Genomic DNA, 115,343 nt, shown 5'->3' on the forward strand with positions numbered 1-115,343 from the left:
ATCGAACAGTGACCGATACACATAGGCTGATAAATCGCTGTTTTTGAACTTGATGTGCGCCGATTCAACGGCAAAAGGCGAGTTATGAATGGCCGCCAGTTCAGGGCGAATGGTGCCTGAACCGAAGCACGACACATAATCGGCTTCCAGGCGGAGCAGACCAGCCACTGGACCAACGCAGTGGGTGGCGTAGTGCATGGGTGGCAGACCGGGCCAGTAGTCAGGCCAGCCATCCATATCCTGCTGATGGCTGGCTTTCAGGAATTGCACCTTGCCCAGTTCGCCTTTTTCGTACATCTCTTTCACGAACAGAAACTCGCGGGCATATACTACGGTCTCCATCATCATGTATTTCTTACCGGTTTCACGGGTCACACGAACGATCTCTTCACACTCCTCAACGGTGGTCGCCATCGGCACCGTGCAGGCCACATGCTTGCCGGCACGAAGGGCTTTCAGGCTTTGTTCGGCATGGTTCGGAATGGGTGAGTTAATGTGAACGGCATCAACGTTGGGGTCGGCCAGGAGTTCATCGTAATTGCTATAACGTACCTGGATGCCGTAATCATCACCTATTTTATTGAGGTTTTCGACATTGCGCTGGCAGATAGCGTACATGTTAGCCAGCGGATGGCGCTGGTAAATTGGAATAAATTCAGCCCCAAACCCGAGGCCAACGATGGCGATGTTAATCATTGTAAGGAGTTAGTCGTTCACTAATTGGGTCATTAACAGCTTAATATGGCTCAGTCCTTCACGCGCTAATTGCTCTGGCGAGTTGAACATAGGCCGGAAAATATGAGTGGCAGCGGCCAGCTCGGGTGGGTTTACACCAAAAGCTTCGATGGCGATAGGGCCTGTGTAGTCAATATCGCCCAGGGCCTGTAATACCTTATCGAAATCGACCTGCCCTTTGCCGGGCGTTGACCGGTCATTCTCGGAGAGCTGCACATGCACCAGATACGGGGCAAGTGTGCGAATGGCATCGGTCACGTTCTTCTCCTCGATATTGGCGTGGAACGTGTCGAAGGCAGCCCGGCAATAAGGATGATCAACCGCCTCGATGTATCGCCTGGTATCGGCCGCGCAGGTGAGCAGGTACGTCTCGAACCGATTCAGCGACTCGATGGCCAGCATGACGTTTTGCTGTTGCGCGTGCTCGGCTATTTCGTTCATGCTGTCGACCGACCAGGCCCATTCATCAGCCGTAGCGGGTTTACCCGTGAACAGCTTGAAACCAGCGAAAAAGGGCCCCATCAGGATGGGCGATCCCACCGCCGCCGAACAATCAACGATTTGTTTCAGGTACGCTACGCCAGCTTTCCGGACGGCCGCATCAGGGCTAAGCAGTGTCAGTTCGGGTGGCAACAGCGAGCAGGTCTGAACAGCCAGGCCCAGGTCTGCTGCCTGTTGGCCGAGGCGTTGCCATTTCGCCAGATTGGTGGGTGCACCGGGCGTGGCGCCAACCGGCATTTCTACAAAATCAAAACCCGTTCGCTTCAGGTACGTTAGCGTGTCTGAGAGGTCCTCATCCATGGTCATCGTCCAGGTAAACAGGTTCATGCCAAGCCGGTTCATGCGCAGGTAGTTATAAGGTTCGTACTACTGATTCAGGAAATATTTCTACAAAGCTATCTTTGTTCAATTTATATTGTTGGCCTACTTTTGTCTAATATTGACTTTATTTTTGCAACTACGCCGAAGTATCACCAAGGTTAGTGTCAATTCATGCATACTATTAAGCTTTCTTTATGAAATCTGCCCTGCGCAAGGATATTGAGTCGGGTATTGGTTCGTTTGTTGTCAGAGACCTGATCGAACCGCACTTTGATCCGAACTGGCATTTTCATCCCCACTACCAGTTATTTCTGGTTGAAGAAGGAACCGGCACGCGTTTTATTGGTGATTCAATCCGCCCGTTTGCTCCGGGCGATCTGGTCATGATCGGCCCCGATCTGCCACACCTTTGGCGGAGCGATCAGCCTTATTTTTTGCCTGAATCTGGCCTGCAGACGCACGGGCTGGTGGTCTATTTTACCGACGACTGTCTGGGTACGGATTTCTTTAATAAGCCCGAAATGCATCGTATCCGCCAACTGCTCGACAACTCCAGAAAAGGTGTGACGTGGGTAGGCGAAACGCATGAGCAAACCGTGGCGGCGCTGCGTAAACTGGTTCTTCAGGCGCCAACATTCCGACGGGTGCTCGATTTCCTGGCCTTACTCGATGACCTGGCTCATTCGGTCGATGCTCAGCTGATCACCAGTGCTAATTATAGCAACCCAATGAAACCTGCCGACGCTGATGAGGGCAGTGCCTCGTCGCAGGCCTACCGTCGTATGCAGGCTGTCCATACCTACGTGCTGACACACTTCCACGAAGCTATAAAACTAGATACAGTAGCTGATATCGCCGGATTGACTCCGTCGGCGTTCTGTCGGTATTTCAAGGTACGTACCAACAAAACGTTTGTCGATTTTGTAACGGAAGTGCGGATTGGTCATGCCTGTAAATTACTGATAAATAGCGACTTGTCTATTTCACAAATTGGCTACGAAAGCGGCTTTCGTACGATGTCGAACTTCAACCGGCAATTTCGCGACGTAACCGGCCAAACACCCTCGCAATACGTGAAAACGATGGGAGGGGTGTAAGGGGAGGAAAGGAGGAAAGGGAGGAAGGGAGGAAAGGGATTTCTCACGCGTAAGCCCCTTTCCTCCCTTTCCTCCTTTCCTCCTTTCCTCCCTTTCCTCCTTTCCTCCTTACTTCGGTCCCATTCGGATGGCGCCATCGAGACGGATTACTTCGCCGTTGAGCATAGGGTTTTCAACGATGCTTTTTGCCAGCATACCGTACTCGGCAGGTCGGCCAAGCCGTGACGGAAACGGTACCTGCTGTCCCAGCGAGAGGCGAGCCTCTTCGGGTAAACCGGCCAGCAATGGGGTTTCAAACAAGCCGGGTGCGATCGTCATTACCCGAATGCCTGATTTGGCCAGGTCGCGGGCAATGGGTAAGGTCATTCCCACGATTCCTCCTTTTGAGGCAGAATAGGCGGCTTGTCCAATCTGTCCGTCGTAGGCGGCAACAGAAGCCGTATTAATAAGTACACCACGCTCACCGTCAGCGTTGGGTACGTTCCGTTCCATGGCAAAAGCCGCCAGCCTGATCACGTTGAACGTACCGACCAGATTTACGTCAATGATTTTGCGGAAGGCATCGAGCGAATGCGGTCCGTACTCCCCATTTACTTTACCAATGGTTTTGCGCGCCTCGGCAATGCCCGCACAGTTGACAGTGATGTGTAAACTACCAAACGTGCCGATGGCCAGATCAATAGCTTGTTGCACATCCGATTCGTTTGCCACGTTCGTTAAAGCAAAGCGAACACGCCCACCAAGTTCCGCTACCAGCATGTTTCCCCGGTCCTGGTTCAGATCAGCGATGATAATGTTGGCGCCGGCTGCATGGAAAGCCCGGACGGTAGCCTCCCCGAGGCCAGATGCCCCTCCTGTAATTAAGGCGGTTGTTTCTTGAAGGTTCATGGTAAACAGATTCCTATAAAATTGCCATCAGCTCGTGCCAGTGACGAATGTCGTAGGTGGCTGGGTCAGCTACCGTTTCTCCTTTGGGATTATAAAAAACAGTATCCAGTCCAACGGCTTTCGCCCCCAGGATATCAGCCTCGTAATTATCCCCTACCATTAGGCTGTCGGTTTTGCTGGCGCCGGTTGCCTGCAACGCAAACTCGAAAATACGCGGATTGGGCTTCTTGGCATCTGCTGACTGAGTCGTGACGATTTCATCAAAAAAATGCGCAATCTCTGCGGCCGCCATTTTAACCGCCTGGATTTCGGCAAAGCCATTGGTGATAATGTGCATCCGATAACGCCCATGCAGATGATTCAGGATGTCGAGCGCTGATTCGGTCAGGTGGGCTTTCTTCGGCAACAGCCGCAAATAATCGGTGTTCAGGCTGGCGCATTGGGTGGTGTCAGCAACCCCCAATGCACGGAATACCATCGGAAACCGATGTTGCCGGATATACTCATGATCAATTAAATCCAAATCGTAGTCGCGCCATAGCTGCCTGTTGACCGTAATAAATGTTTCTGCAAAGGCCTCGACCGAAGATAGTCCTACTTCGGCGAGTTTATGCGTATCATACATTTCCGCGATACATTCTGCCGAGTTACGGTCGAAATCCCACAGCGTATGGTCAAGGTCAAAAAAAAGGTGTCTGTACATAAAAAGGGGCAACGCCTACCGTCAGGGGCTGTTGGGTACTGACCGGGTTGGCCGGTCAGGCTAGGTAATGAGCAGTGTGAAGGTCAGCTGAGGCGCTTAAAAATTAAGCGATAACCGCTCGACTACTTCGTTATTAACAACATGTTTTTCTACAATTTCAGGAATATCTTCAATCTGGACATTGCCGTAGTAGGTACCTTCCGGATAAATGACCAGAGCTGGCCCGAAGGCACAGGCATCCAGGCAGCCTGCCCGCTGGGCACGTACCTGTTTCTGTAGGCCACGTTGAGTAATTTCCTGTTTGAAAGCCTCAAGAAGGGCCGCTCCGTGCTCGGCGCCACATGACTTTTTTGGGGATTCTTTCTGATTGGTACAGACAAAGATGTGTTTCTCAAATTTCATGATAAGATGGCTTAATCGTCGTTTTTTGAGGTGCTAAGGTAGTTTACGCCCCCCAATTAAACGGTCGTAACGTTTTTTTGTCAAATAAATTGACCACCCACGCATCCTTTTGCTTTATCAATACGTATAGTTTGGTACAGTTTTAGTTGGACAGCAGAAGGATACTTACTAAATTGATGCTGCATTCAGGTTTTGTCACAAAAAGTTACACAGACCACTTGTAAGTTTTCGACAAATTTTGTTATTTTGATATTAAATCTCCTTCCATCTCACAATTCTTAACACGGACACACACTATCGACTAAAAGCTCTACGTTACCTAATTGTCTTTCTGAAATGGAAAAAGCCCAGGTTAACGACAGCGAGCTTATTTCGTCGTACATCCGTGGTAGTGAGAAAGCCTTCGAAAAGCTGGTTTTGCGGCATAAGAACAAGGTTTATACAACCATCTATCTTATTGTCAAAGATCAGTATATAGCCGAAGATCTGATGCAAGACACCTTTATCAAGGCGGTCGACACCATCAAATCGGGGCGTTATAACGAAGAAGGTAAATTCCTTCCCTGGATTATCCGTATTGCTCACAATCTGGCCATCGACTATTTCCGGCGAGATAAACGCTACCCCAATGTAGTGTTTGAAGACGGAAGCAATGTGTTTAACACACTTGAATTTGCCGAGGACTCAGTGGAGGCGGTGCAAATTCGGCGCGAGACACATGAGCACCTGCGTGAGCTGATTCAGCGATTGCCGGAGCAACAACGCCAGGTGTTGATCATGCGGCATTACGAGGAGATGAGTTTCCAGGAAATTGCCGATGCTACCGGAGTCAGCATTAACACCGCTTTGGGACGTATGCGTTATGCACTTATAAACCTGCGCAAGCAGTTAAGCAAACGTCCAGTAAGCTATGACAAAAACATTTACCCAAGATGACGTCATCCGATACGTCTACGAAGAAACTTCTGAGGAAGAAAACCTTCTGATCGAAGAGGCCCTGATGGCCGAACCTGAATTAATGGGGTTCTTTCTCGATGCGCTTGAACTTCGTGCCTTGATGGACAAAATAGAACGGGCACCACGTCCGTCTACGATCGAGTCTATCTTATCTTATTCTTCCTTTCACCCAAATTCCCCTGTTGGTAACCCGAGTGGTGTTGCATAACATGGGAATTTTTGTTTCCTCATCAATGACTTATTCAATTGGTCGGTGGTCCCTGCTTGGGGCCACCGCTTTCGCGTTTGTAGCTGTTGCTACGCCCGGTATTGCCCAGCTTTCGAAAGCTGGGAAACGAACCAATACAACCGTAACGAGCACGGCGGCCTTGCCAGAAGCGCAGTTATCGCGCGCTGAGTTGGAAAGTCACCTGCGGTTCATCGCCTCAGATGAATTGCAGGGGCGACGAACCGGATCGGCGGGAAATATGGCGGCGGCCCGCTATCTCGCCGAACAGTTCCGGCAATTGGGATTGAAACCCGCGTCGGATAATAACAGCTACTACCAGCCTGTTGCCCTGCAACGTACCCAGCCGACAGCTTCGGGAACAATCCGGTTCGGAGCCGACTCGTTGACCGTAGGCAAGCAGTTTGTTGTGGTGGCGGGTGGAGCCATGAGCCAGACCGCCGAGAGTGTCTATGTCGGGTATGGACTAACCGCCGAAGACTACGCAGGTAAAGACGTAAAAGGCAAATTCGTTGTGACGCAGGTAGGATCGGCAGAAGCCAAATCACCGCGCGATCTGATCAGCGCTATGACAGCCAAGCGAAAACTGGCGTCAGAACGGGGGGCGTCGGGGATCATCGAGCTGTTTGCGTCTCCTGCCACTCCCTGGACATTTGCCAACCGCTTCTTTAACAGTGAACAGCTCAGTATTCCCGTAGCTGAAGCACCCGGCCAAACGCCGATACTGCATATCTGGGCTGACAATGGAAAAGGCCAACTGGCTGGCCTGAAAGACAATAAAGCGGTAACGGTACGTACGTCAGGCCGGGCTGCTCAACCCGTAAATGCCGTGAATGTAGCTGGCATTGTGGAAGGAACAGACCCTGCTTTACAATCAGAATATATTCTGTTAACGGCTCATTACGATCATATTGGCACGGCTAAGGCGGGTACTGGTTCTGTTACTGCTGCCGACACCATTTATAATGGTGCCCGTGATAATGGGATGGGAACCGTGGCGTTGCTGGCGGCGGCGAAAACCCTGATGGCGCAGCATCCGAAACGGTCAGTCATTATTGTGGCGTTGACTGGTGAAGAAGTTGGCTTACTTGGAAGCCGTTATTACGCCGAACATCCGTTGGTACCCCTAAAACAGACTATCTTCAACTTCAATATTGACGGCGCCGGCTACAACGACACAAGCATTATTTCTGTGATTGGTCTGGAGCGGACAGGCGCTAAAGCCGAAATAGAGCAGGCGGCAGCCCAGTTTGGCCTGGGTGTTTTTGCCGAACCAGCGCCTGAACAGGGTTTGTTCGACCGTTCAGATAATGTGAGTTTTGCTGCCAAGGGCGTACCTGCGCCTACGTTGTCGGAAGGCTTTAAAGCATTTGATGAAGAACTGATGAAGAATTATCATCAGGTTTCAGATAATCCAGATACCATCGATTACGATTACTTGCTAAAGTTCTGCCAGACCTATGCCCGGGCTGCCCGGCTCATTGCCGACCGTAAAACGCGCCCTGTCTGGATAGCCGGCGACAAGTATGAAGCGGCTGGGAAAGCCTTATACGGTCAATAAACTAAACCCTGGTGGGGGACGTTATAACCGGTATACTACGGAGTAAAACCAACGTTGGTTATGTTATTAAAAGTCCTGCTCGTTTTCACCCTGCTTATTGTGTTTGTGCCACCGGTACGTCGGTTCGTTTTCTATTTGCTGGTTGGTCGGCAACTGGTCAAAGAGCAGCGCCGTGCTACCGAACGTACCCAGCCAGTTCGGGAGGGTGAAACGCGGGTATCATCGACAGCGCGCACCCGGACGGGTGAGTCACCTATGCGAGGGGGCGAGTATGTTGATTATGAAGAAGTGAAATAGATTCTTTTAAGATAAATTAACGAAGCCCGTGCTACTTAGTGCGGGCTTTTTTAGTGCCAGCTAAGATTCAGTAAATCAGCCGCATGATGTTTGGACAATTAACAGTCTGGTTGTTATTTTAGGCAGGATATAACCTGAAATGCAAAACTTTTTAGGGCTAAAATCACGTTTTCTATGTACCAGACCGTTGGTACGTTAATCACTTACTATCTCCCTCATGTTTGTTCCCCGTTTTATTGCCGTCGGCGTACTGTCGACTCTGTTTATTGCAAACCACGCCATTGCTCAAAGTAAAAATCCGGCCATGCCCGTTAAATCGGTTAAGGCGAAAGCAGAGCCCGCCAATGCCAGGAAATCGTTAGTAGCCAATAGCCAGGATTCATTGAGTTACAGTGTGGGCTACAGTATTGCCCAGAGCATGAAGCAGCAGGGGTTAACCAGTGTTAACACGAATATCCTGGCAAAAGGGATTGAGGATGCGCTCAAAAACCAGCCTTTGCAGATTGCTGAGCCGCAGATGCAGCAGATCATGATGAACTACATGCAGAAGCAGTATGCCGCCAGGAATGCAGAAGCGGGCAAAGCGGCTGAGGGTAACAAAAAGATAGGAGCAGCTTTCCTGGCAGAAAATAAAGCGAAGCCGGGCGTTCAAACCACAGCAAGTGGTTTACAGTATATAGTAGAGAAAGAGGGGACAGGCGCTAAACCTGTGGCAACTGACCGGGTTAAAGTTCATTATACCGGTAAGCTGATTGACGGTAAGGTATTTGATAGCTCTGTAGAACGCGGTCAGCCAGCTGAATTCGGTGTGACAGAGGTGATAAAGGGTTGGACGGAAGTACTGCAATTAATGCCCATTGGGTCGAAATGGAAAGTGTTTATTCCATCAGACATTGCCTACGGAGACCGGGGTACAGGTGATATCGGGCCTGGCTCAACGCTTATTTTTGATATTGAGTTGTTAGACATTGTAAAAAACTAATGAGTGAAAGACTGAAAGACTGAAAGAGCGAACCGCACTGCTCCTGTTATAAAGCATACGCAAGTGTTGTACCTCGCTCTTTTGCTCTTTCAGTCTTTCGCTCTTTGTCACGATGAGAAAATACCTGATTACACTGGTTCCTGTGCTGATGATGAGTCTTCAGCCAGAATCTCGTACGGCTTCGGCTTCAATCAGTCAGCAATCGACTGTCTGGACTCCTTCGGGCGATGACTTAAAGCCAACTGTCACACAAGAGCGCGTGGAACAGGCTGTCACTCAGCTGTTGACACGCTATCATTACCGGAAAGTGCGGTTGAGCGACTCGTTGTCGACAGTTGTGTGGAACAACTATTTGAAGGAGATGGACCCCAGTAAAGTTTATTTTCTCTCCTCAGATGTTGCTTCTTTTGAGAAGTATAAAAACCAGATCGATGATGCACTAGTCAATGGTGACCTGACGGCCGCTTTCGATATGTACAACGTATTTCGGAAGCGTTTCAACGAGCGGAACGAGTTTGTGAAGCAGACGCTGAGCAAGCCGTTTTCATTCTCTGTTGATGAGTCGTATAATGTTGATCGGGAAAAAGCCCAGTGGCCAAAATCGCTCGACGAGCAGAATGATATTTGGCGGAAAATGCTGAAAAATCAGGCATTGGAACTGAAACTGGCCGGTAAAGCAGATACCTCTGTTGCCAGTCTGATGAATAGCCGCTATAAAAACCTGGCGAAAAATCTGGGTCGAATCAAGAGCGAAGACGTGTTCCAGTGGTACATGAACGCCTTTGGCGAAACCCTGGATCCACACACCAATTACCTGGCCCCCCGTACGGCCGATATATTCAATGAGGAAATGAGCGCATCGCTGGAGGGTATCGGTGCCCGCTTGCAGGCAGATGGTGAATACATCAAAATCACTGATCTGGTACCCGGCGGTCCCGCATTGCGGAGCAAGCAGTTTACGGCCGGTGATAAGATCATCGGCGTAGCGCAGGGCGACACCGGTCCGGTTGTAAGTGTCATTGGTATGGAGGTCGATGAGGCAGTGAAGCTCATCAAAGGGCCCAAAGGGACGGTTGTTCGGCTTCAGATAAAATCACCGTCGGCTCTGGCTACCGATGTACCCAAAGAAATTCGGATCGTTCGCGAGAAAATCAGGATTGCAGAAGCGCGTGCCCATAAAGAAGTAATTGACGTTACGGAGGAGGGACATACCTACAAATTTGGTGTGGTTGTATTGCCAGTGTTCTACCGTGATTTTGAAGGCGCCCGCCGTCGTGAATCTGATGTGGCCAGTACAACGACCGACGTGAAAAACCTGATCGACTCGCTGAAGCAACAGAAGGTAGATGGTATCGTTATTGATCTGCGTGGCAATGGCGGTGGTTCACTAATTGAAGCCATAAACCTGACGGGGCTGTTCATTCCGAAAGGACCGGTGGTACAGGTACGTGACTCGGGTGGAGAAACCGAAGTGATGGCCGATAACGATCCGTCGGTAACTTATGATGGGCCGCTTGCCGTGCTGGTCGACCGTTTCAGTGCTTCGGCGTCCGAAATTTTTGCGGCGGCTATTCAGGATTACCACCGGGGTATCATTGTAGGTGGTCAGACATTCGGGAAAGGGACGGTCCAGCAGTTGATCGATCTGAACAATATGTTGCCTAAAGAACAGGATAAGGTTGGCCAGGTGAAAATGACCACACAGAAGTTCTACCGGATCAATGGCAGCAGCACGCAGCACAAAGGCGTAACGCCCGATATTGAGTTCCCATCCCGTTATTCGGCCGAAGATTTCGGTGAAAGCTCACAACCAAGTGCGCTCCCCTGGGATCAGATCGCTTCGGCGCGTTTCGATGCTACTAGCTTCATCACTGATAAATTGACCGCCAGTCTTCGTGCAAAATACGAGCAGCGGCTAAAAACGGACGTTGATTTGAAGCGCGAGGCACAGGCTGTAAGCGAATTCAAAAAGGCGAAAGGCAACACAATCGTATCGTTACAGGAGTCGAAGCGTAAGAAGGAGAAAGAGGACGCTGAGAAAAAGACGGCCAGTATGGAAAAAGCCGCTCCAGTCGATGAGGCTGACACCGCAAATACGGCGGCTAAAGCGAAGAAAAAGAAAGACACGTACCTGACAGAAGCCGGCCGCGTATTGGCTGATATGATTGCGCAGGGTGGTCAGAATAAGACTAAACTGACGAGCAATAACTAGTTTAGGTACGTTATTCATAAAAAAACCGAGGTGATAGCGCCTCGGTTTTTTTATGAGCGGATAAGATGGCCGTAGTGCCGAAGCTCCAGCTTCGGTGGGACAGCTAGTTCAACTACCGAAGCTGGAGCTTCGGCACTACAAACGCAAAAAGCCCCTCGGTTGCGAGGGGCTTTCTGTAAGCGGTTAGCGAAACTTATTTCGCTGAGTCAGATGCCATAGTCGTAGACGTCATCGTTGACGACTCAGGAGCCATCATCGTTGTGTCTGTAGCCATGCTGCTGCTATCGCTAGACATGGTCATCGTTGAGTCGGTAGTAGTAGTCGTAGACTCAGTTTTCTTTGATTCACAGGCAGTAGCCAGAGAAACAACTGACAATACGAACAGAGCTGATTTTGCGAAGCCTTTCATGATCTTATGTGTTTAAATGTTATTGGTTAACTTTCCATACCTTAATACGATAGACTAGAGAAGGTAACCCACGATTCTAAAAATAATTTTATCTTTTTTTTGGGTTACCAACTAACCCATTCGGTATTAACAAGTAAGCAGTGTATGAGGGAAACGACACGGTTGCTGTCGACAGACGAAGCCCTGTTGATCGGCTTGGCGGAAGGCTCTGACCGGGCGTTAAGTCAGCTGTATCGGCAACATTATCCGATGGTGGCGCAGTTGGTGATTAACAACAGCGGCTCTACGGATGATGCCCAGGACATTTATCAGGAAACACTCATTGTGCTTTTTGAGAAAGTGTCGGCGGGGGATTTTGAGTTGAATTGCCAACTGAAAACTTTTATTTACGCGGTGGCCCGGCGTTTGTGGTTAAAACAACTGGCACAACGTGGTCGCTCACCGCTTATTCGAACTGATCAGTTTGAGGAGGAACCGGCAGAGTCAATAGCTGATGATCTGGCTGACCATCAACGGCGCGATCAGCAGTTTGAGCAAATGGCGGCTTCATTGACCCGTCTGGGGGAGCCCTGCCGGACATTGCTGGAAGATTTTTACATCCGACACCTTTCGATGCAGGCCATTGCCGAGAAGTTCGGATATACGAATACAGATAACGCCAAAACGCAGAAGTATAAATGCCTGACGCGGTTAAAGCGGTTATTCTTTGCCACCTATAAAGACAACGAATAGTATGGACGCTAATGAAAAAGAACCCATTGAGACCATATTGCAGGCTTATGGCCGGCGGCTGGCGTTTCAGGATAAATTAAAGCGGGTGCACCAACAACTGGAAGCCGATTCGTTGCTGGAACCCGCCGTTGCTGATCCACGGGCGCAGGTGCGTGCCTGGTGGCGAACACACCGACCAACGCTTGCCATTGCGGCGGCAGTGGCCATCCTGACCACATTCGCTACCATTATCATGTACCGTTCGTATCAGAACAGCCATAAGCAGGAACAGCAATATGGCATGATGATGCGGAATCTGGCCGTTATTCAACAAACGCAGAATAAACTGTTGAACAACCTGAGTGGCCGGGGCCGGGTATTTCAGCAAAATCCCGGTCAGGTGGCTGGCTCCGGGTTCTTACTGACGGCATCAGGTTTTCTGGTGACGAACAACCACATTGTGCAGGGTTCAGACTCTGTCTATGTGCAGAGTCAGCAGGGCGTTGTGTATAAAGCGCGCCTGGTTCATACCGATCCACAGCACGATCTGGCTATTCTGGCCATCGGGCAGGATACCGCCTTCCATGCGCTGCCCCCTGTACCGTATAGCTTCGAGGCACGTCCGTCTGATCTGGGCGAGCGCGTTTTTACACTCGGTTATCCACGTGAAGAAATTGTTTACGGCGAAGGCTACCTGAGCTCAGGCACTGGCTTCCGGGGCGATTCGGCGGCTTATCAGGTGGCAATCAGCGTGAATCCCGGTAACTCGGGCGGTCCGTTGCTCGACGAGAAAGGGAATGTGATTGGCATCATCACGGCTAAACAGATCACGTCGGAAGGCGCCACCTTTGCCGTAAAGACGAGTATATTGCTGGACGCTCTCCATGCCATTTCGCCCGACTCGCTGAAAGGCGACGTGCTGGCTTTAAACCGGAAAAGCCGGATGGTCCGTTTGTCTCGCAAACAGCAGATCAAGCAGATGCAGAGCTACGTGTATCAGGTAAAAGTATTCAAACACTAATCTGAACGTACCTAAACCAACAAACGCCATTCCCTATCAGGAGTGGCGTTTGTTGGTTTAGGGCCTTACGGTTTCCGAATCAGTACTGACCAGGATATCGGTCACTCTTCTTCGCTGTTGTTTAGTTTGCTGAGTAAACTGTACCCGCCGTTAAGGACAATTGGTGTTTGGGCTGAGTTAATGCCGGCTGGCAGGTTGACGGCAACGTACCCATTTTCCTGAACACCTGTACTCACTTCTACCTGCCTGAACTGGTACACAACCGGATTCCCCGCTTTCTTCTCCAGCACATATACGTATGATCTACCCCCGAAACCGATGATGGCTGTTTCGGGCAGCGTAGACAGCGACTGCGCCTTCACATCAATCTGGGCAGCTACGTACCCACCGGGAATAAAAATGGGTTTACGTTCGCTGGGGTGAGCCAGTACTTCGATGGTACGGTCTGCCGAAATGGCTTTGCCAATCAGGAAAATGGCTGCCCGGTGAATAGGCGCCGCATCGCTACCCATGCCAAACCGAACGGGTTGCCCCAATCGAATCTGGTTAATGTCTTTTTCGAAAATATTCAGCCGCACGTGCAGGTGTTCAACATTGGTGATCTCGACCAGGACGTCGGCCGGGTTAACAAAACGACCTTTGTTGACGGGTACGTTGGTAATGTAACCCGAGGTGGGTGCGGGTACGGTAATCGTGCGGGTAAGTCGGGCGGGGCTCAGGGTTGCTGGGTTGATGCGCAGAATAGCCAGCCGTTGGGCGGCGGCTGCCAGTTGGGCCTGTAAACTCTGACGATTGGCGCGTGTTTGCTGAAACGTTTTAAGCGCACTGACGTTCTCGCGGCTCAATTCTTCCTGCCGGGCGTAGTCCAGGTCGGCGTACTCCAGTTTAGCTTTGGTTTCCAGATAATCCTGCTGAAGCTGAATGTAATCGGGGTTTTCGAGCACCACCAGCGTTTGGCCTTTACGGACTTGCATGCCTGGCTCAAGGTCGATTTGGCGGATATACCCCCCAAACGGTACGGATACCGACACCAGATTAGAGGCGGGTACGTCGATGGCACCGTTGGCCTTCAGCACTGAACTGAGTGTACGGGTGGCGGGCTGGCCCAGCTGTATGTCGGCCACCGCATATTGTGCCTGTGTAAGCGACACACGTACCTCGCCGTCTGTTGAGTCGTTTTCAGACCTGTTGGCGGTTGAGTCGGCCGCTGAAGCCAGTTCGGTTTTTTCTGCTTTATCGGCCGCTGATGAGCAGGCCCCCGGCACAAGACCAAAAAGAACAAGCACCGAATAAGTCGAGGCTGTAAGCAAGAGACGCTGAACCTGTTTTCGTATGAATCGCATGGGTGCTGTTAAGGATTTCCGAGTAGGTAGGTGATATAAAGGACAGATTGATTGTACTGATTGAGCAGATCGAGATACGACGAACGAATGGTCAGCGCCTGCTGGATGGCTAGCGAAAATTCAACGTACCCGATATCGCCGCCCCGGAAAGCCCGGCGTGCGTTGGTTTGGATTAACTGCGCCTGGGCCAGCCCGTTCTGTTCGTAGTAGGCCAGCGCAGTGCGATATTGATCATACTGATTGACGGCCTGCTGTACTTGTTGATGGAGAGCGAACTGGCCCGTTTGCAGTTCGGCCTGAGCCACCTGCTCCCCAATGCGAGCTGCCTCAACGCGGGCTTTCTGAGCTTTGCCAAACAGCGGAAACGTAACGCCTAGCTGACCGCCCGTGAATCGGTAACCGGGCCCGAAATAGATCTCCTGCCCGTCGATAAGCTGATTGCCGATCAATGTTTGCGAAAATAGACCAATCAGAAAGTCGGGCCGTAAACGGGCCTGTTCAACCAGGCGAGTCTGTTCAGCAACGAGGATCTGCTGTTGTAACTGCCGAATTTGGGGGTGCTGGTCAGACAGGGCCACGACCGACCGGGGCAATCCAGACTGAGGCCGTTGCAGACTATCGATGGCATATGGCAGCATTAGTTTAGGAAGTGCCTGTTCCGTAGCGTCAAGGGCATCGGGGCTGTAAAGCAGCGTTTTAAGGCGCGTTCGGGAGGCTATCAGCTCAGCGTCGAGCTGGGCCAACCGCACACGCTGATCGGCCAGTTGGCTTTCGGCGGTGGCTTTTTCAAGGCTACCTGCCTCGCCAGTTTTGACCCGTAGCGTGGCTGCCTGCACAAATTCAGTAAGGAGTGTATCCTGTTGCAAATACAACCGACGACGTTGGTGCAGGTAATTTAGTTCGTAATACGCCGCCTTGACCTGGTACCGGATGTCGTTTTGGGTAACGGCTACTGCTGCCTGCCTGCTCGCCACGGTCTGGTCATTCAGGTCGGCCAGACGACGCATCAGAACGGGATTTGGAATGGTGTGTGCTACCGTCAGGTTGTTGTCGAACCGACGGCTGTTGTACTGGCCAAGCAGAGCCGTGACCGATAGCCGGCCGGCTTCATAAGCCGTTCGACGCAGGGCCTGCTGCTGCGTTACGCCCAGATTAGCAATCTGGAGTTGCCCGTTTCGGGTGGTTGCCTGTTGAAGGGCCTGATCGAGGGTAAGCGTTTGGCTGGGCGCCACCTGCGCCCGGCTTACCAACGTACCCAGCAGAAGCAACGCAATTGTGGCAGCAGGTACGTTGCTTTTCAAGGTTTTTCGCGGGCCTTCCTGTACGTCGCGATCCAGTGATTGGCGTTCGAAAAGCGAATATAGAATCGGCAGGATGAGCAGGGTTAGCAGCGTAGCTGTCAGCAGCCCGCCGATGACCACCGTGGCCAGCGGTTTTTGCACTTCAGCCCCGGCCGAATTGGATAAGGCCATCGGTATGAAGCCAAACGAAGCGACCAGGGCCGTCATAACAACAGGACGTAAACGAATTTCGGCCCCTTGCCGAATGATTTCGGTCATATCTGTCAACCCTTCTTCATATCGTAGACGGTTGAATTCAGCAATGAGCACGATACCGTTGAGCACTGCCACCCCAAAAAGCGCGATGAAACCAACCCCGGCCGAAATACTAAATGGCATGCCGCGTGCTAACAAGGCGAACACCCCGCCAATAGCCGCCAACGGAATGGCCATAAAAATCATAATACTTTGTCGAGCAGAATTAAACGTAAAAAAGAGCAGGGCGAAAATCAGACCAAGGGCAATAGGAACGGCAACGCTGAGTCGCCGCTTCGCATCGACCAGATTCTGGAAAGCGCCGCCATAAGTGACGGAGTAGCCCGCTGGTAACTTGATTTGCTGACTTACCTGCTGCTGTAGTTCAGTCACTATACTCTCTACGTCGCGCCCCCGTACGTTGAAACCGACCGTGATACGCCGATGCGTCTGGTCGCGCTGAATCTGGTTGGGCGCCTGACCGATACGTACCTGCGCCAGCTGACCCAACGGAATTTGCTGGACCTGACCATCTGGACCTGCCGGAATAGCGACCAACAGATTACGGATATCGTCAACGCTTTGCCGCTTGTCTTCGGCCAGGCGTAACACCAGATCAAACCGTTTTTCGCCTTCGAATACCAACCCCGCCGACTGACCGGCGAAAGCTGTGTTGATGGTCTGGTTCACATCGGCAACGTTGAGGCCGTATTTAGCCATGGCATTGCGGTCGAGCTTGATCAGGATCTGGGATAGGCCTGCTACTTGTTCAATATAAAGGTCGGCTGCCCCGTCGGTCTTCCGAATAAGTGTGCCGACCTGGTTGGCAAGACGCTCCAGTTTGTTCAGGTCTTCACCGTATATTTTGAGCGCAACGTCTTGCCGGGCGCCCGTCATCAACTCATTGAACCGCATCTGAACAGGTTGCTGAAACCCGAACGTCACTCCTGGCACAACAGACAGTGCCTCAGCCATTTTTTCGGCCAATTCATCACGGGTGGTTGCTGAAGTCCACTGGTCTTTCGGTTTCAGAATGACCATCATATCGGCCGCTTCAATGGGCATGGGGTCCGTTGGAATTTCGCCGGAGCCAATTTTGGCAACGACCTGCTCCACTTCCGGAAACTGCCGAAGCAGAATACGTTCACCCTTGAGCGTAGCGTCGACGGTTTCGCTCAGCGAACTACCCGTTAGCGTGCGCGTGTCAACCGCGAAGTCACCTTCATCCAGTTGCGGAATGAATTCGCCGCCCATCCGGGAAAACGTGAAAATTGCCGCCAGGAGCAGCACCATGGCGGCTGTCAGAATCAGCGCGCGGTGCCTGAGTGAACGGAGTAAGAGCGGTTCGTATACCCGAAAAATGCGCTGCATGAGCTTATCGGAGAAAGACGCTTTATGCGCCACTTTTTTGCTCAGAAACAGCGCCGAAATCATAGGCACGTAGGTCAGCGACAGAATAAACGCCCCCAGAATAGCGAAGGCGACCGTGAGCGCCATTGGTCGGAACATTTTTCCTTCAATACCCGACAGCGCCAGAATAGGCAGGTAAACGATTAGAATGATGATCTCGCCGAAAGCCGCCGACGAGCGAATTCGGCTAGCTGCCCCGAATACCTCTTCGTCCATTTCCGCTTGGGTCAGCAACGCTGTATCTGAGGTGTCGGACTCGTGGCGTTCGTTCACCCGTTCGCCTTTCCGCAATTGCAGGTGATGCAAGGTGGCTTCAACGATAATGACAGCCCCGTCAACAATAAGCCCGAAGTCGATAGCGCCGAGACTCATCAGATTTCCCGACACGCCAAACAGGTTCATCATCGAAATCGCGAACAGCAGGGCGAGCGGAATCACCGATGCCACCACAAAACCCGCCCTGAAATTACCCAGTAGCAAGACCAGTACGAAAATGACGATGAGTGCGCCCTCCATCAGGTTACGCTCAACGGTGCCAATCGCGCTGTCTACCATTTTGGTCCGGTCCAGAAACGGGCTGATTGCTACCCCTTCGGGCAACGTTTTCTGAATCTCGACGATCTTCTCTTTCACGCGTTTGATGACCGCCGATGAGTTTTCGCCTTTGATCATCATCACAACGGCCCCAACGGTTTCGCCCTGGCCGTTGCGTGTCACAGCCCCATACCGGACCGCCGAGCCAATGCGTACCGTGGCTATGTCACGTACCCGGATAGGTATACCGGCTGCACCAGTGCCAAGCCGGATCACAATGTTGGCAATGTCGTCGGGCGTGTTGATAAGCCCGTCTGACCGAATAAAATAGGCGTTCGGCTTTTTGTCTATATAAGCGCCGCCAGTATTCTGGTTGTTTTGCTGGAGTGCATGAAACAGATCGGCAAGGGTGATGCCCACACTGTTGAGCCGGTCGGGATCGATGGCTATTTCATACTGTTTCATCAGGCCGCCAAAACCGCTTACATCGGCAACGCCGGGCGTACCCAGCAAGCCCCGTCTGATTGTCCAGTCCTGAATGGTGCGCAGGTCGGTGAGGCTATATTTGGTTTCATACCCCTTTTTAGCGACAACTGTGTACTGAAAAATTTCGCCCAGACCAGTAGTGACCGGTGCCATAACGGGTGTTCCGACACCCGGTGGAATTTCACCGGCAACCTGCTGGAGGCGTTCGGCGATTTGCTGGCGTGCCCAGTACACATCCGTGTTGTCGGTAAAGACGATGGTGACAATAGAGAGGCCAAAGCGCGAAAACGAGCGTAACTCCGTGACATTGGGAATGTTGGACAGGCTGACTTCGATAGGGAAGGTGACCAGCCGCTCGATATCCTCGGCCGCCAGTGAAGGGCTGCTGGTAATAACCTGTACCTGGTTGTTGGTAATGTCGGGGACGGCATCGATGGGCAATTGAGTCGCCGACCAGCCACCCCACAGCACCAGGGCCAGTGTGAACAGGCCAATGACAAGTTTATTCTCAATCGAGAATTTGATTATGGCATTCAGCATAGAATAGCAGTGGGAAAGGCTGTGCCACGGTGACTGCCGGAGCACAGACGTAAACCTGCGTTTATGGCGCAGCGTCAAGCGATTGATGAGGATGCTTAGACTCCAGCTTGAGGCGGCGTTGAAAACGCGCTCATGAATAAATAGACCTGTTGTGGTAGACAACGAAGCCCGAAACGAACAGACTACGCCCTGGTTGGCACGCAATTCTACTGTCGGGGCGGGTTGATCAGCGAACGAATCGCGGTGAAGGCGTAGAGGTCTGCCTTACGAAAAAAAAGAGCCTTTGCCACATGAACAACCGAAAGCGACTCGATAAACAGATCGAGACGAAGCGGGGTAGGCGTTGAAATCGAGAGCGATTGGCCCGCAACCGGAAGGTTATGATGGTTGTGGCCGGGATGTTTCTGATGATCAGAACTCGCATCGTAATGCATCATCAAAAACGAAAAAAAACCCAGCGAAGTATCCGTCTGTCGATGCTGCTGGTAGTGATTCGCTAACTCGACCCACCTGGCCGACTGGTCGATACCAAAGCCAGGCAGCAGATTACTGCCAAGCATCAGGTTAACCAGTAAGATGGCCAGAATGGATTTCATGGGTTGTCTATGGCTGCCTGACGCAAATCAGACTCTAGAATGTTGGTTCGCTATACTGGTAAAGATACTTCATCTGGATTCGATATAGCTAGCAGCCCCTACTTTTATGCAGTGACCGGCCGTAGCCTGCCGGGTAAGTCTACTCAGCCCAGATACCTCGGGCAGTTCGGGAAACCAGTTTATCGGCCTGTATTGTCCCGAATACCGTACCGAGCAATAGCGAAATTATCGACGCGATGATTATTCCTTTATTGCCAAAGCTAAGCGTTCGTCCAAGGTACACGCAGAGCGGAATATTGATAACAGCACCAGCCAGCGCCGTAAACAATTGCATTTTCACTTTCCCAAAGCCATTGATCACGGTAACCGTGATATTGTTCCAGCAGGAAACCAGTACAAAAATGGCCATCAGGATATTCAGCGACCAGGATGTCTTGAAAGCGGGGCCTAACCAGATATGATACACCTTGGCCGACACCAGCAGCATAACACCAATGACCAGCAGAATGACCAGCCAACTACGCTTCAAGCGTGAATAGGATGTTTTGACCCAGGCCAGTTCATTCTTGGCGTAGGCTTCGGTAAAGGCCGACCAGAAAGGTGAAATAATAACGAAGAAGAACGAATTGATGGCGTTATAATACCTGAAAACAACGCTGTATTCGGTAACTGATTTAGGGCCGAAAAGCTTGGAGATCAGTACGTTGTCGGTGTAAAAGATGACGACGCCCGCTAATTGAATAATAAAGAACTTCAGGCCGAGACTCATCAACTTAGGGCGCACACTAAAATCAATCGCTTTCAGTGATGGGGCATAGTCACGAAGCTGACCCCGATAATAATAGAAGCTAAAAGCAATCAGGACGATCACGGGCACAATGGCCGACATGATAGACACAGATAACAGATTGTTGTAATGGCCAATGCCTAAACCCCATATGCCAGCTACCAGACCAATATTGACCACCAGGTAGATTGTATTGGAAAGGGCCGTTTTCTGAAGAGCAAGCAATACGTAGGATACGGTATCAAGCAAAATTTTAGAGCAGAAACCCGCCAACGTTACCAGTACCAGCAGGCTTACATACGCATTCGTTAGCCGAACATTTAACACATATTTCCAGTCGACCAGATAGATGGCAATGCAGGCAACAAGCAGGAGCGCCAGCTGAATTATGGTGAACAACACATAAGCGGTGCTTATATACGTACGGCCAGTCTCATGATCTTCCTGCGCTACAGCTTCGGTCAACCGATTGCGCAGGCCGTTACCCAGACCGATGTCGAAGAACGAGGCGAACGTTACCAACGAACTGATGGCCGTCCAGATGCCGTATTTCTCCTCATGCAGTAGCCCAAGCGTGATGCGAACCAGAATGAATGAAAGAACAATATTTCCACCTTTCACCAGGACGCTTGCCACTGAATTTTTGAACGCCTGCCTACTACGGGGGTGCGCCGTTCGGACGGAAGTGACCCGGTCGGTCAGCCATACAGTCAGGTTACGGCGTGGATTCATACTATAGCGATAAAGGGATAAATCAAGTTAATGAGGACAAAAGTACGGAACCTAGCCCGGATATTGCCACTCGCCTTACTAAGCTCAACTGGGCAGGGCATTGGCTGCTGAATTATTCGGTCGAGCTTATGTATTGTCATCGTTGGCAATACAAGGAATCCTTTTTAGCGAAACCAGGCCTGTTGGGGCCATGTCTCTAGACCGTCTGCCCGCTTCAATGTCACAAGCCGAAAGCCATTTTTTGTGGGGAATAGCCAGAAATCCTGCTCACAGTGCTGCAGGTGAATGGCAGATTGATCAGTAAGAACTAAGTTGTCTTATTCAGTGCGTACTATACTACAGGTAAGTAAAAGGGTAAATTGTCTGGCTCGCTCAGTTCGCACGCGTAGAGGCTGCTGACCTAATTAACCTGCTTGGGGCTCGCTTGTTTTCCTAATACGCGTAACAGGTTTCCACCCCAGATTTTGGTGATGTCTTTTTTCGAGTAGCCGCGTTTGCTAAGCTCAGCCGTTAGATTCTCGATCTGACTCACGTCCTCCAGCCCATTCACGCCACCGCCTCCGTCGAAATCGGAGCCAATTCCAACGTGGTCAATGCCAGCGATCTGCACAATATGATCAATGTGATTGACGATATCAGACAGGCTGGCGCGTTCATTCTGGTACACCTGCTTTACCGAATCAGTCCGGGCCTGCTGACGGGCTTCCTGGTCAGGCGTAGCTACCCGGCCAACCCTCGACATTCTGATCTTGGTCAGTGCCTGCCGATGTGCCTCTGACGGCTTGCGAAGGTAGTCACTCACAAAGTTGACCTGAATGACGCCTCCATTTTTGGCAATGGCGCGAATCATCTCATCGGTCACATTCCGTGGGAAATCGCAGAGCGCGCGGCAGTTGGAATGAGAAGCAATGACCGGATATTTAGTCAGCGACAGCACATCGTAGAAGGTTTTATCCGACGTGTGCGAGATATCGATCATGATACCCAGTCGATTCATCTCGGCAACTACCTGCCGGCCAAAAGCGCTGAGACCGTTGTGGATCGGCCCATCGGGGTCGGTTGATGAGTCGCAGATGGCATTGTTGGCGAAGTGAGAAAGGGTAACGTACCTACAGCCAAGGTCGTAATACGTTTTCACCAGCGAGAGGTCCTCCCCAATAGGATAGCCGTTTTCCATACCGATAAAAACAGCTCGTTTCCCTGCTTTCTCAATTCGGTAGGCATCGGCGGGTGAGGTAGCCAGCTCGGCCAGATCGGGGTATTTTTTCAGCGCCTCGTGGATGAGGTTAAACTGATTCAGCGCATTTTGCTTGGCCTCGGCGTGCCCTGCCGGTGTGCGTGGGCCCTGAGCCAGGTAAACGGCGAAGAACATGGCATCCATATTGCCCTGCTTCATCCGGGGAAAGTCGATCTGTGAGTTGTCACGTTTGGTGTCGTGTGCTACGCCAATATCAAACCCTGCTTTTTGCATCATGATCGGCGCATCGGCGTGCGTATCGAGCGTCAGGATTTGCTGATGCAGGCGGGCAATTTTTTTGGTGGGAGGCTCTGGTATCAGGGCTGAGCAGAACGGAATCGCAAGAACAGAAAGCAGTACAAGTGAGCGAGTCATAGACGAAGCGTTTACGAAAAGACAAGTATAGCCATTGCGTGGCGGACGTCGGCCCATCTTGCCGAAACTTTCCACCAGAACCACCGGTTTGAGTGAGAGAGCGAAAGAGTGGAAAGCGCTGTCACTTTTCATGTGAGTGAACAAATAGCAGCCCTTTCACTCTTTCGCCCTTTCACTCTTTTGCTCTTTAAGCACCTATGGCCGTTCTGCCCTACAAAGACAAATCCACCAGCAAGCGTGAGCAGGTGGGGGAAATGTTTGATACGATTGCCCCCAAATACGATTTCCTGAATCACTTTCTGAGTGCAGGCATCGACATTCTGTGGCGGAAGAAAGCGATCAGGCTCCTGAAGCCTTTCGCGCCTAAATACATTCTCGACATTGCCACCGGTACTGGTGATCTGGCGCTGGAAGCCCTTTCGCTGAAACCGGATAAGATCATCGGTGTTGATATTTCAGAAGGTATGCTGGCGGTGGGGCGGCAAAAGATGAAGGAGCGTGGCGTTGATCAACTGATTGAGATGCGGGCGGGTGATTCGCAGGGTTTGCCGTTTGCAGACAATGAATTCGATGCCGCCATCGTTTCGTTTGGTGTACGTAACTTCGAGAATCTGCTGGCCGGGCTGACCGACATGCAGCGCGTGGTACGTCCGGGCGGCGTGTGTATGGTGCTTGAGTTTTCGAAGCCCCGCCAGTTCCCGTTCCGGCAGTTCTACGATGTCTACACAGCCCATGTGGTGCCTTTTTTTGGCAAACTGGTCAGTAAAGACACCTCGGCCTACGAATACCTTAACGAATCGATGCGGGCTTTTCCGGATGGCCCCGATTTTATCCGGGTTTTTGAAGAAGCCGGTTTTAGCAACACTAAATGGATTCCACTCTCATTCGGCATCGCGTCGATTTATCTCGGTCAAAAAGGTCCCCAAGCCGCTCGGCCGTAATCCTTGGCCTGGTCCTGTTACTGGCGCAGGGGGCCGCCGCCCAGTCGACCTATAAGTATATCCGCAAGCATAAGGAAGATTACGACGACAAGCTGGTGCACTTTGGGTTTTATTACGCCCTGCCTTTCACCCGGTATAACGTGACGTACAGCCCGGCTTTTGTGAACCCAGCCGACTCTACCCTGCGGATCACCTCGCCCAACAACGCGGGTTTCCGGGTCGGGTTTACCTTCAACGCCTTTCTGAACGATCATTTCGATTTTCGGTCTAATCCTGGCGTTTCTATTTATTCCCGGTCGGTAAACTATGCTATGGCCAGTGGCAACGAAAAGAGCGACATTCGGGAATCGACCTGGGTTGAGCTGCCCTTTCTGATCAAGTACAAGTCGGCACGGCGGGTAAACTCCAGGATGTATTTGATTGCCGGAGCGTCGGTAGGCATTGAAACAAACGTGCGGCGACGGGAAGCGCTCAGCCAGGGGCGGCTCAACACCAGCACCACCGACTTGAGCGTGGAGTATGGCGTTGGCTTCGAGCAGTTCTTCGAGTTTTTCAAATTCGCCCCGGAGTTGCGCTTTTCACATGGCATTCCAAACGCTTTTAGCGGAGGAACTGCCGGCTCGTCGAGTGCGGGCATCCAGCGACTGACCACGCACACGGTTACGCTTTACCTGAACTTCGAATAGCGAAGTAAAGGGGGATGCAACGTACCTGAAAGCCAGTGCGTTGTAAAAAAGTTGGTTTTTTTTCGGCCCAGAGCTTGCAAAAAGTCCATTTAGACCCCTACCTTTGCATCACCAAAACGGAAAACACCGCCGCGGAGAAAGGGAGTTTAGCTCAGTTGGTTCAGAGCATCTGCCTTACAAGCAGAGGGTCGGGGGTTCGAATCCCTCAACTCCCACCACTGAAAATCAAGCACTTAGCAGATATGTTAAGTGCTTTTTTGTTTTCTGTTATTGGTTCATGCAGTTACTCTACTACCCAATAACTGCTTCAGGTCTATACGCGCCCGGCCGAAGATCGGGGCTTGGCTCGACCAAGGGTTTGACTGGCTCAATACCTGACGCTCTAGCCAACGGAGCTGCTCGGTCAGAAGCTACTGGGTACGTTGCTGATCGGCCGTTATCACTAGCGAACCTTGAAGGTATAGACGGTCGTACTCAGGTACGTTGCTCCCGGCCGCAAGGTAGTGGTTGGGAAATTGGGGTGATTCGGTGAGTCAGGGAAATGCTGGGTTTCGAGGCACAGGGCAAACCGGCGCGTATAGGCTACCCCTTCGGGGCTTCGGACGCTGCCGTTCAGGTGGTTGGCCGTGTAGAGTTGCACACCCGGTTCGGTGGTGTAGACCTCCATCAGTCGGCCGCTGGTTGGTTCGTAGACGGTAGCACCCAGTTTCAATTTTGCCGACTGGTCCGTAAACACCCAGCAGTGGTCGTAGCCTTTACCGTAGCGGATCTGGGTATCGGTCGTGTCGTTGATACGCGCACCAATGGGCGTTGGTTTGGTGAAATCGAACGGGGTACCAGCCACTGACTTGATCTCGCCGGTGGGTACCTGCGTTTTATCCGTGGCCAGTACCTTGTTTGCTTTGATCATGACCACATTATTCATCACGTTGGTTTTCATGCCGCTCAGGTTGAAATAGGCGTGGTTTGTCAGATTGACCACCGTCGCCTTGTCTGTCGTCGCCTTGTAATCGATTCGTAAAGCGTTGTCGTTCTGCAAGGTGTACGTCACGTCGACGTTTAGTGTGCCGGGGTAGTTCTCTTCACCATCGGGTGAGGTATAATGCAGTTTAAGCGCTGGCTCAGCCCCATCAACCGGGGTGGCATCCCACAGTTTTTTGTCGAAACCAACTTTCCCGCCGTGGATATGAATCCCCGCTGGGTTGGTAAATAAGGTATAGTCGGTACCATCGAGCGTGAATTTCCCATGGGCAATGCGGTTGCCGTAGCGGCCAATAATGGGGCCTAAGCTCGGCGTACCTCTCAGGTAATCGGCCAACGTACCCAGGCCCAGCACCACGTTTTCCTGCTTGCCCGCTTTATCGGGCACCGTACACGACACAATGTAGCCGCCGTAGTTCGTGATCTTCACGGCCATGCCGTTGGCATTCTGAAGGGTAAAAAGGCCAACCTCGCGGCCATCTGGCATCTTGCCAAAGACAGACTGTTCAATGCCCGTTTTCTGATGAACGAATGCGTATAGCAGCACAGCGCTGATGAGCAGGAGGAAGGAGACACGTTTTTTCATGGGCAGAAACAGACAGAGCTGCGGGCAATTTATAAGGCACTGCCGGCCCGCAGTTGTGAAAGGCATCGAACAACATTTATTAACCATGCAAGGGTAAGTGTAAAACAGGGCCGTCTTTTCTGAGCAGAAGCAAACCTCACCCGGATCCGGCGTCGGCCGCCAGAAACGTTGTCGCATCAATGCATCAGTTCAACATCAACCGCCGCCACTTCCTGCAGGGAACCACGGCATCACTCGCGCTGGCAGCCTTGGGGGCCAACGGCATGGACATCATTCATCGAGCCAATCCATACCGGGTTGGGCTGATCGGGACCGGCTGGTACGGAAAAAGCGATTTGTTTCGCCTGATTCAGGTGGCGCCCGTAGACGTGGTGGCCCTCTGCGATGTGGACAAGAATATGCTGGCCGATGCGGCCAAGCTGGTTAGCCAGCGGCAGAAGTCGGGCAAGACGCCCAAGCTATATGGCGATTACCGGAACATGCTGGCCGACAACCAGTTTGATATTATCCTGATCGGTACGCCCGACCACTGGCACGCACTTCAAATGATCGATTCGGTAAAAGCGGGTGCACACGTCTACGTGCAGAAGCCGATCAGTGTCGATGTCATGGAGGGCGAAGCTATGGTGGCAGCGGCCCGGAAATACAACAAGGTGGTGCAGGTAGGTACTCAGCGTAAAAGCACCCCCCATTTGATCGACGCCAAGAAAAATATCGTCGATGCCGGCCTGCTCGGAAAGGTATCGCACGTAGAGATGTGCTGCTACTACGCGATGCGGGCCAACGGTAATCCGCCAGTGCAGGCCGTCCCCGATTTTCTGGACTATGACATGTGGACCGGTCCCGCCCCGCTGCGGCCCTACGATGGGCTGCCGCACGTGCGCTGGTGGCGTACGTTTACCGAATATGGCAATGGCATCACGGGCGATATGTGCGTTCACATGCTCGATACGGTTCGCTGGATGCTGAACCTGGGCTGGCCCAAGCGCATCAGCTCAACCGGTGGTATTTATGTGCAGAAAGAAGGCAAGTCGAACATAGCAGACACCCAGTCGGCCATTTTCGAGTATGACGACCTGAACTGTGTGTGGCAGCACCATACCTGGGGTGGACCGGCCAATCCCGAGTATCCGTGGTCGTTCACCCTGTATGGCGAAAAAGGCACACTCTGGGGCAGCACCATGCAGTGTGATTTTATTCCGAAAGACGAAAAGGGGAAAAAGATCCATCTGGATGTGGTGTACGAAAAAGAGAAGTACCCCGAAGACCTGACCGAGCCGACTAACCCGAAGATTGAGCTCAACGCCGCGCCAGCTACGCGGCTGCACATGCTTAATTTCCTGAATGCCATCGAGACGGGTGGCAAGCCCGTTGCCGATATCGAGGAAGGGCATATTTCTACGGCGAGCTGCATTCTGGCCAATATGTCGATGAAAACGGGCCGTCCAATTGTATACGATCCCAAGAAGCGGAAAATTATCGGCGACCGGGAGGCAAATGGCCTGCTGGCCCGTTCCTATCGCCAGCCGTTTATTCATCCTGATCCTAAGCGAGTGTAACGTAGATAGCTAATGACTGCATGGTATAAAAAGCAGGGCCTTGTTGTGGCGCTGCTGGCAAGTATTACAACGGCTTTCGGGCAACAGATGGGCCAAACGGGCCTCGACTCCATTCGGGTTGTTGCCCAGGGAGCAGCGCTTAAGCAGGTATCGTCTCAGTTCACGTTTACCGAAGGGCCAACCGTAGATAAAAAAGGGACGATCTATTTCACGGATCAGCCCAACGACAAAATCTGGACGTACGATACCGACGGAAAGCTGGCTGTTTTCATGGATAAGACGGGTCGCTCTAATGGGCTCTACATCGACAAATCGGGCAATCTGATTTCCTGCGCCGATCTAAAGAACGAGCTATGGTCTATCAGCCCCAAAAAAGAGGTGAAAGTGTTGCTGGCGAATTACCAGGGGCACCGGTTCAATGGGCCAAACGATGTATGGCTCGATCCGAAAGGAGGAATTTATTTCACCGACCCATTTTACGAGCGCCCCTATTGGGAGCATAAAGAGCCGGATATGGCGAAGCAGAACGTGTATTATCTGCCCAAAGGAAAAACGGAGGCAATCTTGGTTGATGGCGATCTGAAACAGCCAAATGGCATCGTTGGCACGCCCGACGGCAAGTACCTGTACGTGGCCGATATCCGGGATAGTAAAACGTATAAATACGAGATCGCTAAAGACGGTAGCCTGACCAACCGCCAATTATTTATACCGATGGGCTCCGACGGTATGACGCTGGATACACAGGGAAACCTGTATCTGACGGGTAGAGGCGTTACCGTGTATACGTCTGCCGGGAAAAAGCTCGGCACTATTCCGGTTCCATCGCGGTGGGTGGGCAATGTCTGCTTCGGCGGCAAAGACCGTAACAAGCTGTTCATCACCGCCTCAGAATCAGTGTATACGCTGGATATGGCGGTAAAAGGCGTTGAATAAGACACATGGCTGACGCGTTGTGTTGCTGCCTGCCACACGCAGCAACACAACGTACCTACACCTAATACGTTGCCCGGCCGCCGGATAAATCAAAGATGAAACCGGTGGTGAAGCTGGCTTCATTCGACACAATCCAGGCAGCCAGTGCGGCTACCTCGTCGACCGTGCCCAACCGTTTCATGGGAATTTTAGCCGTCATATAGGCTAGTTGCTCGGGGGCGGTGTTTTCGTTCATCGCCGTTCTGATCACCGCCGGGGCAATACCATTGACGGTAATGCCTGTTTCGGCGTACTCTTTCCCAACCCCCTTTACCAGGCCAATCACGCCCGCTTTGGTCGAGGAGTAGCCCGTCATATATGGGTTGCCTTCCTTGCCGGCAATGGACGCCAGATGGAGAATCCGGCCATAATTAGCCCGTTCCATGATTTTGATGGCCCATTTCGTCGTCAGGAAGGCCCCGCGTAAATTAACCGAATAAATCCGATCATATTCGTCAACAGAATAGTCGGTGATGCGGGTGTTGGTTGGCCCAACAATACCGGCAGAATTGATCATGATATCCAGTCGTCCCAACTCATCGACGACATGCTGAACGGCCTGGGCCACGGCTGCCTCCTGCGACACGTCGACAACGTACCCACGCACTGTAAATCCCTGCTCACTGAATTCAGCGCAGGTACGGTGCAACAGCGCTTCGTTGCTATCGAAGAGCGCAAGCGTAGCGCCTTCGGTAGCCAGGCGGCTGGCAATCGCTTTGCCAATACCGTCGGCACCACCTGTAATCAAGGCTACCTGGTTTGTAAATCGAGTTGACATACAAGGGAATTATGGATGGGGTTGATACGAAAACATAATAGAGAGAATGGCATTAGTTACTGATCCGTTTTTACTTTTCCTTGATAGAGTGTGGAAAATCAGGCTATAAGAAGCCCGACACCGGTATCATTCCGTTCGCTGCCATGGTCAAGCCCGTTTATGTCATCTGCTTTCTCAGCGCTTGCCTTCTGGGCATAGTGGGCTTCACAGACCAGATCGGCTTATCAGCTACTGGCCCAACACCCGTACATACACCCGCCGAGGAACTGGGTACATTCCGGCTCGAACCCGGACTTCAAATTCAACTGGTGGCGGCTGAGCCAATGGTGCAGGATCCGGTCGTGATGACGTTCGACGCCGATGGGCGACTGTGGGTGGTGGAGATGCGGGGATATATGCGTACGATCGATGGCGACGGCGAAAAAGAACCGATCGGGCGTGTATCCGTGCTCGAAGACACCAACGACGACGGGCGCATGGATGTCAGCACTGTCTACCTCGATAGCCTGGTGATGCCTCGTGCGCTGGCGTTGGTACCGGATGGTGCGCTAGTGGCCGAGAATGAAAAACTGTGGCTCACGCAGGACCTGGATGGCGACTTGAAAGCGGATACCAAAACGCTGATTGATGCGGCCTATGCCGGAGGAGCGCTGCCCGAACATTCGGGTAATGGCCTCTGGCGTAGTATGGATAACTGGTACTACAACGCCAAGTCGCGCTTCCGCTACCGGCGGGTGGGTGCCAACTGGCAGCGCGACTCTACTGAGTTCCGCGGGCAATGGGGCATCAGTCATGACGATCAGGGGCGACTTTATTATAACTACAACTGGTCGCAACTCCACGCCGACCTGGTGCCGCCGAATTACTTATCACGCAATAAAAACCATGCCCCCACAACGGGTATCGATCATGGCCTTACCGTGGACCGACGCGTGTACCCGATCCGGGCCACGCCCGCTGTGAATCGGGGCTATATTCCAGGTACGTTGGATAAGGAAGAACGATTGCTGGAATTCACCGCGGCCTGTTCACCGCTGGTGTATCGGGGAAAAGCATTGCCAACGGCCCTTCAGGGCAATGTCTTTGTCTGCGAACCCTCGGGTAACCTGATCAAACGTAACGTCGTTGACGAGCAGGGCGTATTGCTACAAGCGCATGACCCACACCCCGGCACCGAGTTTCTGGCCTCGACCGACGAGCGATTCCGCCCGGTACACCTTACTACGGGGCCGGATGGGGCGCTGTACGTGGCGGATATGTACAAGGGCATTATGCAGCATAAAGCCTACATGACGCCCTATCTGCGCGAGCAAACACTGGCCCGGCAACTGGATGTACCCATCAACCGGGGTCGAATCTGGCGTATTGTACCCGCAGAGTGGACATATACGAAACCGGCTAAACTGGCCAACGCTTCATCTGCCGACCTAGTCGGTTACCTCTCACATGCAGACGGCTGGTATCGGGATATGGCCCAGCGATTGCTTGTTGAGCGAAACGACAGCCGGATTGCTCCAGCCTTGACACAGGTAATTCGGACCGGTACTAATCAACTGGGGCGGTTCCACGCTTTATGGACGCTGGAGGGGTTGGGAGCGCTGCAACCCACCCTATTACTGGCCCTGGCGTCGGATAAGAACCCGTTGGTTAGCAGTACCGCCATTCGTCTGCTTGAGCCATTTGCCGCCAACGATGCCCAGGTACGTTCCTCGATGGCTACTACACTGCTAACGAACTGGGCAACGGCGACTGACAAACAGGTGCTGCAAATGGCCTTATCAGCACAGGCCCTGGATCAGCCAGCGTCTCATCGGTTATTGGCCGGTATTCTGACGAAGCACGCCGACTTGCCGCTCATGCGCGATGCCATTCTGAGTAGTGTAGCAAATCAGGAGTTTACCTTTTTGCAGCGATTGTGGCAATGGCCAACCTGGCGAACGGGCGATCCGCCGAAGCAAATCTTTATGGAGATGCTGACTACTGCGATCATCCACAAGCACGATCAGGCCGAAATGGCTGCCCTGCTGACGCTGCTGAATGTCGATCAGAAAGCCGTTGGCTGGCAACACAAAGCGGTGCTTACGGCTCTGTCTATCCAGGGTAAAATGGGCAACCCAACGTCCGTCAGACTAGCTGCTGCTCCAGCGCTATTGGCCCGGTCATACCTGAGTGCTGCGGAGGTAGCCGCCATTGGTGCCCTCTTCGACTGGCCCGGTCATGCCGGACAAATCAACCTGGCACAAAAGAAAAATCCATTGAATAGCGACGAACAGAAGCTCTTTGCCAGTGGCCGTCAACACTACCTGACTACCTGCGCTGGTTGCCACGGGACAGACGGGGCTGGCCTGAATCGGTTTGCGCCGCCGCTGGCTGGTTCAGACTGGGTAACGGGCGATGAAAAACGGCTGGCGCTCATTGTATTGCATGGCATTGAAGGCCCCATAACCGTTGCTGGAAAAACCTACGATGCCCCGGCTATTCTGCCCGTTATGCCTGCTCATTCAACCATGGACGATGCCGCCATTACGGCTATCCTGACGTATATCCGCAACGAATGGGGGAACGATGCTGGCCCGGTTGGTCGGCGTACCGTTGGCATGACCAGAGTAACGTCGCAGGGGCGGGTAATGCCCTGGAAAGCGGCCGAATTGACCAACTATGTATTGCAAGCGAACGCCAGCGCGACCAGTGAGAAATGAATAACCCCTTTCTGCCTGAACCAATGAACCTCCGCCAACACCCCGCCAGTCTGCCGCTTGACCGACGTGATTTTCTCCATCGGGCCACGCTGGGCGCCCTGGTGCTATCAGTGCCGAAACTGCCCGATCTGGCCAAGTCTGTGCCGATGGGCGTGGTGGTTCATTCGTATGGTTATCGCTGGAATTCGAAAGCAGGAAGCCAGAATTATCCTGGCTTTGGCGATGCCATCGATCTGCTCAACCACTGCCAGGAACTTGGTGCAGGCGGCGTGCAGGTAGTCATGAGCAACTGGACGGGCGCCTTCGCTAAAAAGGTCCGTGACCGGCGCGAAAAACTGGGCCTGTATCTGGAAGGGTCAATTGGCGTACCAAAAACGGTCGACGACGTACCCCGCTTTGACCAGGAGGTAGCCAACGCCAGAGAGGCCGGCGCCACTGTGCTGCGAACGGTTTGTTCGGCTGGTCGGCGGTATGAAACCTACCACTCGGTCGATGCTTTTCAGGCGCTGAAGAAACAGGCGATGACGTCGATCCAGCTGGCCGAGCCGGTGTTGCGGAAACATAAGGTGAAACTGGGGGTGGAAAACCATAAAGACTGGCGTGCCTATGAACTGGCCACTATGCTTAAGCAAACGAGTAGTGAATGGATCGGCGCGACGGTCGACTTTGGCAATAGCATTGCCCTGCTCGAAGACCCCATGACCGTGGTACAAACCCTGGCCCCCTACGCGGTTAGTACCCACATCAAAGACATGGCCGTTGAGGAATACCCGGACGGTTTCCTACTGTCGGAAGTGCCGCTTGGGCAGGGAATACTCGATCTGCCGACCATGATCTCGCTCTGCAAGCTGCACAACCCGGCCGTCACGTTCAGCCTCGAAATGATCACCCGCGACCCGCTGGAGATTCCGTGCCTGAAATCCGATTACTGGCAAACGTTTGGCGATGTGTCGGGCAGTGAACTGGCCCGTACACTGGCGATGGTCAGGCACCACAAACCGGCTTCGGCGCTGCCAAGGGTGGCGAAACTGACCGACGAAGAGCGCCTTGCTCTTGAGGAGAAGAACATCGTTGCGTGCTTAGCCTACAGTAAGAGCCGGTTAGCCATTCGGTAACGGCAACTCATTCACTATTTCTGCCGCTAACCCTCATCAGTATGCACTATTCTCCCTTGCCGGGCATCAATCTATTCAACTTAACTGGCAAATCCGCAATCATTACCGGCGGGTCGAAAGGACTCGGATTAGCCATGGCTGCCGGGCTGGCCTCGGCAGGAGCCAATGTCATGCTGGTGAATCGAAACGCCGGCGAAGGGGCGCAGGCTGCTAATGAACTGAGTCAGCAATACGGAACAACCATCCTCTCGTTTCCGGCCGACATCACCAACCAGCAGCAGACAGAAGCCATGGCGCAGGCCGCCATTGATGCATTTGGGCAAATCGATATCCTGATCAACAGCGCTGGTATCAACATTCGCGGTGCTATCGATGAACTTACCCCCGCTGAATTCAACAAAGTGATGGAGGTGAACGTCAATGGAACGTGGTTGTGCTGCCGGGCGGTAACGCCCTTTATGAAACAGGTGGGCAGTGGTAAAATCATTAACCTGGCCAGCACACTTGGTCTGGTTGGGCTCGCCAATCGGACCCCCTATACCGCCAGCAAAGGGGCCGTAGTGCAGATGACACGGGCGCTGGCGCTGGAGCTGGCTCCGTTCAACGTGAATGTCAACGCAATTTGCCCCGGCCCTTTCCTGACCGAAATGAATGCGTCGATTGCCGACACGGAAGAGGCTAAGAAGTTTGTGGTCGGCGCTACTGCATTGGGCCGCTGGGCGTTGTTGCCCGAAATTCAGGGCGCCGCCATCTTCCTGGCGAGTGATGCGGCCAGCTACATGGTGGGCTCCATTCTTACTGTTGACGGTGGCTGGACAGCCCGGTAGCCAGCCAATTACTGTAGTCCTAATCAAGTTGAACACCACCAGTATGTAGTATGGAACAGGCAGTAGGTAGTACCAAACGAACCGGAATGCGATATGGCATGCTGGCGCTCGTATTCGTCAATGTGGTCATTAACTACCTGGATCGTAGTAATCTGGCTGTGGCGGCTTCCTCGCTGAGTAAAGATTTAGCCCTTTCGCCGGTTCAACTGGGGCTCATCTTCTCTGCCTTTGGCTGGACATACGCCTCGCTGCAAATTCCCGGCGGGCTTATTGCCGACCGCTTTGGCCCGCGTGTCCTGTACGCATTCTGCCTGATCACCTGGTCACTGGCGACCGTGTTTCAGGGGTTTGTCCGTGGCTTTGCGTCCCTTTTTTCATTGCGTCTGGCAACTGGGGCCTTCGAAGCCCCTTCATACCCAATCAATAACCGGGTAGTTACCAGCTGGTTCCCCGATCATGAACGGGCATCGGCCATAGCTATGTATGTGTCGGGGCAATTCATCGGTCTGGCATTTCTGACACCGGTGCTGGTGCTACTTCAGGTGCATGTTGGCTGGAAAGGCCTGTTTATGATCACCGGCATCGTTGGGCTGGTATGGGGCGTTGTCTGGTACCTGCTTTACCGCGACCCGCTCGATCATGCCCAGGTGAACCAGGCTGAACTGGACTATATTGACAAGGGCGGCGGCATCCTGAACCGAAATCAGCCAGGCGCCGGCCTGCCAGGCACGGCTACGGTCTGGCGATGGGCTAATCTGGGGCAGGTATTATCCAGCAAAACGCTTTGGGGAGTGTATATCGGGCAGTTTGCGGTTAATGCCACACTCTGGTTTTTTCTGACCTGGTTCCCAACGTACCTGGTCAAGTACCGCGGCATGGACTTCATCAAGTCGGGCTATCTGGCGTCGGTGCCGTTTTTGGCCGCCTGTGCAGGGCTGCTGTTATCTGGCTTTGTATCAGACCGGCTGGTTCAGAACGGAACATCGGTGAGTGTGGCGCGCAAAACACCAATCATCATGGGCCTGCTGCTGTCGGTCAGCATCATTGGGGCCAACTACACCAATGATACGTACCTGATCATCTTCTTTATGGCACTAGCCTTTTTTGGATCAGGTATGGCCCTGATCTCCTGGGTATTTGTGTCTATTCTGTCGCCCAAACACCTGATTGGGCTAACGGGTGGAGTGTTCAATTTCATGGGAAATCTGGCGTCTATCATTGTGCCTATCGTCATTGGATTTCTTGCCCGCGACGGGGATTTCAAACCAGCGCTGATCTTCATTGGAACACTCGGCCTGCTGGGCGCCTGCTCGTATATTTTCGTGGTCGGAAAAATCGAGCGCGTTGTACTGCCAGCGCACGGCCCTGCGCCGCGACAGCCTGTCGAGTAATAATAACCTAGAGTAGTAGGCTATATGTACTTATTGATAAACTAGAGCTACGACCCCATTTAGGCAACAATATGGTAATATGTACTTATGTGTATTTCTGTTCGTGATAGACCTATTTTTATAAAAAATTAGACAAATAAGATGCTATAGTGCTGATATAGACGTAGATAGTAAGATTAATCCCTTTTTAATTGATTCCCGCCGGGCATTAATTCCGCGCCATGCTTTTTGTCGTACTTTTTACAATCTTTTTAGCCTATAGGAAAAAGGGATTGTAAAACGAATAAGCTTATTCACGCTTGTGCGTGGTGCCCCGACTAATGGAAATCAACGACAAGAACAGGGTAATTCTGATGCACCCTGCGGATCCTGACAAGCAGCCTGACGAATTTTATAATTCCATCAACTATGTGGCTACCCGTTACCGGATTTTTCTCAGCGACGACGGTCAGACACTGGAAGTCTACCTGATACTCAGAAAGCCGTACACAACCGATCTGACACGACTCTACAAAGCCTTGTTTGGCAGGAAACCCACGATCAGACCAATTCCCGATCAGTTTGCCAATTACCCCAATAACCAGCCACCCTATAGTGACACGGATGGGGTGAGCGCTCGTGGCGAAATCACTCGTACCGTTCTGTTGGCCTATGGATTTGAAGAAGACCGGTTCAGACCCGATCGGTGGCAGTATAAGAAGGTCGCTGGCTGGCATTCCCCATTAACCAATGCATTCTACTTTGATCAGTATCCGCAGGAAACCAGCAGCCTGAATGCGTTGGAGTTCATTGTTCGACTCATCGACCGCTCGGACTGATCCCTATACTAACTTAGACGTTCATGTCGCCGGGTAGCCGTCCCCGTAGTAATCTCCGTATGCCATCGGGGCGGGGATGTCCGCTGGCAGAAGCTGGCTGTGACTTTATTAATAAAACACGATAAATTTACCTGGTAATGCAGACTTAAGCCAGGTAACGAATGCCGGATCAAAACAAACAAATACCTGACAGTAAAGTACCTGGTGGCCAAATTGACATTCAGCTCGCCCTAAGCGCCGCTCGGGTGGGCGTCTGGGAGTTGAATCTGGGTGCCAGCGAGATGCGCCTGGACGAACAGTGCCAATCATTATTTGGGTTAACTACGGGTACTTCGTTACCCTATGAACTAGTTCTTCGTTCTATTTATCCTGCTGATGTGCCAGTGGTCGAAGCGGCCATTAGCCAGGCGGCCAGTCAACAGGCAGGTACCGATTTCAATTGCTCTTTTCGCGTTGGCGGCATCGATTCCGAGACCCGCTGGATTCAGTTAGTAGGGCAGGCGTACAGGCATGAACCGGGAATGACCGCTCACCTGACGGGCATCGCACAGGCGATAGCAAGCCCAGCTGAAACGACGAAACAGGCTGTCGGCGACGAACAGCTTCGGATGATGGTTGAGCAGGCCCCCGTAGCCATAGCGTTGTTGAGTGGCCCACAGTTCATGGTCACACTGGTTAATGAACGAATGCTTGCCTATTGGGGGTATAAACGGGAGCAGGTGATCGATAAACCGCTTTTCGACGTGCTGCCCGATGCAGGCGGGCCACCTTTTCATGAACGCTTGACCCGGCTCCTCTCTACTGGCGGACGATTTGTTGCGAACGAAGTAGCTGTGCCGACAACGCGCAACGGGCACCCCGAACGTACCTACTTCGATCTGGTATACGAAGCTGTGCGGGACGCGGACGGAACAATTTCGGGGATTACCACCACCTGTTTTGATGTGACAGATCAGGTAACTGCCCGGCAAAAAGCACAGGTAAGTGAAGCCCGATTTCGTGTACTGATCGAGGAAGCCCCGATTGCTACCTGTCTGTTTGTTGGTCGTGAGTTCATCGTGGAACTGGCCAACAAACCCATGCTTGCTTTCTGGGGCAAAGGTGACAATGCCCTGGGCAAACCCCTGGCCGAGGCAGTGCCCGAACTAATGAACCAGCCTTATCTGGATATACTGGATGATATTTTCACGACAGGAGTTGCCTATCAGGCCACGGCCGCTCCCTGTGATCTGGAAGTAGATGGCCTACTGGCTACCTATTACTTCAATTTTACCTACAAGCCAATCCGGTCTGAAACGGGTGAGGTCTACGCCATCATAAGTATGGCCGTCGACGTGACGGAACAGGTGCTCGCCAGAAATAAACTCCAGGAAAGCGAAACCTATTTCCGGCAGCTTTCTGACAACGTACCCGCTATGATCTGGACGACCCGGGCCGACGGGTACTGCGATTACCTGAACAAGCAATGGTACGATTTTACGGGCCAGGATCGGGATGCTGCTGAAGGTTATGGCTGGCTCGAGGGAACTCACCCCGATGATGAAGCCATGGCGAACCAGTTATTTCAGGAAGCCAACGATGCTCATAAGCCGTTTAATGCCTTTTACCGGTTGCGCAGAAAAGATGGTGCCTACCGGTGGGTCGTTGATTTGGCCCGACCCCGGTTCGATACGAATGGAAACTACGAAGGCATGATTGGCACCGTAGTGGATGTACACGAACAAAAATTAGCTGAAGAAGAACAACGGAAACTGATCACGCTCATCGAAGCCAGTCGGGAATTTATCGGTCTGATTGCGCCCGATACTACGATTCAATACCTGAATCCGGCCACCCTGGAATTAGTAGGCTGGCCGGCCATTGAGCAGAAAACGATCATTGATTGTGTGTATCCCCCCGACCGGGAGCTGGCCGGCCAGCTCTGGCGCGACGTGCTGGAGAACGGCCGGATTTCGCAGGAAATTCGCTTTGTCAACGAGCGCACCGGCGACCCGTTTTGGCTGCAGTGGAATGGCGTGTCCATTAAAACTACGGCTGGCGAGTTGATCGCTGTTGGTACGGTTAGCCCTGATATTAGCGAAAGCAGACAAGTGGCGCAGGCGCTGGAAGCCAGCGAAGAAAAAATACGGTCGTTGATAGCCAATGCGCCGGCGGGCATTGGGTTGTTTGTGGGCCGGGACCTGATCGTTGATATGCCGAATCAGGTCTTTATCGATATCGTAGGAAAAGGGCCAGACATAGTTGGTAAACCCCTTCGGGAGGTGATGCCGGAGCTGGAAAGCCAGGTGTTCTTACAAATTCTCGATGATGTTTATACGTCTGGCAAGATGTATCAGTCGTTCGGTACGCAGGTCGATATCTTGCAGCGGGGCGTCATGACGCATAATTTTTATAACATCACTTATTCCCCGTTGCTGGATGCCCATGGTGATGTGTATGCTATTCTTGATATTGCCATTGACGTGACCCAGCAGATAAGAGCGCAGAAACGACTGGAAGAGAGCGAACTGTTTGCCCGGAGTATCATTGAGCACTCGCCCGTTGCCAAAGCTGTTTTTGTGGGTGAATACATGGTCATCAAAACGGTGAATGAACGCATGCTCGATATGATAGGGCGTACGGCCGACATCATTGGGCAGCCGTTTATGGATGTCATGCCCGAACGGCTGCAAACGCCCTTGATGGAACGCCTTCAAGATGTATTGAGAACGGGCGAAATCTATTATCAGTCGGAAGAACGGCTCGACGTCTATCGATTCGGAAGCCTGCATACTGGCTATTACAACTACATCTATAAACCCCTGACGCATATTACCGGCGAACGATACGGGGTGCTGGTGACGGCTACCGAGGTGACTGAACAGGTAATAGCCCGGCAAAAAATTGAGGAAAGTGAAGCACAATTCAGGCTGCTCCTGGAAGCCATCCCGGCCATTGCCTGGACCAACTCGCCAGCCGGAGAGGTTACTTTCTACAACCAGCGCCTCTACGACTACTCAGGATTAAGCATCGAACGGGTGCATAATGTGGGCTGGCAGGCCATCATCCACCCCGACGATCTTGTTCATTCGCTGGCCCTTTACCAGCAGGCGCTGGCCACCGGGCAAGATTATGTGATTGAAAACAGATACCGGCGGGCCGATGGCGCCTACCGATGGCACCTTAACCGGGCGTTGCCGCTCTACGATGAGACGGGCCAGATCAGCAACTGGGTAGGTACGGCTACTGATATTCATGAACAGAAACAACAGGAAGCAGAGTTGGAGCGACAGGTGGCGGCACGTACCCAGCAGCTTCATGCCTCTGTGCAGGATCTGAAACGCTCCAACGACAACCTGCGGCAGTTCGCTTATATCGCCAGCCATGATTTGCAGGAGCCGCTGCGGAAAATTCAGGCGTTCAGCACATTGCTCAGTAATGACTATGCCGTTCAACTGGGAGCTGGCACTGATTATCTGGCCCGGATGCAGTCGGCAGCGAATCGAATGTCGGCACTCATTAAAGACCTGCTCACCTATTCACGCATCTCAACGCAGCAGGATGCAACCGCCTCTGTGCCGCTCAACCGCATTGTAGCGCACGCTTTAACTGACCTGGAGCTAGTCATCGAGGAGACCGGGGCAACCGTCACCGTTGATCCGTTACCAACCATCCTGGGCGACGAGATGCAGTTAAGTCAACTGTTTCAGAATCTGCTGAGTAACGCCTTGAAATTCCGGCGGGTCGATCAGGCGGGTCGGCCCATAGCACCAGTGGTGCAAATCACGACTCAGCGGGTTGCTGCGGCCGACCTGCCTTCCGCCCTGAAACCCACCCGGGAAGCGGCCGCTTACGATCGGATCGATGTGACAGATAATGGCATCGGGTTCGAGGAAAAGTATGCCGAACGTATTTTTCAGGTCTTCCAGCGACTGCATAGCAAAAATGAATTCGCGGGTACAGGCATCGGCCTGGCTATCTGCGAGAAAGTAGCTGCCAATCACGGGGGCGCTATTATGGCTAAAGGGTACCCGCATGAAGGCTCGACCTTTAGCGTCTATTTCCCTGTAACAGACTAAGCCGGAGCCATTCGACCCCGGCTTAGCGTAAAAGCGTGAACTGACTGTTGGCCGTTGCTTATTGCTTGGTCAACACAACGGTATAGGTCGTTGCCACAGCGTTACCACCCAGATCGTACGGCAACTGTGCCGTGACGGTAGATGAGGTTGTGGTGAAGACCCGCGTAGCCTGAACTGTTTGGCCGTTCGTTACCAACGTTGCCTGAGCGCCGGACTCGGTGTAGGTCGTTGTAGGGCCAAAAAACGCAGCGATAACTTTTTGCGTGTTAGTGGCATTGGTGCAGCTAGCCTGAGTGGCCAAGTTATTGGAGATGGTGCCGTTCGAATTAAACGTGATTACCGCATCTTTCAGGCATGTTTCACCAAGGAGTTGAAGGCCGGTAGCCAGGTCTGTTACACCCATGTAGCCAGGATTGACAGTAAGCCCCGTAATTTTCCAGCTACCTTGAAACGAGGTTAGGTTAGTGGGAGTAGGGTCTGAATTACTGCTTTTACACCCGAAGGTCATGATCAGAACAGCCAGTAGCAGCGTTGCTGCGGTTGTGAAGCGGGAGGTACGTGTCATCGTGGTAGATTGTATAAGTGATTGTTCTGCTAAAAAAACGTCCGAAAATACCGTTCTCGCATGAGGCGGGCTACTTTTCGGACTGATATGTACTGAGTGGTTCGTAACGGCCCTCAGCTAGATATACCCGGCTACCCGGTAGCTAACGTACCCAGCCATTTCTTTTAGCAGGTGCATGGCATCGGTAAAAGCCTGTTCATGTGGAACAATAAGAGTAGACAGCACAAAACTACGTGGTTCCTGAATGTAGGCTGCCGGGAAAGGGGTGGCCTCAATGCCCGCTTTGGTAAAGCACTTCACGGCCCGGCGCAGATGAAAGGCCGATGTGACCAGCACACACCGGTTGGTATGAAACGTATGGCGAAGCACCCGCGCCGAACAAACCGCGTTTTCGTGGGTATTGCGCGAACGGGTCTCCCAGAGCAGATCGCGGGCTGGCACACCCGCCAGATGCAGAAAGCGCATCCCTTCCAGCCCTTCATGCAGCGTCTCGCTATGCATGAAAAACAGATCGGCGCTGCCCCCGCTGATCAGGATTTTTTGTACTCGTCCCGTCTTGTACAGAAAGAGCGCCTGTGCGAGCCGATCGGCCTGAAGCGAGAGTATGGGGCGGGCGGGGGTAACGCGTAGCTGCGAATTGGTTAAGCCGCCCGTCAAGACCACGGCGACTGTCTGGGTAGTATCAGAAAACGCATGCGATAAAGGAGCAGAAGGCGGGCTTATTTCCCACTGACCAGCCAGTTCGTTCACCAGGAAACTGTTGCCTAATAGCCAGAAAAGACCCAGCGACACCACCACTAGCCGCTTCCGGTAGCGAGGGAAAAGCAGCGCTCCGGTGAGGGAAGCCAGTAGCCAGCCAGCCGGGGTGAGGAAATAACCAGCTGTTTTGGACAGAAAGTAGAACATAGTTTCGTTAATGATTCGTTAATAGAGCGTTCTCCCTTATTTCAATGGCCGGTGAACGCTTATTTTTGTGCTATGAAACGTCGTAACTTCTTTGTGTTGATGCTGGGTCTGTTGCCCTTGCTGACAATGGCCCAAACCAAGCCGGAGGGGCACCGTATTGCGGGACGCATTCGGGGTATAAAAGACACCACCGTCGTACTGGCGCATTATCAGTACGACCCCACGCATTACGTGCCGAAAGATACAGCCCGCGTCGATGCTAGCGGGAATTTTGTCTTCCAGGGTAAAAAGGCGCTACCCGAAGGGTTGTATCTGGTCGTATTGCCTAAGGGCCGCTATTTTGATATGATTCTGGCCGAACAGCAGTTTGGTTTTGAGACGGATACGGCTGATTTTATTGGCAGCATGAAAATTACTGGTTCGGTCGAGAACGCGGCTTTTTATGGCTACCAGCAAAAGCTGAAAGGCGCATTCGAGGAGATGCGGCAAGTAGACAAACAGCCTAAAACCGAAGCGTCGGCGCAACGCCTGAAAGAATTGCAGGCACAGGCACGTACCTACCGGGCCGATTTTCTGGCGCAGAACAAATCGTTACTGACTACCAAAATTCTGCTTGCTTCGTCGGAACCCGACGTACCGGCGCCACCCAAAGCCGCCAACGGTCGTCCTGATTCGCTCTGGCAGTTCAACTATTATAAAAATCACTTCTGGGATAACTTCGATCTGAGCGATGAACGGATGCTACGGACACCACTGCTCCAACCCAAAATTGACCGGTATATTAAAGAACTGACCGTTCAGCAGGTGGATTCGCTGACTAAAGAGGCCGATTACCTGGTGGAGAAAGCCAGCCCCAACAAAGACATGAAGGCTTATATGATCTGGTACATCACCAGCCAGTATGAACGCCCCAAAGTGCTGGGTACCGATGGCCTGTTCATTCACATGGTAGAAAAGTACTGGCTCACCCGACAGATGCCCAATATCGATTCGGCTACGCTGAAAACGGTGTCGGAACGGGTAGCGGTGCTGAAACCGTTGCAGGTCGGCAAAACGTTTGTGTTGCCAGCCGTGAGCGATACCCTGTCTCGGCCGTTGAGTTTCAACAGCCTGAACGCGGCCGACTACACCATCATGTTCTTCTATGCTCCGCATTGCGGCCACTGCCGGGAAGCGGCGCCTAAAGTGAAAAAATTCACCGATTCGCCTGCCGGAAAAGGCATAAAAGTGGTCGCAATTGCCATTGAAGACTCAGCCGAAGACTGGAAGAAATTCATCCGCGAGTTTAAGCTCAATGACTGGGCGCACGGCTACGACCTGAAACAGCAGATCGATTTCCGGCGGCAATACGACGTGGCCACCACGCCCACCCTTTACGTGCTGGATCGGAACAAGAAGATTATTGCCCGTGGCCTTCCTGCCGAACAGGTCGAGGATTTCTTGAACTTCACCCGCAAGCAGGCTGCCCAGGCTACTCCCGCCAAAACGACGGTACCAAAACCGGGCGCTGTTAAAGCGGCTGCCCCAAAAGCGAAGACTACCAGCCGGTAAGCGCGAGACTGGCCCGTTTTTTGTCGGTGTTGGTTTCAGGTACGTTGTTAAGGCAACGTACCTGAAACCAACACCCATACAGCCATGAATCGTTTTTTACTGTTCGCCCTGTTGGCGTTCATTTGCCGTTCTGTTACCTACGCGCAGCCCAAAGGTGGTTACCATATTGCCGGGCAGATACGCGGCCTTCGCGATACAACCATCACGCTGGCCCACTATTTCGGTTACAACCAGTATATCACGAAAGACACCGCCCGCATCGATAGCAGTGGCCGGTTCGTCTTCGAAGGCGCCAAAGACCTTCCCGGTGGCCTGTACATCGTGATTCCACCCCTGAAGAAGCAGCGCTATATCGAACTGGTGCTGGGTACGTCGCCTCACTTCTCCTTTGAGACAGATACGGTCAACGCTACGGCTAACATGCGCATAAAAGATTCGCCGGATAACGAAGCGTTCTATGCCTACCAGAAGCAGACCCAGAAACTGGCCGATGAAAATAAAGCCATCGAGATTCAGGCGCAGTTTCGGACGGATCAGGTATCACAATTAAACCTGCGCCGCCAGCTGACCGAGCTACAGAGCCAGTACCGGCAGGTGCAGAAACAGTTCACCACCACGGGCGATACGTTGCTGGTCACCAAGCTGTTACGCGCCTCGAAAGATCCTGATATCCCTGCCGCTCCCCGGCTAAGGAATGGTAAAATAGACTCTACTTTTCAATACCGGTACTACAAAAATCACTACTGGGATTCGTTCGATTTCGCCGATGACCGACTGGTACGCACGCCCATTTTTCAGCGAAAAATTGACCGTTATATGCAGGAAATGACTGCCCCAGTGGTCGATTCGCTCATTAAAAGCGCTGACCTGATAGTAGCGAAGGCGAGAGCCAGTAAAGAAATGCTGTCGTATGCCATCTGGTACATCACCAGCCAATATGAGCGCCCCCGCGTGATGGGTACCGATGGGCTGTTTGTACACATGGCCGAGACCTATTATCTCTCCGGGGCTATGCCGGCAGCTGATCCCGCAACGGTCGATAATATCCGTAAACGCGTTGATATTCTAAAGCCATTGCTGGTGGGTAAACCCTTTCCGGCAATGACCGTCAGCGACACGTTGCGCCAACCGATTGATCTGAAAACAGGGCATGGAGACTATACCGTCCTGTTTTTCTATGACCCTACCTGCGCGCACTGCCGGGAGTCGATGCCAGCTCTGAAAGCATTTGCCACAGACAGCGTAAAGAGCAGAGGGGTACAGTTCTTCGCTATCGCCGTGGATAACAGCCCCGATGCCTGGCAGAAATTTATTCGTGAATTTGCTATGCAGGGTTGGGTGAACGGCTACGATTTCACGTTCCGAACCGACTACCGTAAGCAATACGACGTGCTGAAAACGCCGACGATATATGTGCTCGACAAAAACAAAAACATTCTGGCCCGCGCATTACCTGCCGAACAGGTGGGTGATTTCATTGACTTTCAGCGCCGCCAAACTCAGCAGCTAGCTACGCGGAAATAGCTTTTGGGGGCTTAGATGAGCGAAAAATAAGCTTTTTGACAACCGACCGCCGTATCGGACCGCTGCCAAAAAGCTTATTTTGCAGCATGAAACACATCTTCGTCAGCTTGCTTCTTCTGGGTGGTGCCTTAGCGGCATTGGCCCAATCTGTGCCTGCCAAATCAGCCCTTACCATCGAGACCATCATGCAGGAACCCCGGCAATGGGTCGGCACATCGCCATCGGGTGTGTTCTGGAGTGATGATTCCCGGACGGTCTATTTTAATTGGAATGACCCGAATCGGCCAGATAAAGCATTGGGTGATTCGCTGTATAAAATCACTTTATCAGCCGATGGCAGGTACGTTCCATCGACGAAGCCGGTCAAAGTATCAGTTGGCGAGCGGCGGATGCTTCCCCCCGCCGATGCGGAGTTCAACCGGGCCCGTACACTGCGTCTCTACGCTAAATATGGCGACCTTTATTTGTTCGATCGCCAGACCGGCCGGGTACGTACCCTGACCAATACCGTCGATCGGGAAAGTAATCCTGTTTTTTCGGGCGACGAAAAAGCCGTGCTTTTCACGCGCGCCAGCAACCTCTATCGGCTCGATCTGGCCAGTGGCCTAACTGAACAGCTGACTAATTTTGATCCTGGCGCCAAACGCCCAACACCCAGCAGCAACAGCCAGGAGTCGTGGTTGAAACGCGATCAATTGTCTCTTTTTGAGGTACTTCGTGACCGAAAAGCCAAACGCGACGAGGCTGAACGCGACACCAAAGCCGAGCAACCCCGCCGACCCAAAACGATCTACACCGACGGAAAAACGGTGATGAATGCCAGCCTGAGTCCTGATGGGCGGGTGGTTACTTTCACCCTGATGAAGGCGGCCACCGGAGCCAAGTCAACGATCGTTCCCAGCTTCGTCACCGAGTCTGGTTTTACCGAAGATCTACCAGCCCGAACGAAAGTGGGTGCGCCGCTGTCGGCTGTTGAGTTCATGGTCTATGACGTGGCTCGCGATACCGCCCTGGCGGTTAGTCTGGCTACACTGCCCGGTATCACAGACAAGCCGGATTACCTGATGCCCACCGCCGTGACGAGCGGTTCGGCCACGGTGGCGGGACGAACAACGGTGACCAATGCGGAGAAAACGGCACCCGATACCACGCGAAAACTAGCTGCCGACCTGAAAAAAGCAGCCAATCGGCCAGTTTACGTAAGCGCGCCTGTCTGGGCTGAAGGGCCTGGTGCCCGGTATGCGGTGGTAGCCGTCCGGGCCGTTGATAACAAAGATCGCTGGCTACTGCTGCTTGACACCGAAAAGCCCACGGCTCTGAAACTCCTGGACCGGCAGCGCGACGAGGCCTGGGTGGGTGGACCGGGTATCGGCGGTGGTTTCTCGGCAGGTACGTTGGGCTGGCTCGACGACCAGACGATCTACTATCAATCAGAAGCTGACGGCTACTCGCATCTGTATACCATGAACGTAGTGACCGGACAACGTACCCAGCTGACGAAAGGGCGTTTTGAAGTACAGCAGGTTGTGTTGTCGGCCGATAAAAAAACGTTTTACCTAACCACCAACGAACCACATCCCGGTGAACAGCAGCTATACCGGATGGCTGTTACGGGGGGGCAACGTACCCAGCTTACCAGCATGACTGGCGCCAATGACGCAACAATCTCGCCCGATGAATCGCAGATCGTGGTACGCTATTCAGCCAGCAACAAACCCTGGGAGCTGTTTTTGATGCCGAACCCTACGATAGCTGGTAGCATAGGAAAGGTGAAAGCGGCCAAAAAAACACAGCCAGGCAACGTACCTGGCACGCCGGTTCAACTTACTACCAGCACCACCGATGGGTTTCGGGCGTATCCCTGGCGTACTGGCGAGGTGGTGACGATTCCGGCTCGTGATGGGCAACCAATCTACGCGCGTATTTACAAGCCGGCCGCCAATGCACCTACCCCGGCTACTGGCAAAGCCGTTGTGTTTGTGCATGGCGCGGGCTATTTGCAGAATGCCCACAAATGGTGGAGCCAGTATTTTCGCGAATACATGTTCCATAACCTGCTGGTCGATAAAGGGTATACGGTGCTGGACATTGATTACCGGGGCTCGGCAGGCTACGGCCGCGACTGGCGGACGGGTATCTATCGCTTCATGGGCGGAAAAGACCTCACCGACCACGTAGACGCTGCCGACTGGCTGGTAAAAAATCACGGCGTCGATGCCAGGCGGATCGGGGTGTATGGCGGGTCGTATGGCGGCTTCATTACGTTGATGGCCATGTTCACCACGCCCGACGTATTCAAAGCGGGGGCGGCGCTGCGTCCCGTAACCGACTGGGCAGCCTACAACCATGGTTATACCAGCAACATCCTGAATGAGCCTTATTCCGATACGCTGGCCTATCGGCGGTCATCACCAATTTACCACGCCGCAGGCTTGAAAGGCCATTTGCTCATTTGTCACGGCATGGTCGATGTAAACGTGCATTTTCAGGATGCCGTGCGCCTGACCCAGCGGCTGATCGAGCTAAAGAAAGAGAATTGGGAACTGGCACCTTACCCTGTGGAAGATCACGGTTTTGTGGAGCCAACCAGTTGGATGGATGAGTACAAACGCATTCTGAAACTGTTTGACGAGCGGTTGTAAGATTGCCCGAAGACGAATTTTAACGGCATTCTAACTACTAGCTAGAAACCATAGGCGCAGTAGGTCGTTTTTTGACGAGTTGGTTACACACATTCACCAACCACACAACGTATATGAAAAAGACCCTCATACTGGCTGCCCTGCTAGCCACCACGCTGCCCTTCGCGCAGGCGCAGGATGTTAAAGAAAACGCAAAAGCTACGGGCCGTCAGGCCAAGCGGACCATGAATGCCGCAGGTGACAAAATAGATCGCGAAGCCAGCCAGGCCAAGCAGGATATAAAAGCGGATGCTCAGGACGCGAAGGTTAAAACGAAGCGGGCTACCAACAAGGCGCTGGATAAGACCGATAAGAGCCTGAAAAAAGCCGAACGGAAGTTAGACAACAACCGGTAAGCTTATAATCTCAGTCAAAAAAGGTCGTTGCCTGCCGGGTAATGACCTTTTTTTGTTAGTTGGCCAGCCTATTGGCACTCAACAGGAAGCGTTTACTGTTGATAAACAAAGAATCCTCACTTTTCTTTGTTCTCATGACTCAACCCCTCACCGTCTTGCTCTTTGGTATCACTCGCGACTTAGTTGGCCAGAACCGCTTGTCGGTGCCACTGGCCAAAGGCAGCCGGGTAGCCGACTTACTGGCGTTGCTCAACGCCGATTATCCCGCTCTCACGGGGGTTAAATCAATACTGGTTGCTGTTAACAGTGAGTATGCTGACCCGGATACTGTGCTGAATCCTTCCGACGAGATTGCACTGATTCCGCCTGTCAGTGGCGGGTAGATGCGCAGATGCACGAGCCGCCTGCTGCCTGCTTTACCCAGGCGGGGCTGTTATACGAAGCGGCTAAACTATACCCTCTTGTTACTTGTAAAAACAGCTTGTTGTCATGATTGCCCTTACTGCAGATCCAATCGATTTTAGTTCAGCATATCACTATCTGCAAACCGACGAAGCCGGCGCCATTGACTTTTTTTTCGGTGTTGTGCGTAACAATACCCAGCAACGGTCAGTCAATCAGCTCGATTACGAAGCATACGGGCCTATGGCGATCCGCGAAATGCAAAAAATTGCTGATCAGGCCTGTGAACGCTGGCCCGTACTGAAGTACGTGGTTATTCACCGGACCGGGGTTCTCCGTATTGGCGAAATGGCCGTATTGATCGGCGTAGCAACACCCCACCGCGATGCTGCTTTTGAGGCCACGCGCTACATCATCGATACCATCAAGCAGACCGTGCCTATCTGGAAGAAAGAACTGTTTTCGGATGGCGAAGTGTGGGTGAACGCCACGCCATAACTAAGTTTTCTGTTTACTGTCTTCTGTTGCTCCGCATAGCTATCAATCTGTATGTAAGCGAAGCAACAGAAGACAGTAAACAGAAAACTTAGTTCAGCACGTACCGGCCTTCGATCGGAAAATGGTCTGAATGCGGCTGGTCTCGGTAGGTGACAAAATCGAGAACCCGGAAGCGAGGGTCATAAAATTGATTATCGATCCGAATCGTCTTGGGCGCACGGTTCAGTGTGAAACCAAAGCCATGCCCGGCATCTTCAAACGCGTTGGGCAGCACACGGCGGAGCCGTTCGTAAACAACACTGTAGGGGGTATCATTAAAATCACCCGTCACAATCACCGGATAAGCGCTTTGTTTGATGCACGCTTCTACAGAGCGCACCTCACCTTGACGCGATTTAAAGCCAAATTTAAGGGCTTCTAACACGGTTCTTGTCTCGGCTTTAACGCCCGACAGCTCATCTTCCTGAAAAACTTTGCGTACCCGGATGCCCATCGACTGCAAGTGGACGTTGATGATACGGATGGTGTCATTACCCATCTTGATGTCGGTCCAGACCATGCCATTGAAGGAACTGAATACCTGTTCGCCGTGGTCGATGATCGGGTAGCGCGAGAAAGTAGCCACGCCGATGTAACGCTTGTCTTTCGGGTTGAGCAAGGTATGGTAGCGATAGCCAGCCTTTTCCAGGCGTTCCACCATCTGGAAAGCGGGTATCTGGTCGCCTTCGTAAAACTCCTGCAGGCATTTAATGGGAGCCGGGTGCTGCAGAATCCAGGCCGTCATTAATCGGGTGCTGCGCGGTTCCCGATGAAGCGAATCGTCAAAGTACTTATCAAGGCCAAATAGTGAGACGTTGAAGCTCAACAAGGAAAAAGCAGGTCGCCCTGCAGGAAGAGTCTCCGCTGAATGAACAGAAAAAGTGCGTGGGTAGAGCCAGTAGCCAAGCAGCAGCCCCAATACGGATAAGGTACTTCGCCAGGGCCTGGTGAAAAGCCAGAACGTACCCAGCAGCAGCAACAGTAACCAGGCAATCGGTAAGGTGATCATCAGCATACTGGCCAGCCAATGTTCCACTGGGAGCCAGCCTACCAGGTAATAGATCAGCAGGGTGTAAAAAAACACACCGATATGCAGCGACCAAATCAGTGACCGGCCAATGAACGCTAAAAATTGACCGATACGTGTTCCTAATGACATGTAGTGATACTTGATGACGCCGTAAAAGTACAACACGCACCATGCCGGTCCAGTTGTTCCTGGTTGCTTTTCGCTGAATAAAGCCTTATATTTGCGCCACTTAGCGACATCAGACAGGATCAGCAAAGGGAGTTCGGCTCCCTTTTTTCTTTGGGTAACGCCGTGAATGACACCACACGTATAGAGGCTCTTTTACAACCACATCTGAATGATGGCGAATATTATGTCGTTGATATTCAGGTAGCGGGAAAAGGAGGGGGCACATTGAAAGTAACCGTTCTGATTGATTCCGATGAAGGAATGACCATTGATGCCTGCGCCAGAATCAGTAGGGCGCTTGGTAACCAGATGGATGAAATGGACTTCTTTGGTGATGCACCGTTCAATCTGGAAGTCTCATCGCCGGGCGTCGATTTCCCGCTTACGCAACAGCGGCAGTTTGCTAAAAATGTGGGGCGGTTGTTGAAAGTACAACTGGCTGGTGGACCCGGACTAATTGGGAAACTGGAAGCCGTTGATGCGCAGGGTATTGTGCTGGACGTGCCACCGGCGAAAATTAGCAAAACGAAACGCAAAACATTGACTGAATTACCCCCGGAAGGAATACAGACAATACCTTATGAATCTATTCAGAAAGCAACTGTTGAGATTCAATTTTAAGAAATGACCAACTACATGAGTGGCGAATTTTGCCGCGCAGACTCACCACTCAGCCAACCCGATACGCCAAATGAATAGCGGACAGTTAATCGAATCCTTTGCTGAATTTGCCCGGTCGAAAAATATCGACCGCCCCACCATGATCGCCATTCTGGAAGAGGTCTTCCGGACAATGATTCGTAAAAAGTATGAAACCGATGCCAACTTCGACGTAATTATTAACGCCGAAAGCGGTGATCTGGAGATGTGGCGGACCCGCGAAATTGTTGATGATAACTCAGAGGATATCTGGGATTACGATAAAATCCCCCTTGCTGAAGCCCGTCGCATTCAGGACGACTTTGAAGTGGGCGAACAAGTGGCCGAAGAGGTCAAGTTAGAAGATTTTGGGCGTCGGGTCGTGCAGACAGCCCGGCAGACGCTCATTCAGCGTGTAAAAGATTTAGAAAAAGAACTGCTGTACCAGAAATACAAAGACCAGGTTGGCGACCTGATTTCGGCTGAAGTGTACCAACTTCTGAAAGGCGAAATTATTCTGGTAGATGGAGAAAACAACGAGTTGAGTCTGCCCCGAAGTGAGCAGATTCCAAGAGATCGCTACCGCAAAGGCGATGCCGTAAAAGCCGTCATTCACCGGGTCGACATGAACAATGGTACGCCCAAGATCATTCTGTCGCGTACGTCTCCAGTTTTCCTGGAGCGTTTATTCGAAACAGAAATCCCGGAGATTTACGATGGTGTTATTTCAATCCGCCGGATTGTACGCGAACCAGGCGAACGGGCTAAAGTAGCCGTTGAGTCCTATGACGACCGTATCGACCCGGTGGGGGCCTGTGTGGGCATGAAAGGGGTGCGAATTCACAGTATTGTGCGCGAACTGGGCAACGAGAATATCGACGTGATCAATTACACGGAGAATCTCGAACTGTTCATCAGCCGCGCCCTCAGTCCCGCCAAAGTCAGCTCGATGAACATCGACAAAGATGCTGGCCGGGTGGCTGTATACCTAAAGCCCGATCAGGTGTCGCTGGCCATTGGTAAAGGCGGTCAGAACATTAAGCTGGCAGGCCGGTTAGTCAATCTGGAACTGGACGTGTACCGTGAAACCGACGGACAGGAAGACGACGAAGACGTTGACCTGATGGAATTCAAAGACGAAATCGACGAGTGGATCGTTGAGGAGTTCCGCCGTGTGGGACTCGACACCGCCAAGAGCGTACTAGCCCTAAGTCGGGAAGAACTAGTTCGTCGCACTGATCTGGAAGAAGATACCGTTGAGGAAATCCTGAATATCCTGCGGCAGGAATTTGAGTAAAGGTAGTTAAATAGTCTTCTGCCTTCCGTCTGCTGTTGCTTCGCTAAATCATACTACTTGCCTTAACGAAGCAACAGCAGACGGAATACAGAGAACTGTTCAACTGCCCACTGGGATTTATAATCCATTAACCGTTGTTATAACTGTATAAACAACCATTAATTTTGTCGGGTCTAAACCGAACGTATGGCAGAAGATAAATCAATGCGCCTGAGCCAAGTGGCAAAAATTCTCAACAAAGGATTGTCCTCTGTTGCGAGTACGCTATCTGCCAAAGGGTTCAAGGTAGAAATAAACCCTAATACCAAAATCAGCACTGAACAGCTAGAGGTATTAGCGAAGGAATTTAAAGCAAACGATCTCTTGAACGGGACCCGCAAGTCGGCTGATGCACCTGCACCAGCAGAGGCGCACCGTGAGGCACCGGCCCGTCGAGATGATGACTACCTGCCTCGCTATTCGCGTGATGAGCAGACACGCCCAAGCGCATCAGAGGGCGGTAAGACGGGTTCTACTGGAGAACCTGTTAAACCTGTTTCACAACCGGCACAGCGTGAGGCTGCCCCGGTGTCGGGCCTGCCAGGTCTGACAGTGGTCGGGAAAATAGATCTGAATGCACCGCGGCCCGCGCCACCTGTTCAGGCAGAACGCACACCCGCCCCGGTGCCTGCTGTACCGGCAAAAGCACCCGAGGCGCCGAAGCCTGCCGTGGCGCCCGTGCCAGAAGCGAAAGCGCCTGCCAGTACGCCTGCGCCTCAACCCGCTCCGGTGGTTACACCACAAGCGGTGGCCCCAGCGCCTAAACCCGTTGAGGTGCCTGTTCCGGCTCCCGTCATTGAAGCGAAGCCGGTTGTACCGGCAGCGCCTGCAGCTGTTTCGACGCCTAAACCCGTGGAGACTCGCCAGCCTGAGGCGCCTAAGCCATCGCCAGAACCACCAAAAGCGGTTGAAACGCCTCGTCCCGCGCCAACGCCAGCCCCTGTGGCGGCTGCACCGGTAGCGCCTAAGGCTCCTGAAGTGGCTAAAACAGATGAGCCAACAGACCAACCTGACCAGCCAGTAGAAACAATACGGGCAGAAGGTAGCGTACAATTGAAAGGCTTGACCGTGAAAGGAACGATTGATCTGACTCAGTTCAATCGCCCTCAGGGAGGTGGCGCAGCCAGCCGCGACAAGAAGGGTAAACGGAAACGGATTCCTAATGCCAATGATCGTCGGCCAGGCCAGCCTAATCAAGGTGGCGCACAACCACAGGCTGGTGGACAAGCACAGGGTACTGCTCCTCGTGAGGGACAGCCTCGGGGCGACCGCCAGGGCTACCAGGGTGGTGATCGTAACCAGGCCCAGGGTGACCGGAACAATCAGAACCGGCCTGCGCAAGGCCAAGGGCAGGGAGCTGGAAATACCAGTGGCAACCGCCCGAATACGAATGCGCCAGCTGGCAATAACCAGAATCAGAACCGCCCCTCTACCGGACAGGGCGGTGGTACTACCAACCAGGGTCAGGGCCGGAATAGCAATGGGCCACGTCCTGGGAGCGGAAACGATAAAAAGCGTGGAGGCGACCGCCGCGATGCGCCCTCTAAACAGGAAGTGTCGGCCAACATTCGGGCTACCAACGCTCGAATGACTGGTGGCAATACCCGCACCAACCGCGGAGCCGATCGTCGCCGTGACCGTCGTAACCAACGTGAAGAGGATCGTCGCCTCTTGACAGAACAGGAAGAACTGGAAGCAAAAACCCTGAAAGTAACGGAGTTTGTGTCGGCCAACGATCTATCGTCACTGATGGACGTGTCGATTAACGAAGTTATTTCAGTTTGCCTCAGCGCAGGTATGTTCGTCTCGATCAACCAGCGCCTCGATGCCGAAGCGATCACGTTCATTGCCGATGAATTTGGTTTCGACATTCAGTTTGTTTCAGCCGAAGAGGAAACGGAAGCTGGCCTGGATGAAACGCCTGATGCTGAAGAAGACTTACACCTTCGGGCGCCAATTGTGACCATCATGGGTCACGTTGACCATGGTAAAACATCGCTGCTTGATTACATTCGCCGTGCTAAAGTGGCAGCTGGCGAGGCAGGGGGTATTACCCAGCACATTGGTGCGTATAGCGTAAAAACGGAAGATGGCCGTATGGTGACCTTTCTGGATACGCCTGGTCACGAAGCCTTTACGGCCATGCGTGCCCGGGGTGCTAAGGTGACTGACGTTGTTATTATCGTGATTGCCGCTGATGATAGTATCATGCCACAAACGCGGGAAGCGATCAATCATGCGCAGGTAGCTGGTGTACCAATTGTCTTTGCTTTCTCGAAAGTAGATAAGCCGGGTGCCGACGCTGAGAAAATCCGGAACGAACTGGCGCAAATGAACCTGTTAGTCGAAGATTGGGGCGGTAAATACCAGTCGCAGGAGATTTCATCGAAATCAGGTCTTGGTATCGATGAACTGCTGGAGAAAGTATTGCTCGAAGCTGAAGTACTTGAACTGAAAGCGAATCCCGATCGCCGCGCCACTGGTACGGTTGTAGAAGCCACTCTCGATAAGGGACGTGGGTACGTTACCACCGTACTTGTACAAAATGGTACGCTTCGCCAGGGTGACATCATGCTGGTAGGAGCGCACTACGGTCGCATCCGGGCTATGACCAATGACCGGGGCGAACGCATCAAGGAAGCGGGGCCTTCACAACCCGTGCAGATCCTGGGTCTACCCGGAGCCCCACAGGCTGGTGATAAATTCAACGTAATGGAAACGGACCGCGAGGCCCGCGAAATTGCCAACAAGCGTGAGCAGTTACTGCGTGAGCAGACCTTACGTACCCGTAAGCACATTACGCTCGAAGAAATTGGCCGCCGGAAAGCAATCGGTTCTTTTAAAGAACTGAACGTGATTGTTAAAGGCGACGTAGATGGTTCGGTGGAAGCACTTTCTGATTCGCTCCTGCAATTGTCAACGGGCGAAGTGCAAGTGAATATCATTCACAAGGCGGTGGGTCAGATTTCGGAGTCAGACGTGCTGCTGGCGTCAACGGCCGATGCTATCATCGTTGGTTTCCAGGTACGTCCCTCGTCGAATGCCCGTAAGCTGGCCGAGCAGGAGCAGATCGAAATTCGGATGTATTCGATCATCTATGATGCCATCAATGAGATCAAAGATGCCATGGAGGGCCTGCTGGCTCCAACGCAGGAAGAGGTTATCACGGGTAATATCGAAGTGCGTGAAGTGTTCAAGATCAGCAAGATCGGTACGGTGGCAGGTTGCTACGTGACCGATGGCGCTGTGAAACGGAATCATAAGATTCGGGTGATCCGCGACTTCATCGTTATTCATACCGGTGAGATTAGCGCGTTGAAGCGTTTCAAAGACGACGTCAATGAGGTACGGACCGGCTATGAATGCGGCTTGAGTATCAAAGGGTTCAATGATATCGAAGTAGGCGATGTTATTGAAGGCTTCGAGATGAAAGAAGTAAAACGCACACTGGCCTAGTCAGCTCTGGTCATTTCGTTACCATTATACAACAGAAAGCCCGACCTCAAAAGAGGTCGGGCTTTCTGTTGTATAATGGTAACCCTGGCCGTTTATTCTGCGAGATAGTTGCCAATACCGACGATAACGGTAGATAGAACAACCGTAGCAATACCCAGGGAAATTGTGCGCAGGGTGGGCCGGTTCGCTCCCTTCCACTCATGCAGGTATAACCCCCAGAAACTACTAAAAGCGATGATAAACGCCATATGAAGCGTCCAGCCTGAGAACCGGTAAGCGCCCATTTTACTGTCGCCCATTCCGTAGAAAAAGAACTGAAAGTACCACGTAAATCCGGCCAGTGCACAGAATAACACGTTGGTCCAGATGGGCGTAGCTTGATTGCTATAGTCGGTGTAGGTGCGGTTACGGATATTGAGGTAGATAGTCCAGATAGCATTTGTGGTGAGGCCGCCAAGCAGAATAATAACCAGCGTAGCGTTGTTCATATACAGGCTATCGGCTCCATGTTTGACAGCCAGCTCGGAGATTGGCTGGCCGGCTGTGAGCCCGAACGAGAAGCAGGCGCTCAGGATACCTGAGAATATGGCAACGGCCAGCCCTTTACGGATGTCGAACTCGGTAATAACGGCTTTCTTTTCCTCATCGGTTAAATGACGTTCTTTCATCATACCAGCCAGGCCACAGATGCCGATGCCCAGCACGCAGACCCCAACGCCCAGCAGGACAAATTGTCCTGAAGTAGTCCGAAGTAATTCACTGATTGTACCCAGGTAGATAGGGGGGACCAGCGTACCAAATACAGCACATAGCCCAAGCGTGACAGCCATGCCCAAAGAGAGGCCCAGATAACGCATGGCCAATCCGAACGTCAGCCCGCCAAAGCCCCACAGTACGCCCCAACCGTAAGTCCAGAGTAAGGTGTCGGTAGGCGACTCTTTCAATACCGCCAACAAATCAGGGACTGTTAGGGAGCCCATGACAAATGGAGCAACTAACCAGGAGAACAAGCCTCCAACGAGCCAGTAGCTTTCCCAGGCCCAGCCTTTCACTTTTCTATACGGTAAATAAAAACTCCCCGACGCGAACCCGCCGAGTGCATGCAAGACAACACCCCAGAATACAGCCATTTTATCTACTTTTTATACCAAAGCTAGCCAATATGGTTTCTACCGCTTTCCTGCTCCTACCTGCTACCCGTAAAAAAGCCAGCTGCCAGTGATAAAGAAATAAAAAAGGAGCGATTCAGACCCAGTTCCATTAGACAGGCAGCACGTATGCGAGTTGTTTCGTAAGTTTGTTACCCATTTGCTAGAACATTATTATGCCTCAACCGGTCCGGATTCTGCTTGTTGAAGATGACGAAGATGATATCACGTTTTTCGAACTGGCGCTGAAAAAACAGTCAATTGCCACTCAACTTATCACCTTGACGGACGGTGATCAGGTGATGCCGTACCTCACCGGTACAAGCGAACATCCTGATTTGATGGTACTGGACTTGAATTTACCCAAGTTGCCTGGACGCGACGTACTCACGCAGGTAAAGCAATCGCCTGTTGGTCAAGATATTCCGGTTGTGATCCTGTCTACATCGTCGGCCCAGGAAGACAACGATTTCTGTCTGGCTCACGGGGCCGACCGTTTTTTAACCAAGCCTACCTCCCTGACCTCGCTCAGCACAATGATTGCAGAAGTGCTGGATGTCACGCTTAAATAGGTAGTGAGCAGTAACCGGGTAATTCAGGGTTAGCTTTTTATGGCATTGGGGGCGGCAAATGCCTTTGATCATCGGCCTAATTGCCTGCTAACTCCTGTACCGCCAGCCAGGCCATTAGTCCGGGGCCGATTGCCAGGGCCGTTTCATCGATGTCAAATGTAGGGGTGTGTACGCCACTAGTGATGCCGCGGGCTTCATTTCGCGTGCCGAGGCGGTAAAAGCACGAATCAACCACCTGCGAGTAAAAAGCAAAGTCCTCACCGGCCATCCATAGATCAAGGTCTATCACGTTTTCACGGCCCATGTAGGCTTCTGTCTGGGTACGTAGCCGACGGGTAAGCTCTGGCTGGTTTTGAAGAAAAGGATAGCCTTTTACGCGGGTGAATTCACAGGTACCCCCCATGGCGTCGGCCATTGTTTCGGCCATTTTCTGCATCTGAGCTATACCTTTCTCGCGCCATTCTTCATTCATACACCTGAATGTGCCTTCGATCTCCACATAATTAGGAATAACGTTGGTAACGCCATCGGCAATAAAACGACCGAAAGAAAGCACAGACGGACTGGCGGGCGGACGGTTACGGCTAATGATCTGCTGCAGAGCCACAATAAGGTGCGAAGCAATCAGGACGGGGTCGATCAGGTTGTCTGGCATTGCTGCATGGCCACCTTTACCCCGAACGGTCATGTAGATCTCATCAGTGCTGGCCATGTACATACCTTCCCGAAAACCAATTTTTCCTACAGGTACGTTGGGGGCCACGTGCTGGCCAATCATGCCGTTGGGACGGGGATTATCCAGTACCCCTTCCCGAATCATGAGCGAAGCGCCACCAGGCGCTTTTTCTTCAGCGGGCTGAAAGACCAGTTTTACAGTACCTGAAAACTGATCCCGTACCTCGGTTAGAATACGGGCGGTGCTTAACAAGCTGGCTGTATGCACATCATGTCCGCAGGCATGCATCACGCCCTCGACCGTCGACTTATAAGGAACGTCATTTGCCTCGTGGATAGGCAACGCGTCCATATCGGCCCGAAGCCCAACAACACGGCTGGAATCGCCGGGCTTTGTTCCGGCTATCAAGGCTACTACGCCTGTTCCGGCAATGCCTTCCTGCGGTTGTAGCCCAAGCGCAGTCAGTTCACTCGCCACAAAGCGGGCTGTTTGCTGTTCATGAAAAGAAAGTTCAGGGTGGGCGTGCAGGTGGCGACGTACCTGAACGGTATCCTGAGCGAAGCGCTCAGCGAGCATTTTTATGGATGAAAGGAGCATAGCTGTAAAGACAAAGTTGGACATGGCTATTTTCCGCTGACGCTACCCTGAAACTGGTAGTCGCCATGAGGGTAGCCGCGGCTTCGTTTATTCCTGCATCGACAGGAATTGATAATCGTTAATGATTGCCGTTAAAAATTCATACGTACCCAGGTTGGTTGCCGGTATATTCAGCACCTCCTTAAGTCTATTGGCGGTAAGCTCAGCGGCATCAGACGTACCCCGACGGAGCACCTCCCGAACCACCTGAATATCGCGGTCAGCTAATTGCCGGACACCCTCGAACTGTACCTGGTAGGTCGCTGGCAAGGAGTTATAAATAACCTCATTGAGTTGTACTTTAGGCTGTAATCGGATCACGGTGGTGCCAGCCGCCAGGTCGCCCAGCCGCTGCCCTTTTCCTGAAGCCGCCACGCAGACAATGGCCACGATACCGCTGAAGATCCGGGTGTCGATGAGTCGCAATAGCCAGCGGAGCAGGTAAGCACCAATGCCGGGTTGCGAACCATCCAGCATGACCACTTTGATTTTCAGGGCTATTTTGCCAATGCTCTGCCCATTCAGTAACCACTCGCAGAAGAAATCGTAGAGGAAAATCGGGAGGATAGCGACCACCATCACATAAACGACGGACTTGTCGCCACTCATCCAGCCGGCACTGGCGGGTAAGGCAATCGTAAGGACTATCCAGGCGGCAAACACGACGTAATCGAGGAGGGTCGCAAAGATACGGTCGCCAATACTGGCAGGTTCGTACTCAAGCAGGACGTTCTGGGTGGTCTGGATCGAGACAGCCATTGATAAACGATAAATGGTAAACCTATCCGAATGGACACGAATTGTTGTCCGGTTCAAAGATACCCGGTTGATCTCGTTTATGACTCGTCATTTTTTATGATTAATCGTCGACATACGCCATAAACTTTGCCGGGAGTTGAGTAACTTTCCCATGTCGATTACCCCAGGTCGGCCTATTGACTCGCCTTCATTGACCATGCGTGAAGCTGCTTTTGTGAAACGGAACACAGCCAAGTGGGCCGATATTGAGCGAAATCCAACCCGTGATCCCGACGAACTCACAGCACGCTATGTTGAATTGACAGACGATTTATCCTATGCCCGCACCTTCTACCCAGAATCGAATGTGACGAGGTATCTGAATGGGCTGGCTGCACAGATGCACCGGGGGCTGATGCAAAATAAACGGGAAGAACGGGGCCGGTTTGTTTCATTCTGGACCCATGAACTGCCCACTTTATTCTATCAGTCGCATCGCATGCTGGCCGTTTCGGCCGTTTTCTTCCTGGTAGCCTGCGGCATAGGCTGGCTTTCAGCGATCAATGACCCAACCTTTGTCCGGCTGATTCTGGGTGACGAGTACGTGAATATGACGCTCGAAAACATCAGGAAAGGTAATCCGCTGGGGGTGTACGGCGGGAGCGATCAGGCCTCGATGTTTTTCCAGATCACCATCAACAACATTGGTGTGTCATTGCGGGCGTTCGTTGCCGGTGTCATTGCCTCGGTGGGCACGTTGGTGATGCTGTTCTATAATGGTGTGATGCTGGGGGCGTTTCAGGCGTTCTTCTACGAAAGGGGGTTGCTTGGTCAGTCGTTTCTGAAAATCTGGATTCACGGTACGCTCGAAATATCGGCCATTGTTATTGCCGGCGCCGCTGGTCTGACAATGGGGAATAGCCTACTCTTTCCGGGTACGTTGCCACGGCTGGAATCCTTTAAACGAGGCGCTAAGCAAGGCTTGAAAATTGCCGTTGGGCTGGTGCCGATCTTCATTGTAGCGGGATTTCTGGAAAGCTTTGTTACACGTATGAGCCTTCCACCGGTGGTAAGTCTGCTAATCATCGGTAGTTCGGCCGCGTTCATTATCTGGTATTTTGTTCTGTATCCTATTCGCTTATACCGCTCGCAACACCCTGCTTAACTTCTTCTCTTTATGATTCAATTTGAACAGCGCCGCGACTTCGGCGAGAAAATCAATGCAACGTTTGCGTTTGCTACCGAGCAAATTCGCGGTCTGGCCTTGGCGCTCCTGTACATCGTTGGTCCCGTTGCGCTGATTGGCGGTATCATTTCCGGTTATGGCCAAAGCGAATTGCTGGGAACCGCCACATCGGCCACTACACCCGACAAACTGCTGTCTTTATACGCCAGTATCTTTTCGGGGAGTCGACTGATCGGGATGGTGTTTCAGCTACTGGCCTACGTGCTGACCAGCTTAGTCACCTTTTCCTATATACGGCTGTATCGACAGCAACTCAATGAGCAGCCGATCGAGGTGAGCGCTGTCTGGGCAGAGGTACAACAGTACATTGGTACAGGGGTGCTGCTGTCTATTGCCAGTGCGTTGATGGTCGGGTTCGGTTTTGCCCTGCTGGTACTTCCGGGTATCTACATGATTGTTGCCTTAACACTGGCTCCCGCCGCCCTTGTCTTTGAACGGCAGGAGGTTGGGCAGGCCATAAGTCGAAGTTTTAAACTGGTCAGCGGGAACTGGTGGTCCGTATGTGGGCTACTCTTCGTCGTTGGCATCGTCGTCAGTATTTTGGGTATGGTATTTACGTTACCGGCTGGTATCGTAGGTGGGTTATTCGGCGCTGGTCTCCTGAAAGACGTAACGATACTATCTACTGTTTTTACCGCCCTGGCCTCAGTAGGCGGCGCTGTATTGCAGGGGCTATCGGCCACGGCGACGGCTTTTCAGTATTTTTCGCTGATCGAAGAGAAGGAAGGGACTGGGCTCTTACATCAGATTGAGTCAATTGGAGGGACCACCCAACGGCCGGGAATGACTTCACTAAATCGGGAAGAGGAAGGCGAGTATTAATTCGTTTGTCAATCATCAGGTTATCGGTGGGGCCGACGGCTAAAAGGGATTTGATCAGGTACGTATGCTGGTAAAAAAACTGTTTTTGGTTGGGCTGCTAACCTTTTTTTGGGTCGATTGGGCCAGTGCGCAGGATTCAACCAACGTAGCGCCGGGCAGTGAGAACGAGGTAGTGATAAGCCCGGAAGATAAGGATATGGAGGCGAAGACAGATTCGGTAGCCGCCATTCGGGATACCACGACCTATGCCGTTGCCGATGACCGGTTGCCACTTACCGTACGGTCGGTTGATCGGGGGAAGTTACGTGCCATTCAGGGCAACCGGGCCTACCGTTATGGGAATGATGCGCCGCCTACCGCCAGCCTTTGGGATCAGTTCTGGAACTGGTTTTGGTATAAAGTAGGTGAGTTGTTACGGACAAAGGCGTATCGGAATATCGGGCAATATGTGTTGTTGCTGGCCATTGCCGGACTGGTGATCTGGTTGCTTTATAAGGCCGAAGTACTGGCAAACATCTTTCCGAACCGAGCCAAACAAACAGGCTTAGGCTACGAAACGCTGGATGAGAATATTCATCAGATCAATTTCAGCGACCGTATCGATGAAGCCATCGCATCCCGCAACTACCGGATGGCGGTACGACTACTATATCTGCAAACGCTGAAGAACCTGACAGACCGGGGACTAATTCGCTGGCAACCCAACAAAACCAACCGTCAGTATGCGCAGGAATTAACGGGTAACCCCAACCGATTGGGGTTCGAGCAGTTGACCAGTCAGTTCGATTACGTCTGGTACGGTGATTTTCCGATCGACGAAACTCGATTTCAACTGGTTCGCCAACAGTTTCAAGCGTTCAATGAGTAGTTATTTATGCCATTACGCGGTCATCTGCTACACTGTCATTCGATAGTGATTCACCGCAAATGCCCGCATAATGCACCACGTAATGCATGCGCCCAAACAAATACATACTCTTTCTGCTGGCTACACTGATTGCGTTTGTCGCGTTCGAGTATTACAAACCCAAGCCCATTGACTGGCGACCAACGTACCAGAACAACGACAAAATTCCGTTTGGGACACAGGCCGTTTTTGAGTTGCTGCCCAGCCTGATGCACCAGCGAACAATTGAGAGCGTGCGGTTGCCCGTTTATAACCTGCTCACCGAAACCCGGATGCCCGCCAGGAGCAATTATCTGGCTGTTTGTGAAACGTTCGCGGCGGGGGCCTACGACACCCGCGAGTTGCTCAGGTACGTTGCCCGGGGGAATTCAGCCTTTTTGTCGGCCTATAGTTTCTCGGATACGTTAAGCCGCGCACTGGGTTTTAAGGCCGAGATAAAAGATCCACTCAAGGCCGATTCAACCCTTCGCTCCAATTTTGTGGGACCGGGGCTGGCAACGAAAAACGGCTACAACTTTCGGCACGACGATGGCCGAAACTTTCTGGTGGTGAAGAAGCCCCGAACGGGTATCACTGTGCTGGCCCGGAATACCCGGAATGAGGCTATCTTTCTGCGTATCCCGCATGGGCAAGGCGTTTTTTATATCCACAACCTGCCCCTGGCGTTTACTAATTACTACCTGCTGGAACCTGCCTCGGCCGATTACATGACGAAAGCGTTTTCGTACCTGCCCACGCAGCCCACCTATTGGGATGAGTTTCAGAAGCAGGGTCGTTTCAATGAAGATGAGCAGTCGTTGTTACGGTACATTCACAAACAACCCGCGTTGAACTGGGCGTACTACATTGCTCTGTTTGGGCTGATCCTTTACGCGTTGTTTGCGGGTAAACGTACCCAGCGTATTATTCCGGTGGTGCAACTGCCACAAAACACCTCGCTGGCTTTTGTGAAAACAGTGGGGCGAATGTATTTCCAGCAGAATGACCACGACAATGTGGCCCGAAAGAAAATCCGGTACTTTCTGGCCAGCCTCCGCGAACGGTATTTTCTGAACACCCAGCAGCTCGACGCGGAATTTACCGAAACACTGGCCCGTAAAAGCGGCGTCCCGCTCGACGAGACGCAGCAACTGGTTCGTATCTTAGGTCAGGCACAGCGGGCTATTTCATTATCCGAATTTGATTTACTGACCATCAACGCCACCATTGAGAACTTCAACGCGGCTACTGCCAGTAAGATCTAAAACCAAAATGGGTCGATGAACAGGTCGACTACTGATAAACTGATATTTCCTGCATGGAACAACCTTTTGATACACGCGTTGATCTTCAGGGCCTTCGTACGGCCATCGACGCTATTCGCACCGAAATTGGAAAAGTAATTGTTGGGCAACACCAACCCATCGATCTGCTGCTGACTGCGCTTCTGGCCGATGGGCACGTGCTCATCGAAGGGGTGCCCGGCGTGGCCAAGACCCTAACGGCAAGGTTGCTGGCCAAAACAGTTTCGGTTCAGTTCAGCCGCATCCAGTTTACGCCCGATCTGATGCCATCGGATGTATTGGGTACGTCGGTGTTTAGCCCCAAAACAGCCGAATTCTCGTTTAAGCACGGGCCGATATTTGCCAACATCGTGCTGATCGATGAGATCAACCGGGCACCGGCTAAAACGCAGGCCGCTTTGTTCGAGGCCATGGAAGAGCGCCAGGTTACCAACGACGGTACCACGTACCTGCTGCCGCCACCGTTTATGGTGCTGGCAACACAAAACCCGATTGAGCAGGAAGGTACGTACCGCCTGCCCGAAGCTCAGCTCGACCGTTTTCTGTTCAAAATCGTGGTGGGTTATCCCGAGCAGGCCGAAGAAGTCGATATTCTGCGCGGTCATCACCAGCGCCGGAACCTGACCGACGCTCTGGAAGCCATTCAGGCCGTGCTCAGCGCCGAGCAATTGCAGGAGATACGGAATAAGGTCAGCCAGGTGCATGTCGAGGAAAACCTCTTCGACTACATCGCCCAGATTATCAGAAGTACGCGGGCCAATAAATCACTCTATCTGGGCGCGTCGCCACGAGCTGCTGTGGCCTTGCTGAACAGTGCCAAAGCGCTGGCTACGCTGCGTGGGCGCGATTTCATTACGCCCGAAGATGTACAGGAACTGGCAATCCCGGTACTTCGTCACCGTATTCTGCTCACGCCGGAACGCGAAATGGAAGGTGCCACGGCCGATGACGTCATCACCCAACTGATTCAAAAAGTAGACGTGCCGCGCTAACCAGACCCGGTGCGTACCATCGATCAGGCCTGTGCCAGCTGATAAACTGCGACTATGACCCTACTTCGTGCCTTATTTGTTTCCCTACGTGTCTGGTTTATCCTGGCGGGCTTTGCAGTGAGCTTTGTACTGGCCTATGCGTTACCGATACTCTTTCCGGTAGTGCAAATCGCCTTCGCCGTTTTCGTGTTGCTGCTACTGATTGAAGTAGTACTGCTGTTCCGGGCCGGCGCCGCTGGTGGGCAGGCTATCTTTTTTGCGCGCCGCGAAATGCCCGACCGCCTGTCTAATGGTGACGAGAACCCCATTACACTCTACCTAGAAAGTCGCTACGCGTTTGAGACACCAGTAGACATTGTGGATGAGATTCCGTTTCAGTTTCAGCGGCGTGATGTGTTGTTTACGGCTACCCTCAAGCCCAACGAAACCAAGGTGATTCGCTATGAACTACGTCCGACGCGCCGGGGCGAATACAGCTTCGGGGCGATCAACGTTTTTGTGATGACCCCGATGAAATTACTGAAACGGCGATTTCAATTTGAAAAAGGGCGGTTGGTGCCCGTCTATCCGTCGTATCTGCAAATGCGTCAATATGAACTGCTGGCGGCCAGTAACCGGCTGACTGAAGTGGGCATCAAACGCCTCCGGCGAATTGGGCACAGCATGGAATTTGAACAGGTACGTCCCTATACGCAGGGCGATGACCTGCGCACCATTAACTGGAAAGCAACAGCCCGGCGGTCTGACCCAACCCAATCGAATCTGGTGGTGAATGCCTTTCAGGATGAGCGATCACAGGCTGTTTATTGCCTGATCGACAAAGGCCGGGTGATGCGATCACCCTTTGATGGGTTGACCCTGCTCGATTACGCGATCAATGCGTCGTTGGTGCTCAGTAACATTGCCCTGTTAAAACAGGACCGGGCAGGAATCATTACGTTTTCTGATCGAATTGGGCAGATCGTAGCCGCCGAACGACGGCCAGGGCATATGCTTAAAATCCTGGACGTATTATACCGACAGAAAACGCGTTACCTCGAGACTGATTTTGAAGGCTTATACGCTACTGTTCGGTCGCAGGTACGTCAGCGCGGGCTGCTGTTGCTGTTTACCAATTTTGAAACCCTCAGCGGCATGCATCGACAACTGCCTTACCTGCGCCGGTTAGCCAAGGAACACTTGTTACTGGTCGTCTTTTTCGACAATACGGAGTTACGTACCCTACTTGATACACCCGCCTACGATACCGAGCAGATTTATCTGAAGACGATCGCCGAGAAGTTTTCGTACGAAAAACAACTGATCGTTAAAGAATTAGGCCAATATGGGATTCAGAGTATTCTCACGGCTCCCCGCGATCTGACCGCCAATACGGTTAACAAGTACCTGGAACTGAAGGCAAGGGGCATGATTTAGGGCTGGGCCTGTAGGTAAATTAGTGTGCTGGTATCCTTACTCGCATACCATGAAAAAACTGCTGATCTTTCTTGCACTGGGCGGCCTGCTGAGCTCATTTGACCGAAAAGAACTGACCTGGACAGCCATTGGCGATTCGATAACGTACCTGAACGACCACACGAACGAGACTGGTGACCGGATCACGAAAGGGTATCTGACCCGGATTACTGATAAACTGCCCTACATCCACTACACCAACCAGGGCCACAATGGCTGGACGGCGATTCGTATGGCGCAGTCGATCGAAACGCTGGGTTTGGGTAAAGCCGACATTTACTCCGTTTTTCTGGGAACCAACGACTGGTGGGCGGGTAAGCCGCTGGGCCGTTTTGCTGACTACCAGACCAATACGGGAACCGCCACTGTATACGGGGCATTCCGAATCATCATCGATAAACTGCGAAGCCTGAACCCGCAGGCGCATATCGTGCTGATCACGCCCATGCAACGGGCTGATTTTGTTTACCTGACTAATTTTAAAAATAATGCTTTTGGCTCTTATAAGCCCAAAAACGGGCAGCAGTTGGAGTCGTTTGCCAACGCCGTTGATTCAATTGGCCGTTTTGAACAGGTTCCTGTGCTCGACTTATATCACCTCAAAAGCCTGGACGTGAAGCAGCTGGTAAAATACAAGCGACTAAAAAATCCTCAAACAGGTGTGTACACCAACTATAAATACCCCGCCTTTATTGATGTGCCGTTCAATCCCGAAGCCGACGAATACCCATACCCGCTAGAGGCTGTTGATAAAACGTACGATGGGCTGCACCCATCAGATAAAGGTTACGCGCTGATTACGCGGGGTTTATTCAAAATAATGAAGAAGTACTGATACTCTCCTTCACAAAAAGGGCTACAGGTACGTACCTGTAGCCCTTTTTAGTAAGTCATTTGAAAGGCTATTGAACAAAGGCGTTCCGAACGCCATCTGAGGCAAACAACGCCCGACTACGGGTTGTCTGACCGTTGGTGAACATGTACATGCATAGATCATTCGTGTAATCCATGTAGTTCATGAACAGATCGCCGTTGGCTCCATTCCCACAGGTAACGTGTGGGAATGATGGACAACCATAGTTAGCTGTTTGCTGGGTAGGGGTGTCGGTAACCAGGTCGTTTCCGCAATTGGCGTCGCCCCAGATATGGCGTAGATTCAGCCAGTGCCCAATTTCGTGCGTTGCCGTGCGGCCTTTGTCGTAGGGAGCCGCAAAATAGCCACCTGAGGTAACGATACTACTACTACCGAAATACTCAGGGCCAATGACAACACCGTCGGTAGCACTTGACCCACCAGGGAACTGAGCGTAACCAAGAATCCCGCCACCAATATTACAAATCCAGATATTGAGGTTATGCGCCGGATCGATTGGATCAACGCCGCCTTTCTTACTGCTCTTCATAGCATCCCGCGTACCCCACGACGTTTTACTCGACTGCTTGCGGTCAATACCAGCCAGCGTAAACTGGATCTGCATATTGGAAGCCAGCCCTGAAAAAGCACCTGGCAAGTTGCTTACGTCGCTGTTTGTTTTGCTAAAATCCCGATTCAGCACCGTAATCTGCGACTGAATCTGTTCATTGCTGATATTCTGCTGGGTCGAACTGTAAATGACGTGCACCCGGACCGGGATAGTGATAACACCCGTATAAGGTACTGATACTGCAGCCACTCTACCGTTGCGCTGGGCAAACTTCTCTGCGTGCTTATCGATCTCTTCCAGCTTGTTGGCAATGCTGGGATTTTCCTTGATATTTTCAGCGAGCACATCCATCGTAGCGCAGGATCGGGGCGAATCCCCTTGCCGGGCGTTTTGGTTTGCAGTGGCTGAGCCGGCGGATTGATCGACGGTTGGCTCGAAACAGGAAGAAACTGCTCCGATTAGGGCTATACAAAATATTGGGAGAGTTAGCTTGCGCATACTGATTAGTTGGTTATCTACTACAATGTATAGAAAAAATTCTGTTAATAGCTTCGTTGTAGATGCCTATAACTAAAAGATCTTCTACGACTATCACCAGACAGTCGTAGAAGATCGATACTAAAGCGTGTAACAGGGGCTAAACGTCTTCGATAGAAAACTCCTTCACCAGCAGACTTAGTAAACGGTCGTGTGCTTCCATGTATTCAGGTAAATGAACAATGGCTTTCTTATGCCGTGGCCGGGGTAGCTGTACGTCAACAATTTCCCGGATCGTAGCGGCAGGGCCATCGTTCATGACCACCACGCGGTCGGCCAAAAAGATGGCTTCTTCGATATCGTGCGTCACCATAACGATGGTTTTGTCGCGGTTATCGAGGTTCCAGAGCTTCAGGAGTTCAATGTGCATGGTCCCCTTTGTCAGGGCATCCAGCGCACCGAATGGTTCATCCAGTAACAAAATGCTGGGGTTGATGGCAAAGGCGCGGGCAATGGCTGTTCGCTGCTTCATCCCGCCCGATAAATGCCCCGGTAGTTTGTCTTTGTGCGTGAAGAGGTTCACCGCCTTCAGGTTCTCGGTAACAAGGGCTTCTTTTTCTGCTTTCGATAGGTCCGGGCGGCACGAGTCAACGGCTTCGTACACATTACGCCACACCGTCAGCCAGGGTAGGAGCGAGTAGTTCTGGAAGACAACGCCGCGATCTGGGCCAGGGCCGGTTACGCGTTTTCCATTGGCCTGAACCTCGCCCTGACTGGGCTTTACCATGCCCGCAATGGCATTCAGGATCGTAGACTTACCACAGCCTGAGTGACCGATGATACAGACAATCTCGCCTTTCCGAACGGTCAGGTTTATGTCCTGAACAGCGGTATAGGTGCCTTTTTTGTCTGGAAATGAGATCGTCAGGTTGTTGATTTCGATACTGGTTGGCTGAATGAGCTTGTGGTACTCACTAGCTGAGTCGATAAGGGGAAGCGTTTCCATAAAAAGCCGGTACATTAAGCGTAGGTAAAACGCTTTTGGAGTAGGTTGAAAAATTTGTCGAACAGTAGACCTACGGCGCCAATAATGAGGATGGCCGACAGGATTTTTTCCAGGCTCAGGGCATTCCAGCTGTCCCATACGAAAAAGCCAATACCCATACCCCCCGATAACATTTCGCCCGCGACAATGACCATCCAGGCAACGCCGATGCTCAGGCGCAAGCCCGTAATGATGTGTGGCAGGGCATAAGGCAGTACCACTTTCGAGACGTATTTCCAGGTGGTGAAACCAAACACTTTAGCCACATTCCGGTGATCAGTGGGTATCGTCGACACGCCGAAGGCCGTATTGATCAACGTGGGCCAGAGGCTGGTAATGGCGATGATGAACACCGTGGCTCCGTCAGACGCTTTAAAGGCGAGCAGCCCGAGGGGAAACCAGGCCAGCGGCGAAACAGGACGGAGCACCTGCACCAATGGATTCAGCAGATTCATGCCAACGCGGCTGCTGCCCATCAGCAGGCCAAGGGGAACAGCGATCAGACTGCCAAGTGCAAAACCGGTCAACACGCGTTTAATGGAACTCCAGAGCTGCACACCAATCCCTTTGTCATTGGGTCCGTAGTCATAGAATGGATCGGCGAGCATCTCGCTAAATACGGCCCAGGTCATGCCCGGCGTTGGTATCTCGTTAGTGGTCAGCATCGATACGGCCGACCAGATTCCCAACAGTATGCCCATGCTTCCCAGGAAGTAGAGGATGGGGGCGATTCGTTGAAGTAGGTTGTTCATAAATCCAGTTTTCTGTTTACTGTCTTCTGGTGGCTGCGGTGAGCAGCCACCAGAAGACAGTAGATTTATTTTTTCGTGCTGGCGAGGTAGGCGGTGATATTAGTCGGGTCGAAGGCCACGTCGTAGGTGGTTTTAAACGTTTTCATATCATCGGTTGCCACAGGTACGTTCATGCTCCTGGCTACCTCTGCATACAGGTCGTCGAGAATTAGTTTCTCGGCGATGCCTTTGTAATCCGGAGCCGATTTGAGATAGCCAAACCGCATGTACTGCGCCAGGAACCACATGCCGTGCACCTTACGGGGCGTATTCACGAAGCCTTTGTTGAAAAACGTCATGTAATCGTCCTTGTATTTCTGCACACCGAGTTCGCAGCCCAGGTCGTTGGATCCCAGCAGCCGGGCTTCGATAACCTGAAGCGGGGCGTTGACATAATAAGGCTTTGTGAGCCATTGGGCGGCCTTTTTACGATTACCCATGTTATCGAGCCACTGGCAGGCCTCCAGCACCGCCTTCATCACTTTTTTCAGGTCTTCTTTTCTGGTGTTGGCAAACGCCGAATTGACCACCAGGGCTTTCTCAGGGTGATGTTTCCAGATATCCTGACTGGCGATCTCAGTGAACCCGACGTTTTGCGTAGCGGCTACGCCATTCCATGGCTCGCCTACACAGAACCCCTCCATGTTATCGACGCGCATATTGGCCACCATCTGCGGCGGTGGAATGGTGATGATACCCACCGACTTCTGACTGACGCCTGCCGCTGCCAGCCAGTTGCGAAGCCAGATGTCGTGCGTGCCACCGGGGAAGGTCATGGCAAACGTCACTTCTTTTCGGGCCTGTACCTGCTTCACCGCACCGGCTACATGACTGAGGTCTTTGAAGCCGACCATGCCACAAAAATCTTTTGAGAGGGTGATGCCCTGGCCGTTGTTGTTCAGCACCATAGCGATCTTCATTTCTGAGCCAGCCTTACCGCCCACGCCCGTGTAGACTGAAAAAGGCATACTGAAGAGGCAATGGGCACCTTCCAGCTCCCCGTTCAGTACTTTGTCACGGATGTTAGCCCACGACGCTTCTTTAGACAACTCTACGTTGACCCCGTATTTCTGAAATAGGCCAAGCTCTTTGGCTACAACCAGCGGAGCACAGTCGGTAAGGGGAATGAATCCCAGTTTAATGGTTTCGGAAGCTGGACGAAGGCCAAGCGCTGCCCAGACCGTGCCGCCCAGCACAGCGGCCGACAGCAGATTACGAACGAATGATTTCATGATAGATCAGGATGATGTTAATAGCGTGGCCCGCTCGCCGGAGGCATAGCGGCGTAGGAACGTACCTGCCATACAGGCAAGCGGGCCACGCTTTGTTGGGGTCACTTACTGCTTAATAGCCACTGGTTTGGTGTAGAGGAAATCGGGCCTGATGTTGATCATCAGGTACAGCCAGTTGGCCTCGTGGTTTGCTTTGTCCATCGTGCTTCGCTTCACGTACTCGAGGCTATTCGTAGCTGACAGATGGCTGTAGCCCAGTTCCAGGTTGGTGAACTTGTTCAGGTTATAGTTCACGATCAGATCAATCTCCTGCCCCAGTTGGCTGGGTAATACGCCGCCGGTGGCGTCCAGGCCATTTTTGGTGGGAGCCGCCAGCGCGAAGTTGTGCAGATCGGCCGTGACAAACAGGTTGGGGTTTGCGACATACTTAAACTTGAGAAAGCCGTTTGCCAATCCACCAACTGGCGAGCCCGTACCCACATAGAAGTAGTCCATGTAGCCCCAATGCTTATGTGGTGTGCCATAGAGTGGATCAAAACGGTTGTTCTTCCCGCTTGGCGTCACGGTGTTATTACCCGACACCACTTCGTAGCCCGGCCCGAACGATAAACGGCCGCGTTGTAACATCAGGTTACCGCCGTAGTAATAAGCATCAATATCAACGCCCGTTGGATCGGTACCGGTTTGCTGATAGCCAAATGCCTGCCAGGCCAATTTCCCGATTCTGGACGAAGCATTACCGACCAGGCCGGTAAGCATGGCTCCGTATGTATACCGGCTATTGGTGCCTTCTACGTCATAACGGCGACCATACACAACGCCCGTTGCCGAAGCGCCCAGGGAATCGGTGCGGTATTTGGCGAAATCGTCTTTCAGACCCAGCAGCGATAGTTTTGTCTGCCCGAACTTGCGGCTCAGGTACAAAAACTGCATGGATTTGAACTGCTGCGTTTGCCCATTCGTACTGGCTGTATTGGCCAGCACAGGCGCGCCTCCTTTTCCATTGGTGGGCAGAAAGCCGCTCGGAACAGCCACCAGATTTCCTTTCGAGTTGGCTACATAGGTCGGTGCGTTACCGGGCGTGTAGAACGTGCCTGTAGTACCAAAAGCGTCGGTATTCTGGTTGAAGGCAAGGCCCAGGTCAATTTGCCAGCCGCGTTTCATCCCCTTGAACAGAAGGGCATCGAACCGGCGTCCCTGTTGTAGCCAGTCGAGGTTGCCGAGCAGGCGAACATCATCGTAGACGAACTCCTGACGGCCGATTTTCATTGCCAGGTTATCGAATGCCTTAAACTTCAGTGTCGTATCGGCGCTGTTGGCCAGCACCACCTCAGCCCATGCCTCGTGCAGAAATAACTTGTTGCCGTCTGTAGCCGTAATACTGGAGGCATCCTGCCCCCAAACCCGTACATCGCGCAGGGTAGCGCCAAACGTGAGGCGATCCCATTTGTAGCCGAACGTAAGTCCTGTTCGCTGCGATGTGAATGCGGCGGCTGGTGCGCCAATCGGGTTAAGTGTTCCGAGGCCGTCCCGAATCTCCGTTCGGGTACGTAGCTGCCCCACTAGCGTCATCTGTGCTTTTGCAGATCCAGTAAGAAGGAGTCCTGCAAAAACAAGCCGCCACTTGTTTTTGTAGACACTGTTCATTGAAATAGTTGACTTGTTTAAAGGTGGAAAAAAGGTATGATCAATGGCTGTTTAGTGATTATACTTAGTGTTAATGACTTATCAAATGTGCAGGATATTACTTATGTTTCAAACCTATTTTTCGGAATATTATTCTTTTTAAGTAAAATTCTTCAAAATTTTAAACCTCTTTTTGCTCATAATGCAATTTTTTATCAAAAACAGGTTGATTTTTAATCTTCTCAGATTGGAAACAGAAAGGGCCGACAGCATGGCTATCGGCCCTTTGGGGGCTGTATATGGGCTGGCTGGGCTACTCTGCCAGCTCGCCTTTAAGATAGAGCCGTACCTGACCAGCGATATCTACCCGATTGGACTCGTGTTTGAGTTTGCAGCGCAAAAAGCCACCCCGTGCGGAAACCTGCTGCGCTGTCAGCGTATTTTTACTCAGTTTTTCGGCCCAGTATGGGGTGAGTGTCGTATGGGCTGAACCTGTGACGGGGTCTTCATCAATCCCAGATTGCGGCGCGAAGAAACGGGACACAAAATCAACCTCATTGCCGGGTGCTGTCACAATAATGCCCCGCGCTGGCACGGAGGTCAGTTCGCGGAAATCGGGGGCCAGCAGTTCAATGTCGGCCTGGGTAGCATAAACGACCATAAAGTCTGTTTTTCCCTTGTGGATCTCCAGTGGCTTTGGTCCTTTCAAACCGGCCAGTAAGGCTGGTGGCTGCACAGCAGCTTTATGAAGCACATCGGCGGGAAAATCGAGTACCAGCCAGTTATCATCTTCCCGGCAAACGGTCAGCTGGCCACTGCGCGAATCAAATGTGATCTGAGTGGCTTCGGGTTTTTCTTCCAGGAAAAAAACAACGTACCCAGCTGCCAGTGTAGCATGGCCACATAGATCCACCTCAACCGTGGGCGTGAACCAGCGAATATGAAAACCTGATTCGGTACGGATGTAGAAGGCAGTTTCGGCCAGATTATTTTCGGCCGCAATGGCCTGCATACGCTCGTCGGGCAACCATTCGTTCTGGTCAGTTAACGGAACAACGGCCGCCGGATTGCCGGTAAACAATTGATCAGTGAAAGCGTCGAGCTGGTAAATGCGAAAGGAAGGGGAGGAGGTCATTTAAAGGAGATAGTCAGGTTTTCGACAATAGGATTTAATTTTTGCATGGCCGGGTTGTTCGAGGGGAACTCCTGGTCGCCCATCAGCGATTCGTACAGCTTTTCCTGGGAGGCAGCTTGGGACTCTGGTACACCGAAGCCCAACCCGATATACGTTTTTCCGTCTTTCTGGTCAAGCGCCCCACCTTTCCATCCCGACGAAAGGCCACCGTAGTCCCAGCCGAAGCCGTAAAGCGCGAACGGGCGGCCATTGATTTTCTCAACCTGGCGGAGTGTCATACCAAGCACCAGTCCTTTATCCGTGATCCACTGCGGGTTTGACCCGGCTATCAAGCGGTTTTCTGCATCTCTGGCTGGTCTGAGCAATACTGTTTCGGGGCGCGCAAAATGACGGTTGTCGGCCCACAAAATCTGCGCCTGATTGGCCGTGTTTTTAAACAGCGTTGTGCCAATTTCGAAATTTCCTTCCGCCACGTAGATTGTGTCCCTACTCACATGTTCAACGCCTAATAAACGAATTAAACTGGCTTCGGTGGCATTGGCTGTAACAGCGCCTACCTGAATGCCGGGTATAATCAGAAAATTGTTAGGCGACGGACCGGGCGATTCTGAAGTAGACTGTATAACCGAGGCCTGGCTGATTGACGAATCAGGTAACGACTGAGCGGTGTGGTCCTGCCTGTGTTGGCAGGCGGAAACGACAACCAGCAGAAGAATGCATACATAGTGGTGTTTCATACAACGGCCTGTCGAAATGGCTTAATGTCGATTCGGTCCCATACCTTGTTCTGTACGTATGGCTCCCAGGATAACCAGTCCTGAAGCTGAGACTCGTCGGCAAAATCCAGCAGCATCATTGAGCCAATCATGCGCCCGTCAGGATCGAGCAGGGCTCCCCCCAGGATAAAGTGGCCTTCAGCCTTCAGGCGGCGGGCGCCCTCGAAGTGAGCAGGCCGGGCGGCCATGCGGCGATCAAGCGCATCAGCATCAGTGCCGTCATAGGCATGAACAACATATAACACAATACAAGTGGTTTAGGAGGAGTTGCAAGATACCAAAATCACGGATTATATAACCGTAGATTGTATACCTGCGCCGCGTATGCCAACGGGCTGCAACAGGGCACATTGATCCAGGTGCTGCCAGGTGGTGGCGAGTCCGCGAATCAGCGCGTAACAACCCGTTTCAGCCGTCGCCTTAAACAAGTTTACAGGCTGGAGGTGGGTGTCTAGCAACAAATGCCAGCTGGTGGCTGGCTTTTCATCAGGAAAATGCTGGAAGGTGTAATCGTATATCCGTTTGATCCAGCGGGGGGCTTCGGGATGACGGGTGTGCCAGTAGCCATTTGTCAGCGCCGCCAGCGCTGACAAATGATCTGTTGCGGTTCGGTAATCGCTGCCGATAAATGGAAGGGGCTGCTCTTTCCAGTCGAGCCATCGGTCGAGGCCTGGCCGGTCGTCTTTCCGGCCTCCGGGCTGAACAGGCCAGGCCCATTCGCAGGTGCGCAGGCACCAGTTAGTGGCCTGTAGCGTCAGTTTCCGGTTGCCCAGCAACGTACCCACATCAATCAGCAGGCAGGCGGCTTCCATGGTCAGGCCCGTAGCGATACGTCGGCCTTCCGGGGTATTGCTAAACGCGCCCCCCGGTCCAACATATTCGCGCAGCACGTCGTGTCGCTTATCGAGAAACTCGTTCAGCAACTCGTCCAGCAACGGTTCTGTCGCTTCCTTCCAATCGGTAACGGCAAATAGTGAACGGGCGTCAACGAGCGCCCGAAGCAGCGAAAGTGGCTGACTGAGATGGCTGAGCGGCTGAGGCTCGTTACTGGTTGACAGCCGGGCTTCCCGATGGGCCTGATAAGCCCTGAGAATGCCCTGAAACGTCTGTTTAGCCAGCATAGCCCACTGGTCGTCGCCGGTTGCCTGATGAATCTGTGCATACGCTGCCGCTACCCGCGCCCCAGTCAACGGATCATGAACGGGCAGGAAGGTAGAAGTAGCCATGCATGTTGGGTTGCCTATACGATCCAGGTACGTATGACAACCCATCTGCGGTGTATGCGCGTGTTCGGCCAGAAAGTCGGCACCATGCAGGGCGTGATCGAGCCAGTCGGGCTGGGCGTCTATGTTCGTATATAGGTAGGCAAAAGCCCAAACCTGTTCTGCCTGACGGGCCACTGTTTTGTGAGCGTCTACGGTGTGACCGTCTGTAGTAAGGTAGTCGAAATAGCCGCCGCCCAGGCCATCACAGGCATATTTGAGCCAGAAAGGGAGACACTCATCAATGAGCGCTGTCTGGCAGTGGGTCGCTATTTTGTGGAAATCAATCAACGAAACGGTGAGGCACTAACCCTATTGCTGCTAGGAGGAGTGTATGGCCGGAAGCAAAGTTCAACAATAAACCGGCGCGGCCAACTACCACAAGCACGTTCTGCGCAACTTTCTGAACGGTTGCTGGTCCAGAGCGCGTACGTAGCCAGTCAACAGGCGTAGCCGGGTACGTTCGCAAGGTTGTTCGGTTGCGCGGTGACTTGCTCACGGTGACACTCGGGCCTCGACCGTGGACCAAAGATGGCAACAGGGAATATGCCGGTTTATTGCTTAACGATTCGTCGGCTAACCTGCTTTCCGTCGGCCATCACCTGCAAAATATACAGACCGGCCGGTTGGTCTGCCAGCGATAGTTGAGTCGACTGTGCCTGCGTTTGCTGCCTGATCACGGCATGGCCGTTTGCATCGACTAGCAGGATGGTAGCCGCCTGGGTCAGGAGCGAAGGGTCTAGCTGAACGGTGAGCTGGCTGGTTGCCGGCACCGGGAATACTTTCACGAGCGATGCGAAAGGTTCAATGGCAAGCAATGGGGAGACTGTTATTACTACCCGGCCCGAAATATTGGTACTGAGGCTGCACCCGTTGCCCACGCTGATTAGTTGATAGGAGGTTGTGCGGGTCGGCTTTACCGACAGGGTGTAGGGGTTCGAACTGGTCGTTACAAACTGGAGGTCTCCTAATACGTTGGTACTATCCTGATAGGAAAAGGTCCAGGGGCCATCGCCGGTGAAGTTGACAAGCAGTTTAGCCACGCCGCCGTCACTGATATTGGGCGTTGTAGTCGATAAGGTAGCTGAGGTCTGGCCAGCCACCGTAAGCGTTGTGGCACTGGGGGTGCCGATGATCGGATACTTTGGGTTTGTGGCAATTACCCGGACCAGATACGTACCTGATGTGGCGGAAAGCGGCAGTGTGCCGGTTAACTGGGATACGCCCACCTGTTGCACAATAACCAGATCTGAATAGCTGATCTTAGAGGTGTCGGGATTGGTGCGGGCAATCTGGAGCCGAAAAATATTGCCAGGGTTGAATGTACCCGCTACCTGAAAAGTAGCCGTGACCGTGCTGCCTGAACAAGCCGTAGCCGATTGGAGTGTTAACGTACGGATAGTAGGCACCAACACGGATACGGTGGCTGTTGCCGGGCTGCCGGGCAGTCCGGTACCACAGCCGTTACTGACTTCGGAAACCTGATACACGGCGGATCGTAGCGGCGTCAGTACAAGCGTCGTATCTTTCGTGGCCGTGCCCGTCAGCATAGTGGTAGCGGGTGTCGATGTAATCTGATACCGATAGGGGCCGGTGCCGGTAAAGCTGAGCTGAAGGGGTAGGTCAGTGCCAATAATAATATTTTTCCCACCCGAAATAGAGAGGGTAGGCGCTGCCTGAACCACCACGCGAATGGCTAGCTGAGCGCTGGGACAACCACTTGTAGTCGACTGGGCGACGTAGTATATATCGCCGTTGGGTGTCTTGCTGGCATTAAGTGTCGACGGGCTGGGGGCCGCCGTTGAGGTAGCGCCCGTAGGGTCTGTCCAGATCAGGTTCGTTCCGGTAGCTACCAAGGGTTCTGCTGCCGCTCCCCGGCATAGTTCGATGAACGTTTTAGGGGCAGTTGGGGCTGCTGAAGCCGTCTGAACAATGACGTTTACCGAGGCGGGAGCGCTTTCGCAACGATCGAGCGACTGGGTTACCCGGTAGACAGACGTACCCGGCACTGCTGTGGCCGGAATAGCCGTTGATCCGGTCAGGGCCGTTCCCGAAGCATTATACCAGGCAAGTTCCGCCCCGGCATAGGTGCTAGTGGCCGACAGGGGGGCTGCCGTTTGCGACTGGCAGTAGGTGAGCGACGAAACCGAGACAGACGGCGCCGCAGGGCGTAGCTTAACTTCTGTGGTTAAATACGATACCGATCCGGGCTGTTCAACCAGATTACACCCCTTTGTTTCGTCAATGGCAACGTACCTGAAGTTATAGGTGGTTTTACCAACGGCAGTTGGGTTAATTACTGGCGCCGTAAAGGTGCGCTGACCTGTACTGGCCAGCGCAGTGCCTATATCGTACAGAACCCGGTAGTTGTTGGGAACCGGTCCCAGCAGCATGGATAACGACAGGGGCGAGTCGTTCTGGCAAAACGTGTACTGACTGGTGTAAGCACCACTCGGCTGTGCCAGCAGAACAGGGGCCGAAGCAGGTTGCGTTTTAATGAATAGGGCAGTAGGGCATTCAGACCCGATTGTGGCCGGGTTGCTGATGATGATCCTAAGTTTATAGGTACCGGTGGCCAACAGATCGATCAGCGTAATAGACGCCGTGTATTGCCCTGTTACCGGATTGCCAATCACGGCATTGGCAGGCAGCGTGATTGTTTCGGAGCCCTTACTGAACTGAACGGAATATTTGTTGCCGGTGCCCACGGGCCCCGATAGGGTAAACGGTATATCGACAACCGTGTTGGGGCAAACCGACGTTTGATTGAGCGCCTGTGTGGTAATAACAGTTTGGGCAGATACGGATAGATGAAGATAAAGAAGACCCGGTAGCAGGAATAATAAGCGTAAAAGTATCGTCATACAGCAACGGTGGATTGGGCACGAAGTAAGCTTGAGATACAGGGTAACAGGATGAGTGATACCTGCTTCGTCTATATTGAGACGTATAATCTCTGAAAAGTCAAATGCCGGTCCCAAAAAAGGTGCCCTGGCTCAGAACGATCTGGCTTTCAGGGACTAATAGATCCGCGTTTCATAGGCCGTCGCGTAGCCAGATGTGTTCTGCTACGGCCCTGAAACACATACACATCGGCGGGCTGCTTGCTTAGGTTAAGTTGGCTGACGAGCTGACGATTGCGAAAATACCTTCGCCTGATAGCCCTCCGTTCGTTTATCGATCGCAACTTCCAGGCTGAAATTCCAGTATGGCTGGGCGTAGACCGACCGACAGGATCTAGGTCAGTAATGATCGGGATCAGATGGGGGAAGGAGGGATATCTGCTGGTTGAGCCGGTCCGGTCGAAAACCTTTTGGCTCAATAACACGTAGCTATTCCATACACACAACCTATGACTTTATCATGGAGCCAATGCTTGCCCAGTTAACTGCCGCTATTGAGCCTACGCGTCAGCGTCTGCTCAACCATTCCGTTTACGCCACCGTCCATGACCTCGACGGCCTGCGTGACCTGACCACGTACCATGCCTTCGCTGTTTGGGATTTCATGTCGCTCCTAAAGGCGTTACAGCGCTCGTTGACCTGCGTGTCGGTGCCCTGGATGCCCGTTGGTACAGGCAGTACGCGCTATCTGATCAATGAAATAGTGACCGGCGAAGAAAGCGATGAAGCGCCCGCCTGGCTGGGCATCGCCCATTCCCATATCAGTCATTATGAACTGTACCGAATGGCCATGCAGCAACTGGGAGCCAACACCTCGCCCATCGATCAGTTCACAACTGCACTCTTAGCTGGCAGACCAGTGGAACTGGCGTTGGCAGAGGCAAACGTACCTGAAGGCGTTCGGCAGTTTGTCCAGTATACATTTGACGTCATCGCCACGGAAAAACCGCACATCATGGCAGCCGTTTTTACATTCGGCCGCGAAGACCTGATTCCCGATATGTTTCTGAATCTGGTGCGTGCCCTTGATGCAGAAGCGCCCGCGCAGCTACGTACCTTCCGATACTACCTGGAACGGCACATTGACGTGGATGGCGACCATCACAGCCACCTGGCCATGCAAATGGTGACCGAACTTTGCGGAGATGAAACTGCCCGCTGGCAGGAAGCTACCGACTGGGCTATTCGTAGCATGGAAGCCCGCATCGGTCTCTGGGATGCGGTCTGCGAGCAGGTAACTGTAGCCGACTAATCACTGCTTTTTCATCTTCATGAACTCCGCAAGGGTCCCTTTGATAGTTGTCACGACCTTGCTCTCGTTGAACATTGGGTTATCACTTTTGTCAAGGATCTTGCACCGGAACGCAATCTCAACAGGCGTGTCTTTTTTGTCGAACAGCATTTTAGGCAACAGACCCAGCGACTGGCCAGGCTTCACCGTAACAGGAACGACAAACGAAGTAGTCTGTTGGGCCTTGATCGAAATTGGCTCAGGCTGGTCGCCGTCAGCAATCTGTTTACCATCAATCGTGACGCTGTAATGGGTATCAGTGATAGTGAACGGAAACTTGTTCTTGTTGGTACAGCTAAGTTTCGCTGCAACATCGGTACGATTCAGACCGAACGTACCCAGGTCAATATCCACTACTTTAAATTCGGGAATGTAAAATACAGGGGCTCGCTTCGATTTAGTAACCGTGAAAGTCCGTTCGCCCGCTATAGGTACGTCTAAATCGAAGGTGGTAAGAACGCGGTAATCTGTGCTGTCTTCACCGGCGGCTTCGAGACGCTTCAGCACGGCCACCAGCTTTTTGTTGTACAGCGTAACGGGTAGCGCAACTAGGGTACTGTCTTCCGACTTGACGGTGATAGCCTTGTCATACGCATCTTTCGCTACTTCTACATTGTCGATGTACAGCGTGTAGTCCACCTTGCGGGCGCTGAAACCAACGGGTAGAGGGTTATCAATGAGCAGGTGCATAGTCAGCTGAATAGCCTCGTCGGTAACATTGGTCAGGTCAAAGCGACTTAGCTCGAGACGGGGGCTGAGGGTACCATCATACGCACCACGTTCTGATTGCGCCTTGTGTTTGAGGGTACTGTAGTAGACATACCCACCAATGCCCAGCAATAACACTACAGCCAGCGTAATCAACCATCCCTTTTTCATAACGTGTCGTTTAATGAACCGAACACACATTATGCGGAATAGTTGTACTTGCTTATCGTAAGTGAATAACGCTGGGTAATTAATGGACCCTCGTACTGCCCACTAGCCTGGCAGTACGAGGGTATAGGATAGGAAGTGGCCCGGTTAGTTGAGGTGAACCAGCGCTGATTTATACACGCGCGACTCCAGGCTGTTCAGCCATTGGTCGAGTGGTTCGCTTTCGTCACGGGCGTTGATCAATTCGGCATCAACCTGACGAAGCAGGAAGTACAGCTCATGAACGTGGCACCACTGGCGGTTCAACGCCCCGGCCTGATCCGTACTAGCTGGCAGGCGACGGCTCTCGGCCGTCAGTCGGCGCAGGCTCTGCCGCAGGTGGTAGCGCAGCGTCATTAATCGGCTGGCAACTGGCAGCGTTTGCTGCTGCTGTTCTAGTTTGGAGATGCTCCGCGAGAGCAAAGTATTGCGCTGATTCAATTGATCAGACACGACCATCCAGGCCTGATCGGCCTGAAGCGATTCAAACGTTACGGTTCTCATGTTAGGCAATTGTTACAATAGCAAATCTATTCATTTGACAGAATATACCAATAGTCGGTTTAGTCGATAGCCTAATTTAATTTTGATAAGGGCCGACATTGCCAAAGAGAAGTAATGTGTCGGCTGAATTCAGTGCTATTGACTGGTTTACCCCGCAAACAATCTGGGTTCTATTTGTGATAATGCGCTCAAACGCTTACCTTTGCGGACTCATTTCGGAAACCGAACCAAGTCCTGTCAATGGCAAATCATAAGAATACCAAGAAAGCAATCCGTACCAACGCCAAAAAGCGTCTGTTGAATCGGTACCAGGCTGTCACTAGCCGTAACCTTGTCAAGAAACTTCGTGCAACGACAGACCACGCTGTTGCCAGCGATCTGTTGAAGAAAGTGATCTCGAAGCTTGACCGGTTGGCCAAGAAAAACATCATTCACAAGAACAAAGCAGCCAATAACAAATCGAAACTGACTCGTTTTGTTAACAAAATGGCTCCTGCTACAGCGGCATAAATAACGCTGTACCGGTTCACGTTCTTCCGGAATATGGTGTTCCCTAAGCCTTATCTGCCTGAGCGGATAAGGTTTTTTGTTGGTAGGTACGTTACTTTTAGCCAGCAAAAGCCGTAACCAGATGAATCCATACCAACCGCTTCGCAGCATAAAAAGCTGGGCTGAAGAAGACCGTCCGCGCGAGAAACTGATGTTGAAGGGCACTGCCGCCTTGTCTGATGCCGAACTGGTGGCTATCCTGATTAATTCAGGCACAGCCGAACTATCGGCGGTCGATGTGGCCCGGAAGGTGCTCGAGGGTGTTGGTAACAACCTGCACGAACTGGCGAAACGGAGCGTCAAAGAGCTGTCGAAGTTTCGGGGCATTGGCGAAGCGCGAGCCATCAGCATCGTAGCCGCGCTGGAACTGGGCCGTCGCCGGCGGGAACAGGCTCCCCTTGAACGCAACCGCATTACCTGTTCGCGGGATGCCTATCTGGAGATCAGACCGTACCTGATGGATAAGCCGCACGAAGAGTTCTGGGTGTTGCTCCTGAATCGGGCTAACGAAGTGCTACGGCCGGTGCAGATCAGTGCAGGTGGTGTGTCGGGCACGGTGGCTGATCCCCGGCTGATCTTTAAAGTGGGACTGGAGTATCTGGCCAGTGGAGTCATTCTGGCGCATAATCACCCATCAGGTAACCTGACTCCCTCGCAGGCCGACAGGGAGCTGACCCGTAAACTCAAAGAAGCCGGGCGTTTCCTGGATATTCCCGTTCTTGATCACCTCATTGTCACTGATCGAACGTACCTGAGCTTTGCCGATGAAGGTATATTGTAAGCGGCGATTTGAAGAACGTATGAAAAACATCATTTTTGATCTGGGCGACGTCATCATTCCGATTGATCTACGCGCCCCCCTGCGGAACTTCGCTCAACTGGCCAACCGGTCGGAAGAGGAGATGGAGGTCCTTTGGAAACAACACGGGATCTGGAAGCACTATGAAACGGGGCTTGTCGACGACGAGGCGTTCCGGGCTGCTGTTCGCTCACTGCTGCGCACAGAATCTGACGAGCCCGACCGTTGGGCCGACGACGTCATCGACACCGCCTGGAACAGCGTTCTGCTCGATCTGCCGGTTGAACGGATCGAACGTATTAAGTCCTTGAACGGAAAATACCGGCTATTCCTGCTTAGCAACACCAACCCAATTCATATTCGTGAAGTCGATAATCGGCTGGCCGAACTGGGGCAACCTGCGCTCGAGTCATTATTCGATCAGGTCTTTTATTCGCATATTGTCAGGATGCTGAAACCGAATCCCGACATTTACGGCTATGTGCTGGAGCGGGCCGGCCTGGACCCTTCGGAAACGCTTTTCCTGGACGACAATCCGTTGAACATACAGGCTGCGGCGGCGTTAGGTATTCGGGCTGTGCAGGTGGTTCCACCTAAAACTATTTTGGATTACCTCGATGACCTTGAGGAGTAACTATGTTTTCAGTGGCCAGGTACCTGTCTAAGTGGTGGGCCGACACTCGAAAATCCCTTTTTATGCAAACACGCAGGTACATTATCCATATCGTTCTCTTTGTCGTTACGCTTATCACCACCACTGCCGCCGGCGCTGAGTGGATTTATGGCCTTGACTTTATTCCGCCGGAGTGGCAGTACGATGCCAAAACCATTCAGCAATACCACCCAAAATCATTGGGGTGGGCCGAATTCTGGACAGGGCTGAATTTTTCGCTTCCGTTTCTGCTGGTGCTCACTGTGCATGAGTTTGGGCATTACTTCGTAGCTCGGGCCAACAAGGTACGTGTCACGCTGCCCTACTATATTCCTTTCTGGACTGGGCTGGGGCAGAGCATCGGTACAATGGGGGCGTTTATTCGTATACAGGATTACATCAGCAGCCGCCGAAAATACTTTGATATTGGCGTGGCCGGTCCGTTGGCTGGCTTTGCCGTTGCGCTGTTGCTGCTCTGGTACGGTTTCACGCACTTACCCCCGATCGACTACATCTTCACGATTCACCCCGAGTACAAAAAGTACGGGGTTCATTACGGTGAGTTTGTTACTAAAAATATAGCGGAGGCCAAAGCGAAGGGGAGTAACCTGATGGCCGTAGCGCTTGGCGATAATTTGCTGTTCTGGTTCTTCAAAACCTATGTGGCCGATCAGTCACTGCTGCCGCATCCCTACGAAATGGTCCATTACCCCTATCTGCTGGCGGGGTACCTATCGCTGTTTTTCACGTCGTTGAATCTGATTCCAATTGGGCAGCTTGATGGCGGGCATGTACTTTATGCGTTGATTGGCCGCCGTCGTTTCAATGCCCTGGCCCCCGTGTTGTTTGTGGGCTTCATTTTCTACGCCGGGCTTGGCTACTTCCGGGTTTCCGACTTTGCCATTGGCGATGATGCCGCCTTTCGTGATAAGCTATTCGATCTGGCCCTATACATTGCTGCCCTTTTTCTGGCTTTCTCCCGAATCAACGATCGACCGATCACCGCCCTGCTTATTGGTCTGTTGGTTGTCGTGGCTCAGTTTGCGGTGTCTTTTGTTTTCCCAGACGCCGAAGGCTATATCGGGTTCATGGTATTTGCGGTGGTGCTGGGCCGTTTTCTGGGCGTTTATCATCCCGAAACAGCGCATAATGAGCCGTTAAGCACCGGGCGAAAGCTGATCGGCTGGCTAGCCTTGTTGATATTCCTGCTTTGCTTTAGCCCCAAGCCGTTTATTCTGTAGTGGTCACAAGCGAAGGCCCACGCTGGCTACACATCATAATTGGTGCGTAGCCAGCGTGGGCCTTCGCTTGTGACCACTGACTTATAAATATGGTTTTACGGAAGCTTCCAGTTTGCCAATTGACTGCACGCCCGTGATGCGCCATACCACCTTGCCCTCTTTGAACAGGATCATGGTGGGTACGCTTTGGATCTGGAATTTGGTTGCAGCAGCACGGCTGCGGTCTATGTCGACTTTTACGATCTTTAATTTATCCCCGCTGCGGTCGGCCAGATGTTTCAGCGTGGGAGCCAGCGCTTTACAGGGAGCACACCAGGTAGCAAAAAATTCGACCAGCACGGGTTCACCGCTTTTGATAAGGTCAGTAAAGGGGAGTGGCTGATTGGGCTTGCTCATCGATTTGTAGCCAGGTACGTTACGCCTGTTCAGTAAAACGTATTTCACAAACCACACGAACCAGCTACTGAGTTCCAGCACCGACCAGACAGCTACGGCTTCCTTTCCAATCCCTGAATCCGGGCCAGATACGTGGTGGGTAGCAGCATGCGCTGCACCAGCGAACGTAAACCCAGCGTGCGGGCGGTAGGGTAAATCCAGAGTAACCGGCTCAACCACGGATTTTCGGGCAGGCCCAGCAGTTGGGCTACGCGGTCTGGAACAAGCAAACGCTGCGCCTGAAGTAATAATTTATACCGCCAGTCGCCGATCTCTTCCCGATACCGCCTGAAAAGCGTGTCGGTGTACTGGCTGTGTTCGAGGTCGCTGGCGAGGTGCTGCTGCCGATCAATTTGCCAGTCGGTATACGTTTGGGGTAGATCAGGTACGTTCATGCCGTCGCCCACCCGCTTGAACACGTCGAAAAGTTCAGCCTGTTCGTCGGCTGTCAATGGTCGGTGAAGCAAGGCATAGGCCCGTTCCGAATAGTCGATGAGCATGTAGAGTACATCGCGGTAGGCCCAGTCTGGAATGGCGTAACCGCGTTTATGCTCAACGCCGGTATGGATGGAAGCCATTCGGCCAACGGCCTGCCGTGCCTTCTGCTCATCGGCAAAAACGATCTGCTGGGCATACTGTACCGTTGAAAAAAGACGACCGATCGGGTCGGCCGGAAGCTTGCCGGTAAAAAAGAGCCAGTCGACGGCCTTATTGAGAGCGAACTCAGCGGCCGACCCGGCGAAAACCAGTAATATGACGTCGGCATCACCCCAGATACGACGAACAATGGAAGGTTCCTGAACAAAAGCCACGGCGATAGAAAGGTCTTATGACGTTGTGTCATCAGCCGTTGACGTCACTCATTGCCATTAAGTAGCCATTGATTGCCCGTAGTCGGCGGCCGCCCCAGGTGTATCGGTCATTATCAGGCATTTGTCGGTATGGCAATGACCGACAAGAAATGAACGACGCTACAGAGGGATAACCACGAATGACAGGCAATGACGGCGTAGCCCATTGACTACCGAATGATGCCGACGGCGAATAACTAACTAATTTAAAGCACAACAAACTCAACGCGACGGTTGCGCCGTTTGTTCTCTTCCACGTCATTCGGGGCCGCTGGCCGGGTGTCGCCATAACCGGCGTGGCGTAAGCGGTCTTCTCTTACGCCCTTGGCAATCAGGTAGTTCGTGATAACTTTTGCTCTGTTCTCAGACAGGTATTGATTGAGCCGCCGATCGCCGACGTTATCGGTATGGCCCGCAATTTCGATCTTTAGCGAGGGATCGCCCTGCAAGGTACGGACGAGCTTATCCAACTGATCGAACGATTCGGGACGCATCTTGTAGCTGCTCTGATCAAAATAGACCTTGTCGAGCTGAATGGCTTTGCCCTTGGTCAGTTGCCTGAAGACGGTGTCTGCCTTGTCTAGCGGCACCGAGTATCCATAGGTAGCGCAAGTGTCGCAGGGGGCTATCATCACAAATTCACCCTCTTCGTAGCCAGGGGCCGAGGCAATGACCTGGAGCGAATCGGCGCGGGTCATTATAAATTCAAAGTCACGAGTGGGGGTGGCCGGGCCAGCGTAATCTTTTTTGGCGATGTAGGCGTGTACTTTAAACTGAGCGGGCAACCGTGCCCCCGTTTTCCCATCAACTGCCGCTAGCGAGAAAACAGTGTTGGTGGGTTTATTCGACAGAACAATGGGCCCTTGCCCCATGGCCAGAGCTGGCAGGAGCAGGAGGAGGTACATGAAGCGAGGCATGATTCGTGTGCTATGGGTTGACGAACCTCACTCAAATTTCGGGCCGAACTGATCGAGCGGTAACCGTTTTGGGCGCAACATACTGCGACTGACAATCGTTTTGTACCTTGACAACCTAAACACTGCGAAACAATGGCTAAAGCACAGGACGCCCGGACCGAGAAAAAGAAGGAACCGGCTAAATCGCCGAAGGAGAAAAAAGCGGCTAAACAGGAAAAGAAGAACGACCGTAGCCGCCGTCAGGATTAACGGATTGGCCCTATTTGCACAGCAACGCACCAGCTTGTGACCAGGCTGGTGCGTTGCGTTTTGAGCCTTTGTATCCCCTTATGCCTTTATTTGTAGCAAAACACAACCACGATGAACGTTTGCTACACGCTATTGCTCTTCTTTGTTTCCATCACGCAGCTTGTGGCCCAGTCTGGTGAGCGCCAATCGTTCTCGATCGACGAGGTGTTATCGGCGCCTTACTGCCAGCAGCTGGTAGGAGTGGGCAACAGAGTGGTCTGGGTGGTCAACGACCGGGGAATGCGTAACCTGTACACGGCAGCTTTCCCAAACCCGGTGCCCCGTAAGCTGACCAACTATACCGCAGATGATGGGCAGGAGCTGGGAGACATCGTCCTGTCGCCCGATGGCCGGTGGGTTGCCTTTGTGCGTGGAGGGGAGAAAAACGGTAAAGGCGTTACGCCGAACCCCGGTAGCGTGATTGCGCAGACCGAACAGGTCATTTATGTTTTACCAACCGGTGCGCCGGCCATGCCGGTACGGGTTGGCGTTGGTCATAAGCCCGTTTGGGCACCCCAGCCGGCAGGCGAGCAGTCGCACCGGTTGCTGTTTGGCCGGGATGGGCAACTGTACCTGGCCCGGCTGGCTGATCTGACCAACCAACGTATCCGAAAAGAACCCGCTCTGTTGTTCACGGCACGCGGTAAACAGGCCGACTACAGTTTTTCGCCCGATGGCAAGCGGATTGTCTTCACGAGCTACCGGGGTTATCATAATCTGATTGGCCTCTACGAACTGGGTCTGAACCAGGTACGTTGGCTGGCCCCCGGTGTTGATTGGGACCAGTTTCCGGTCTGGTCGCCCGACGGGCGGCAGGTGGCGTTTATCCGGGTGCCGGGTCAGCAGCATGGCGAACTGGACAATATTCAGGGCGGTAACCCCTTCGCTGTCTGGGTAACCTCGGCCGGTCCGCTTGCCGACGGGCAACCCGATCCGGGGCGTATGCTCTGGCAATCGCCGGCCGATGATGGTGGTTTCGCCCAGAATTACCCGCCCGAACCTATTCGCTGGACAGTAACGAATCGACTCTTGTTTTTTTCTGAACACCAGGACTGGATGCATCTGTATGCACTGGACCCAACCCGGCCGGGCCAACCGCTGGTCGACCTGACGCCTGGCAACGCGGAGACGGAAGAAACAACGGTATCGCGTGATGGTAAATACCTGTATTACAGCAGTAACCTGCACGATATAAATCGACGGCATCTGTGGCGGGTGCAACTGGAAACCGGCGTTCGGGAGGCGATCACCACTGTCAATTCGGGCCGGGATGAAGACAGTAAAGGCATTGAAACCGATCCGGTACTGGTTGAATCGACTGCGGGTCAGACGTTGGCTTACCGGTCTGCCTCCTGGAATCAGCCCACGAGGATTGCCTATTTGACTATCGGCATTCAACCCGAAACAACGCTGTTTCCGACCGAACTGCCAGCGTCGTTTCCAGGTACGTTGTTGACCGAGCCGCAAGCGGTTACGTTTACGGCGGCTGATGGCCTGGTTATTCATGGGCAGTTGTTTCTTCCTAAAAAGAAGGTGACCAATGCGCCTGCGCTGGTGTTCATGCACGGCGGACCTATGCGGCAGATGTTGCTTGGCTGGCATTATCGGGGGACGTACTATGCCAATGCCTATGCCATGAACCAGTATCTGGCGGCGCAGGGCTATGTGGTACTGTCGGTCAACTATCGGGCAGGGATCGGGTATGGACGGGCGTTCCGGCGGGCCGATAAACAGGGGCCGCGTGGCGCAGCAGAGTACCAGGATGTGGTGGCTGCCGGTTCTTATTTGAAGAACCGGTCAGACGTAAATTCCACGAAGATTGGCCTGTGGGGTGGTTCATATGGTGGTTACCTGACCGCGCTGGGCCTGGCCCGCAACTCGGATCTGTTTGCCTGTGGTGTTGATCTGCACGGCGTACATGACTGGTCGTGGCGGGGAAATATGTTTTCGCCGGGTGGTGGCTGGGGTATTGGCGAAGCCGAATCAAAAGAAGCCTTCGCATCGTCGCCCAACGCATCGCTGGATACCTGGCGGTCGCCCTGCCTGTTTATTCATGGCGATGATGACCGTAATGTCGCTTTTGCCGAAACCGTTGATCTGGTGCAAAAACTCCGTGCCCGGAACGTACCTACCGAAATACTCATCTTCCCCGATGAAGTACACAGCCTCCTGCTACACCGAAACTGGTTGGTTACATACCGTGCGATGAGTAAGTTTTTTGAGAAGTACCTGCCCGTTTCGCGTTAATTAAGAAACTATCGGTAAAAACTACACAACTGGTCTCGAAATTGCTGTGCCAAGTGTGTCAACTCAACAGCCATGGATAAATTGATTCACTGCATAATGCTGGTCGACGACGACCCTGACGATAATTATATCCATCAATTAGTGATCAACGACTGGGGGAAGTGCGAAACCGTCCGCGTCGCAGAGAATGGTACCGAGGCGCTCGCTTACCTGTCTGATACCGAAGCGCCGGGATACATCAGGCCAGAAGTCATTCTGCTGGATATCAATATGCCGGGCATGAATGGCTTCGAATTTCTGGAGGAGTACCACAAGCTGGATTCCCAATTGAAGAGTAATGTGGTGGTTATGATGCTGACCACGTCGCTCAACCCTACCGACGAGCATCGGGCCGAACAGTTCAACGAGGTAACAGGCTATCGAAATAAACCCTTAACGAAAGCGATGCTTGACGATGTGCTGGTCGGTCATTTTTCGTAAGTTAGCTTTGTGCAAGTAGTGGGGCAATTTCCGGTGCGTAACAGCCCACACTGGCACCAGCTATATGCATACCTACCTGTCTTCTCCATTAGGCACACTTCGCATAACCGGCGATAGCTCGGGTGTATCGGCCATTTCATGTCTGGACGAACCCATGCCCGATTTATTTCTCATGCGGAATTTGCCCGACCCCCTGCAACAGGCGCTCGATCAGCTCACGGATTATTTTGACGGCGTCCGTAAAGACTTTACTTTCCCGATGTCGCCCATTGGTACGCCTTTTCAGCAGCGGGTTTGGGAAGGGCTGCTGACCATCCCATTTGGCGAAACACGGTCCTATCTGACAATGGCCCGTAAACTGGGCGACGAGAAAGCCATTCGGGCGGTGGCTGCTGCCAATGGCCGTAATCCACTGGCAATCGTTGTTCCCTGCCATCGGGTCATTGGGTCTGACGGCAGCCTGACGGGCTATGCTGGTGGCCTGTGGCGAAAGCAGTGGTTGCTGGAACACGAAGGCGCTCGCCGGAACGCTACTGCCGGTCAGTTAAGCTTGTTCGCCTTGTAAGCTAGTTGGCTATAGCATCATGGCGCTGAAAAAGGTTTGGTCAACATCGCTGTTCCTGCTTACCCCGCTGTGGGGGATCGGCATGTTTCTGGTTCTGTTTTTCTGGGCTGCCTACTTGTATCCTGGCGGGTCGCAGGCAGACAGGTCGGCCACAGGCTTTAGCTGGATGCACAATTACTGGTGTAACCTGCTGAGCGAGCAGGCAATCAACGGCTCCCCTAATCCCGCCCGACCGGTAGCGCTGACGGCCATGGTTATCCTGTGCGTATCCTTGTCGGTCTTCTGGTATTTGCTGCCGCTTCTTTTTTCGCTTACGAGGCGAAATCGCCGGCTGCTGCAATGGATGGGTATCTGCGCCATGCTGTCGTCGTTATTTATTTTCACGGCCTATCATGATGTCGTGATTATGATTGCCAGCCTGTTCGGATTTTTTGCCTTGCTGGGTACGTTCGCCGGTCTCTATTCCAGCCACTTAATAAACTTATTTTGGTTTGGTATTGGCTGTCTGCTGCTGATGGCGGTGAATAACTACATTTATTACACAGACACGCTGATGGACTACCTGCCAGTTGTTCAGAAAGTTACGTTTGCTGTGGTGCTGTTCTGGATCGCCTGGATGACAAGGACCATCTATTTGCATGTACAGCAGCCAGCGTAGCTGGTTATTTTTAGCGTATCGGTAGGAACAGCCGGTGCATCAGCCTCAAAACGAGTACCGTTGATTGCGTATCCTGAACAAAACCATGACTATGACCAAAGGTCTGCTTCCGCTTTCGTTGTTGCTGATCACCGGCCTGTGTGGCTTCGAGAAATCAGGCATTACCGTTGCCAAAGACTTCTCTGACCGTCAGATCAAACGGGCAGAACGACAGGTGTTCAAGCAATTTGGCGATAAGGTGCAGATAAAAGTTATTAGCCGAAACGAAAAGAAAGAGATAACGAATCTGGATTTTTTCAGATATACGGCCGATGGCAAAAAAGGCGGCGGTTGTGCTTCTGATCAATTCGGCTTATTGATCGTTACCAAAAACGGATGCCGAATTGCAGATGCTGGCTACGAAAATGATATAGCCCCAATGGGCAACTAATTGTCCCACCGTAGCTCAACTATGGATGCGTGGCGATGCCCACCTGTTTGCGGTCCAGATACGTGATCCAGATGAAGCTACAGGCAACTATGAATGCGCTACATAAGCCGATCACTGGTGCGGTAGTAAATCGCTGGGCATGACCCGATACAACAGCACCAACCACATCGGCCAGGTTGACCAGCGCCATGTAGGCCGTAAACTGTGATCCTTCCACATCGGCCCGGCAGAGTGACATAATAATCGGGAGGGCCGCTACACTTAAAGTGGGGTCCATCATGTTCCAGATAATAGAGCCTGCTGAAGCTACAATGGGATCAGGCCAGACGGGAGCTAGCAGGTTAATAAGCAGCAAATAAGCAAAGTGAAAGCCGATCAGGTAGGGAAGTAGCCGTCTGGCGCCAAACCGGTCGGCCAACGCGCCTCCCGTTACGATCACAACAATGACGATCAGCACACCGTAACTTCCTGAAAGCCCCGAGAGCGCCGTATCGTTCCAGCCGAGTTGCTGAATCAAATGAATATTATAGGCACGGATGAAGATGCTCTGGGCTGCGTAAACCAGCAGGATAGGTAAAAACCAGCGTAGGCTCGCCCGGTCGGTCAGGCCACGGATTAATTCGCGGAAAAGCCACCGCGTAGTATGTACAGGCTGTTGAACTGAAGGCAGATCGGCTGGGCGCGTAGCCTGAGCTGGCAATAAGGCATCCGTGGGACGTTCACGGATAAATAGGGTAAACACAGTAAGCAGCAACAGAAAGGATGACTGGGCCAGTACGGCCGCATGAAATCCCTGGTGACGGAGCATGTAGGAGAGGCCGGCAGCACCCAGGCCCGTTCCGAGCAGGAAACCACCCCGCATAAACGCATTTGTTCGTCCCCGTTCGGTGGCTGGAATGGTCGAAATCGCCATCGCATCAACACTGGCGTCCTGAATGGAGGCGAAGGTGCCGTGAACCAGAAAAGCCAGCCCCAATAACGTCACCTGGCTAGCCGGATCATCGACGAACAACATAGACAACGAGGCCAGGAAGGCTAGCCCCTGTGCTACTATGACCCAGGGCCTGCGCCGACCTAATCGCGAGCCCTGATACCTGTCGATGAACGGTCCCCAGATAAACTGAAAAGTCCAGGGCAACCCCTGCATGGCAACGAACGTACCTATGCGATCAGCGCGGAGGCCTTCTGCCGCCAGGTAATTGGCCAGTGCTGTAGTGGCAAAACCCGCCGGAACCCCCTGCATGACATAGAGGTAAAAGAACGTGATAAACCGCAGACGCCGACTCTGGGTCAGGATCAGAGCCGGTTGGGGAACAGACGGTAAAGCCGCTGTTGGTGAGACGGATTCCATAGCCAGCGTAAGCTAGCCAGAACGCAGTTGCTACCTATCCCGTAGAATAAGTCGTTGTGGCTGGCCGTAAATTTCCCGGCCAGGCACAACGACTTACGGGCGGGGCCAACGCACAATGCTTTACTTTAGCGCCCTGGCAAACCGCAGCAGCACCCTATGAATTTTACGTCAAGGATACTCATTTTACCGGGCCTGGGAAATTCGGGCGAACACCATTGGCAGAGCAATTGGGAACGTCAATTTACGGCTTTCGAGCGCGTTGACCAGACCAATTGGGAAACGCCGGTTTGTGCCGACTGGATCCGGCAGGTCGATAAGGCGGTGATGGCGGGCCATCCGGCCGACGTGATTCTGGTAGCGCACAGCCTGGCTTGTATTACCGTGGCTTATTGGGCACAAACGTATCAGCGGCCAATAAAAGGAGCATTGCTGGTGGCGCCCAGCGATACCGAAGCCGCCAGTTACCCATCGGGGACCACTGGATTTACCCCCGTACCCCTTGTGCCACTACCCTTTCCATCAATGGTAATAGCCAGTTCAACTGATTTTTACGTCAACCTGGCACGGGCCGCTCAGTTTGCCGACGCCTGGGGTAGCCGCTTCGTCGATATTGGCGATGCGGGTCACATCAACGTGGCCAGCGGTTACGGCGAATGGCCGCAGGGACTGGAATGGCTGCAGGAACTGGATAAGGGCGCACACGCGAAGCCTCCCGGCCCAAACTGATCATGGGCGCAACTGGGTCTCTGTATCGAACTAACCGGCCTGCTTATTTTCTGCTGACATACCGGTTGTTCTTCACATAGTACCGGTAAGGGAGGTCGACCCCTTGTGTAATGCCAATCCGAGTGGTTGTTACCAGCTCGAAATCAACCAGCACGGGTGGCCGAATGAACACGGGTCCCGTGGTCAGCGACGAGAAATTATGGCTTGCCCGGCTGATACCCAGCGAAATGACCAGCTTGCCGGGACCGTTGCAGAGATGACGAAACCCCTCGGACGTGCCCGGGTCAATGGTATTGTTTCGGTACCGCTCGAACCCTGTTTTAAAAGCCTCGTTACGGCGCTGGGCCATCAATTCGATGCCCTCGGTCGGTTGTAATGCCCGGATCAGCACGGCCTCACCTGTACCTGCCGGCCCCGTAACTACGTTGAGGCAATGGTAATGATTGTAGATCTGATACACATACAACGTACCTGCGGGACCAAACATGGCGGCGTTGCGGGTGGTGGCGCGGCGATAGGCATGGCAGGCCGGATCGCCGGTGAGATACCCCTCAGTTTCAACAATGAGGCCCGCCGTTGTTCCTTCCGGCGACTCATGTACCAACTCACAACCAAGCAATAGCTGCGAGAGGGTCAGGGTATCGTGTTGTTCGTAAAAATCGAGCGGAAGCTTATCCATGGGCAGTTCTTTCACAGAATGACCGTATTCGCTCCATATTGTTTCACCGAAGGCCACCCCCAATCGCTGCAACAGACGTAAATTGTCTGGGAGTGGCTGGTCTGCCAGGCTGGACGAACCAGTACTAGTTTCTGCACCCGTTCAGGCAACAGCCTGGCCAGCCGCACAGCAATACCGGCCCCCGTCGAGATACCGCCCAGCATGACCGGTTCCGATCCTGAATTAGTAGAGAGCCAATGGTGTGCTAGGTCGACAAAGCTGGTAAATGAACACCCCGACGGCGGAAGCCAGTTAGCCTGACCGTGGCCCGGCAGATCGGGCAGGAGGGTGCGGAAAGGGAAATTAGCTGGGAGTACATCGAGCCATTGCCTGCGGTCGCCGCCCAGGCCGTGAAACAGGACCACGGTTGGCCCCTGACCAATGGCTGAAAACGGAAGAGTCTGTTGCCTATGGCTAGATGGCGGCGAGTTGCTGGCGAAGAAACTGCACACTGCTGCCCACCTCCTGCGGATTGAGGCCATGCAAAATCAGGTTTCCCGGGTAGTCAATCTCTTTCAGACCGCGCAGGTACGTTGCATACGGGAGAACCCCCCGGCCTGCGGCCACGATCTGTCCCTGCGCATCTCGGTCTTTGGCGTGAGCCGTCACGATAAATTCGCCGAGCAGGTCAAGGCCGTGTGTAAGTCGCTCTGTTACAATGGGTAATGGCTCGTGCTCAAACAGATTGGCCGGATCGAAACTAATTCGCAGACGTGGCGAGTTCACCTGCCGGAGCAACAGAGCGGCTTTTTCGACGGTGTTTACGACGTTGCCTGTTTCGGGCTCTATGCCCAGGATCAGCTCGTGCTGCTCGGCCAGCTCCAACGCCCTGTCGAGGGTTTGGCGTAGGTCATTCCAGGCATCAGGCAGGTTGTTTGCCGGGTGCGCCTTCCACATGTCGTTTGGGTTGCGGGTACCAGTGCAGAGGGTGACCAGACTGGTGCCCAGCCAACGGCACTGTTCAGTAATAACGCCCAACCTGCGCAAGCCGGTCAGTCGCTCGGCGGGGTCGGGATGAATCATATTGAACGTACCTGATACGGCTTCAATGGCAAGCGGATACTGGCTGAATGCCGCCTGAATCATTGTTTGCGTTGGCTCGTCAACCACTTCGGGCATAGACGGTAGACCGGCACAGGCAAAATTGAACTGTACCCGTTGAAGCCCTGCCTCGCGTACCGACTCCAGCACCGTTGGGAGTGGACCGGTAAAGGTTTTTGCGAAAATGCCCAGTTCCATCATAGGTCTCCTTCGGTCAGGTCATCCAGATAAATGCCTGTTTTGCCAGCGATTGACCGTTGGATAGCCAGCATAGCTTTGACGGTTTCAATGCCTTCGGCTATGGTCGTTCCCCGTTGGGGTACTCCCTTCAGAATCGTATCGGCCAGGCCTTCAACCTGTAGTTTGTAAACGTGAGCGTCGGCGCCCAACACCTGGCGGTAGCTGGCCTCCCGCTCGGAAAAGCAGCTTACCTCACTGCCTTTGAAATACCAGGGATTATACGTTTTTCCCTGCACGCTCCCCCATTCCCCCGATACCGTGAATCCTTCATGCCAATCGCCCCGGAAAGGAACCGTCAGGTTCAGTTGACCAACCGCCCCATTGATGAATTCAGCCTGAATACTCCAGCAATAGGCGCCAAACTTCTGCACGAGCTGAGCCGACACTCGCCCAAGTGGACCTGCCAGAAAAGAGGCGGTATCGAGTAGATGACTGCCGTGGGCCAGGAGGTAATACCGCGTCTTGTCGGCCTTTTCGTCGAAAACGGGTTTCAGGGCATTGGCCGACAAGACGGGTAGCGGCTGTACATTGTCGGTCATCGTGTACCGGTGCGTATTGTCGGCATACCAGCCCGTGAACGAGAGCAATTCGCCCATCTCCTGCCGAATAAACCGGTGTGCCTCAGCAATACCCGGATCAAAACGCTTCATATGGCCAACCTGCATCACACAGCCGTGCTGCGCTGCTTCAGCCTGTAAAGTCAGGCAATCGGCCAGCGACGTACCCACCGGTTTCTCGATCAACACGTGTTTACCGGCCCGAACGGCTTTGCGGGCAGCTGGTACGTGAAACGCATCCGACGTGGCGATGATTACTGCCTCCACTAAAGGATCTGCCAGCAGGGTGTCGTAGTCGGAATAGGCGACGGCTGGCTGCCAGACAGCGGTCATGCGGTGAAGTAAATCGGGCGCCGCGTCGCAGATGGCATACAGTTCGGCGTTACGCGCTTTTTGGCAGGCTTCAAAATGGGCGAACTGAGCTATAGGCCCACAGCCCAGGACGCCGACGCGTAGTAAGCGGTTTTCTTTTTTTAGCATTACTGGCAGACAGTACTAAGTCGCGTCAAATTAAACGGCAAAAGCAGCAGTTCCAGCAGAAATGTAGCAGACTATTCAGCGGTGCCGCCCGTTATACCTACACACTATTTGCGCAAGCTTAACAAGACGAATGAATTCTCCCGGTCATTGCCTCATCACGAGTCTGCTTATTGTTCTGTTGCCATCCTGTCAGGCACAGCCGACGCAGCCGTCCTCATTGACGAATACAGAGGGGGTGCTCATCGTGTCGGTCTACTCGCGGGGGGCTTATCAGTATATACTGGCGGTGCCGGATGCCAGCGCCAGGTTGCGCTATTATCCAGTGAATCTGGCCGATAGCCTAAAGCAGCGGGCATTAAAAGCCGACCCGGCTACGCCCCTTCAGGTACGTTTCTCAGGTCGGCTAACAGGAAAAAAAGAAGTGATGAAGCAAATTTCTGCCAATGATGCTGGTCAGGCCGCTGGCGAAATGCCGCAAATCACGCTAACGGCTATTGAGGTCAGGAAGTAAGCGTTGCCTAGATCACATTCATTGTTTGCTCTTTTATTTTTTCCAGCTCGTCTTTCATCTGCACCACAAACCGTTGGATGGTGGCGTCGTTGGCTTTCGACCCAATGGTGTTGATCTCCCGGCCAATTTCCTGCGCAATGAAATTGAGCTTCTTGCCATTGGCTTCTTCGGTCGCCAGCACTTCCATAAAATAAAGCAGGTGGTTTTTCAGGCGAACCTTCTCTTCCGAAATGTCGAATTTTTCCACGAAGTAGACCAGTTCCTGTTCAAAACGGTTCCGGTCAAAATCTTCGCTCCCAATCAGATCGGTCAGGTTGGTACGCATTCGCTCACGAACAGCCGGAATACGCGTAATGTCTTGTACTTCAATATCGGCGAGGCGGTCGGTGATTGTCTGAATGTACTCGCGAAACTTACCTTCGAGCGACGCCCCTTCCTGCTGCCGGAATTCGTTGCAACGGCGAATCGCTTCGCTGACGGCCTCCTGAATCGTGGCCCAGTCTTCCTGTGCATTCTCGGAGTTACTGCTTGTTTCGCTCAAATAGGCATTTGGCATACCAAGCGCCAGGCGGAAGACTTCATCGTGCGATAAACTCAGGTACGTTGCCGTGGCGGCTTCGGTCAGGTCTTTCACATAGGCCGTAACCAACGGCCGGTTCACCGTCACGGTAGGCCGCAGGTCGGTCGTGCGGGTAATATTGAGGTTGAACTCTACTTTGCCGCGTTCGAGTTGCTGGGTGAGTATGTTTCGTACCTCGATCTCGCGGTCTGAAAACCCTCGGGGCAGTCGGCAGAAAATATCTAAAAACTTAGAGTTCAGTGTTTTGACCTCTGCGGTTGCTGAAAAGCCATTGGCTTCGACGGTCGCAGTACCAAAACCGGTCATTGATTTGAGCATGAGAGGGGAGTTTCAGGTTTCAAGTTTCATGTTTCAAGTGCCTTGCTGATCAGCGAAGCACTTGAAACATGAAACTTGAAACCTGAAACTTATTTTTTGAGTGCGTTTGCTTCCAGTTCCTGATATTCTTTACGGCGGCGGACAACATCGCAGGCAGTATAAATAGCCTGGATCATCGACGTTTCATCAGCTTGCCCCTTGCCGGCAATGTCGTAGGCCGTGCCGTGGTCGGGCGAAGTACGGACGGCTGGCAGACCGGCGGTGAAATTAACGCCTTCTTCAAAGGCAATCGATTTAAACGGAATCAACCCCTGGTCGTGGTACATGGCCAGTACGGCGTCGTACTTTTTATACGAGCGGGTGCCAAAGAAACCGTCGGCGGGGAAGGGGCCGTAAATCAGTTGCCCTTTCTGCCGAAGTTCGTTGATGAGTGGCGTGATGATGTCGTTCTCTTCGTTGCCAAGCAAGCCACGCTCACCCGCGTGTGGATTGAGTCCCAGCACCGCGATTTTGGGCCGACGGATGCCGAAATCCTGCCTGAGCGATTTGGTCATCATCTCCAGTTTCTGGGCAATGGCTCCTTTATGAATACCCTGACGTACTTTGCCAATAGGGACGTGTCCGGTTACGACGCCCACTTTCAGGATATCGCTGACCATAAACATCAGATTGTCGGGTACGCCGAAGGCATTGGCCAGGTATTCGGTATGGCCCGGAAACGAAAATGCCTCTGACTGAATGTTATGCTTATTGATCGGGGCCGTTACCAGCGCGTGAATCTTGCCGGCCTTCAGATCCTCAACAGCTCGGTTCAGGCACGCAAACGCAGCTAGGCCCGCTTCGGGGGTCACTTTGCCGGGTTGAATATCGGTAGCGGGCTGGGGTGGCAGCGGCGCTTCTCCCTCGGCAACGGGCGGGCCCGGAATCGTGTCGCTGAAACAGGTGATGACGTTGGTCATCTTGTGGCTGGCCTGCTCTACGGTTTGAATGCCATTGAGGTTCCAGTCTTTCAGGTTCAGCAGGTTCCGGTAGCGATTCAGTACCCGCATGGAACCGTAGATGACGGGTGTGCAGATCTTTTGCAGCTGGTTGTATTGCAGGGCTTTCAGGATCACTTCCGGTCCCACACCGTTGAAATCGCCCAGCGAAATACCAATGACCAGGCGTTCCTGCTGGCTGGCTTCTGATAAGGGGGTGCGTTCACTTCGCCCCGATTGACTGTCATCGTCCTCGAAAACAGATTCACCGGCAAACCGGTCGACGGCCATTGGTTCGTACCGTTCCTGGCGCTCGGGCCGTGGGCGTTCCGGTACGATTTCCTCCTGTCTGTCGTAGATACTCCGTTCGCGCTCGACCCGCTCAGGACGCTCGAACCCACTCCGATCAACGCGATCGTTCGGGCTGCGTTCTGGCCGGTCAGGACGGGTACGCTCGGGACGGCTACGTTCCTGATTGTCGCGGCTGCGTTCGTTACCTGGCTGGCGCTGTTGCTCGCGTGGCAGACGCCCTTCACGTTCCTGCCCTGACCGGTGTTGCCCCTGTTGCGGGCGTTCGTTTTGCGGGGAACGAGCTGTCTGAGGTTGAGCAGCGGGCTTATTATCCGCTCCTGCTTTATCTTTTGATACGCCTGGTATGGTGGTGAGGTCAATATCAATGACGCCGATCGGTTGGTTCTCGGGCATGTCGGCGCTGGTTTCAGCTACCTGTTCGCCATGGAGTTGCCCGTTGCGGTCTCTGTCGCGCCCCCGATTGCGGTTGCGGTTGCGATTCCGGTTTCGGTTCCGATCCGACTGACCTCCGGGACGGTTGTCGGCAGGCCGGTCGTTCTGATTGTTGGTATTATTAGGTTGTTGTTCCATTGACCTTGCAGAGGTGACTCATCTTATCCAGGCCAGCCACCCTGACTGAGGATGTACGCAGCTTTCACCATTCTTTTGCCTTTTTTAGGCCGCAGGATTGGTAATTGCTGACTGATTCTTGATAATTGTCGTTGCAAGTTACAAACTTCCCTACATGTCAACGACCCAGGCGGCTATTCTGATTGCCGATGAAATGCATCCGTCCCTCTTCACTATGCTCGACGAAGCGGGATTTACCTATACGTATCACCCGACTATTGACCGTAAGACCTTACTAACCACCATTGCTGCCTATGAGGGTCTGATCATTCGTAGTAAAACGGTTGTTGATGCGGAGATGTTCAATGCCGCTTCTTCACTGCGTTATATTGGCCGTGCCGGCGCCGGACTTGACCTGATCGACACAGCTGAGGCAACGGCACGCGGGGTTCGTATTTTTCACGCAGGCGAAGGTAACCGCGATGCCGTGGCCGAGCATGTAGTGGGTATGTTGCTGGCTTTATTCATCAATCTGATCCGTGCCGACAGCCAGGTACGTCAGGGAATCTGGGACCGCGAAGGTAACCGGGGCATCGAGCTTATGGGTAAAACCGTTGGGCTGTTTGGCTACGGCAACAATGGCCGCGCCACGGCGCGTCGCCTGAGTGGGTTTGGTTGCCGGGTCGTCACCTTCGATAAATACCGCACCAACTACGGTGACCAATACGCCGAACAGGTGACGGTTGAACAGATCATGGCCGAAGCCGACGTCTTGAGCCTGCACGTTCCCCTAACAGAATATACCCGCCACTGGATCAGCGATCCGTTTGTAGCCCAGATGGCTAAACCGTTTTTTCTGGTCAATGCCTCGCGTGGCGAAGTGGTCTCGCTTGATGCCGTTGTGGCCGGGCTCGAGTCGGGAAAAATCAGGGGCGCCTGTCTGGATGTGCTGGAAAACGAAAAGCTGAAAACACTGACACCGGCCCAGCAAACGACCTTCGATTACCTGCGCCACTCCGATCAGGTGATTCTAACCCCCCACATCGCCGGCTGGACTCAGGAAAGCTACGTCCGTATCAATGAAGTGCTGGTCAGGCAGTTGACGGAGTTAGGGCGTAACCGGTAAACCGCTGGCCCTGCGTATAGTAAGCCCGGCAACGTTTACGGCTTAACTGCCCAGAACAGCAGCCCCCAGCCAGCCAGGAAGAAGAGGCCTCCGATGGGGGTGATGGCACCGAGCCAGTTAATGCCCAGCAGGCAAAGAACGTAAAGTGAACCAGAGAAGATCAACGTACCGGCCACGAAACTCCAGGCCGACCAGTTCAGCGTTTTCAGCGCGGCGGGGTTGTTGGCCAGCAGTTGGGTAATGATACCGACCAGCACCAGCGCCAGCGCGTGGTAGAACTGGTATTTCACGGCGGTGTCAAACGTATCCATTCGGCCGGCGGCTTCAAGTTTAGCCCGCAGGCCGTGTGCGCCGAAGGCACCGATACCCACGCTCAAAAACCCAAGTACGCTTCCCAGTTGTATGGCCCAACGGGCCTGTGCAATCAAATTTTCCATGTATATCGTCGTTGTAACTGACTGCGCAAAGGTACGGCATATTGTCGCTATCCTTACAGACAATCAGGCACAACGACGGCTGATGCAACGTACCTGACTGTTATTTCGATCAGGTACGTGCTACGAAGCAGAACAATTTTAACGTTTAGTCGCTGCGTGGCCTGGTGTAAAAAAAGGGATCACTGGCAGCCCTCGTACGTGTATGTGCTTTTGCTCGCCGATGTGTAGGTGATGGTCCCTGTCGGGTTGTATTCCCTATACACGTAGTTTGTTTCGAGCGGAAAGCCACTGGCATTTTTGGAGTAGGTATATGTGTACTCAGAAGATTTATAGGTAGAGCCGGTTGTTGGCAAGGTATAGTTGGTCACTCTTGCCGGTAGACCCCGGTTATAACCATCCTGAATAATGCCGTAGCGGATGGCTTCCGGAAACCCTTTAAACGGATTGACCACTTCGTCGTAATCGGTTCCTTCTGTATAGTCATATACCGTGTATCCGCTGACTCGCCCTGACGTTAAGTACTCTATACGACTTCTCCTGCCCTGTGCATCATACTCGTAGTTGGTCTGTGAGGTACCTGATAGGTATCGTTTCACAAATCCATTGTCAAACGTGTAGGGTTGTGATTCGGCACCTGACGAGTTCCGGGCCGTATAGCCCGAGAGCTTGTTGTTCGTGAATACGTAGGTGTACGTAGAACTCCCAACGTACGCTTCGACCAGACGGCTGAGCGAGCCTGCACCGTCGTACTCAAAGGTTTGGGTGCTGGTAACCGCACCCGTTGAATTCCTGAACGTAATCTTGATGATACGCCCACTGACGTAATCGAAGGTACGTGTCGTACTAACGTTGCCATTGGCAAGCAGGTACGTTCTGGTGGTCAGATAGCCATCGCTGTTGTACACGAAATCAATTCGTTCTCCCGACGAATAAACGAGTTTACTTACCTGCCCGTCGGGGTTATAGGTCCAGGTGCTGGTAGTAATGCCCGCTTCATTCTTACGGGTCGTAATACGGCAGTTTGTCTGAATGGCGGGGTCGTCGGTTTTTTTGCAACCGGTTGGCAACGTACCCAGCAAGAGGGCTGCCAGCAGCCAGGCAGGGAGCCTAACGGAGGAGATGCGTAATAGGACCATGGTGTGGATAGCGGCGGTAAGCCTGTTTATTAGTAGACGGAATCTTGTCACAGAGGCGGCGTTGGTTCGTCAACGCGTACCTGTGAAGGAGAAATCGTAGTAGATAGCGGAAGACAGTCCCCACCGATCAGCGAGCGTGTACCGGCCACTGACGTTCAGGGATTTGCCGTCTGCCACAACGGAACTGGCCCGGTACTCATAGGAACCTGCACGGGCCGATAGCGGAGATGGATTAGCCAATACCAGTTGATACGCTGTGCCTGAGAAACCGACCGAGTTGACGTACAGCTTGCCATAACTATCCTTGGCCGTAGTGACACTTGCTTTAACAGCTTGATAAAGTCTTCCCGTGTCGGTCATCGTGCCTGTGTAAGTACCTGCCGCGTTGGCCAATGGATCAGGCGTGACTGGTGTAACCTGCGTTTCGGTTTTCCTGCATTGCCCAAACAGCAACAGGCAACTGAATAGGAGCCAGCCTATGCTGGCTGTTCGTGTGGTTTTCATGATAGGAATAGACAGCTTGATACGCTTCACGATTTGGGGTAATCGGGGTGCTGTTTGATGCGTTGGATCTGACGCAGATGCCGGTCAACGTGGCCCCATTGGAAAATGTAGACCTGCTGCATATTGCGCGGGAACCGGCTGCCCGTCCGTTCGTAATACAGGCGCATGTCGGTGCGGGTGGTGTCGGCAAAACCGATGGCGAGGTCGCGCTTGAGCTGGAAGAATGTCAGCGCGTTTTTGCCCGTCAGCAGGCCCGTTGGGCGGGCAAAGTCGGGGGCCACATGGGGTTTGTCTTCCATAATGAACTCCCGGTAATACGTATCGGGGTCGGCGGCGGCGGCGGTCTGTGCGGCGGCGAGGTCGGGGCGAGGCGCGTTGCGGATGCCCTCGCCGATTTCGCGGGCGAAGGCAATCTCCCACGTACCCAGGTGTTCCACTACCTCGGCGATGGTCCAGCGGCCGGGTGCTTCGCGGAAGTTCCACTGCGCGTCGGTCAGGGTAGCTACTGCGCGGGTCAGTTCGTTGCGGGTACGTTGCAGGTTGGCGACCGTGGCGCGTTGGTCGGCCTCGGTCCACAGGCGTTGGGCGGGGGCGGCTGAGGCAGTCAGCAGCAGGCCGCAGAGCAGGAGAATTGGTTTCATGGTTTGGTCGAAAAATTGTGATGGTTGACTTAGGGTTGCTGCATAAACGCCCGAAACAGCTTGAACACCTGCGGGCGGGTGGGGGCGGTGGCCGTAGGCCAGTAGGGCGGGTAAAACTGCCAGCCCAACCTCCCCAGGTCTGTGATGGGCAGGAACGTCCGGGCGGGGGTCTGGAAATCGGTGCGGGTTAGGATGGGTGGCGCACCGGCACTCATGCGCCGGGCTACGCTCACCGTGAGGCGGGTATTAGGCCGCAGCACTACCGATACCGATAGCTCGACATACTGAGCCGCCGCGAACGTACCTACCCGCTGCCGGGGCTGTGTCGAATCATCAATGTTGGCCTCAATCACGCCGTTTTTCAGCCACAGACTCAGCACCCCGTTGGGTACGTTGGCCTCGTGGTCATCATCCATAGGGTGACTCAGTCTGATCTGCATATCGTTGGGCATGGTATCCATGGCCATAAACTGATCGTGGCCCGAAACCGGTTGCGCTCCTCCACCGGTGATAACCCCCGCGACAGCAGGAAGAGCGACCGCCGGGCATACGGCCGGGGTACGTGCGGAATGTGCAGAAAGCGGTTGGGGCTGTGGATGAGGTCAAGGCCAAACCGGTACGTCCGTTCGATAGGTACGTCGGTGCGGAGGGCATCTTCGCCCCCCAGCAAATCGCCCACGGGTATGCCGGGGAGAGGTTTGGCGAGGGGGATCGTGATCGGCTCGGTGTAGGGCGGTTGCACGGCGTTGAAGATAGAAACTCCCAGCGGCCAGCTCGTTTTGGTGAAATCGGCATCCAGAAAAATAGCCATGATAAACAGGAGGTTACGTCTGCTGCTAATGCGTGCTTACGGTACGCGCACCAGTTCGCTATCGGTGAGGCCGGGCGTGGCTACTGAGAGCGTGTTGGCATCTTTTTTCTTCATCGTGCTTTTCCGGTACTCCACCGTCACGCCATCCCCAAACCGCACGATCTGCTCAAAGCTCCAGGCATCGGTGCCAGTGCTGAGGACGTTGCGCCAGTAGTCTTCGCCCACGACGAATTTGAACTGCGTGTTGTTGGCAGGCACTTTGGTGCCTTTGGCTTTTTTCGCCGCCGCATCGAAAATGCATTCGGCTCCGTTGGCGTATCGCCAGGTACCCGCCAGAAAAGCGTAGGGGTCGGGGGCGGGGTCGGTTTTTTTGCAGCTATTGAACAGGACCAGCAGGCAGAGCGCGGCCATCAGTAGGATTGGGCTGATGCGTTTCATGATGGTGAATAAAAAATGGTTGATAAGATCCGGGTGCTATTGCTGGGCACCACTACGGCCCGAATAAAACACCTTACCATTGCTGGTTACACCAACCGGGCTTGATGTCAAATTCTCGGTTATGGATAGTTGCCACTTCACTGCCCCGGTGGCTCCGTCGAGGGCATAAAGCGTTTTATTCTCGCCACTCACATACACCACGCCGTTGATCACGATGGGGCTGGTCGTGGAAAACGTTGTGCCATTGGTGCCGATTTTAACGCTCCATTTTCGGGCACCTGTGGCGGCATCGAGCGCATATAGATTCGTATCCGAGCTGAAGAAGTACACGATTCCGTTGGCCACAAACGGGCTTGAATAAACAGTACCACCCGTCAGAAAATCCCACTTTTTAGTACCTGTAACCGCATCAACGGCGTAGAGTCTTTTGTCGCCGCTTCCCACATAAACGACGTTATTGGCAACGGTGGGGCAGGAACTGAGGACATCGAAGGTGGTTCCCATTTCATACGACCATTTCTTTAGCCCAGTTGTGATATCAACGGCATGGAGTGTGTTGCGCTGACCAGTCGCGTAGGCCACTCCGCCCGAAACGGCAGCACCCGTGTACATAGCTATGCCCGATGCGTACAGCCATTTGCGGGCGCCATCGGCGGCGTTAATTGCGGCCAGGCCGCTATTGCTCGCCTCATATAATACACCATCGAGCAACACCGGGCTGTTACCGTTCTGGGCTACGACTTCCCACTTCTTCGCACGGGTAGTGGCATCATAAGCTACCAATTTATCGTTGGCGACTACATAGAAAACGCCGCCGCCGACTGTAATCGGGTTAGTGAACGATCCACTAAGAGTGGTCAACTCCCATAACCGCCCCCCTCCAGTATTGAAACCCAATACACTGTTGAAACCCGTATAGAGAACATTGTTGTCGAGTGTGGGGTCGGCATAGACACTACCACCGGTAGTAGAAAATGTAGTTTTGGGTCGTCCGGTGGCCACGTCAACGGCATATACGCCGTAGGACATACCTACGTAGATGATGGCCGCGTCGTCGGGGTTCGTTACAACGGGCGGTGCGGTGGTTCTAAACTGCCCTACAGCACCATAGCCTGTGCCTGTGGCGCTGGTCGCAAAAGCTCGTATGTAATACGTCGTGTTCGCCTCAAGCCCCGTAACAGTCCGGGTGACTGTGTAGGGAAAGGGGCCGTTTACGATACCAAAATTTTGTTTAAAATCGGCTATTGTCGGTAATGTATTCGTGTTGCTTAACACAAACCCATGCTCTGTTACAACTGTGCCGCCGGCACTCTCAATCACCACCGAGACGGTAGCCGATGTGCTGCCCGTTGCCGATATGGTAGGGGCTGCCAGCGTGCTGATGAGCGGTGCGGTACTGACCACTGCCGTTGTCGACGTACCTGGCGAACTGGTTGTGGAGCCGCCCGGCGTGGTAGTGCTGCTGCCGGGGCCGCCGGGGTTGGCGGGAGGAGCGGGGTCGTCTTTCCTGCAGTTCTGCAAGCCAATGATGAGGGGGAGGGCCAGGCTCACCCAAAGCAGGAAGTAAGCGATGTTTTTCATGGTCTGGAAAGTGGCGGAAAGCCAGTTTATGATAGACCAAAAGTCGCTCGCCAACGTACCCGGCGCGTCCCCAAAATGGGGGATAAGGGGTTTGGGCGGCCCGCGTAGGGATTTTGGAGGTCGGATTTGTTGCTTACGTGTCAGGTTACGCCAGAACAGGCTGACGCGTAAGCAACAAATCCGACCTCCAAAATCATTTGCTGTGAAACTTCGCCAGGGCTTCGGCCACGGAGTGGACGTGGAGTTTTTCGTAGATACGCTTCACGTGGGTACGTGTCGTTTCCACGGTAATGCCCAGTTCGGCGGCCACCATCTTGTAGCTGTTTCCTTTTGCCAATAACGCCAGTACGTCACTTTCGCGGGGCGTGAGGTCGGCAAGGTACGGGTTCGGACGGATTTGCAGGGCTTCCATCACGCGCCGGGCAATGGCGGGCGACATGGGTGCGCCGCCATCGTATACCTCCTGAATAGCTTCTAAAATACGGGCTGGCGGGGTTTTCTTGAGCAGATAGCCTGTTGCCCCCGCCCGAATAGCGTCGAACACACGCCCGTCGTCGTCAAATACGGTCAGCATCAGAATGTCGATGTGGCTGTAGCGTTCGTGCAGGCTCCGCACCGCGTCGATCCCACTGCGGCCCGGCAGGTCAATATCCATCAGCACCACGTCGGGTTGCAACGTACCTATCTGTTTTTCGGCCGTCAGGCAGTCGGCAAAGGCACCGGCCAGTTCATAGCCATCGGTGGTCTCGATCAGAAACGAGAGGGCCTCGCGCAGAGGCAGGTTATCTTCAAAAATAGCAGTGCGGACAGCCATAGCAATGAGGAAGTAAGTAACTCAAAAATAACGACTGGTGCTTAGTCTATACTACCCAATTTGGGCGATAACGCTTTTTTGGGTAACCACCTAAACCGGAAAGATCAGGTCAATCTGTGTGCCCTGACCAGGCGCCGACCGTACCGACAGGTGGCCACCAAGCAGGGCGGCGCGAGCCTTCATATTACGGAGGCCGTTACCGCCGCCAGGCCGGGCTGTGGAGCTGGCCGTGTCGAAGCCGCAGCCGTTGTCGTGCAGGCAGAGGCTGAGTTGGCCAGATTGCCAGTCCAGCCGCACCGAAACGCTGCTGGCCTGGGCATAGCGGGCTACGTTGGTCAGGCTCTCTTTGTAGATCAGGAAAAAATCGCGGCGGCGTTCGAGAGCGAGCGACAGAGCTTCCACGCCGGGGCCAACCACGAAACTCACGTCGGTGTCGGTTTCGCTGAAAAGCTCGTTGGCTACCTGCTTCATCCGATCCACTACCTGCTGTATGGTGTCGTGGGCGGGGTTGATGCTCCAGACAATATCGCTCATGGCCTCCATCACCTGCCGGGCCGTCTGGCCAATACGGTCGAGGTTTTGCCGGGCGCGGGCGGGGTCGGCGGGCATGGTCGCGCTCAGAATGCTGATGCTGCTGAGGTAGCTGCCCATATCGTCGTGCAGGTCGCGGGCAATCTGGTCACGGATCAGTTGCATCCGCAGAAGCTGCCGGTAGCGGGCCTGAAAAAAAAGGTAGCTAACCAGCCCCATCGAGGCCATACCCAGGAGCATGAGCGACGGCCAGAACCAGAGTTTTTGCCAGAAGGGCTTGGTCATAAATTTGATGGCCGACACCGCCATTGCATTCTTTTCAGGGCTGGTGTGGCTTGCCCGGATCAAAATGATCATGTTCTGGCTCGGCACATTCCTGAAGAAGATATCGCGTCGTTGGCCAACCTGTTGCCATCCTCTCCCTGGTTCGATCCGAAAGCTGAAGCGGGTAGACTGCCCGGGGAAAGGGTTGTCGTATCGAATCCGTATCGAGTTGTGGGGACGGTCAAGAATCAGGGGCTGTTCTGGCTGAGGAAGTACCTCAATGCCATTGAGTTGGACCTGCCTGATGGGGACAGCAACCGGAGTGGGTTGAGCCGCTGCCATGACAACGCCCCAACCCACCAGGCCTACCGCAGCGATCAGGCGGTTCGAGAAACTGGCGAACGACTTAACCAAAATCCGATACCGGCAAAAATATAGTTAGTGAGTTGCGAGAGTGGCACCACGGTATTCCAGAAGATATTGAACAGGTCGGCGGAATAAACGTAAAGCTGACTGCCCAGTACGTTCAGCACCAGTGTCATGAGATTCATAATCAGCACACCCACTGTAATCCAGACGATGGGTTCCTGCCGCAAACGTACCTGAGTGGGCCTCCTGATCTGGGCAACGCCCACACAAACGGCCATCAGGATAACAAAGCTACTTTCTATTGTAGAGAAACGCAGGGCCGTAGTCAGCGTAAACCCCCACTGAACAGTGCCCCAGCCCATCAGCAGCAGGAAGGCACCACAGCCAACCCAAAACAACCAGCGCAGCCGCTCACTAAGCCAGGCTGTAAAGCAACCTGTCATCAGCACGGCATCGATAGCCGTGTTGGTATAATAGATCCCAAAATTATCTGACTGGTGCGGCAGCAGGTCGTTGGCAAGGGTGATGGCCAGCCCTACCAGCAGGTTACACCAAAACAGACGTATCGGAACGATCAGCGAAGGCCAGCGGTATAGGCCAATCAGGATGGGTACGCTAATCAGGTAAAACACGACTTTGGTGAACCAGTCAAAAAAGATAGCCATACCTTATTCAGCAGCGGGTTGTTCAGGCGACGTGCAGGGGTGTGAAATGGGGCAGGGCTGAATACGAACGCCCTCACCGGGGCCACCCGCCTCACCCGGTGTACCCGTCATGTAGACCTGATCTGATGGTGGGTTGCCACCAATTCCCCGAAAAATTAATTGCAACTGCCCCCCGTTAGCCAGCGGTTTGTCTAAACCGAAACAGATCTGTACCGCATCGCAGAGCGAGAAGGTGTTTGCCATCTCCTGCATCATACCGATGCCAATGGTATAGCCTGTAATTCCCTTAAAATCGGGTGGAATGGGAATGCGCGGGTCACTGTTGGCCTCATCCCCGCCTTTTCTGGCAAAAAAAGCGGCTTTGGCCGCATGAGGAGCCAGAATAGGATCGACGATCTCCGTGGCAAATAACGTTCGCATGGCTTCATCTTCTGAATCCCCTGTAGTACTGGCTGGGGTCGTCATCGTGCGGGTTATCAGGCCCTGCATTCGGTCGTCGATAAACTGGAGATACGTGTCTGTGATACGCTGTTTGGTGCTGTCGTCAAGCAATGGCCAGAGCGTGACATTGTTGCCAAGTAGTGCCGTGATCTGCTCATAGGAGAGGGAGGGGGGAGTACTCATTCGGCTGCGTAGTTAGTGTGTGATTTTTGCTTAAAATTGGGGATGTTGACTGGGAAATAAGTAAGCTGATGGCTAAACTATTAAACGGCATGGAGAGCAAGTATACCAACCTGTTGAGCCAGTATAAGCGGGTTCTGATTAAGCTACCCGATACCGTGCTTATCAACTCTGCTTATGTGGGCGGGTCTGACTTGTTCGCTTTTTCAAAGCTCTATTTTGACGACGCTTTTGCGTATTCCGCCCAGATCGGGCAGGCAGTCGACGACGGGCTGAGCGAAAAATTATTTTTGACACTTTATGATGCTGCGAAACACACGTCGATGAAGGGGCAGGTCGTTATTCGGGCCTTGTTTGATGGAGCAACGTATGAAGTTACTGAACTGGCTGAACGGCTGTCTGGGTGCAATGCCTTACAACCGGCATTGCCCAACCTGTTTACCTATTTGTCGACGTACCTGACACCTGAGCAACAGGCAATACTGGTAGACAAGCTGGAAGGAACCGGTATGCTCGTTTATGAACTAACGCCTGAGTTAGCTAACATTAGCGTATCAGCCCGTGTAGAACCTGTTGATTATCAACAGCTCATGCATGTTCCTGTAGGCCATTCTGTGCCGGGTGGAATGGGCGAAAACGCGCACTGCCTTATCGTAGAAGATGCCTGGAAACGAGACTATGACGAACTGCCCGCCAACATTCGTGCGAATACAGTGGCTGATGGGTCGGCGCGGCTTATTGATGGACCGTTGGATGGGTATGGCGATAGGTTTCATGGTGCCCGTAATTTAGGGGTGTTGCTGGCTAGCCACACGTTTGAACCTGGAAACACGCGAGGGTCAGAATATTTTTCGTATGACTGTAAAGGAATAGTACCCAACTTAACCATCCGTCGGCTGGTATCAGGGTGGGTAGCGCGAGTGCCAACTAACCCAGACGTATCACAGTCTGCTTCATCAGGTGGGTATGAACAGCATCCAGAAGTGGCACTCCTGAAAGCAATGGTTCAGGGCGAAAAAGGTGATGTTATTCTGCTTGAATACCAATGGGAGTCCGACCATACGCCGCTGGAATGTAGTGAACTGGTTTTTGCGCTGATTCGGGCGGCTACAACCTGTCTGGAGATGACTGTGATTGAACCGGCAGGCAACGCACAACTGGATCTCGATAGCTTGGCCTCTTTTTCAGGGAAGGATAGTGGAGCTATTTTAGTAGGTGCCTTCAGTAGCTCGCTTAAAGAAATTGCCCCCAATAAAAAAGTACTCGACTTGCCCGAAAACTGGACCAGTGCCTACAACTATAGCAAACAGGCCATTCAGGAAAAACGAATGTGCTTTGCCCCGATGCCCATCCTGACCATCGTTCCCAACCAGTTCAGTGCCAATAACCCAATAGATGAATCGGAATACAGGGGTACGTCGGCCGCAACGGCTATCATTGCCGGCATTGCCTGTATGCTCCAAAGTATTTATCGCACCCATCACCCGGATCAGCCGGGGATACGTCCCGATACACTGCGCGAACTGCTGTGTAACCCCACCAATAGCGTACGGAATCCAGTGTCCGGCCAGATGGTAGAGGTAGGTGGTGTTCAGGGTGTAGTTCCTGATGTACACCGGCTACTGCAGGCAATGGGCATGGCTCCTGTCAGCGGTTAAGGGGGTTTGGTTGTTGGGGTCATTCGTGCGGTGGATTTGGTAAGACTGACCAAAAATAGTTTGTTGCCCAACCACGCCGCATCCCACTTTTGGGGGATACGTACCCACGGCTGCTTACACAAAAAACGGGTCAGCTCAGGTACGTACCCAGGCTAACCCGCTTCAGATTTCCTTTGTCAACGGCAGTTACACCATCCGCAGCAGCACCGACGAACGGGCAGGTACGTTGAAAGGCGTTTTAACATCAATACGGCGGCCCGATTCAATCTGGCCATTCGTTGTATCGATCACCACTTCGTAGTGCGTGCGCGATTTGTGGGGCGCGGGCAGCGTGAAGGGAAGCTCTTCCCAATAGCTGTTCAAGACCCACAATAGTTTGCTGGCCCCTTCTTCGGTTTCGTTGATAAACTGACCGGTTTCGTCCTGCTCTGCCACGCGTACACCGTCGATCCAGAGGGCCAGGCAGTGCGTATCGGGGTTGGCGTAATCGTCCGGGCCGAATACATGCCCATCGGGGCGGAGCCAGTCGATCTGCTCCGTTTCGTAGAATTTGCGACGGCTCAACAGGGGGTATTTCTGGCGCAGGGCAATTAGCTGCGCTGTAAAGTCGAACAGGGCCTGCTGTTTTTCATCCCAGTTCCAGTTGAACCAGCTGATCTCGCTATCCTGATTATAGCCATTGTTGTTGCCCTGCTGGGTACGTCCGTATTCGTCGCCCATCATGAACATGGGTGCCCCCTGGCTGAGTAGCAACGTTGTCAGGAAATTCCGTTTCTGCTGTTCACGCGCCTGATTGATCCCCGGGTCGTCGGTGGGGCCTTCGGCACCCATATTCCAGCTTTCGTTGTTGCTCTCGCCGTCGTTGTTATCTTCTCCGTTGGCCTCGTTATGCTTCTCGTTGTAGCTGACCAGGTCGTTGAGCGTAAAGCCGTCGTGGGCAATGATGAAGTTGACACTATTGCCCGGTCCACGGCCATCGGCATACAGGTCGGGGCTTCCGAGTACGCGCAGGGTCATCTCATGCGCCTGACCGTTGTCGCCTTTCCAGAATTTACGCACGCAGTCGCGGTATTTGCCGTTCCATTCCGACCAGCGCACCGGGAACTGACCCACATCGTAGGAGCCAATGTCCCAGGGTTCGGCAATAAGTTTGACCTGACTCAGAACAGGATCCTGATTGACGGTATCGAGGAACGACGATACGTTGTCGCCCAGTTCGCGGAGCAGCGCCGAGGCCAGATCGAAGCGGAAACCGTCGACGTGCATTTCCTGTACCCAGTAGCGCAGGCTGTCCATCACCACCCGCAGGGTCTGCGAGTGCGTCAGGTTGAAGGTGTTGCCCGTGCCCGTGTGGTTCATGTAGAACTGGGGCTGCTCGGGTACGGTATGGTAATATACCTTGTTGTCGATGCCCTTGAACGAGATGGTAGGCCCCATTTCGTTCCCTTCGGCCGTATGGTTATACACCACGTCGAGAATTACTTCGATGCCCGCTTCGTGCAGGTTTTTGACCATCTGCTTAAATTCGGCCACCACGTTGTCCGACGACGCGTAGCCGTTATGGGGCGCAAAAAAGCCGATGCTGTTGTATCCCCAGTAGCTTTCGTTCGAAAACTGGTGAACGGGCAGCAACTCTACAGCCGTGATGCCTAATTTCTTGAAATAGTCGATGGCCTCGGGCGTGCCCAGACCGGCATACGTACCCCGGATAGACTCATCGATGGTTGGGTGCTGGTAGGTGAAACCCTTCACGTGCATTTCGTAGATCACCGATTTGTTCATCGGCGTGCGGGGGGCTCTATCGTCGGCCCAGTCGAACGCCGACGAGTCGATCACCACACTTTTGGGAGCTACTTTCCCGCTGTCGACGTCGCTCATGTCCATGAACCGGTCGTCGGCCTCGCTCTCAAAATCATAGCCCAGCGTTTCGGTGCTGCCACCCACGGTGCCGTGCACTTCGCGGGCATAGGGGTCGAGCAGAAGCTTGTTGGCGTTAAAGTAGTGGCCTTCTTCGGGCGCGTATGGCCCATCGACACGATAGCCGTATAACTGGCCGGGCTTGATGCCTTCGAGGTAAATGTGCCAGACGTTTTCGGTCTTTTCGGTCAGCTCGATACGGTGGGTTTCTTTTTCGCCGCGTTTCGATGAAAACAGGCAGAGGGATACGCCGCTGGCGTTTTCGCTGTAGATGGAAAAGTTTACGCCCTGTTCGTCAACAGTGGCGCCCAGCGGATAAGGCTGGCCCGGTCGCGACGGTATAGTGGCCGTTGAACTAATCGGAGAATCCTTCGGAGAGGTTATCATATTCGTTGAAGTATGTGGTAATTAGCGTACCACAGATTAAACCCATATCTGTAGAAAATGTTAGGCCTTTTCCGTAGTTGGCTGAGTGTGTTAGAATTGGAAACGCGATGAGTGAGAAACTGAAGAATCTGCTATCTTGCCACCCATGACTTCACGACGAACTTTTTTACGGGCGGGCGCACTTCTGTTGCCGCCGCTACTCGCTAATCGGGCCCTGGGTGGTTCCAAACAGGTATTTGCGGCTAAACCGGTAGTGGTATCTACCTGGGATAGCGGCACTATTTCCAACAAAGCCGCCTGGCCTGTTTTACAACGTGGCGGCCGTGCGATCGATGCCGTTGAGGCCGCCGGTATCGCCATCGAAAATGAGAGCAACTGCTGCGTTGGGCTAGGTGGAAATCCCGACCGCGACGGTTTCGTTACGCTCGACGCCTGCATCATGGACGAAAAAGCGAACTGCGGTTCGGTGGCCTTTCTGGAGCGGATCAAACACCCGGTTTCGGTGGCCCGGAAAGTGATGGAAAACTCGCCGCACGTGATGCTGGTGGGTTCGGGAGCACAGCAATTTGCCCTGGCCAACGGCTTCACGCTCGAGTCAGGTACGTTGTCGCCGGAAGCGGAGAAGACCTACCGCGAGTGGCTGAAAAAGTCTGAATACAAGCCTGTTATCAATATCGAGAATCAGAAACCCGTGCGTGGTACGAAAGGCCACGGCCCGTTTGCCCCTTCCTTTTTCGACGACGGCACACCCAACCACGATACGATGGGGACGATAGCCCTCGACGCAGCGGGCAACCTGTCGGGTATGTGTACCACCAGCGGCATGGCCTTCAAATTGCGCGGTCGTTTGGGCGATTCACCGCTGATCGGCGCCGGTCTGTTTGTCGATGGTGAAATTGGAGCGGTCACCTGCTCAGGGCAGGGTGAAGAAGTGATCCGCATGGCGGGATCACATACGGTCGTGGAACTGATGCGGCAGGGGAGAACGCCTGCTGAAGCCTGCAAGGAGGCTGTTGAACGCATCATTAAACGTGATCCCGAAAAGGCCAAAACATTTCAGGTTGGCTTTATTGCCTTAAATAAAGCGGGCGAGGTTGGGGCCTACGCCGTTCAGCCCGGCTTCAGCTACACGCTGACAAACGCCGAACAAAACGGCGTGTTGATCAAATCACCGAGTTATTTTAAATAGGGGGGGAAAGGAGGAAAGGGAGGAAGGGGAGGAAGGGGAGGAAGGGAGGAAAGGAGGAAAGGAGGAAAGGAGGAAAGGAGGAAAGGAAGCTTCGCGTAGGCAATACTTGCGAAATCTCCCTTTCCTCCTTTCCTCCTTCCTCCCTTTCCTCCCCCTATTTCACCCACGTTCCCTTATCAACATCAATGAGGTACGCTCGGCCACCGGCTTTTTCGATGGCCTCGGCAACTAATTCTGAGTGCTCTGGTGCGTAAGCAAACATACAGCCGCCACCACCCGACCCGTTGATCTTGGCTCCGTAGGCCCCTGCATCCAGGGCTGCGTCGATCATCCGGTCTATTTTTGGGGTTGAAGTGCGTTTCGCATAGCTAAGGTTGGTATGGTGCATGGTCAGTAACTTTCCTAATGTGTGATGGTCGATGGTCGGCTGGCGAAGTAGGTTTAGTGCCTGCCTGGTAAAATTGCGGTCCCAGAGGTTGCCGTTGACCAGCGTTTTCTCATCATAACTTAGTAGGTGAACGTACCTGTCTAACTCGTGTATGGGCAAGGTCTCGAGCGAAAACGAAGGATCGAATGCCCGCATCTTGTCCATGGCGGCCAGCATGCCGTACTTCACGTGTTTCAGCAGGCCGATGGTATCTTTGGGGTCGCCCGAATCGCCGAGAACGAACGTACCCAGCGCGGGCGTAAACGGTTCGACTCTGATCTCGGGAACGGATTCCAGATAAATGACGCCACCCAAGGCAGTTGAGTAATGATCCAT

Annotated in this window: 105 protein-coding genes and 1 tRNA gene (2 of these 106 running past the window's edge); 52 read left to right on the forward strand and 54 right to left on the reverse strand. The window is 53.1% G+C overall.

What is annotated here, in order from left to right:
- Nucleotides 1-696: the 5' portion of a Gfo/Idh/MocA family protein gene (locus tag ACAW75_RS17780; RefSeq protein WP_370730096.1), read on the reverse strand. 417 nt of this gene lie to the left of the window's left edge; only the first 696 of its 1,113 coding nucleotides appear in the window; its start codon is at nt 694-696; its stop codon lies beyond the left edge, outside the window.
- Nucleotides 697-705: 9 nt separating this feature from the next.
- Nucleotides 706-1,578 (reverse strand): sugar phosphate isomerase/epimerase family protein, encoded by an 873-nt coding sequence (locus ACAW75_RS17785; RefSeq protein WP_370730097.1) that lies wholly within the window; start codon nt 1,576-1,578, stop codon nt 706-708.
- Between the two features lie 173 nt (nt 1,579-1,751).
- On the opposite strand from ACAW75_RS17785, the gene ACAW75_RS17790 reads away from it, so the two are divergent.
- A complete protein-coding gene (locus ACAW75_RS17790) occupies nt 1,752-2,654 on the forward strand; it encodes an AraC family transcriptional regulator (RefSeq protein ID WP_370730098.1) in 903 nt (300 codons plus the stop codon).
- Nucleotides 2,655-2,762: 108 nt separating this feature from the next.
- Here ACAW75_RS17790 and ACAW75_RS17795 read toward each other — a convergent pair whose 3' ends face one another.
- From ACAW75_RS17795 to ACAW75_RS17805, 3 genes are all read right to left on the reverse strand, one after another.
- Entirely contained in the window at nt 2,763-3,542 is a 780-nt protein-coding gene (locus ACAW75_RS17795; RefSeq protein WP_370730099.1) for a 3-hydroxyacyl-CoA dehydrogenase, read from the reverse strand.
- Between the two features lie 13 nt (nt 3,543-3,555).
- Nucleotides 3,556-4,245, reverse strand: coding sequence for a YjjG family noncanonical pyrimidine nucleotidase (locus tag ACAW75_RS17800; RefSeq protein WP_370730100.1), 690 nt, complete (start codon nt 4,243-4,245; stop codon nt 3,556-3,558).
- A gap of 96 nt (nt 4,246-4,341) precedes the next feature.
- The gene (locus tag ACAW75_RS17805; protein WP_370730101.1) at nt 4,342-4,647 is read right to left on the reverse strand and encodes a (2Fe-2S) ferredoxin domain-containing protein; all 306 of its coding nucleotides are present in this window, start codon (nt 4,645-4,647) and stop codon (nt 4,342-4,344) included.
- Nucleotides 4,648-4,983: 336 nt separating this feature from the next.
- Here ACAW75_RS17805 and ACAW75_RS17810 point away from each other — a divergent pair, with 336 nt between their 5' ends.
- The 8 genes from ACAW75_RS17810 to ACAW75_RS17845 all read left to right on the forward strand — a co-directional run bounded on the left by ACAW75_RS17810 (nt 4,984) and on the right by ACAW75_RS17845 (nt 13,023).
- Nucleotides 4,984-5,583, forward strand: coding sequence for an RNA polymerase sigma factor (locus ACAW75_RS17810; protein WP_085410225.1), 600 nt, complete (start codon nt 4,984-4,986; stop codon nt 5,581-5,583).
- Nucleotides 5,558-5,812: a hypothetical protein gene (locus ACAW75_RS17815; protein WP_370730102.1), complete on the forward strand. Its 255-nt coding sequence runs from the start codon at nt 5,558-5,560 to the stop codon at nt 5,810-5,812. The genes ACAW75_RS17810 and ACAW75_RS17815 overlap by 26 nt, the downstream gene beginning before the upstream one ends.
- A 25-nt stretch (nt 5,813-5,837) precedes the next feature.
- On the forward strand, nt 5,838-7,391 hold the full coding sequence (locus ACAW75_RS17820; protein ID WP_370730103.1) for a M28 family peptidase: 1,554 nt from the start codon (nt 5,838-5,840) through the stop codon (nt 7,389-7,391).
- Nucleotides 7,392-7,451: 60 nt separating this feature from the next.
- The gene (locus ACAW75_RS17825) at nt 7,452-7,688 is read left to right on the forward strand and encodes a DUF4834 domain-containing protein (protein WP_370730104.1); all 237 of its coding nucleotides are present in this window, start codon (nt 7,452-7,454) and stop codon (nt 7,686-7,688) included.
- Between the two features lie 217 nt (nt 7,689-7,905).
- Nucleotides 7,906-8,670 (forward strand): BamJ family beta-barrel-assembly machinery protein, encoded by a 765-nt coding sequence (gene bamJ, locus ACAW75_RS17830; RefSeq protein WP_370730105.1) that lies wholly within the window; start codon nt 7,906-7,908, stop codon nt 8,668-8,670.
- A gap of 112 nt (nt 8,671-8,782) precedes the next feature.
- Complete coding sequence (locus ACAW75_RS17835) at nt 8,783-10,882, forward strand: carboxy terminal-processing peptidase (RefSeq protein ID WP_370730106.1); 2,100 nt, start codon at nt 8,783-8,785, stop codon at nt 10,880-10,882.
- A 553-nt stretch (nt 10,883-11,435) separates the two neighbouring features.
- On the forward strand, nt 11,436-12,023 hold the full coding sequence (locus tag ACAW75_RS17840; protein WP_370730107.1) for an RNA polymerase sigma factor: 588 nt from the start codon (nt 11,436-11,438) through the stop codon (nt 12,021-12,023).
- Nucleotide 12,024: 1 nt separating this feature from the next.
- Nucleotides 12,025-13,023, forward strand: coding sequence for a S1C family serine protease (locus ACAW75_RS17845; protein ID WP_370730108.1), 999 nt, complete (start codon nt 12,025-12,027; stop codon nt 13,021-13,023).
- Between the two features lie 101 nt (nt 13,024-13,124).
- On the opposite strand, the gene ACAW75_RS17850 is transcribed toward ACAW75_RS17845, so the two are convergent.
- The 5 genes from ACAW75_RS17850 to ACAW75_RS17870 form a co-directional block, all read right to left on the reverse strand.
- Nucleotides 13,125-14,366 (reverse strand): efflux RND transporter periplasmic adaptor subunit, encoded by a 1,242-nt coding sequence (locus tag ACAW75_RS17850; RefSeq protein WP_370730109.1) that lies wholly within the window; start codon nt 14,364-14,366, stop codon nt 13,125-13,127.
- 8 nt (nt 14,367-14,374) lie between these two features.
- Nucleotides 14,375-18,871 carry a CusA/CzcA family heavy metal efflux RND transporter gene (locus ACAW75_RS17855; RefSeq protein WP_370730110.1) on the reverse strand — a complete coding sequence of 1,499 codons (4,497 nt, stop codon included), beginning with the start codon at nt 18,869-18,871 and terminating at the stop codon, nt 14,375-14,377.
- 206 nt (nt 18,872-19,077) lie between these two features.
- A complete protein-coding gene (locus ACAW75_RS17860) occupies nt 19,078-19,467 on the reverse strand; it encodes a hypothetical protein (protein WP_370730111.1) in 390 nt (129 codons plus the stop codon).
- A 139-nt stretch (nt 19,468-19,606) separates the two neighbouring features.
- The gene (locus tag ACAW75_RS17865; RefSeq protein WP_370730112.1) at nt 19,607-20,986 is read right to left on the reverse strand and encodes a lipopolysaccharide biosynthesis protein; all 1,380 of its coding nucleotides are present in this window, start codon (nt 20,984-20,986) and stop codon (nt 19,607-19,609) included.
- Nucleotides 20,987-21,386: 400 nt separating this feature from the next.
- Entirely contained in the window at nt 21,387-22,598 is a 1,212-nt protein-coding gene (locus ACAW75_RS17870) for a dipeptidase (RefSeq protein WP_370730113.1), read from the reverse strand.
- Between the two features lie 197 nt (nt 22,599-22,795).
- Between ACAW75_RS17870 and ubiE the strand changes: the two genes are divergently transcribed.
- The 3 genes from ubiE to ACAW75_RS17885 all read left to right on the forward strand — a co-directional run bounded on the left by ubiE (nt 22,796) and on the right by ACAW75_RS17885 (nt 24,443).
- Entirely contained in the window at nt 22,796-23,539 is a 744-nt protein-coding gene (gene ubiE / locus ACAW75_RS17875) for a bifunctional demethylmenaquinone methyltransferase/2-methoxy-6-polyprenyl-1,4-benzoquinol methylase UbiE (protein ID WP_370730114.1), read from the forward strand.
- Nucleotides 23,467-24,225: a type IX secretion/gliding motility protein PorT/SprT gene (gene porT / locus ACAW75_RS17880; RefSeq protein ID WP_370730115.1), complete on the forward strand. Its 759-nt coding sequence runs from the start codon at nt 23,467-23,469 to the stop codon at nt 24,223-24,225. Before ubiE ends, porT begins: the two co-directional genes overlap by 73 nt.
- A 140-nt stretch (nt 24,226-24,365) precedes the next feature.
- Nucleotides 24,366-24,443, forward strand: a tRNA-Val gene (locus ACAW75_RS17885).
- A 224-nt stretch (nt 24,444-24,667) separates the two neighbouring features.
- On the opposite strand, the gene ACAW75_RS17890 is transcribed toward ACAW75_RS17885, so the two are convergent.
- Nucleotides 24,668-25,792 carry an aldose epimerase family protein gene (locus ACAW75_RS17890; protein WP_370730116.1) on the reverse strand — a complete coding sequence of 375 codons (1,125 nt, stop codon included), beginning with the start codon at nt 25,790-25,792 and terminating at the stop codon, nt 24,668-24,670.
- Between the two features lie 179 nt (nt 25,793-25,971).
- On the opposite strand from ACAW75_RS17890, the gene ACAW75_RS17895 reads away from it, so the two are divergent.
- Together ACAW75_RS17895 and ACAW75_RS17900 are read left to right on the forward strand one after the other, a co-directional pair.
- Nucleotides 25,972-27,351, forward strand: coding sequence for a Gfo/Idh/MocA family protein (locus tag ACAW75_RS17895; protein WP_370730117.1), 1,380 nt, complete (start codon nt 25,972-25,974; stop codon nt 27,349-27,351).
- A 12-nt stretch (nt 27,352-27,363) separates the two neighbouring features.
- Complete coding sequence (locus tag ACAW75_RS17900; RefSeq protein WP_370730118.1) at nt 27,364-28,287, forward strand: SMP-30/gluconolactonase/LRE family protein; 924 nt, start codon at nt 27,364-27,366, stop codon at nt 28,285-28,287.
- A 61-nt stretch (nt 28,288-28,348) separates the two neighbouring features.
- Here ACAW75_RS17900 and ACAW75_RS17905 read toward each other — a convergent pair whose 3' ends face one another.
- Nucleotides 28,349-29,104 (reverse strand): SDR family NAD(P)-dependent oxidoreductase, encoded by a 756-nt coding sequence (locus ACAW75_RS17905; RefSeq protein ID WP_370730119.1) that lies wholly within the window; start codon nt 29,102-29,104, stop codon nt 28,349-28,351.
- 143 nt (nt 29,105-29,247) lie between these two features.
- Here ACAW75_RS17905 and ACAW75_RS17910 point away from each other — a divergent pair, with 143 nt between their 5' ends.
- The 6 genes from ACAW75_RS17910 (at nt 29,248) to ACAW75_RS17935 (ending at nt 40,012) form a co-directional block, all read left to right on the forward strand.
- On the forward strand, nt 29,248-31,803 hold the full coding sequence (locus ACAW75_RS17910; protein ID WP_370730216.1) for a DUF7133 domain-containing protein: 2,556 nt from the start codon (nt 29,248-29,250) through the stop codon (nt 31,801-31,803).
- A 23-nt stretch (nt 31,804-31,826) separates the two neighbouring features.
- Nucleotides 31,827-32,918 (forward strand): sugar phosphate isomerase/epimerase family protein, encoded by a 1,092-nt coding sequence (locus ACAW75_RS17915; RefSeq protein ID WP_370730120.1) that lies wholly within the window; start codon nt 31,827-31,829, stop codon nt 32,916-32,918.
- A 41-nt stretch (nt 32,919-32,959) separates the two neighbouring features.
- Nucleotides 32,960-33,745: an SDR family NAD(P)-dependent oxidoreductase gene (locus ACAW75_RS17920; protein ID WP_370730121.1), complete on the forward strand. Its 786-nt coding sequence runs from the start codon at nt 32,960-32,962 to the stop codon at nt 33,743-33,745.
- 50 nt (nt 33,746-33,795) lie between these two features.
- Nucleotides 33,796-35,136, forward strand: coding sequence for an MFS transporter (locus tag ACAW75_RS17925; protein WP_370730122.1), 1,341 nt, complete (start codon nt 33,796-33,798; stop codon nt 35,134-35,136).
- Between the two features lie 320 nt (nt 35,137-35,456).
- Entirely contained in the window at nt 35,457-35,954 is a 498-nt protein-coding gene (locus tag ACAW75_RS17930; RefSeq protein WP_370730123.1) for a hypothetical protein, read from the forward strand.
- A gap of 161 nt (nt 35,955-36,115) precedes the next feature.
- Nucleotides 36,116-40,012, forward strand: a complete 3,897-nt coding sequence (locus tag ACAW75_RS17935) for a PAS domain S-box protein (RefSeq protein WP_370730124.1) — start codon at nt 36,116-36,118, stop codon at nt 40,010-40,012.
- 58 nt (nt 40,013-40,070) lie between these two features.
- Here ACAW75_RS17935 and ACAW75_RS17940 read toward each other — a convergent pair whose 3' ends face one another.
- Entirely contained in the window at nt 40,071-40,577 is a 507-nt protein-coding gene (locus ACAW75_RS17940; protein WP_370730125.1) for a hypothetical protein, read from the reverse strand.
- A 117-nt stretch (nt 40,578-40,694) separates the two neighbouring features.
- Nucleotides 40,695-41,483 carry a YdcF family protein gene (locus ACAW75_RS17945; RefSeq protein WP_370730126.1) on the reverse strand — a complete coding sequence of 263 codons (789 nt, stop codon included), beginning with the start codon at nt 41,481-41,483 and terminating at the stop codon, nt 40,695-40,697.
- 72 nt (nt 41,484-41,555) lie between these two features.
- Here ACAW75_RS17945 and ACAW75_RS17950 point away from each other — a divergent pair, with 72 nt between their 5' ends.
- The 6 genes from ACAW75_RS17950 (at nt 41,556) to ACAW75_RS17975 (ending at nt 48,495) form a co-directional block, all read left to right on the forward strand.
- Complete coding sequence (locus ACAW75_RS17950; RefSeq protein ID WP_370730127.1) at nt 41,556-43,034, forward strand: DUF4369 domain-containing protein; 1,479 nt, start codon at nt 41,556-41,558, stop codon at nt 43,032-43,034.
- 84 nt (nt 43,035-43,118) lie between these two features.
- Entirely contained in the window at nt 43,119-44,558 is a 1,440-nt protein-coding gene (locus tag ACAW75_RS17955) for a DUF5106 domain-containing protein (protein WP_370730128.1), read from the forward strand.
- Nucleotides 44,559-44,644: 86 nt separating this feature from the next.
- On the forward strand, nt 44,645-47,200 hold the full coding sequence (locus ACAW75_RS17960) for a prolyl oligopeptidase family serine peptidase (RefSeq protein WP_370730129.1): 2,556 nt from the start codon (nt 44,645-44,647) through the stop codon (nt 47,198-47,200).
- A 113-nt stretch (nt 47,201-47,313) separates the two neighbouring features.
- Nucleotides 47,314-47,595 (forward strand): hypothetical protein, encoded by a 282-nt coding sequence (locus ACAW75_RS17965; RefSeq protein WP_370730130.1) that lies wholly within the window; start codon nt 47,314-47,316, stop codon nt 47,593-47,595.
- Between the two features lie 134 nt (nt 47,596-47,729).
- Nucleotides 47,730-47,978, forward strand: coding sequence for a MoaD/ThiS family protein (locus ACAW75_RS17970; RefSeq protein ID WP_370730131.1), 249 nt, complete (start codon nt 47,730-47,732; stop codon nt 47,976-47,978).
- 106 nt (nt 47,979-48,084) lie between these two features.
- Nucleotides 48,085-48,495: a molybdenum cofactor biosynthesis protein MoaE gene (locus ACAW75_RS17975; RefSeq protein ID WP_370730132.1), complete on the forward strand. Its 411-nt coding sequence runs from the start codon at nt 48,085-48,087 to the stop codon at nt 48,493-48,495.
- An 88-nt stretch (nt 48,496-48,583) separates the two neighbouring features.
- On the opposite strand, the gene ACAW75_RS17980 is transcribed toward ACAW75_RS17975, so the two are convergent.
- The gene (locus ACAW75_RS17980) at nt 48,584-49,693 is read right to left on the reverse strand and encodes an endonuclease/exonuclease/phosphatase family protein (protein ID WP_370730133.1); all 1,110 of its coding nucleotides are present in this window, start codon (nt 49,691-49,693) and stop codon (nt 48,584-48,586) included.
- A 162-nt stretch (nt 49,694-49,855) separates the two neighbouring features.
- Here ACAW75_RS17980 and rimP point away from each other — a divergent pair, with 162 nt between their 5' ends.
- The 3 genes from rimP (at nt 49,856) to infB (ending at nt 55,163) form a co-directional block, all read left to right on the forward strand.
- On the forward strand, nt 49,856-50,353 hold the full coding sequence (gene rimP, locus ACAW75_RS17985; RefSeq protein WP_370730134.1) for a ribosome maturation factor RimP: 498 nt from the start codon (nt 49,856-49,858) through the stop codon (nt 50,351-50,353).
- Between the two features lie 70 nt (nt 50,354-50,423).
- Nucleotides 50,424-51,668: a transcription termination factor NusA gene (nusA, locus tag ACAW75_RS17990; RefSeq protein ID WP_370730135.1), complete on the forward strand. Its 1,245-nt coding sequence runs from the start codon at nt 50,424-50,426 to the stop codon at nt 51,666-51,668.
- A 186-nt stretch (nt 51,669-51,854) separates the two neighbouring features.
- Nucleotides 51,855-55,163, forward strand: a complete 3,309-nt coding sequence (infB, locus tag ACAW75_RS17995; protein WP_370730136.1) for a translation initiation factor IF-2 — start codon at nt 51,855-51,857, stop codon at nt 55,161-55,163.
- Between the two features lie 92 nt (nt 55,164-55,255).
- Here the strand turns inward: infB and rhaT are convergent, their stop codons facing one another.
- Nucleotides 55,256-56,293: an L-rhamnose/proton symporter RhaT gene (gene rhaT / locus ACAW75_RS18000; RefSeq protein ID WP_370730137.1), complete on the reverse strand. Its 1,038-nt coding sequence runs from the start codon at nt 56,291-56,293 to the stop codon at nt 55,256-55,258.
- A 194-nt stretch (nt 56,294-56,487) separates the two neighbouring features.
- On the opposite strand from rhaT, the gene ACAW75_RS18005 reads away from it, so the two are divergent.
- The gene (locus tag ACAW75_RS18005; RefSeq protein ID WP_370730138.1) at nt 56,488-56,883 is read left to right on the forward strand and encodes a response regulator; all 396 of its coding nucleotides are present in this window, start codon (nt 56,488-56,490) and stop codon (nt 56,881-56,883) included.
- A gap of 76 nt (nt 56,884-56,959) precedes the next feature.
- On the opposite strand, the gene ACAW75_RS18010 is transcribed toward ACAW75_RS18005, so the two are convergent.
- The gene (locus tag ACAW75_RS18010) at nt 56,960-58,156 is read right to left on the reverse strand and encodes a M20 metallopeptidase family protein (RefSeq protein ID WP_370730139.1); all 1,197 of its coding nucleotides are present in this window, start codon (nt 58,154-58,156) and stop codon (nt 56,960-56,962) included.
- Nucleotides 58,157-58,243: 87 nt separating this feature from the next.
- Nucleotides 58,244-58,954, reverse strand: coding sequence for an RDD family protein (locus ACAW75_RS18015; RefSeq protein WP_370730140.1), 711 nt, complete (start codon nt 58,952-58,954; stop codon nt 58,244-58,246).
- A 196-nt stretch (nt 58,955-59,150) separates the two neighbouring features.
- Here ACAW75_RS18015 and ACAW75_RS18020 point away from each other — a divergent pair, with 196 nt between their 5' ends.
- The 7 genes from ACAW75_RS18020 to ACAW75_RS18050 all read left to right on the forward strand — a co-directional run bounded on the left by ACAW75_RS18020 (nt 59,151) and on the right by ACAW75_RS18050 (nt 66,473).
- A complete protein-coding gene (locus ACAW75_RS18020) occupies nt 59,151-60,098 on the forward strand; it encodes a stage II sporulation protein M (RefSeq protein ID WP_370730217.1) in 948 nt (315 codons plus the stop codon).
- Nucleotides 60,099-60,110: 12 nt separating this feature from the next.
- Nucleotides 60,111-61,001: a DUF7847 domain-containing protein gene (locus ACAW75_RS18025; protein ID WP_370730141.1), complete on the forward strand. Its 891-nt coding sequence runs from the start codon at nt 60,111-60,113 to the stop codon at nt 60,999-61,001.
- A 64-nt stretch (nt 61,002-61,065) separates the two neighbouring features.
- On the forward strand, nt 61,066-61,869 hold the full coding sequence (locus ACAW75_RS18030) for a DUF4129 domain-containing protein (RefSeq protein WP_370730142.1): 804 nt from the start codon (nt 61,066-61,068) through the stop codon (nt 61,867-61,869).
- 86 nt (nt 61,870-61,955) lie between these two features.
- Nucleotides 61,956-63,152, forward strand: a complete 1,197-nt coding sequence (locus ACAW75_RS18035; RefSeq protein WP_370730143.1) for a DUF4350 domain-containing protein — start codon at nt 61,956-61,958, stop codon at nt 63,150-63,152.
- A gap of 53 nt (nt 63,153-63,205) precedes the next feature.
- On the forward strand, nt 63,206-64,183 hold the full coding sequence (locus ACAW75_RS18040) for an AAA family ATPase (RefSeq protein ID WP_370730144.1): 978 nt from the start codon (nt 63,206-63,208) through the stop codon (nt 64,181-64,183).
- 54 nt (nt 64,184-64,237) lie between these two features.
- Nucleotides 64,238-65,599 carry a DUF58 domain-containing protein gene (locus ACAW75_RS18045; protein WP_370730145.1) on the forward strand — a complete coding sequence of 454 codons (1,362 nt, stop codon included), beginning with the start codon at nt 64,238-64,240 and terminating at the stop codon, nt 65,597-65,599.
- Nucleotides 65,600-65,648: 49 nt separating this feature from the next.
- Complete coding sequence (locus ACAW75_RS18050; protein ID WP_370730146.1) at nt 65,649-66,473, forward strand: SGNH/GDSL hydrolase family protein; 825 nt, start codon at nt 65,649-65,651, stop codon at nt 66,471-66,473.
- 67 nt (nt 66,474-66,540) lie between these two features.
- On the opposite strand, the gene ACAW75_RS18055 is transcribed toward ACAW75_RS18050, so the two are convergent.
- From ACAW75_RS18055 to ACAW75_RS18100, 10 genes are all read right to left on the reverse strand, one after another.
- A complete protein-coding gene (locus tag ACAW75_RS18055) occupies nt 66,541-67,413 on the reverse strand; it encodes a zinc metalloprotease (RefSeq protein ID WP_370730147.1) in 873 nt (290 codons plus the stop codon).
- A 286-nt stretch (nt 67,414-67,699) separates the two neighbouring features.
- Complete coding sequence (locus tag ACAW75_RS18060) at nt 67,700-68,545, reverse strand: ABC transporter ATP-binding protein (protein WP_370730148.1); 846 nt, start codon at nt 68,543-68,545, stop codon at nt 67,700-67,702.
- 14 nt (nt 68,546-68,559) lie between these two features.
- Nucleotides 68,560-69,336, reverse strand: coding sequence for a nitrate ABC transporter permease (ntrB, locus tag ACAW75_RS18065; protein ID WP_370730149.1), 777 nt, complete (start codon nt 69,334-69,336; stop codon nt 68,560-68,562).
- A gap of 65 nt (nt 69,337-69,401) precedes the next feature.
- A complete protein-coding gene (locus tag ACAW75_RS18070) occupies nt 69,402-70,607 on the reverse strand; it encodes a CmpA/NrtA family ABC transporter substrate-binding protein (RefSeq protein WP_370730150.1) in 1,206 nt (401 codons plus the stop codon).
- 105 nt (nt 70,608-70,712) lie between these two features.
- Entirely contained in the window at nt 70,713-72,254 is a 1,542-nt protein-coding gene (locus ACAW75_RS18075; protein WP_370730151.1) for an alginate export family protein, read from the reverse strand.
- A 292-nt stretch (nt 72,255-72,546) separates the two neighbouring features.
- The gene (locus ACAW75_RS18080) at nt 72,547-73,368 is read right to left on the reverse strand and encodes a PhzF family phenazine biosynthesis protein (protein WP_370730152.1); all 822 of its coding nucleotides are present in this window, start codon (nt 73,366-73,368) and stop codon (nt 72,547-72,549) included.
- Nucleotides 73,365-74,105: a hypothetical protein gene (locus tag ACAW75_RS18085; RefSeq protein ID WP_370730153.1), complete on the reverse strand. Its 741-nt coding sequence runs from the start codon at nt 74,103-74,105 to the stop codon at nt 73,365-73,367. Before ACAW75_RS18085 ends, ACAW75_RS18080 begins: the two co-directional genes overlap by 4 nt.
- A complete protein-coding gene (locus ACAW75_RS18090) occupies nt 74,102-74,389 on the reverse strand; it encodes a YciI family protein (RefSeq protein WP_370730154.1) in 288 nt (95 codons plus the stop codon). Before ACAW75_RS18090 ends, ACAW75_RS18085 begins: the two co-directional genes overlap by 4 nt.
- A 45-nt stretch (nt 74,390-74,434) precedes the next feature.
- Nucleotides 74,435-75,697, reverse strand: a complete 1,263-nt coding sequence (locus ACAW75_RS18095) for an AGE family epimerase/isomerase (RefSeq protein ID WP_370730155.1) — start codon at nt 75,695-75,697, stop codon at nt 74,435-74,437.
- Between the two features lie 263 nt (nt 75,698-75,960).
- On the reverse strand, nt 75,961-78,270 hold the full coding sequence (locus ACAW75_RS18100) for a T9SS type A sorting domain-containing protein (protein ID WP_370730156.1): 2,310 nt from the start codon (nt 78,268-78,270) through the stop codon (nt 75,961-75,963).
- Between the two features lie 499 nt (nt 78,271-78,769).
- Here ACAW75_RS18100 and ACAW75_RS18105 point away from each other — a divergent pair, with 499 nt between their 5' ends.
- The gene (locus ACAW75_RS18105; RefSeq protein WP_370730157.1) at nt 78,770-79,561 is read left to right on the forward strand and encodes a DUF3050 domain-containing protein; all 792 of its coding nucleotides are present in this window, start codon (nt 78,770-78,772) and stop codon (nt 79,559-79,561) included.
- Here ACAW75_RS18105 and ACAW75_RS18110 read toward each other — a convergent pair whose 3' ends face one another.
- Nucleotides 79,562-80,479 (reverse strand): LEA/WHy family protein, encoded by a 918-nt coding sequence (locus ACAW75_RS18110; protein WP_370730158.1) that lies wholly within the window; start codon nt 80,477-80,479, stop codon nt 79,562-79,564.
- Nucleotides 80,480-80,623: 144 nt separating this feature from the next.
- Nucleotides 80,624-81,019 carry a hypothetical protein gene (locus ACAW75_RS18115; RefSeq protein WP_370730159.1) on the reverse strand — a complete coding sequence of 132 codons (396 nt, stop codon included), beginning with the start codon at nt 81,017-81,019 and terminating at the stop codon, nt 80,624-80,626.
- Between the two features lie 240 nt (nt 81,020-81,259).
- Here ACAW75_RS18115 and rpsT point away from each other — a divergent pair, with 240 nt between their 5' ends.
- From rpsT to ACAW75_RS18135, 4 genes are all read left to right on the forward strand, one after another.
- The gene (rpsT, locus tag ACAW75_RS18120; protein ID WP_370730160.1) at nt 81,260-81,529 is read left to right on the forward strand and encodes a 30S ribosomal protein S20; all 270 of its coding nucleotides are present in this window, start codon (nt 81,260-81,262) and stop codon (nt 81,527-81,529) included.
- A 121-nt stretch (nt 81,530-81,650) separates the two neighbouring features.
- Nucleotides 81,651-82,349: a RadC family protein gene (gene radC / locus ACAW75_RS18125; RefSeq protein WP_370730161.1), complete on the forward strand. Its 699-nt coding sequence runs from the start codon at nt 81,651-81,653 to the stop codon at nt 82,347-82,349.
- Between the two features lie 19 nt (nt 82,350-82,368).
- Nucleotides 82,369-83,001: an HAD family hydrolase gene (locus ACAW75_RS18130; RefSeq protein WP_370730162.1), complete on the forward strand. Its 633-nt coding sequence runs from the start codon at nt 82,369-82,371 to the stop codon at nt 82,999-83,001.
- A 62-nt stretch (nt 83,002-83,063) separates the two neighbouring features.
- Entirely contained in the window at nt 83,064-84,260 is a 1,197-nt protein-coding gene (locus tag ACAW75_RS18135) for a site-2 protease family protein (protein ID WP_370730163.1), read from the forward strand.
- Nucleotides 84,261-84,341: 81 nt separating this feature from the next.
- Here the strand turns inward: ACAW75_RS18135 and trxA are convergent, their stop codons facing one another.
- From trxA to ACAW75_RS18150, 3 genes are all read right to left on the reverse strand, one after another.
- Complete coding sequence (gene trxA, locus ACAW75_RS18140) at nt 84,342-84,656, reverse strand: thioredoxin (protein WP_370730218.1); 315 nt, start codon at nt 84,654-84,656, stop codon at nt 84,342-84,344.
- 92 nt (nt 84,657-84,748) lie between these two features.
- Nucleotides 84,749-85,507 (reverse strand): oxygenase MpaB family protein, encoded by a 759-nt coding sequence (locus ACAW75_RS18145; protein WP_370730164.1) that lies wholly within the window; start codon nt 85,505-85,507, stop codon nt 84,749-84,751.
- 245 nt (nt 85,508-85,752) lie between these two features.
- Nucleotides 85,753-86,463 carry an OmpA family protein gene (locus tag ACAW75_RS18150; RefSeq protein ID WP_370730165.1) on the reverse strand — a complete coding sequence of 237 codons (711 nt, stop codon included), beginning with the start codon at nt 86,461-86,463 and terminating at the stop codon, nt 85,753-85,755.
- 360 nt (nt 86,464-86,823) lie between these two features.
- Here ACAW75_RS18150 and ACAW75_RS18155 point away from each other — a divergent pair, with 360 nt between their 5' ends.
- The 5 genes from ACAW75_RS18155 (at nt 86,824) to ACAW75_RS18175 (ending at nt 91,131) form a co-directional block, all read left to right on the forward strand.
- Entirely contained in the window at nt 86,824-88,998 is a 2,175-nt protein-coding gene (locus ACAW75_RS18155) for a S9 family peptidase (RefSeq protein WP_370730166.1), read from the forward strand.
- A gap of 72 nt (nt 88,999-89,070) precedes the next feature.
- Nucleotides 89,071-89,478, forward strand: coding sequence for a response regulator (locus tag ACAW75_RS18160; RefSeq protein ID WP_370730167.1), 408 nt, complete (start codon nt 89,071-89,073; stop codon nt 89,476-89,478).
- A gap of 64 nt (nt 89,479-89,542) precedes the next feature.
- Nucleotides 89,543-90,043, forward strand: coding sequence for a methylated-DNA--[protein]-cysteine S-methyltransferase (locus tag ACAW75_RS18165; protein ID WP_370730168.1), 501 nt, complete (start codon nt 89,543-89,545; stop codon nt 90,041-90,043).
- Between the two features lie 19 nt (nt 90,044-90,062).
- Complete coding sequence (locus tag ACAW75_RS18170) at nt 90,063-90,701, forward strand: hypothetical protein (protein ID WP_370730169.1); 639 nt, start codon at nt 90,063-90,065, stop codon at nt 90,699-90,701.
- 85 nt (nt 90,702-90,786) lie between these two features.
- The gene (locus ACAW75_RS18175) at nt 90,787-91,131 is read left to right on the forward strand and encodes a hypothetical protein (protein ID WP_370730170.1); all 345 of its coding nucleotides are present in this window, start codon (nt 90,787-90,789) and stop codon (nt 91,129-91,131) included.
- Between the two features lie 19 nt (nt 91,132-91,150).
- Here ACAW75_RS18175 and ACAW75_RS18180 read toward each other — a convergent pair whose 3' ends face one another.
- Complete coding sequence (locus ACAW75_RS18180) at nt 91,151-92,482, reverse strand: MFS transporter (RefSeq protein ID WP_370730171.1); 1,332 nt, start codon at nt 92,480-92,482, stop codon at nt 91,151-91,153.
- Nucleotides 92,483-92,638: 156 nt separating this feature from the next.
- On the opposite strand from ACAW75_RS18180, the gene ACAW75_RS18185 reads away from it, so the two are divergent.
- A complete protein-coding gene (locus tag ACAW75_RS18185; RefSeq protein WP_370730172.1) occupies nt 92,639-93,208 on the forward strand; it encodes an RBBP9/YdeN family alpha/beta hydrolase in 570 nt (189 codons plus the stop codon).
- A 43-nt stretch (nt 93,209-93,251) separates the two neighbouring features.
- Here ACAW75_RS18185 and ACAW75_RS18190 read toward each other — a convergent pair whose 3' ends face one another.
- The 4 genes from ACAW75_RS18190 to ACAW75_RS18205 are packed head-to-tail and all read right to left on the reverse strand — an operon-like array spanning nt 93,252 to nt 96,244.
- Nucleotides 93,252-93,887, reverse strand: coding sequence for a DNA-3-methyladenine glycosylase (locus ACAW75_RS18190; protein ID WP_370730173.1), 636 nt, complete (start codon nt 93,885-93,887; stop codon nt 93,252-93,254).
- An 11-nt stretch (nt 93,888-93,898) separates the two neighbouring features.
- Entirely contained in the window at nt 93,899-94,291 is a 393-nt protein-coding gene (locus ACAW75_RS18195) for an alpha/beta fold hydrolase (protein ID WP_370730174.1), read from the reverse strand.
- A gap of 49 nt (nt 94,292-94,340) precedes the next feature.
- Nucleotides 94,341-95,168 (reverse strand): sugar phosphate isomerase/epimerase family protein, encoded by an 828-nt coding sequence (locus ACAW75_RS18200; RefSeq protein ID WP_370730175.1) that lies wholly within the window; start codon nt 95,166-95,168, stop codon nt 94,341-94,343.
- Complete coding sequence (locus tag ACAW75_RS18205; protein ID WP_370730176.1) at nt 95,165-96,244, reverse strand: Gfo/Idh/MocA family protein; 1,080 nt, start codon at nt 96,242-96,244, stop codon at nt 95,165-95,167. The genes ACAW75_RS18200 and ACAW75_RS18205 overlap by 4 nt, the downstream gene beginning before the upstream one ends.
- A 130-nt stretch (nt 96,245-96,374) precedes the next feature.
- Here ACAW75_RS18205 and ACAW75_RS18210 point away from each other — a divergent pair, with 130 nt between their 5' ends.
- Nucleotides 96,375-96,755: a hypothetical protein gene (locus tag ACAW75_RS18210; RefSeq protein ID WP_370730177.1), complete on the forward strand. Its 381-nt coding sequence runs from the start codon at nt 96,375-96,377 to the stop codon at nt 96,753-96,755.
- Between the two features lie 7 nt (nt 96,756-96,762).
- On the opposite strand, the gene ACAW75_RS18215 is transcribed toward ACAW75_RS18210, so the two are convergent.
- Complete coding sequence (locus ACAW75_RS18215) at nt 96,763-97,653, reverse strand: YicC/YloC family endoribonuclease (RefSeq protein ID WP_370730178.1); 891 nt, start codon at nt 97,651-97,653, stop codon at nt 96,763-96,765.
- An 89-nt stretch (nt 97,654-97,742) separates the two neighbouring features.
- The gene (gene pdxA, locus ACAW75_RS18220) at nt 97,743-99,512 is read right to left on the reverse strand and encodes a 4-hydroxythreonine-4-phosphate dehydrogenase PdxA (RefSeq protein ID WP_370730179.1); all 1,770 of its coding nucleotides are present in this window, start codon (nt 99,510-99,512) and stop codon (nt 97,743-97,745) included.
- Between the two features lie 154 nt (nt 99,513-99,666).
- On the opposite strand from pdxA, the gene ACAW75_RS18225 reads away from it, so the two are divergent.
- Nucleotides 99,667-100,617 carry a 2-hydroxyacid dehydrogenase gene (locus ACAW75_RS18225; RefSeq protein WP_370730180.1) on the forward strand — a complete coding sequence of 317 codons (951 nt, stop codon included), beginning with the start codon at nt 99,667-99,669 and terminating at the stop codon, nt 100,615-100,617.
- 35 nt (nt 100,618-100,652) lie between these two features.
- Here ACAW75_RS18225 and ACAW75_RS18230 read toward each other — a convergent pair whose 3' ends face one another.
- The 12 genes from ACAW75_RS18230 to ACAW75_RS18285 all read right to left on the reverse strand — a co-directional run bounded on the left by ACAW75_RS18230 (nt 100,653) and on the right by ACAW75_RS18285 (nt 109,432).
- Complete coding sequence (locus ACAW75_RS18230; RefSeq protein ID WP_370730181.1) at nt 100,653-101,054, reverse strand: DUF423 domain-containing protein; 402 nt, start codon at nt 101,052-101,054, stop codon at nt 100,653-100,655.
- Nucleotides 101,055-101,233: 179 nt separating this feature from the next.
- Nucleotides 101,234-102,190, reverse strand: coding sequence for a hypothetical protein (locus tag ACAW75_RS18235; protein WP_370730182.1), 957 nt, complete (start codon nt 102,188-102,190; stop codon nt 101,234-101,236).
- Nucleotides 102,191-102,259: 69 nt separating this feature from the next.
- A complete protein-coding gene (locus ACAW75_RS18240; RefSeq protein WP_370730183.1) occupies nt 102,260-102,694 on the reverse strand; it encodes a hypothetical protein in 435 nt (144 codons plus the stop codon).
- 26 nt (nt 102,695-102,720) lie between these two features.
- Nucleotides 102,721-103,335: a DinB family protein gene (locus ACAW75_RS18245; RefSeq protein ID WP_370730184.1), complete on the reverse strand. Its 615-nt coding sequence runs from the start codon at nt 103,333-103,335 to the stop codon at nt 102,721-102,723.
- Nucleotides 103,336-103,364: 29 nt separating this feature from the next.
- Nucleotides 103,365-103,796, reverse strand: a complete 432-nt coding sequence (locus tag ACAW75_RS18250; protein ID WP_370730185.1) for a hypothetical protein — start codon at nt 103,794-103,796, stop codon at nt 103,365-103,367.
- Complete coding sequence (locus ACAW75_RS18255; protein WP_370730186.1) at nt 103,760-104,146, reverse strand: hypothetical protein; 387 nt, start codon at nt 104,144-104,146, stop codon at nt 103,760-103,762. The genes ACAW75_RS18250 and ACAW75_RS18255 overlap by 37 nt, the downstream gene beginning before the upstream one ends.
- A gap of 36 nt (nt 104,147-104,182) precedes the next feature.
- A complete protein-coding gene (locus ACAW75_RS18260; RefSeq protein ID WP_370730187.1) occupies nt 104,183-104,584 on the reverse strand; it encodes a hypothetical protein in 402 nt (133 codons plus the stop codon).
- Nucleotides 104,585-104,620: 36 nt separating this feature from the next.
- Nucleotides 104,621-106,165 carry an outer membrane protein assembly factor BamB family protein gene (locus ACAW75_RS18265; protein ID WP_370730188.1) on the reverse strand — a complete coding sequence of 515 codons (1,545 nt, stop codon included), beginning with the start codon at nt 106,163-106,165 and terminating at the stop codon, nt 104,621-104,623.
- 193 nt (nt 106,166-106,358) lie between these two features.
- Nucleotides 106,359-106,979 carry a response regulator gene (locus ACAW75_RS18270; RefSeq protein ID WP_370730189.1) on the reverse strand — a complete coding sequence of 207 codons (621 nt, stop codon included), beginning with the start codon at nt 106,977-106,979 and terminating at the stop codon, nt 106,359-106,361.
- 90 nt (nt 106,980-107,069) lie between these two features.
- A complete protein-coding gene (locus ACAW75_RS18275) occupies nt 107,070-108,188 on the reverse strand; it encodes a sensor histidine kinase (RefSeq protein WP_370730190.1) in 1,119 nt (372 codons plus the stop codon).
- Entirely contained in the window at nt 108,152-108,808 is a 657-nt protein-coding gene (locus tag ACAW75_RS18280; RefSeq protein ID WP_370730191.1) for a hypothetical protein, read from the reverse strand. The genes ACAW75_RS18275 and ACAW75_RS18280 overlap by 37 nt, the downstream gene beginning before the upstream one ends.
- Nucleotides 108,809-108,811: 3 nt before the next feature.
- Nucleotides 108,812-109,432, reverse strand: a complete 621-nt coding sequence (locus ACAW75_RS18285) for a hypothetical protein (RefSeq protein ID WP_370730192.1) — start codon at nt 109,430-109,432, stop codon at nt 108,812-108,814.
- A 68-nt stretch (nt 109,433-109,500) separates the two neighbouring features.
- On the opposite strand from ACAW75_RS18285, the gene ACAW75_RS18290 reads away from it, so the two are divergent.
- Complete coding sequence (locus tag ACAW75_RS18290; RefSeq protein ID WP_370730193.1) at nt 109,501-111,087, forward strand: S8/S53 family peptidase; 1,587 nt, start codon at nt 109,501-109,503, stop codon at nt 111,085-111,087.
- Between the two features lie 186 nt (nt 111,088-111,273).
- Here the strand turns inward: ACAW75_RS18290 and glgX are convergent, their stop codons facing one another.
- Nucleotides 111,274-113,391 (reverse strand): glycogen debranching protein GlgX, encoded by a 2,118-nt coding sequence (gene glgX, locus ACAW75_RS18295; protein WP_370730194.1) that lies wholly within the window; start codon nt 113,389-113,391, stop codon nt 111,274-111,276.
- Nucleotides 113,392-113,536: 145 nt separating this feature from the next.
- Between glgX and ACAW75_RS18300 the strand changes: the two genes are divergently transcribed.
- Nucleotides 113,537-114,580 (forward strand): isoaspartyl peptidase/L-asparaginase family protein, encoded by a 1,044-nt coding sequence (locus tag ACAW75_RS18300; protein ID WP_370730195.1) that lies wholly within the window; start codon nt 113,537-113,539, stop codon nt 114,578-114,580.
- Nucleotides 114,581-114,734: 154 nt separating this feature from the next.
- On the opposite strand, the gene ACAW75_RS18305 is transcribed toward ACAW75_RS18300, so the two are convergent.
- Nucleotides 114,735-115,343, reverse strand: partial view of a mevalonate kinase family protein gene (locus ACAW75_RS18305; RefSeq protein WP_370730196.1) — the 3' portion only. Its footprint extends 486 nt past the window's final position; only the last 609 of its 1,095 coding nucleotides appear in the window; its start codon lies beyond the right edge, outside the window — the gene reads right to left on this strand; the stop codon is at nt 114,735-114,737.

It is taken from the genome of Fibrella arboris, assembly GCF_041321095.1.
Classification (GTDB): Bacteria; Bacteroidota; Bacteroidia; order Cytophagales; family Spirosomataceae; genus Fibrella; species Fibrella arboris.

Bases quoted from the DNA above. Each gene is read 5' to 3' on its own strand.
- ACAW75_RS17785 (WP_370730097.1), bottom strand. From the start codon at position 1,578: ATGAACCGGCTTGGCATGAACCTGTTTACCTGGACGATGACCATGGAT.
- ACAW75_RS17790 (WP_370730098.1), top strand. From the start codon at position 1,752: ATGAAATCTGCCCTGCGCAAGGATATTGAGTCGGGTATTGGTTCGTTT.
- ACAW75_RS17795 (WP_370730099.1), bottom strand. From the start codon at position 3,542: ATGAACCTTCAAGAAACAACCGCCTTAATTACAGGAGGGGCATCTGGC.
- ACAW75_RS17800 (WP_370730100.1), bottom strand. From the start codon at position 4,245: ATGTACAGACACCTTTTTTTTGACCTTGACCATACGCTGTGGGATTTC.
- ACAW75_RS17805 (WP_370730101.1), bottom strand. From the start codon at position 4,647: ATGAAATTTGAGAAACACATCTTTGTCTGTACCAATCAGAAAGAATCC.
- ACAW75_RS17810 (WP_085410225.1), top strand. From the start codon at position 4,984: ATGGAAAAAGCCCAGGTTAACGACAGCGAGCTTATTTCGTCGTACATC.
- ACAW75_RS17815 (WP_370730102.1), top strand. From the start codon at position 5,558: ATGACAAAAACATTTACCCAAGATGACGTCATCCGATACGTCTACGAA.
- ACAW75_RS17820 (WP_370730103.1), top strand. From the start codon at position 5,838: ATGACTTATTCAATTGGTCGGTGGTCCCTGCTTGGGGCCACCGCTTTC.
- ACAW75_RS17825 (WP_370730104.1), top strand. From the start codon at position 7,452: ATGTTATTAAAAGTCCTGCTCGTTTTCACCCTGCTTATTGTGTTTGTG.
- bamJ (WP_370730105.1), top strand. From the start codon at position 7,906: ATGTTTGTTCCCCGTTTTATTGCCGTCGGCGTACTGTCGACTCTGTTT.
- ACAW75_RS17835 (WP_370730106.1), top strand. From the start codon at position 8,783: ATGAGAAAATACCTGATTACACTGGTTCCTGTGCTGATGATGAGTCTT.
- ACAW75_RS17840 (WP_370730107.1), top strand. From the start codon at position 11,436: ATGAGGGAAACGACACGGTTGCTGTCGACAGACGAAGCCCTGTTGATC.
- ACAW75_RS17845 (WP_370730108.1), top strand. From the start codon at position 12,025: ATGGACGCTAATGAAAAAGAACCCATTGAGACCATATTGCAGGCTTAT.
- ACAW75_RS17850 (WP_370730109.1), bottom strand. From the start codon at position 14,366: ATGCGATTCATACGAAAACAGGTTCAGCGTCTCTTGCTTACAGCCTCG.
- ACAW75_RS17855 (WP_370730110.1), bottom strand. From the start codon at position 18,871: ATGCTGAATGCCATAATCAAATTCTCGATTGAGAATAAACTTGTCATT.
- ACAW75_RS17860 (WP_370730111.1), bottom strand. From the start codon at position 19,467: ATGAAATCCATTCTGGCCATCTTACTGGTTAACCTGATGCTTGGCAGT.
- ACAW75_RS17865 (WP_370730112.1), bottom strand. From the start codon at position 20,986: ATGAATCCACGCCGTAACCTGACTGTATGGCTGACCGACCGGGTCACT.
- ACAW75_RS17870 (WP_370730113.1), bottom strand. From the start codon at position 22,598: ATGACTCGCTCACTTGTACTGCTTTCTGTTCTTGCGATTCCGTTCTGC.
- ubiE (WP_370730114.1), top strand. From the start codon at position 22,796: ATGGCCGTTCTGCCCTACAAAGACAAATCCACCAGCAAGCGTGAGCAG.
- porT (WP_370730115.1), top strand. From the start codon at position 23,467: ATGGATTCCACTCTCATTCGGCATCGCGTCGATTTATCTCGGTCAAAA.
- ACAW75_RS17890 (WP_370730116.1), bottom strand. From the start codon at position 25,792: ATGAAAAAACGTGTCTCCTTCCTCCTGCTCATCAGCGCTGTGCTGCTA.
- ACAW75_RS17895 (WP_370730117.1), top strand. From the start codon at position 25,972: ATGCATCAGTTCAACATCAACCGCCGCCACTTCCTGCAGGGAACCACG.
- ACAW75_RS17900 (WP_370730118.1), top strand. From the start codon at position 27,364: ATGACTGCATGGTATAAAAAGCAGGGCCTTGTTGTGGCGCTGCTGGCA.
- ACAW75_RS17905 (WP_370730119.1), bottom strand. From the start codon at position 29,104: ATGTCAACTCGATTTACAAACCAGGTAGCCTTGATTACAGGTGGTGCC.
- ACAW75_RS17910 (WP_370730216.1), top strand. From the start codon at position 29,248: ATGGTCAAGCCCGTTTATGTCATCTGCTTTCTCAGCGCTTGCCTTCTG.
- ACAW75_RS17915 (WP_370730120.1), top strand. From the start codon at position 31,827: ATGAACCTCCGCCAACACCCCGCCAGTCTGCCGCTTGACCGACGTGAT.
- ACAW75_RS17920 (WP_370730121.1), top strand. From the start codon at position 32,960: ATGCACTATTCTCCCTTGCCGGGCATCAATCTATTCAACTTAACTGGC.
- ACAW75_RS17925 (WP_370730122.1), top strand. From the start codon at position 33,796: ATGGAACAGGCAGTAGGTAGTACCAAACGAACCGGAATGCGATATGGC.
- ACAW75_RS17930 (WP_370730123.1), top strand. From the start codon at position 35,457: ATGGAAATCAACGACAAGAACAGGGTAATTCTGATGCACCCTGCGGAT.
- ACAW75_RS17935 (WP_370730124.1), top strand. From the start codon at position 36,116: ATGCCGGATCAAAACAAACAAATACCTGACAGTAAAGTACCTGGTGGC.
- ACAW75_RS17940 (WP_370730125.1), bottom strand. From the start codon at position 40,577: ATGACACGTACCTCCCGCTTCACAACCGCAGCAACGCTGCTACTGGCT.
- ACAW75_RS17945 (WP_370730126.1), bottom strand. From the start codon at position 41,483: ATGTTCTACTTTCTGTCCAAAACAGCTGGTTATTTCCTCACCCCGGCT.
- ACAW75_RS17950 (WP_370730127.1), top strand. From the start codon at position 41,556: ATGAAACGTCGTAACTTCTTTGTGTTGATGCTGGGTCTGTTGCCCTTG.
- ACAW75_RS17955 (WP_370730128.1), top strand. From the start codon at position 43,119: ATGAATCGTTTTTTACTGTTCGCCCTGTTGGCGTTCATTTGCCGTTCT.
- ACAW75_RS17960 (WP_370730129.1), top strand. From the start codon at position 44,645: ATGAAACACATCTTCGTCAGCTTGCTTCTTCTGGGTGGTGCCTTAGCG.
- ACAW75_RS17965 (WP_370730130.1), top strand. From the start codon at position 47,314: ATGAAAAAGACCCTCATACTGGCTGCCCTGCTAGCCACCACGCTGCCC.
- ACAW75_RS17970 (WP_370730131.1), top strand. From the start codon at position 47,730: ATGACTCAACCCCTCACCGTCTTGCTCTTTGGTATCACTCGCGACTTA.
- ACAW75_RS17975 (WP_370730132.1), top strand. From the start codon at position 48,085: ATGATTGCCCTTACTGCAGATCCAATCGATTTTAGTTCAGCATATCAC.
- ACAW75_RS17980 (WP_370730133.1), bottom strand. From the start codon at position 49,693: ATGTCATTAGGAACACGTATCGGTCAATTTTTAGCGTTCATTGGCCGG.
- nusA (WP_370730135.1), top strand. From the start codon at position 50,424: ATGAATAGCGGACAGTTAATCGAATCCTTTGCTGAATTTGCCCGGTCG.
- infB (WP_370730136.1), top strand. From the start codon at position 51,855: ATGGCAGAAGATAAATCAATGCGCCTGAGCCAAGTGGCAAAAATTCTC.
- rhaT (WP_370730137.1), bottom strand. From the start codon at position 56,293: ATGGCTGTATTCTGGGGTGTTGTCTTGCATGCACTCGGCGGGTTCGCG.
- ACAW75_RS18005 (WP_370730138.1), top strand. From the start codon at position 56,488: ATGCCTCAACCGGTCCGGATTCTGCTTGTTGAAGATGACGAAGATGAT.
- ACAW75_RS18010 (WP_370730139.1), bottom strand. From the start codon at position 58,156: ATGCTCCTTTCATCCATAAAAATGCTCGCTGAGCGCTTCGCTCAGGAT.
- ACAW75_RS18015 (WP_370730140.1), bottom strand. From the start codon at position 58,954: ATGGCTGTCTCGATCCAGACCACCCAGAACGTCCTGCTTGAGTACGAA.
- ACAW75_RS18020 (WP_370730217.1), top strand. From the start codon at position 59,151: ATGCGTGAAGCTGCTTTTGTGAAACGGAACACAGCCAAGTGGGCCGAT.
- ACAW75_RS18025 (WP_370730141.1), top strand. From the start codon at position 60,111: ATGATTCAATTTGAACAGCGCCGCGACTTCGGCGAGAAAATCAATGCA.
- ACAW75_RS18030 (WP_370730142.1), top strand. From the start codon at position 61,066: ATGCTGGTAAAAAAACTGTTTTTGGTTGGGCTGCTAACCTTTTTTTGG.
- ACAW75_RS18035 (WP_370730143.1), top strand. From the start codon at position 61,956: ATGCGCCCAAACAAATACATACTCTTTCTGCTGGCTACACTGATTGCG.
- ACAW75_RS18040 (WP_370730144.1), top strand. From the start codon at position 63,206: ATGGAACAACCTTTTGATACACGCGTTGATCTTCAGGGCCTTCGTACG.
- ACAW75_RS18045 (WP_370730145.1), top strand. From the start codon at position 64,238: ATGACCCTACTTCGTGCCTTATTTGTTTCCCTACGTGTCTGGTTTATC.
- ACAW75_RS18050 (WP_370730146.1), top strand. From the start codon at position 65,649: ATGAAAAAACTGCTGATCTTTCTTGCACTGGGCGGCCTGCTGAGCTCA.
- ACAW75_RS18055 (WP_370730147.1), bottom strand. From the start codon at position 67,413: ATGGATGTGCTCGCTGAAAATATCAAGGAAAATCCCAGCATTGCCAAC.
- ACAW75_RS18060 (WP_370730148.1), bottom strand. From the start codon at position 68,545: ATGGAAACGCTTCCCCTTATCGACTCAGCTAGTGAGTACCACAAGCTC.
- ntrB (WP_370730149.1), bottom strand. From the start codon at position 69,336: ATGAACAACCTACTTCAACGAATCGCCCCCATCCTCTACTTCCTGGGA.
- ACAW75_RS18070 (WP_370730150.1), bottom strand. From the start codon at position 70,607: ATGAAATCATTCGTTCGTAATCTGCTGTCGGCCGCTGTGCTGGGCGGC.
- ACAW75_RS18075 (WP_370730151.1), bottom strand. From the start codon at position 72,254: ATGAACAGTGTCTACAAAAACAAGTGGCGGCTTGTTTTTGCAGGACTC.
- ACAW75_RS18080 (WP_370730152.1), bottom strand. From the start codon at position 73,368: ATGACCTCCTCCCCTTCCTTTCGCATTTACCAGCTCGACGCTTTCACT.
- ACAW75_RS18085 (WP_370730153.1), bottom strand. From the start codon at position 74,105: ATGAAACACCACTATGTATGCATTCTTCTGCTGGTTGTCGTTTCCGCC.
- ACAW75_RS18100 (WP_370730156.1), bottom strand. From the start codon at position 78,270: ATGACGATACTTTTACGCTTATTATTCCTGCTACCGGGTCTTCTTTAT.
- ACAW75_RS18105 (WP_370730157.1), top strand. From the start codon at position 78,770: ATGGAGCCAATGCTTGCCCAGTTAACTGCCGCTATTGAGCCTACGCGT.
- ACAW75_RS18110 (WP_370730158.1), bottom strand. From the start codon at position 80,479: ATGAAAAAGGGATGGTTGATTACGCTGGCTGTAGTGTTATTGCTGGGC.
- ACAW75_RS18115 (WP_370730159.1), bottom strand. From the start codon at position 81,019: ATGAGAACCGTAACGTTTGAATCGCTTCAGGCCGATCAGGCCTGGATG.
- rpsT (WP_370730160.1), top strand. From the start codon at position 81,260: ATGGCAAATCATAAGAATACCAAGAAAGCAATCCGTACCAACGCCAAA.
- radC (WP_370730161.1), top strand. From the start codon at position 81,651: ATGAATCCATACCAACCGCTTCGCAGCATAAAAAGCTGGGCTGAAGAA.
- ACAW75_RS18130 (WP_370730162.1), top strand. From the start codon at position 82,369: ATGAAAAACATCATTTTTGATCTGGGCGACGTCATCATTCCGATTGAT.
- ACAW75_RS18135 (WP_370730163.1), top strand. From the start codon at position 83,064: ATGCAAACACGCAGGTACATTATCCATATCGTTCTCTTTGTCGTTACG.
- trxA (WP_370730218.1), bottom strand. From the start codon at position 84,656: ATGAGCAAGCCCAATCAGCCACTCCCCTTTACTGACCTTATCAAAAGC.
- ACAW75_RS18150 (WP_370730165.1), bottom strand. From the start codon at position 86,463: ATGCCTCGCTTCATGTACCTCCTCCTGCTCCTGCCAGCTCTGGCCATG.
- ACAW75_RS18155 (WP_370730166.1), top strand. From the start codon at position 86,824: ATGAACGTTTGCTACACGCTATTGCTCTTCTTTGTTTCCATCACGCAG.
- ACAW75_RS18160 (WP_370730167.1), top strand. From the start codon at position 89,071: ATGGATAAATTGATTCACTGCATAATGCTGGTCGACGACGACCCTGAC.
- ACAW75_RS18165 (WP_370730168.1), top strand. From the start codon at position 89,543: ATGCATACCTACCTGTCTTCTCCATTAGGCACACTTCGCATAACCGGC.
- ACAW75_RS18170 (WP_370730169.1), top strand. From the start codon at position 90,063: ATGGCGCTGAAAAAGGTTTGGTCAACATCGCTGTTCCTGCTTACCCCG.
- ACAW75_RS18175 (WP_370730170.1), top strand. From the start codon at position 90,787: ATGACTATGACCAAAGGTCTGCTTCCGCTTTCGTTGTTGCTGATCACC.
- ACAW75_RS18180 (WP_370730171.1), bottom strand. From the start codon at position 92,482: ATGGAATCCGTCTCACCAACAGCGGCTTTACCGTCTGTTCCCCAACCG.
- ACAW75_RS18185 (WP_370730172.1), top strand. From the start codon at position 92,639: ATGAATTTTACGTCAAGGATACTCATTTTACCGGGCCTGGGAAATTCG.
- ACAW75_RS18190 (WP_370730173.1), bottom strand. From the start codon at position 93,887: ATGGATAAGCTTCCGCTCGATTTTTACGAACAACACGATACCCTGACC.
- ACAW75_RS18200 (WP_370730175.1), bottom strand. From the start codon at position 95,168: ATGATGGAACTGGGCATTTTCGCAAAAACCTTTACCGGTCCACTCCCA.
- ACAW75_RS18205 (WP_370730176.1), bottom strand. From the start codon at position 96,244: ATGCTAAAAAAAGAAAACCGCTTACTACGCGTCGGCGTCCTGGGCTGT.
- ACAW75_RS18210 (WP_370730177.1), top strand. From the start codon at position 96,375: ATGAATTCTCCCGGTCATTGCCTCATCACGAGTCTGCTTATTGTTCTG.
- ACAW75_RS18215 (WP_370730178.1), bottom strand. From the start codon at position 97,653: ATGCTCAAATCAATGACCGGTTTTGGTACTGCGACCGTCGAAGCCAAT.
- pdxA (WP_370730179.1), bottom strand. From the start codon at position 99,512: ATGGAACAACAACCTAATAATACCAACAATCAGAACGACCGGCCTGCC.
- ACAW75_RS18225 (WP_370730180.1), top strand. From the start codon at position 99,667: ATGTCAACGACCCAGGCGGCTATTCTGATTGCCGATGAAATGCATCCG.
- ACAW75_RS18230 (WP_370730181.1), bottom strand. From the start codon at position 101,054: ATGGAAAATTTGATTGCACAGGCCCGTTGGGCCATACAACTGGGAAGC.
- ACAW75_RS18235 (WP_370730182.1), bottom strand. From the start codon at position 102,190: ATGGTCCTATTACGCATCTCCTCCGTTAGGCTCCCTGCCTGGCTGCTG.
- ACAW75_RS18240 (WP_370730183.1), bottom strand. From the start codon at position 102,694: ATGAAAACCACACGAACAGCCAGCATAGGCTGGCTCCTATTCAGTTGC.
- ACAW75_RS18245 (WP_370730184.1), bottom strand. From the start codon at position 103,335: ATGAAACCAATTCTCCTGCTCTGCGGCCTGCTGCTGACTGCCTCAGCC.
- ACAW75_RS18250 (WP_370730185.1), bottom strand. From the start codon at position 103,796: ATGGATACCATGCCCAACGATATGCAGATCAGACTGAGTCACCCTATG.
- ACAW75_RS18255 (WP_370730186.1), bottom strand. From the start codon at position 104,146: ATGGCTATTTTTCTGGATGCCGATTTCACCAAAACGAGCTGGCCGCTG.
- ACAW75_RS18260 (WP_370730187.1), bottom strand. From the start codon at position 104,584: ATGAAACGCATCAGCCCAATCCTACTGATGGCCGCGCTCTGCCTGCTG.
- ACAW75_RS18265 (WP_370730188.1), bottom strand. From the start codon at position 106,165: ATGAAAAACATCGCTTACTTCCTGCTTTGGGTGAGCCTGGCCCTCCCC.
- ACAW75_RS18270 (WP_370730189.1), bottom strand. From the start codon at position 106,979: ATGGCTGTCCGCACTGCTATTTTTGAAGATAACCTGCCTCTGCGCGAG.
- ACAW75_RS18280 (WP_370730191.1), bottom strand. From the start codon at position 108,808: ATGGCTATCTTTTTTGACTGGTTCACCAAAGTCGTGTTTTACCTGATT.
- ACAW75_RS18285 (WP_370730192.1), bottom strand. From the start codon at position 109,432: ATGAGTACTCCCCCCTCCCTCTCCTATGAGCAGATCACGGCACTACTT.
- ACAW75_RS18290 (WP_370730193.1), top strand. From the start codon at position 109,501: ATGGCTAAACTATTAAACGGCATGGAGAGCAAGTATACCAACCTGTTG.
- glgX (WP_370730194.1), bottom strand. From the start codon at position 113,391: ATGATAACCTCTCCGAAGGATTCTCCGATTAGTTCAACGGCCACTATA.
- ACAW75_RS18300 (WP_370730195.1), top strand. From the start codon at position 113,537: ATGACTTCACGACGAACTTTTTTACGGGCGGGCGCACTTCTGTTGCCG.